This is a genomic window from Enterococcus sp. DIV0183, from assembly GCF_050541505.1.
GTDB classification, from domain to species: Bacteria; Bacillota; Bacilli; order Lactobacillales; family Enterococcaceae; genus Enterococcus; species Enterococcus faecalis.
Map to the genome: position 1 here is coordinate 882,501 of NZ_CP172932.1, position 115,343 is coordinate 997,843.

Sequence of the window (115,343 nt, forward strand, 5' to 3'; positions counted from 1 at the left end):
TTTTCTAGAATACATAAAAAAACCATCTCAAAAAAATGAGATGGAAAGTTAAGTGAGAGAGTGATAAGTATAGTGCGAATAAATACAAGGGTTACAGAAGAATGTGGGGGTTCTGCATCATCGTCATTAAATGTTCCTGCAGTGGGAATATGAATTTCTGTCATATTATATTCAATAACTTGAACTGTGATGATTGCAACAGTTCCAATGATTGCTAACATAGTAGTCATACTTTCACTCCTCTCTTAATTTTAAATAAAAGTACTTAACTGATTGACTAGAGACTAAAAAGATACATCAACATGAACGTTGATCTTTAGCACTATACAACGTAAAGATCACTCTTAGCTATTTTGAGAAAAGCCTTCTCCTCGACCAGTCTTGTTCTACTCATTGGTATCTCTCGACATTTCTGAGCAATAGCCTATGTTTGTATAGGAGCCTCACCTAACTTATTACAAAGAAATAATAGTCTTTTAAGTAACTCTTTGTCAAGACATAAGCAGAAGTCAAAACAGTTCTATTTACAAATGAATGCGACGAACCATTTCTTCTGTTATTTGTTCTACAATATCAATGGTTGTTTTTGGCGAACGTTGATTTCTGGGGATATCGATTGAGTAAATTTTGGCAATACGACCAGGATTTGCATCCATTAATACAACCCGATCAGAAAGTTGAACTGCTTGTTGAACATCATGCGTGATCATCACAATTGATTTAGTCGCAATTTGATTGTTTAGCCAAATTTCTAATAAATCGTTAGATAATTGGCTGGCTGTAATGATATCTAAAGCTGAAAAAGGTTCGTCTAAGAGCAATAAGCTAGGTTCGATGGCTAAAGCACGAGCAAAGCCTACACGCTGTTTCATTCCACCAGATAACTCTCTGGGATAAGCTTTTTCAAAACCAGTTAAACCAATCATTTCAATGAGATTACTGACTCTTTTATTTATTTGTTCGCGAGAAATTTCTTTACGGTTTTCTAAGCCAAAGCTGATATTTTTTTCAACTGTCAACCAAGGAAAAAGGGCAAAATGTTGAAAAACCATGCCGATATTGGCATCAGGCTCATTAATGATTTTATCTTCAAAAGTAATTTCACCTCTAGTTGTACGAAGAAGTCCAGCAATACTTCTGAGCAACGTTGATTTTCCTGTTCCTGATTGTCCGATAATACTTAAAAATTCATTCGTTTTAACTGTTAAATCAATATTTTCAAGGACTTTTAAATGTTCTGAATGTCCTTCAATTTCAAATTCTTTATATACTGATTTTATGCTTAATAATTCTTTATTTTCCATCGTCTTATTAGATAGGTCAAGGGAAATCACCTATCGTTCTCCTCTCTAGTTTATCTTAAAAATTTAGTCGAGTTGAGTCGTCCAGCTATTAATAGTGAAATTTTTGTTTTGCTGCTCGATATAAAGGTTGCCAAACAAAGGCGATACATAAACCAACAACGAAACACATCGCTAAGGTTCCTAAGGCAGATTTATCTTTTACGCCATCGTTTGCCGCAATATATTGTCCTAGGCCAGTAACATCTATTGATTTTTTGCCCCATTGAATGCTTTCTGCTGCGATATCAGCGTTCCAAGCAGCACCAGCAGCGTTAATAATTGCTGTAATGAGGTAAGGTAAAATAGAAGGGATCAAAAATTTTGTCCACCATTGCCATTTAGATAATTTAAAAAGTTTGGTTACGTCACGAATATCATCAGGGATGGCTAAGTAGCCAGCAATTACATTAAAGAAAAAATACCATTGGCAACCAACCATGATGAGTGGTAAAATCCACCATTCTAATTTGTTGAAGCCCATACTAATAATCAACACAATGAATGGAGTATAAACATTTGACGGAATGGAGCCTAAAATTTGTCCAATCGGTTGAACGATACTTAAGCGCCGATTATCATTCGCAACCCAGATTGCTAAGGGAGTAAAGATAATGCCAGCAACGACCATGGCCAAGGTAACCCGTAGCGTAGTATAAAGGGTTAATCTAGGAATCATGCTGAAATCTTGATGGGGCAAGAAATGATAGAGCTTAATAGAACAATAAACTCCGATAATGGTTAAGCTGACATACCATAATGTTTTGAAGAAATGGCGTAATTTTGCTAGTAATCGATAGAGATAGTCTAGCTTGAAAAAGTACCAAACTTTTGGTAAATCGTAAATCCAAAAATGACTGAATTTTACAAAAGCTTTTGAAAAGTATCTCGTTAAAGTTGCTTTTTTTAATAAATGATAAATGATGGATTTAGGTGGCGTCGTACTTTCGACATCTGTTTCATATTTAAAATAATAAGTGGCTCGAACTAAAGGTTGAAAAACTAAAAAGTTTAAAATCACCACATTGATTAATAAGGCAAAAACAGCCCATAAACAGGATTTAAAGTCGGCTCGATTTAATGCTACTTGGATATAAGAACCAATTCCTGGTAAATAAAGGTTGGTTTCTTTAGGAAAGGCAACAGAAGCTTGTTCGCTGGCCACCAAGGCAAACCAAGCCGCAGTTTGAGAAATAATAACGTTCCAAAGTAAGCCAGGAATTGAGTAAACAAATTCAAGCCGCCAAAATTTTTCCCAAGCATTGTACTTGAACTGATCGGTCACATTGACTAGATCTGAAGGAATAACTTCCATTATTTGATAAAGAGTCAACATGATGTTCCAAGCTTGACCTGTGAAGATGGCAAAAATAGCAACCGCTTCTGCGCCCATCACATTTCCTGGAAATAAACCAAGTAACCAAGCAGTTGTAAAGGTCAAAAAACCTAGCAATGGAACAGATTCAAGGAAATTAACTAATGGTAAAATGACTCTTCGTGCCGTTTTATATTTTACGGCTAAAATACCAAAAATAAAGGAAAACAGGAAGGACCAAGCCATACCCACAATCATTCGAAACATGGTTCGAATTGAAAAGTAAAAAAGATTTGATGGAGATAAGAAATCATCTGTTTTACTTGGTGTTGCGAGGAATTCTTCTGAGGGAAGGGTGTGGAGAGGGCGATTCATTTTTAGCCAAGAGAAGACGATGATAAAAATGAAAATGCCTAAAATGATGAGCAAGGTAAGATTCCCGATACTTTTAGCAAGTAGGGTATTTTTCTTAGATGATGCAGTGACAGCTTTCAATTTAAAAACCTCCAATTAATCATATTAAAGAGGTCGCCGAATAAAAGAAGAAGATTATAGGGTAATCACAATAATTGAGCTTTGGCTTTCTGAGACGTAAGAAAAAAATTCTAGTTATCTTAGGAAAGCCTTAATTCGACAATCCCTGCTTTACTCGTTACTGTCTCTCGACATTTCCGAGCGATAACCTGTGTTCTTCAGAGTAACCTCACCTAATATGATTCTATTTGATTTACATGCTTATCATACTCGTGACTAAAAATAAAACAATTTCTAGCTGGTTATACCTGAATTACTGTTTGTTGTTATTCTATTCAATGATTCTTAAAAAGATTGCCCACATTCTGTTTTTTTTAGGGAGAAATTATCAGATGAGTATGTTATGTAACGCAAGGTGAATAGTATAGGATGTTGTATTTTTAGTTTGTCTCGTTTACTGTTAAAGATGTAAGTAGTAACTATAAGTGAATGGCTAAAAAAATTAAAAGTAATCTAGCACCTAAATTAAACAACAAAGAAATTTGTTCAGAAGAAAGGAAATTATGATGATTATTTGGTTAAACGGTGCGTTTGGAGCCGGAAAAACGACCATTGCACATGAGTTACAACAAAAACTTCCCAATGCAATCATTTATGATCCAGAAATTATTGGTAGTGCATTGATGGAGTTAGTTCCCGAAGAAATGAAAGAAAATGATTTTCAGGAGTATCAGGAATGGCGTTGCTGGAATGCTCATTTATTAAAACGAATGTCCAAAGAGTCTGGACGGCCGATTATTGTTCCAATGACCCTTTATAAAAATGAATATGAAGAAGAGCTGATTGGATATCTGAGACGAGCAGGCATTGACGTTTATCATTTTTTGTTAGCGGTCGAGAAAGAAGAAATTTTACAAAGATTATTGAAAAGAAATGATGGAACTTTTGAATGGGGGAAAAATAAGTTGCCCGAAGTACTTGAAGGTTTTCGTCAGATTCAGTTTACCGAGATTTTTAGAAATCATTCAGCTGACACGACAGAAATTGTAGCATCCATTCTTAATAGAATAACCGAATAAAAATAAAATAAGGGACCTAAGCCGAAATGACTTAGGTCCCTTATTTTCTACTTCTTAAGATAATCAACTACCAGCTACCCTGATTTCTTCAAACTTTAAGACCGCACATTTACGACAATCTATTTTTACACTGTCAAAATTTTCTTTCAAGTCTTGCATTTTGTTATTTTTAGCAGTATATTTTAGGTGTACCTAAAATATATTAGAGGTTAACCTTCTAACGGGAAGGGCCTTTTAAAATTATTGCAAAACGAAAGAAGGAATTGAATTGAAAAATTCAGAAGAACATGAACCAAAGCAAAGACATCATTTGATTGAATATGCAAATGGTCCTTCGCTTGAAGAAATTAATGGCACCATCGACGTGCCTAAAAATATGAGTTTTTGGAAAACGTTATTTGCTTACTCAGGTCCAGGAGCATTGGTAGCAGTGGGGTATATGGATCCAGGAAACTGGTCTACTTCAATTACTGGGGGACAAAATTTTCAATATTTATTGATGTCGATTATTTTAATTTCCAGTTTGATTGCAATGTTGCTCCAATATATGGCTGCTAAATTAGGCATTGTTTCACAGATGGATTTAGCACAAGCGATTCGTGCTAGAACTAGTAAGACGTTAGGTATTGTATTATGGATTTTAACAGAGTTAGCAATTATGGCTACAGATATCGCTGAAGTTATCGGGGGCGCAATTGCCTTATATTTATTATTTCATATTCCTTTAGGTCTGGCTGTCTTCATTACGGTATTTGATGTTTTACTTTTGTTGTTATTGACAAAAATTGGTTTTAGAAAAATTGAAGCTATTGTTGTTGCTTTAATTGTTGTTATTTTTGTGATTTTTGCTTATCAAGTGGCATTGTCAAATCCAGTATGGGGAGATGTAATTAAAGGGCTGGTTCCTAGCGCAGAAGCTTTTTCTACATCACATGCGGTGAATGGGCAAACGCCACTGACAGGTGCATTGGGGATTATTGGTGCAACAGTGATGCCTCATAATTTGTATTTACATTCTTCTGTTGTACAAAGTCGTAAAATTGATCGTAAAGATAAAACCGATATTCAACGCGCTTTACGCTTTTCAACTTGGGATTCTAATATTCAATTAACGATGGCATTTTTTGTTAACTCTTTGTTATTGATTATGGGTGTGGCCGTTTTTAAATCCGGCAGTGTCAAAGATCCTTCATTCTTTGGTTTGTTTGATGCTTTATCAAATCCAGCGGTTATGAGTAATTCTATTTTAGCGCATATTGCAGGTTCTGGAATTTTATCGATTTTATTTGCGGTAGCCTTATTGGCATCAGGACAAAATTCAACAATTACAGGAACCTTAACTGGTCAAATTATTATGGAAGGGTTTATTCATATGCGTGTGCCAATTTGGTTACGTCGGATGGTCACACGTTTGTTATCTGTTATTCCTGTCTTAATCTGTGTTTTAATGACCAGCGGGAAAAGTACAGTGGAAGAGCATATTGCGATTAATAATTTAATGAACAATTCACAAGTTTTTCTAGCATTTGCTTTGCCATTTTCGATGTTGCCTTTACTGATGTTTACAGATAGCCGTGTTGAAATGGGTGAACATTTTAAAAACTCGTGGTTAATTAAATTGTTAGGCTGGGTTTCTGTCATTGGCTTAATTTACCTCAATATGAAAGGCTTACCTGATCAAATTGAAGGATTTTTCGGTGATAATCCGACAGCGAGTCAAATTACGTTAGCCGATAATATTGCCTATGTCATCATAGCACTCGTCATCCTCTTGTTAGTTTGGACGGTTGTGGAATTATATAAAGGCGATAAACGATACGCACAGCAGCTTGCAGCTATGGAGCAACAAGTAGAGGAGGTTAAATAATGAAATTTTCAAAAATTATGGTTGGTGTTGAAGAGTCGCCAGATGCGTTAAAAGCATTTCATTATGCTATCCAAAAAGCAAAAGAAGAACAAGCTGAATTGGTTATTGTTTCGATTTTAGAAGAGAAAGAGATTAATGTTTACCAATCGTTAGATAAAAATTATTGGCAAGAACAGTTGGCGAAATTAGAGAAACAAACGGAAAAATATCAACAAGAAGCGTTAGCGAATGGCATCGATAAAGTAAGTGTAATTGTCAATGAAGGAAATCCAGGGGAATTAATTATTAATAAGCTTATTCCTTTGAATAAACCAGATTTGTTAATTATTGGCTCCAAGTCAACTAGCAAATTAAAAAGCTTTTTTGGTAGCCAAGCAGCTTATATGGCTCGATATGCCCCAATTTCTGTAATGATTATTCGCTAACAAAATTGAAACAGTTAAAAAAGCCGCCACGATTTACTATTCGTGGTGGCCTTTTTATAGTAATTTTTGTTTATATAAATAAACAGCCAAACTTAGTTGTAGCGAACTATCAGGAAATTCTAAAGTTAAGTGAAGAATCTCTTCTATTTTTTTTAAGCGGTAAATAATTGTATTACGATGTACATACATATTTGTGGCAGTCAACGAAATATTTTTATTCGACTGAAAGTAGGTGTTGATGGTTTCTAGTAGGGAACTTTCATGTTTTTGATCTTCTTTTTCCAATGGTTCAATCAATCGTTGATATATTTTTTGTTTGGCTTGTTTGGTCAGGGTTTCGATCATTAAACGATAAAAAAAGAGGTCGTCATAATTCAAAATAGTTCGTTGTTGTAATTCTTGACTTGCTTGTGCTAAGTGGAATGTTTCTTGTGCTAATTTATAAGAATCACACAGATTGGTGATTTTTTTGACAGTTGGCCCAATCGCTAATTTAAATGATAATTTTGGATTCAGTTTCATTAGTTGCTCTAGTAAATTCTTGGCAAGATGAGTGGTTTGTGCAAGGTAGGTGGCTTCCTCTTGCGCTGGATTTTCTAGTAATAAAATAAAGCCAGTTTGTGTAGGAAAGGCAGTAATTTTTTGTCGATATCCTTCTAAAATATGATTCAATTGATGGCCAATGCTATTCATTTGAATAGTCGGATTAAACAGTTGTTCCAATTGTTCAATGGCTACAAGCAAGAGACTAAATGTATCTTTTTCATTTAATTGCAGATAATTACTAAATTCTTGCCAAGCTTGAGGATTGGTATTTTTCTCTTGGATAAGGTCTTGAAACAGCGCCCCGATCTTTTGCCTCGTTGTTAAATTTTCCGAAGATTCTAATTGAAGTTGTGGTAAAAGGTAGTGAGCACAGACCTCCACAGATAATAAATCAATCGTCTGTAATTTTTTGGTAGTTTGCCAAATCACTAAGTAAGATAAGCTGAGATTTTTCTTTTTGATGGGTAAAATTCGCAAAGATAACTTATGGCTCGCTAAGGAAAATTCAACAGTCAATGGTTCTTTATAAAATAATAGGAGCTCATTGTTCTGGGCTTTTAAAGCTGTCTCAAACTGTTTTTTGAGAGTCGCGTTGTTTAAAATACTGGTGATTCTTGTTGGCGCATCAGGTAAATCAAAATGATTCATAATCTGAAAACGCTCGTCTAAAAGCATTACAGGCGCTTGAATCGCGGCACTTAATACTTCCAGTAATTGGGTACTTTTTCCGCCAGCTTTGATAATTGTATAAAATTTATTATGCATATGAACAGAATGTTGGCTAATCGTTTCGTCAGGTTGATTGACTCGGCGATTGACCAATGAAATAATTTGAGAAAAGTTGTAATTATAAGGGATTGAGAGAATTGGTAATCCGATGTCATTCGCTAATTGGATCATCTCTTGTGGAACTTCATTGAAATAACGTTGGACTTTAAAGCCTAGAGCAGCGCAGTTCATATTTGCTAGTTCTTGAATAAGACGTTTTTGCAAGCAAGGCTGATCTTTGAAAATATAGCCGGTAGTTAATAAAATTTCTCCTGGCGTTAACCAGTCAAAAGCATCAGGATTTTCTAAAATATTTGCTTGTAGAATTGGCGCATCTAAATTGGTCTCGTGCGTCAATAAGGTTAAACCAGGTAGTTCTTCTGCATGGAGTAGATCATTGACCGTCATCATTAGCAAGGCCTCCTTTTGTATGAATTATCTAAAAATTAAGTGTATTTATTGTAAGATGTTACAAAACTATTTTAGGGAAAATAAGGTATCCTTATACTAATAGAAAAAAGTTCCAAGTCATCACGTGATTGGTAGTCACAAATGACCAAATAAGAACAATCAGCGCTTACAACCTATAGAAACGCATCGTTTAAAGATATAGCAATAGTATACTTAATTTTTAATGCTTTTACTATTGTTTCAGCTACTTTAAATTTCTCAAGTATTTCTATAATCTGTAAGTTTTTTGAGACTCTTATCAGATATGCTTCTTTTTCTATATTTTATCAGAAAATTCTGGTAACTTTGAAGGTTATAGTTTGTAAAATGGAGGGATCGGTATGAAGAAATTAAAAATGTTAGGATGCGTCGGTTTGCTTTTAGCTTTAACGGCTTGTCAGGCGGGAACGGGAAACTCGGCTGATAGTAACAAAGCAGCGGAACAAAAAATTGCAATTAGTTCTGAAGCGGCTATTTCGACAATGGAACCACACACAGCGGGGGATACGACCTCGACTTTAGTCATGAATCAAGTTTATGAAGGACTCTATGTTTTAGGTAAAGAAGATGAATTAGAGTTGGGGGTCGCTGCCGAAGAACCAGCAATTTCTGAAGATGAAACCGTTTATACATTTAAGATTAGAGAAGATGCCAAATGGTCGAATGATGATCCAGTAACAGCAAATGACTTTGTTTATGCATGGCAACAAGTTGCTTCCCCTAAATCAGGATCGATTCATCAAGCGTTATTTTTTGATGTCATTAAAAATGCTAAGGAAATTGCTTTAGAAGGCGCAGATGTGATTACTCTTGGGGTTAAGGCGCTAGATGATAAAACGTTAGAAATAACTTTAGAACGGCCCACCCCTTATTTTAAATCATTACTTTCGTTTCCTGTTTTGTTTCCACAAAATGAAAAATATATCAAAGAACAAGGGGATAAATATGCCACTGATGCAGAACATTTGATTTATAATGGTCCTTTTAAATTGAAAGAATGGGATAATGCCTCTTCTGATGACTGGACCTACGAAAAAAATGATACGTATTGGGATGCTGAAAAAGTTAAATTATCAGAAGCAAAAGTTTCAGTAATTAAGAGCCCAACGACAGCGGTGAATTTGTTTGACTCGAATGAATTGGATGTAGTGAATAAGCTAAGTGGTGAATTTATTCCTGGTTATGTTGATAATCCAGCCTTTCTTTCAATTCCTCAATTCGTCACATACTTTTTAAAAATGAACAGTGTTCGTGATGGAAAAGAAAATCCGGCTTTAGCGAACAACAATATTCGTAAAGCGTTGGCACAAGCTTTTGATAAAGAAAGTTTTGTAAAAGAAGTCTTGCAAGATCAATCAACGGCTACAGATCAAGTAATTCCGCCGGGACAAACGATTGCGCCAGATGGAACAGATTTCACAAAACTAGCTGCTAAGAAAAATAACTACTTAACCTACGATACAGCGAAAGCAAAAGAATTCTGGGAAAAAGGGAAAAAAGAAATTGGGCTGGATAAAATCAAATTAGAATTTTTAACAGATGATACAGACAGCGCCAAAAAAGCTGCTGAGTTTTTCCAATTTCAATTGGAAGAAAATCTAGATGGATTAGAAGTGAATGTTACTCAAGTTCCTTTTACTATTCGTGTTGATCGTGATCAAACGAGAGACTATGATTTAGAATTATCTGGTTGGGGAACCGATTATCGTGATCCATTAACAGTTATGCGCATCTTTACTTCGGATAGTACCTTGGGCGGCGTAACGTTCAAGAGTGATACGTATGATCAATTAATTCAAGAAACTAGAACAACACATGCGGCTGATCAAGAGGCTCGTTTAAATGACTTTGCTCAAGCACAAGATATTTTGGTGAATCAGGAAACGGTTTTAGCACCAATCTACAATCGAAGCATTTCTGTATTAGCTAATCAAAAAATCAAGGATATGTATTGGCATTCATTTGGACCTACGTACAGTTTAAAATGGGCTTATGTTAACTAATTGAATGAAGGTAGGAAGGGGTTTGTCATGCTTTTAAAAAACTGTAAATTAGAAACAGGATTTTCTACTGTGAATCAGCGAATTGTTGCGACAGAAACAGCTAGCTATGATATTCGAATTGAAAACGAGGTCTGTACTGCGGTCGCACCGCAGTTAAGGCCTTTAGAGAACGAAACAGTTATGGATGTGAATCAGCAACTCGTTTTACCTGCTCTAAGAGAAATGCATATTCATATTGATAAAACGTATTTTGGGGGACCTTGGAAGGCCTGTCGTCCACTAACGAAAGGAATTTTAACACGTATTGAAGAAGAAACTTGGCTGTTACCTGAACAATTACCAACTAGTTTAGAACGTGCTTGCCAAGTTATTGAGCAGTATATTCAACAAGGCCATTATCATATTCGCAGTCATTGTAATGTAGATCCATCTATTGGAACGAAACATATTGAAATTACTAAAGAAGCATTTAGTCGATATGAACAATACATTACTCATGAAATTGTGGCTTTTCCTCAACACGGATTACTCCGCTCACAAGTCGAACCTTTGATGCGCGAAGCCTTACGCATGGGGGCAACTCATGTCGGTGGCGTTGATCCAGCCCTTGTGGATCGTCATGTGGATCATTCAATTGCAAAAATATTTGAATTAGCTACCACATTTAATAAAAAAATTGATGTTCATTTACACGCCCGTGATACTTTGGGACTTTATGAATTTAATAAATTTGTTGATTATACAGAACAAGCAAAAATGTTTGGCAAAGTTACTTTAAGTCATGCTTTAGCCTTAGGGAGCTTAGAAGAAGCAGCAATTAGAGACATTGCGCAAAAATTCATCGAAACAGGTATTGATTTGACTTCGACTGTACCAATTGGAATGCCCACCATGCCGATTCCAACCTTGGTTGAACAAGGTGTTAAGATCTCCGTGGCTCATGACAGTTTGACGGATCATTGGTCGCCTTTTGGCAGTGGCAATACAATAGAAAAATTAAATACAGCCGCTCAAAGGTTTAAAATTAGCGATGAGTATCGCTTGAATCGTTTATGGGGCTTAGCGAGTAATTTTGTAACGCCTCTTGATCCTAACGGGCAGCGAGTTTGGCCTAACGTCGGCGATTCTGCAGATTTCCTACTATTTAATGCTGAGAGCACTGCTCACGTGATTGCACGCCAACAGCCAATCCAACAACTGATACTAAAAGGACAACTGGTTGAAGCCGTTCAAAAGGGGGAAAAAGAATGACAGCATCCATTGTTTATTTGAATAATGTTCGTTTAGAAACTGGTTTTGCTAAAGACCACCACGAATTAACGTATACTAAAACCGCACGCTATACTTTAGCGATTCAAGAAGGCAAAATCCAAGCGATTATTCCGCAAAATCAAGTCACTGAAAAGCAACAAGGCACTGATTTAAACGGACAACTGGCTATTCCCGCTTTTCAAGAGAGCCATAATCACTTAGATAAAACCTACCTTTCATTAGGTTGGCGTGCTAGCCAACCTGTTAAAAATTTAAAAGAGCGTTTAGCAGACGAAGCCAGTGAACTTAAATTGTTAGCTCCGTCAACAGAACAACGAGCGACGGCCATGATTGAAAAATTGATTGGGTATGGAGCCTCTTATATTCGGACACATGTCAACATTGATCCTTATGTAGAACTAGAAAACTTCTGGGGCGTCAAAAGAGCCTTAGAAAAATATGCGCATGTGATTGATTATGATATTGTTGTCTTTCCACAGCATGGATTATTAAAAAATCCCCAAACGGTTTTACTCATGAGAGAAGCTCTAAAAAATGGTGGAACAATGGTTGGTGGTTTAGATCCTGCAGGCATTGATTATGCAATTGAAGAATCTTTAGAAACTATTTTCGATCTGGCAGAAGAATTTCAAGTAGGAATCGATATCCACTTGCATGATACGGGGGAAGTTGGCGTTTATACAATTGATAAATTTTTAGACATTTTGGAAGAACGAAAATTTACTCAGCGAACCGCTATCAGTCACGCCTTTGCGCTGCTAGATGTACGTCCAGCAGAAAAAGAAAAACTATACCAACGCTTGGCAACGCATCAAACGGCGATTATGTCTACAATTCCCTATGATCCTCGTTATTTATTGCCACCAATTGATGTGTTACGCCAAGCTGGTGTATCGGTTCATTTAGGTAGTGATGGCTTTTTTGACTCTTGGAGTTCTAATGTTTCAGGTGATTTATTTGAAAAATTACGTAATTTTTGTGAAATGACAGGAAAGATTACAGAAGAGCAACTTACTCAAGCTTACGTCCATGGCTGTGGCAAAGAAGCACCTTTTTCATTTGAAGAAGAACGTCTTTGGTTTACAGAAGGCGACGAAGCAAACTTTATTTTTACAGAAGCAGCTTCTACAGCAGAAGTGATTGCTAGAAAACCACAGAAACGCCAGATTATGTTGAAAGGACAATGGGTTTAACTTGCTTTAAAATTAGGTAGAAATAGAATGCTAAAAAGCCAAACAGAGGAAACGGGGTTCAGCTCTGAGCAACGCACAGTGTCATTCCTGCGGTTACTCGTCACAGTTTAATGCGTATAAAGTGCTTCTGCTCACAACGTGTATCAGCTTTTCAAGTTTGTTTGACTCACTTTAACATAGCACTTTTGCGTATCTTCCTTTATAATAAGACAAAATGAAGGAGATGAACCAAGCATGACTGAACAAACGAGAGAAAACAAAAAAGCAGCCTACGAATTGTGCTTACAACAATTGAGCGGTTTGTTAGAAATAGAAACGGATGCTATTGCAAATTTAGCAAACTCGTCCGCGTTACTTGCACAAACATTACCAGACACCGTTTTTGCTGGGTATTATTTATATAAAGATGAAGAATTAGTTTTGGGGCCTTTTCAAGGGAAAGTCTCTTGTACCAGAATTAAAATGGGCAAAGGTGTCTGTGGTGAGTCCGCGGAAAAACAAGCTACATTGATTGTTGATAACGTGAAGACACACGCCAATTATATTTCTTGTGACTCAGCTGCGATGTCTGAAATCGTTGTACCGATGGTAAAAAATCATCAATTGGTCGGTGTTTTAGATATTGATAGTGGTGTAACAAATAGCTATGATGCGGTTGACCAACTGTATTTGGAAAAATTTGTTACCTTGTTACTAGAAAAATCAGATTTTTAAGCAGACTATTTTTGCTTTCTGACAAATCATGAGAAAATAAAGTATAAAATTTGATCATGAAAGAAGGTGAGTCATTTGTTAGAGCTGTATATAAATTTTAAAGGTGAAGCAAAAGAAGCAATTGCGTTCTATGAAGATGTTTTTGATACAAAATGTCAAAATTTAATGACTTTTGGCGAAGCACCTGAAGATCCTGAGCATCCTATAAACGACGAGATAAAGGATTTAGTGATGAACGCAAGTATCATTATTGAAGGAACCTATGTAATGATTTCAGATGTTCCTGATATGTTTGGTTTTGAAGTTACGGAAGGAAATAACCTTTCGCTCGTGGTTAGCACAGATGATGATGAAAAAATTGATCGCTTATTTAAGCGATTATCTGAAGGTGGCACTGTTACAATGCCGTTATCTGAAACTTTTTGGTCCAAAAAGTATGGTTCCCTAAAAGATCAGTTTGGCATCCATTGGATGTTTAATTATTATGAAGAAGATTAAAAAAATCCCCAATCCGTTATTTTCATTGGATTGGGGATTTTTTATTCATGAAAGAATTGCTTCTTAGCGATTTGATACTGCCGTTGCTTTTCTGTCCAAAATTGCTGATCGTTTTCATCAATTTTGCGAATGACTTTTGCTGGATTACCCCCAACAATCGTGTTGGCAGGAACGTCTTTTGTAACCACAGCACCAGCAGCAACAATAGCATTTTTTCCAATTGTAACGCCAGGTAAAATGGTGGCACTTCCGCCAATCCACACGTTATCTTCAACAATAATTGGCGTACCGAATTCTAATTCTGCAGTTCGAATCGTTGGATCAATTGGATGGCCGGCAGTATAAAAACTAGCACGAGGGCCAACCATGACATTATCACCGAAGATGATTTTGTTTACATCTAAAAAAATGCAATCCATATTTGCATAAAAATTTTCTCCTACCTCAATATGGCGACCGTAATCTACATGGAGGGGTGGGGTGATATATAACTCATTGCCAGTTTTTCCTAATAATTCTTTTTCTAGGGCCACAATTTCTTTCACATTATCGATAGGAAGTTGATTGATTTTTTGAGCTAACACCTTGCCTTTTGTTGATTTGTTTTCGGGTAAAATGGTGGGGGCGTAATATAATTCACCTTTTAACATTTGCATATAATCAAAGTCATTTTGTTTCATGTAAGCGCTCCTTTAGGCTTTTTCTCTATTGTATCAAATCAATACAATAAGTCGAGGAATATGTAAAATAAAAAAGGACAGATAGCAAAATAGCCTTGCTTATCTATCCTTTATCTAAGGTTATCCAATTTTTTTAACTCTCCCGCCAATTTTATCTGCTAATTTTTGTGCTTCTTTTTCAGAGTGGTAAACTAAACAACCTGATTTATCTCGCGTACGTTTACCATCTGCAGTTAAATAGCCATGAAAAAATTTGATTGCATACATAGACATCACCGCCTTTCTAATTGAAAATAGTGTAAATGGAGCGATTAAAAATGTCAAATAATAGAAGTGCTCTTAACCATTCTTATCTTTTTTAGTTCGAAGATAAGCTTGGTTAAGAGCATCTTTTCACTTAATAAATTAGTTTGAAACGGGTCGTTGAGTGAAATTCCTGTTCAGGTGAGAGGGTGATAGAACCGAACAACGGAAATCTTTCAGCACCAGGACAGACTTGGGTTTCAAATGTGAGCGCTCCGTGATTGACTAATTTTTGCCCTTGAATATCGGGACCGTTATCAGCAAAATTTGCTGAAAAAATAACAACTGAAGGTTGATCAGTGAACATTTCTAAGGTGATATCTTTAGTAGGACTTTTTAAGATAACATCTGGGTTAATTAAATCATGATTGGTTAAGATGAAAGGGTGATCGAAGCCGTTCATCTTTTGAATTTGTTCATCGTTACTTGAAAAAACCTCAGCTAATTTTTTAGGTTTTTGTAAATCAAAAGCTGTCTGGTCGACGGAAGCTAATTCTCCAAGCGGTAAAACTCTTTCATCAAGCGGGACAAACTTTTGGGCATTTATTTGTAACTCATGCGCATCAATGGGGATTGCAGGATTTCCAGTTAAATTAAAGTAGACATGATTGGTTGGATTAAAAAGTGTTTGTTCATCTGTAGTTGCCTGATACTCAATTTGCCATTCATTTTCTTCAGTCAATGTATACGTGACTGAAACAGTGAGATTTCCAGGAAAACCATTTTCACCAGCAGGACTCTCTAGCCAAAATTTCACAGAAGGATTCGCTTGTGCCTCTTGGATTTCGCTGTGCCATTTTTTACTTTCAAACCCAGGTGTGCCACCGTGAAGTGTTGTTTGAGTAGGAGTATTAATCATCGTTTGATACTTTTTACCCGCTAGTTCAAAGGAACCATCGGCAATTCGGCCAGCTGTTCGACCAATTGTTGCACCAAAATATAAGTCTTTAGACAAATATTCATCTGCTGAGGGAAAGCCTAGCACGAGTGATCGGGATTCATTTTTTGTAAGAGGAACGTCGAGCGCAACAATTCGCGCACCAAAATCTGTTGCTTTTAAAGTCACACCATTTTTATTCGTCAGTGTGTAAAGAAGCATTCCTTGTCCAAATGATTCAGTTGAAATAGTCAAAATAATCAATCCTTCCTTTAAGTAAATATTTAGTAAATTTAATTTTGTTTTTTAGATTATTTAAATAGTCGAAAAGAAACACTAAGAAAATAAATCTTTATTTAATTGTATTGTACACGTTTTCAACCGAAATGACAATTAAGGAAATATTTGCAAAAGTTTAGTAAATATTATACAATTTGTTTACTAGTGAAAGGAGCGATTAGTGATGGAAGAACTGTTAATGAATCGATTTGTAGAAATATTTGGTGAGAAAGGGACAGCCTGTTATTTTGCCCCTGGAAGAATTAATTTGATTGGTGAACATACAGATTACAATGGCGGTCATGTTTTCCCAGCGGCTATTACGTTAGGGACATTTGGTGTGGCAAGAAAAAGAGACGACCAAAAAATTCGGATGTTTTCTGATAATTTTAAAGAGGTTGGTCTCATCGAATTTTCATTAGAAGATTTAACCTATTCAGATTCGGATGATTGGGCAAATTATCCTAAAGGCGTTTTAAATTACTTGATTGAAAGCGGACACAATATTGATTCTGGCTTAGATGTGCTCTTCTACGGTACGATTCCTAATGGTGCTGGCTTGTCTTCTTCTGCTTCTATTGAACTTTTAATGGGAACGATCTGTAATGATTTATATGCTTTACACTGTCCAATGCTTGAATTGGTGCAAATCGGTAAAAAAGTGGAGAATGAATTTATTGGCGTTAATTCAGGAATTATGGACCAATTTGCCGTAGGGATGGGAGAAAAAGATCAAGCTATTCTACTAGATACCAATAATATGCACTATGAAATGGTTCCCGCCAAATTAGGTGAGTATACGATTGTCATTATGAATACTAACAAACGCCGTGAATTAGCAGATTCAAAATATAATGAACGCCGTGCAGAATGCGAAGAAGCCGTTCGTTTGCTTCAAAAAGAGTTATCTATTGAATTTTTAGGTGAATTAGACAGCGAGACATTTGAACAATATCAAGTATTGATTGGAGATCCAGCGTTGATTAAACGAGCGCGTCATGCCGTCACAGAAAATGAACGAACTTTATTGGCAAAACAAGCGCTAACTGAAGGGGATTTGGAAGAATTTGGCTTATTATTAAATGCCTCACATCGTTCGCTAAAAGAAGATTACGAAGTAACTGGCATTGAGTTGGATACCTTAGTGGCTTGTGCGCAAGAACAACCAGGCGTTTTGGGCGCACGGATGACTGGTGCAGGGTTTGGCGGTTGTAGTATTGCTTTGGTACCAAAGCGAAATATAGATGCATTTATTGAAGCTGTTGGCCAGAGTTATCAAGATAAAATTGGCTATGCTGCTGATTTTTATCCTGCATCAATTGATGATGGTGCCAGAAAGTTATTTTAGAAAGGAAGGCTTTAAATGTCTATTTTAGTATTAGGCGGCGCAGGCTACATTGGCTCACATGCCGTTGATCAATTAATTTCAAAAGGATATGCCGTTGTTGTTGTTGATAATTTATTAACGGGGCATCGTTCAGCAGTTCATGAACAAGCGACTTTCTATGAAGGCGATATTCGTGATAAAGCTTTTTTACGTAGTGTCTTTGAAAAGGAATCAATTGAAGGGGTGTTGCACTTTGCGGCCAATTCTTTAGTAGGAGAATCCGTGGAGAAACCGTTAATGTATTTCAATAACAATGTTCACGGCACTCAAATTGCCTTGGAAGTCATGCAAGAATTCGGAGTGAAACATATTGTTTTTTCTTCCACAGCGGCCACTTATGGCGAACCAAAAGCAATGCCTATTACAGAAGAAACCCCAACGAATCCTAAAAATCCGTATGGGGAAAGTAAATTAATGATGGAAAAAATCATGAAATGGTGCGACAACGCTTATGGAATGAAATATGTTGCTTTGCGTTATTTTAATGTTGCGGGAGCAAAAAAAGATGCCTCAATTGGTGAGGATCACACGCCAGAAACGCATATTGTGCCAATTATTTTACAAGTGGCATTGGGCCAACGAGCAGAGCTAAGTATTTTTGGGGATGATTATGATACACCAGATGGCACGTGCATTCGAGATTATGTTTATATTGAAGACTTGATTGCAGCACATATTTTGGCTTTAGAATATTTGAAAAATGGCGGCGAAAGTGACGTCTTTAACCTGGGTAGCAACAACGGCTATTCTGTTAAAGAAATGTTAGATGCTGCTCGCGAAGTGACAGGCCAAGAAATTCCTGCAACAATCGCCCCACGCCGAGCAGGGGATCCTAGTACGTTAATTGCTTCTAGTGAAAAAGCCAAACGAGTTTTAGGCTGGCAACCAGAAGTAACTGAGGTCAAGGATATTATCGCCACCGCTTGGCAATGGCATGTGAAACATCCTCAAGGCTATAATGAATAGGAGAACATCAGATGATGAAAGAAAGTAGTAAATGGATTGCTGCATTTGTAGAGATAATCATAGAAAATGGCGATTGGACGGAAACAGACCGTTATTATTTGACGAATCGGATTGCCAAACTAGTTGGCTGTGATTTTTTTGAACAACCAGAAGCGGTTGCTTGTGAGCAAGAACCGTTGCGTGTGGTGGAACATCTTTTAAACATTGCACAAGCCAATCACCAAATCGATGACTCAATTACGGAAGCAGAACAACTAGAAGCGGAGTTAATGGATTTTATTACGCCGACCCCAACCATCATTAATCAGAAGTTTATGGATTATTATCAAGAGTCTCCACGAAAAGCAACGGATTATTTTTATCAGTTATGTAAAACGAATAACTACATTAAAACGAAAGCAATCGCCAAAAATATTATTTTCCCAATGGACTCACCCTATGGTAAACTAGAAATTACCATTAACTTATCGAAGCCAGAAAAGGATGCTCGAAAAATTTTGGCTGAAAAGAAAATGAGTCAAAAAAAATATCCAGCGTGTATGTTATGTATGGAGAATGAAGGCTATTATGGCCGTGTAAATTATCCAGCACGTACAAACCATCGGATTATCCGACTAAATTTAGAGGACGAAGCTTGGGGCTTTCAATATTCGCCATATGCTTACTATAATGAGCATGCGATTTTCTTGGACCAACAACATCGAGAAATGAAAATCGAGAAAAAAACGTTCCAGCGACTCCTTAAAATTACGGAGTTATTCCCTGAATATTTTGTGGGCTCTAATGCAGATTTGCCAATTGTTGGTGGTTCTATTTTATCTCATGATCATTACCAAGCAGGACGTCATACATTTCCAATGGATTTAGCACCAATGGAAAAAAGATTTTCTTTGAAAAAATATCCTGAGATAACTGCTGGTATTTTAAAATGGCCGATGTCTGTGATTCGTCTTCAAAGTGATCGTCAAGAGGAACTAGTTGAGGCGGCCGAATTAATTTTGACCAAATGGCGCAATTATTCTGATGAACGTGTCTCAGTTCGGGCCTATTCAAAAGATGGCACACCGCATCATACGATTACGCCAATTGCCCGACGCAAAGGGTCATTATTTGAATTGGATTTAGTTTTACGAGATAATAATGTTTCGGAGGAATTTCCAGATGGCATTTTTCATCCACATCCAGAAGTACAACATATTAAGCAAGAAAATATTGGCTTAATTGAAGTAATGGGACTAGCTATTTTGCCACCAAGGCTGGCACAAGAATTAAGAGAAGTCGAAAAGTATTTATTAAAGCAACCCAATCAAATTGCTGAAAGTCATCGAGCTTGGGCGGATGAACTCAGTCAGCAAACCATCACTGAAGCCAATGTCAAAGAAGTGATCCAACAAGGAATTGGGACAATTTTTGTTCAAATTTTAACAGATGCCGGCGTCTTTAAACGTGACGAAGAAGGTCGTCGTGCTTTTGAACGATTTATTCAATGTATAGAAAATGATTAGTTTGAGGTGAGGAACATCGTAACCATTAAAGATATAGCAGAGCAAGTTGGTGTTTCTTCAGCGACAGTTTCGAGAGTTTTGAACTATGATGAAACATTATCAGTTAGTGATGAAACGAAGAAGAAAATATTTGAAACAGCAGAAACGTTAAATTATAAAAAGCGAGCCAGAAAAAAACAAGCAGGCAAAAAGAAAATTCGGTTTGTCCAATGGTTCAGCGATCCAGAAGAACTGGATGATATTTACTATTTATCGATTCGTTTAGGTGTTGAAAAGCGGGCAGAGGAATTGGGTTTTCTTTTAGTCAAAGAATCTCTGACAAACCTGTCTCAAAAAAGATTTGATGGGACAATTGCCCTAGGAAAATTTGATGAAAAGCAAGTGGCGGCCTTAGCCGCCTTAGGCGCACCTCTTCTATTTGTAGACTTTGATGCAATGGCTTTTGGCCAAAACTCCATTGTTGTTGATTTTGCTGGAAGTGTTAAAACAATTGTGCAAGAATTTTTGGCGCAAGGGCATCAGAAAATTGGTATGCTTTCTGGGCAAGAATATACGAAAGAGTCCCACGTGGCATTGGTTGATCCACGTTTTGTCGCTTTTAAAGAAACCTTAAAAGATCTGGACCTTTATCATCAAGAATGGGTTGTCGAAGCAGCTTTTTCTGTTGAAGAAGGCTATCAAGCGATGAAAGACTTTATTGAAGAAGCGGACACTCGTCCAACCGCTTTTTTCGCTGCAAGTGATACATTGGCGATTGGTGCAATGCGGGCGTTACAAGAAGCAGCCATTCGTGTGCCAGAAGATATTTCTATCATTGGTTTTAATGATATTAGTGTCGCAAAATATGTTTCACCAACATTAACAACAGTTAAAGTTCATACTGAATGGATGGGTGAGCTAGCCGTTGAGACAATGAAAGAGTTATGCTTGAATACCCCCCCAGTTCCTAGAAAAATTATTGTCGGAACGGAATTCATTCAGCGAGATTCAACGAAACATTCATCAAAATAACAGCAAAACTTGGAGAGTTTTTTCCAAGTTTTTTGCTCTTTTGTGCTGGTTTTCAACAATCAAGAAAATGGAGGGAAACAGATGCAACCGAAATTAATTATTTTACGTGGTAATTCTGGTAGTGGTAAAACAACGATAGCTAACGCGCTTCATCAGTGTCTTAAAGAACAATCGTTATTGATTTCTCAAGATGTGGTGCGCAGAGAAATGCTTCGTGTTAAAGATGAAACAGGTAATCTAAGTATTGCTTTGTTAAAACAGTTGGTAGCTTTTGGGTATCAAGAATGCCAGTATGTGATTGTTGAAGGGATTTTTCAAAAAGCCATTTATCATTCCTTTTTTCAGGAAATAATCCATCTCTTTGAAGGAAACGTTCAGGTTTATTATTTTGATATTTCTTTTGAAGAAACGTTGAAAAGACATAGCCAGAGAAACAAGAATCAAGAATTTGGTGTCGTGGAAATGAAACGTTGGTGGCTACCAGAAGATTATTTAGGGCTTGCGGGAGAACAGCGGTTATCTGAACAACTGTCTGAAAAGCAGATTATCAGGCAAATTTTAGCAGATATTCAGTAGTAAGTGCTGCGCTTTTTAGAGAAATGGATGTTGTGGTATGATAAAAAAGAAGGAGTGGTTTCAATGGATTACCAAGAACGATTAAAAAATTTACCACCTGAAGTCATGACAGCTTTTTCAGAATCATTTATTTTTTTAATCAGTAACGATAAAGTTCAACATTTTCCTGCACGAGACTTAACGCAAGCTGAAATGATTCAACGAGTGAAAGAGAAATTAGGTGAAGCGGTGACGTGGTCCTTATGGCAAGGGTTCGTTATTGCTGTTAATTCAGAAAAAACATGTGTTGCTGTTTTGCCCAAATATCATCAACTCGATGGTTTTTGAAAATGAATAAGGGAGCGAAGAAGTATTCGCTTCGTTTTATAAAATGAAAACGCTTTTCGGGAGGAAATGCTGATGTCTGAGCTAGTGGTTATTAGAGAAATGCAAGAGAAAGATATCTTAGCGCTGGATACTCAATTTGTCCAACAAGGTTGGCCAAGTCGCCAAGAGATTTTAATGAACTATTTAGAAGAACAATTAGTCAAGCAACGAACGGTTTTTGTAGCGGAGAAAAAGGCAACGCTGTTAGGTTATGTGACGTTACTGCCATTAGCTAAGGAAGGACCTTTTAAAAATTTATATCCTGAAATAGCTGATTTCAATGTATTCTTACCATTTCAAAAACAAGGAGTGGGGCGGTTATTATTAAATCGTGCAGAAAATGTTGCCAAAAGTTATGCAGATACTGTTTCTTTGGGAGTAGGCCTGCATCCTGGTTATGGTGCAGCGCAAAGATTATATATCAAACAAGGATATGTGCCAGATGGTTCAGGAGTCTGGTTTCAAAATAAGCAGCTGAAACCAAACGAACGGTGTGTTAATGATGATGAGTTAGTTCTTTATTTATCGAAAAAACTATAGCAATTGTCAATCAATAATGGAGGAATAATCGTGGTTCATCAATTATTAGCTCAAATGGAAAATGGATATATGAAAATAATAAAAGAAAATTTAGTTGGAATATATCTTCATGGTTCTTATGCTTTTGGAACCTATTGTCATTCAGTAAGTGATTTGGATGTACTGATTGTGGTTTATGAAAAGCTTACTATTGATGAGAAGAAACAATTATTAGATTATACAATTAATATTTTAGATAAGTGGGCACCAAAAAAAGGGATAGAATTCCATGTGCTACAATTAAAAGATACAATAAATTTGAGTTATCCGATTCCCTCCGATTTACATTTTTCTCCGATACATCGTTCCAGATATCTGACTAATAAAAATAAATATATTGAAGATATGATGGGATACGATGAGGATCTAGTGGCACATCTTATGATTACAAAATTATATGGAAAAGTACTCGTAGGAAAACCGATTGATTCCGTTTTTGGCTGGATAGATCAAAAGAAATATTTTGAAAGCATTGTAGCTGATGTGAAAGAGGCAAAAAAAGAAATTGTTCAACAACCTATGTACGTTATTTTAAATCTGTGTAGAGTAATGGCGTTTAAGCAAGAGAATAAAATTTTATCAAAAAGGGCTGGCGGGGAATGGGGCCTAGTACATTTTCCTACTAATTATCATTCGCTGATACAACTAGCTTTAAAAGAGTATCGAGGCGAAACAGTTTTGTTAGAGCAATACAATGATTCAGAATTAAATGATTTTGCGGATATTACGCTTTCGTTATTATTTAAGTAAGAATGTAAAGGAGGGTGTTACCCTTGATTAGAAAAATGAAGCCAACAGATGCAACGGCGTTAACTATCATTAATAAAGAACAATTGGGCTATGAAGTTCCCGTTGACGTGACCTGTAAACAGATTGAGAAATTACTACTAGCCAGTGACAGAGAGTTTTTATATGTTTATGAAGAAACGAAGACAGGCAAGATTTTAGGCTATGTGCATGCGCAACTGTATGAAACAATTTATTCCCAAACGTTATTGAACGTTCTGGGATTAGCAGTGGCAAAAGAAGCAGAAGGCCGTGGAATTGGCAAACAATTAATGACGAAACTAGAAACGGAAGCTAAAAAGTATAACTTGTGTGCGATTCGCTTAAATTCAGGGGAACAGCGTACAGCAGCACATCAATTTTATGAACACATTGGCTATGTTTCTGATAAAAAACAAAAGCGATTCATTAAATACTTGGATACTTAAGTTATGTCTTTAAAAAATAACAATTTCCTTTAAAAAAATAAGTAAAAACTAGTGAAATTTTCAGCGAATTAGTGTAAAATGTATCTCAATGACTCAACGAGTGTTTCAGCCAAAACACTGTCAAAGAAAGTACATACAAAGAAACAGAAATAGCCATTTTTGATGGCTGTTTTTTTATGGAGGAGGCAAATTATGACGAAAAAAAATAGTATGATGTACTTAGCAATTTCTAACTTATTTCTTGTTTTTCTAGGCGTAGGCCTAGTCATTCCCGTAATTCCCCAATTAAAAGAAGAAATGCATTTTTCTGGTACCACAATGGGAATGATGATTTCTATTTTTGCGATTGCCCAATTAATCACATCGCCAATCGCAGGTGTCCTTTCGGATAAAATTGGTCGGAAAAAAATGATTGCGACGGGTATGTTGGTGTTTTCAATTTCTGAGTTATTATTTGGTTTAGCCCAAGCGAAAAGCGGTTTTTATATTTCTCGTGGTTTAGGTGGGATTGCCGCCGCTTTATTAATGCCGTCAGTGACAGCCTTTGTGGCAGATATGACCACGATTTCTGAACGTCCGAAAGCGATGGGACTTGTGTCAGCTGCAATTAGTGGTGGTTTTATTATCGGACCAGGAGTTGGTGGTTTTATTGCTTATTTAGGTATTCGCGCTCCATTTTTTGCGGCCGCATTTTTAGCGTTTATTGGTTTTATTTTGACATTAACTGTTTTGAAGGAGCCAGAGAAACGAATTTTAGCCGCTGTTGAAGCGAAAAAAGGTTCATTTATGGATATTTTAAGAAATCCAATGTTTACCTCATTATTTGTGATTATCTTAATTTCCTCTTTTGGCCTGCAAGCGTTCGAATCTATTTATAGTATTATGGCGACTATTAATTTTGGCTTTACCACAAGTGAAATAGCAATCGTGATTACGGTTAGTGGTATTTTAGCGTTGATTTGTCAGTTGTTTTTCTTTGATGCAATCGTCCAAAAAATAGGTGAAATGGGTTTAATCCAATTAACCTTTTTTGCAAGTGCCATTTTTATTGCCGTGATTGCCTTTACAAAAAATAATTTAGTTGTTGTATTTTCAACGTTTATTGTCTTTTTAGCGTTTGACTTGTTTAGACCAGCAGTAACTACTTATTTATCCAAACATGCTGGAGATCAACAAGGAACCATCAACGGACTAAATTCGACATTTACAAGTTTTGGTAATATTTTAGGACCAATGGCAGCAGGAGCTTTATTTGATATCAATCACTTTTTCCCTTATTATGTTTCAGCAGTAATTCTGTTAGGAACGGGCTTTTTATCGTTATTTTTAAATCGAAATAAGATGTAAAAGAAAAAATAAGTATTTGGAATATAAAAATTCCGAATACTTATTTTTTTTTGATCACCGACCGTTCTTGAAAAAAACAAAAAAATAAACAGTGTTCGCTTGATTAATCGAACATTTGTTCGTATAATGATTTTGCAAGTGAGGTGATGTTTATGAAATTTGATTATGAAAAAGAACCTAGTCGCGATATTCTTTGTATTGATTGCAAAAGTTTTTACGCTAGTGTAGAATGCGCAGAACGTGGGTTAGATCCGTTGAAAACGATGTTGGTAGTGATGAGTAATGCCGAAAATGCGGGGGGATTAGTTTTATCAGCATCGCCAATGGCAAAAAAAGTTTTAGGTGTTTCAAATGTTACGCGTAAAAATCAAGTGCCCGCTCATCCTGATTTATATGTGGTTCCGCCACGAATGAATTTGTACATGAAAAAAAATCAAGAAATTAATAATTTATATAAAAAGTTTGTCGCAGATGAAGATCACTCTGTGTTTAGTGTAGATGAATCATTTCTTGATGTAACGGCTTCTTTAAGTTATTTTCATTGTGAAACTGCCTATAAAATGGCTCGGATTATCCAAAGAGTCGTTTATAATCATGTGGGTATTTATGTGACCGTTGGGATAGGGGACAATCCGTTACTGGCTAAATTGGCGTTGGACAATGGCGCCAAACATTCGCCAGATTTTATTGCAGAATGGCGGTATGATCGTGTACCAGATACTGTCTGGCAGTTGCCTTCTTTGACAGATTTTTGTGGGATTGGTCGCAGAATGGCTAAACGACTGAATCGTTTAGGAATTGATTCTGTATATGAGTTAGCGCAAGCGAATCCGCATCTTTTACAAGAAAGATTTGGCGTGATGGGGCTTCAATTGTATGCTCATTCATGGGGGATTGATCGTACCTTTTTAGGAAAAAAAGCACCACATAAAGCTGAAAAATCATTTGGAAATAGTCAGATTTTGCCGAGAGATTATGCGCGAAGAGATCAGATTGAACTAGTCTTAAAGGAACTGACAGAACAAGTGGCTGCTCGTTTAAGAAAAGCGCATTGTCAAACGGAATGTATCACAGTCTACGTTGGTTATTCCAAAGGTCAAATTGACTGCGAAGGACGAACTGGTTGGCGAAAACAACAAACGATTCCTGCAACAAACAATACAAAAGTTTTGATTACCTATGTATTAGCCCTTTTTAGAGAACATTATCTAGCGGGAACCGATGTCCGGCAATTAGGGCTTTCTTATGGGAAATTAGTTTGGAATGAATCTTTACAATTAGATTTATTTTCGGAACCAGAAGAGCAAATTAGTGAAATGGAGTTAAACTATCTGATTGATAAAATCCGACAAAAATTTGGCTTTCAAGCTTTAATCCACGCCTCTTCTTTGTTGGAAGGCGCGACGGCAATTCATCGTTCAGGATTAGTCGGTGGACATGCTGGAGGAAATGTCGGTTTAGGAGGATAACATCATGAAACGAACAAAAAAAGAATTTACACCTTATAATGAGTACCATGATCGGCCCTTTGAACTGAAATGGGCGACCGCTTTTGCATTGGGGGAGTTACAAGAAGGAATCGAAGCTTCTGACGAATATTCTAAGAGAGCGTTTGAACGCTTACCGCAACAGACAACAGAAGAAATTGAAGAATACTTAGAGCAGTCTTTAAAAAATAACCAGGTTTTAGAAATCCAATTGAATACATTGGATGATTTTGGCCGTGTTCAACCGCCAATTGTTGGTGTTTTTGAAGGGATGAGTTCAATGGAGTATGCAAAAGTTGGACATACACATATTTTATTTGAAGAGATTCGGCATATTAAAAGTCATGAGTTTACAAAGTGGTCGAGCCTTGATTAAAAAACTATTGTTATACGTGTGTTTTGTGAAAACATATGAGATAATGTTCATAGGTAATAGAAATAAAAATTATGGAGGTGGCTAGGATGGGACATCATTTAAAAGGACACCATGGCAAAAAAACAAACGCAAATGGCGGCTTTTTAACAAAGTTATTGGCAGGCGGCGCCTTAGTGGGCGTAGGAAAAAAGTTATACGACAATCGTGAAAAAATTAAAGAGCTGTTAAGTGACGACAAAGAAAAAAGCAACGACACTGAAAACAAATAAAGGACTGGATTGACGGAATGGTAAAAGATGCAGCGTATATTATTGAAGAGATTACCACGATTTTAGAGGGAACCTATTTTGTGATAACCAAGAAAGCGAATAAGCGCCGCATGTGTTTACATGTTTCAGATACCGCGAAAGAATTTTTACGTTGTCGACTGGAGTATGAAACATTCTTAGAGCAACAGTTTGATTATGCCACAATGTTTTTAGAAACATGTACGGAAGATGTTTCTGTTGAAATTCAAACGGGACTACTTGAAGAAACAAATTATCAAGCATTAACCGTGGAAAAATTACAATAGATAGCCACTAAAATGTAACACAGCTGTTGTGTTAGTTTTGATTCTTAATTTGGTTAAGGAGGCGGATAAAATGTCAGTATATCAACATATTTTGGTTGCTCTTGATGGCTCAGATCAATCTGAAAAAGCTTTTCATGAAGCTGTCAGGATTGCCAAAGAGGAACAAGCCACTCTTTATTTAGCTACAATTATTAATGATGCTGAATTTACGACGAGTCCATTTTCTTTTGAAGAATTGTATGATTTAGAAAAACACAAGTCAGAAGAGATGCTCACTGGAAAGGCAAAACAAGCGAGTGAAATTGGTGTAAAAACAGTCAAAAAAATTGTTGAACTTGGGAGCCCAAAACGTTATCTTGCCAATACGATTTCTGAAAATTATGCCATAGATTTAATTGTGCTAGGTGCCACGGGAAGAGGTGCTATTCAACGAACCTTGATTGGTTCTACTACAGATTATGTGGTTAACCATGCTTTGTGCAATGTCTTAGTCGTTCGCTAATTGTGAGTAAATAATCAAGGGAACAATGTTTTATCGGGACGTTTTTTTTAATTAAACGAGAGGTGAGTTTATGAAAACAAAAATCGGAAAAACAGTTATCTTGTCAGCGTTTTTATTCACAAGTTTCCTTTTACTGAGTGGTTGTACCTCGGCTGGCGAAGAGATGGAAAAAACAATTGATCGACAGAAAGAAAAAGTCGATAAAACGGTCGATAAGCAGAAACATAAAAATGAAAATTCCATGGAAAGTTACGACGAAAAAGTTGACCGTTCTTTAGATAGTCAAGAAGACAAAATCGATACTACTGAGTAACGGGAAAGCTTTCAACTATCGGCTAGTAAATAAATAATATACAAAAGGGAGCATCCACTGCAGTTATTTCTCACAGCGGATCCTCTCTTTTGTGGTTAAAAAGAAAAAGTTAACTGCTCCCCAACAGTTAACTTTTAATCATGTTGCACATAGTTAAAACACTCTATATATCATTTATATCATTTGAAACGGGTAGTGTAAAAAGAAATCTCTTGAAAAGAGTCTCCATTTATAGGGAAGATTTCCCATAAAAAAGAGAAACGTATAATCACAGAGAGTTAGAGAAAGCAAAGGGAAATAAGTATGTTAAAATAAGAAGCAAGAAAGAATACAAGTATGCAGAAAATAACAACTAATTAGGTGAAAACAATGGAAATACATTTTGAAAAAGTAACAAGCGATAATCGTAAAGCAGTGGAAAACCTACAAGTTTTCGCTGAACAACAAACCTTCATTGAATCAATGGCAGAAAATCTAAAAGAATCAGACCAATTTCCAGAATGGGAATCGGCAGGTATTTATGACGGCAATCAATTAATCGGCTATGCTATGTATGGACGTTGGCAAGATGGGCGCGTTTGGCTAGACCGCTTTTTAATTGATCAACGGTTCCAAGGACAAGGTTATGGGAAAGCAGCCTGTCGACTTTTAATGTTAATGCTAATAGAAAAATACCAAACAAACAAGCTATACTTGAGTGTTTATGATACGAACAGCTCAGCAATTCGGTTGTATCAACAACTCGGTTTTGTATTTAATGGTGAATTAGATACGAATGGTGAGCGGGTAATGGAATGGACACATCAGAATAAGTAGATAGAACAGGTGAGACAAAAGCCATAGCGCATTTTGTTTCATCTTTTTCTTTTAATTGGCTTCATTTGTTTACTTTTAGTAAGTAAAATGGTAAATTTAGTTCAATCTGTTTTGAAAAAAGAGTTACTGGAGGGTAAGGATGAAAATAGAATTTTTCCATGATGTTATTTGTAGTTTTTGTTTTCCAATGTCTGACCGCATGCATGAGATTCAACAAGAATTTCCTGAAATTGAATTGATTCATCGGTCGTTTGCGTTGGGGTGGTCAGCAAACGATTTTGAAACAATGTTTGGCTCACGAGCAGCAGTAAAAGAAGAAGTTTTGACGCATTGGGTGCATGCCAATCAAAACGATTCAAAGCATCGTTTTAATATTGAAGGGATGAGGAAGCAACGATTTGATTTTCCAACATCAAAGAATGCATTATTAGCAGCAAAAGCAGCTGGATACATTGGCAATCAAGACACCTATTGGTTACTGTTTGATAAGTTACAAGAAGGTTTATTTATGAGAAGTTTAAATATTGAAGAGCCAGAAGTAATTGAGGAGCTAGTAAAAGAGACAACGATTGATTTTGCTTTATGGAAAGAAGCTGTTGCTTCCGAGGCTGTTTGGACGGCGGTTCAAGAAGATTTCGCGCTAGCTTCTGCTTATGGTCTACAAGGAGTTCCCGCACTAATCATTAATCAAAAATATTTAATTAATGGTGCAGTACCGAAACAGCAAATCAGCCAAACTATTCAAAAAATTCTCGCAGAAGAAAAACAACAGCAACCGTTAGTTTCATTAACTCCTTCTTCTGAAGAGTCAGCTTCGTGTGAGTTTAAGGAAGGCACATGGACGTGTCATTAAGCGGCATAAAATAACGTTATTCTTTGACAAAACGAAAGACTTCTGTAATAGTTAATGCGGGGGTGATAATATGTTTAACGCGTATAGAGAATACTGGAATAATATTACAACAATGAATGCGTCAGCAACACGAGCACAATATTGGTGGCCACAATTAATTAATTATTTGGTGTTAGGGATTTATTCAGCAATTACGGGCGTTTACAGATATATTGAAGTAACACCCAATGATGGAACAATCATTAAAGAATGGAATACTGTGACCATTATCTTTTTCTTGCTGACTGCTTTAATTTGGTTGGCAAACTTTACTGTTCGAGCAAGAAGATTGCATGATCGCGACCACAGTAACTGGTGGATTTTATTCTATTTACTTCCTTTTATCGGTACTTTAGTGATCTTCATTACATTAATTTTGCCAAGTAAAAGTCACACAAGATGGCCAGTGAATCAATCAGAAATTTAATTTGCTGATTTCGTTTAGCTGATTATCTTAAGAGTGAAAATAGGACATAAGTCGGAATGACTTATGTCCTATTTTCTTTTTTATTTCAGAAAAATAAAAATATCTTCTGTATGATGGCACCTCACATTACGCGGTTCTTGCTAAAAGGGCTATCTTTTTGGTAGATAGGGAAAACCATTAAGACGTTAAAAGTTTAATAAATCGAGCAATTCTCTTTTGTTAGAAAATAAGATAGCATCATTAATTAAAATACTTGGAACACTGGTTTCAATAATTGGTTGATTGGTAATAATCAAGTCAAATTCTTCGAGTCGATGGTCACCTAATTGTTCTTCCGTAATTGCTAACGTATTTGAACGAATCCGATGCAAAGCTAAAATATCGTGGACATAGTTTCCAATATATTGACTATGATTCAGGCCCATGTCGCTAATAATCAAAATCTTTTTTGAGTCGAAACTCTGGTTAATTTCTGGAAAAGTATTAAGCAACCAAAAAATATAAGAAGATGAATAGTTTAATAGATTTGTTTCTAAAAGAGCGGAAAAGAAATGCAATTCTGCTTTTAATCGTGCATATAAGTGAAGCTGAGTAAAATGAATTTGTCGAGTGAAAAAGGTGGCCCTTTGTGTCAATTCGGAGGTGTCAAAAGGCACTAATTGAGAAAACAAATAAAGACAGGTTAACAAGTGAACAGCGAAGTCGACGACTTCTTCTGTTAATTGTTCAATCTGTGAAAAAGCATTAAATTTTAAATTTTCACGTATTCTTTGACTGATGACTTCTTGGTCTTCGGAGTAGTATTGCTGAAAAGCGCCTCTTTGAAAATATCGGAGAACTTCCCGATAGGTTTCACGGCTGAGCCCAGTAAAATGACGACTGAGTAAAAGATAATCTTCCATTTTAATCGGACTCTTTTTATCTGTTTTTTTCTGGAAACGTTGTTGAAATCCTTGATGCTCTCTTAATAAATCAACAATAAAATACATAATAAAGAAATCGTGTTCATAACTGTTATCCATACTAATAATATTTAATTGGCATTGATTACGACGCATTAATTGTTTGATTTCCTGCTTATCTAATTGATAAGGCAATTCATAATGACCATAATACATTAAAAAGAAAAAGGTTGTAAAAATACGTAAAGGCAATTCTTCTGTTTGGCTAGTTAATTGATAGCCTTGATCAACGATAACGCGAAGAGAGTAAGTTTCCAAGACCTGATTACACTGCTTCAATTTTCGAGCAAAAGAAGAGCGACTAATATTGATGGTATCGCAATAATATTCGATGGTTTTGCCAGGATTTTGGATAAACTCATGGAGCAATTGGGTGGTCGTTGACGTTTTTGCCATATCCGTCAGCACGTTTAAATATAAGGACACATTAAAGTTTTCTAAACGATAGCCTAATTTATGCGATGTTTTAATGGTTAAACTTTCGCCCCAACGCTGTTTAATCTCCTCAATATAACGAATAAAAGTAGACTCAGAACTACCAATATATTTTGCAAGTTCTTTTTTAGTCATCCATTTATCAGAAATGGATAAGACACGAATGATTTCTTCCATTTTCCGATAATTTTTTTCTAAAAACCTAATCATATTGTTTCCTCCCAAGTCCTTTACTTTAATGAAACAATCATCGAAACAATAACGCAATTTCAGAAATGAAACCGCTTGGTATGAAAGCTGGTGTGATTTAATGAGCTCCTTCTCTGTATAATAATTATCAGATTAGAATAATGAAATTTTACGTGCTAGGCAATTCTAATTTAACTGTTAATTCATAAAAGAAAGGAGAGAACAGACATTAAATTACTAAAGAAATTTGGGGTTTTCGGCGTAGTCTTTTTACTTGTCTCATCCTATTTCATACCGCTCATTGGCTATGCAGAAACAGCCAAAGAAGTTGAAATTACATCCGCTCAAATGATAACAGATGAGAATGATAAAACGAATATTAATATCGAGTTAAATCTTCTCAACCAAACAGAGCAGCCATTACAACGAGAAATTCAATTGAAAAATGCACAGTTCATGGATACTGCTGTAATTGAAAAAGACGGATATTCTTACCAAGTGACTAATGGTACGCTTTATCTGACTTTGGACGCACAAGTAAAAAAGCCGGTACAGCTTTCGTTAGCTGTTGAGCAAAGTTCGCTTCAAACAGCTCAGCCACCTAAGTTATTGTATGAAAACAACGAATATGATGTTTCAGTTACTTCTGAAAAAATAACAGTAGAGGATTCTGCTAAAGAATCAACTGAACCAGAAAAAATAACTGTACCAGAAAATACGAAAGAAACTAACAAAAATGATTCGGCTCCAGAAAAAACAGAACAGCCGACCGCAACAGAAGAGGTAACCAATCCATTTGCAGAAGCAAGAATGGCGCCAGCTACTTTGAGAGCGAATCTGGCACTGCCTTTAATTGCACCACAATACACGACGGATAATTCTGGGACTTATCCGACAGCTAATTGGCAGCCCACAGGCAATCAAAATGTGTTAAACCATCAAGGGAATAAAGACGGTAGTGCACAATGGGACGGCCAAACGAGTTGGAATGGGGACCCTACTAATCGCACAAATTCTTATATTGAGTATGGCGGTACAGGAGACCAAGCCGATTATGCCATCCGAAAATATGCTAGAGAAACAACAACACCAGGGCTTTTTGATGTATATCTTAATGTGCGTGGGAATGTTCAGAAAGAAATCACGCCATTGGATTTGGTCTTAGTCGTTGACTGGTCCGGTAGTATGAATGAAAACAATCGGATTGGTGAAGTTCAAAAAGGAGTGAACCGTTTTGTTGATACATTGGCAGATAGCGGTATTACCAATAACATCAACATGGGCTATGTTGGCTACTCAAGTGACGGTTATAATAACAACGCCATTCAAATGGGGCCGTTTGATACAGTCAAAAATCCAATTAAAAATATTACGCCAAGTAGCACTAGAGGAGGAACTTTCACTCAAAAAGCATTAAGAGATGCTGGTGATATGTTAGCAACGCCAAATGGACATAAGAAAGTTATTGTACTTTTAACGGATGGCGTCCCAACCTTCTCTTATAAAGTGAGTCGAGTTCAAACAGAGGCGGATGGTCGCTTTTACGGGACACAATTTACGAATCGACAAGATCAACCAGGTAGCACTTCTTATATCTCTGGTAGCTATAATGCGCCAGATCAAAACAATATCAATAAACGAATTAACAGTACGTTTATCGCCACGATAGGTGAGGCAATGGCCTTAAAACAACGCGGGATTGAAATACATGGATTGGGCATTCAATTGCAAAGCGATCCACGAGCTAATTTATCTAAACAACAAGTTGAAGATAAAATGCGTGAGATGGTGTCAGCCGATGAAAATGGAGACCTTTATTATGAATCAGCGGATTATGCACCAGACATTTCTGATTATTTAGCGAAAAAAGCCGTTCAGATTTCAGGAACGGTTGTAAACGGAAAAGTAGTTGATCCAATTGCTGAACCTTTTAAATACGAGCCAAATACATTATCAATGAAAAGTGTGGGTCCTGTTCAGGTTCAAACATTACCAGAAGTGTCGCTAACAGGCGCTACAATTAATAGTAATGAGATTTATTTGGGTAAAGGGCAAGAAATTCAAATTCATTATCAAGTACGTATTCAAACAGAGTCAGAAAACTTCAAACCTGATTTTTGGTATCAAATGAATGGTCGGACAACGTTTCAGCCATTAGCCACGGCCCCTGAAAAAGTTGATTTTGGGGTTCCTTCGGGAAAAGCACCTGGCGTGAAGTTAAACGTGAAAAAAATCTGGGAAGAGTATGATCAAGACCCAATAAGTCGGCCAGATAACGTGATTTATGAAATTAGTAGAAAGCAAGTAACTGACACAGCCAACTGGCAAACTGGGTATATTAAATTATCAAAACCAGAAAATGATACCAGCAATAGTTGGGAGCGCAAAAATGTAACCCAACTTTCCAAAACCGCGGATGAAAGCTATCAAGAAGTTCTTGGACTTCCCCAATACAACAATCAAGGACAAGCTTTCAATTATCAAACAACCCGTGAATTAGCAGTTCCTGGTTACAGTCAAGAAAAAATCGACGATACTACTTGGAAAAACACGAAGCAGTTCAAGCCATTAGATTTAAAAGTAATCAAAAATTCTTCCTCAGGTGAGAAAAACTTAGTGGGAGCCGTTTTTGAATTGAGTGGTAAAAATGTTCAGACAACATTAGTGGACAATAAAGATGGTAGCTATTCCTTGCCAAAAGATGTGCGCCTACAAAAAGGGGAACGCTATATATTAACTGAAGTAAAAGCACCTGCAGGACATGAGTTAGGTAAGAAAACGACTTGGCAAATTGAGGTGAATGAGCAAGGCAAAGTAAGCATCGATGGACAAGAAGTGACCACCACAAATCAAGTTATTCCATTGGAAATTGAAAATAAATTTTCTTCTTTGCCAATCAGAATTAGAAAATACACCATGCAAAATGGCAAACAAGTGAACTTAGCAGAGGCGACTTTTGCGTTGCAAAGAAAAAATGCTCAAGGAAGTTACCAAACTGTGGCAACTCAAAAAACAGATACTGCAGGATTGAGCTATTTTAAAATTAGTGAACCTGGTGAGTATCGAATGGTGGAACAATCAGGACCATTAGGATACGACACTCTTGCTGGAAATTATGAATTTACTGTTGATAAATATGGGGAAATTCACTATGCAGGCAAAAATATTGAAGAAAATGCGCCAGAATGGACACTGACACATCAAAATCATTTGAAACCTTTTGACTTAACGGTTCATAAAAAAGCCGATAATCAGACGCCACTTAAAGGAGCGAAATTCCGTTTAACAGGACCAGATACGGATATTGAATTACCAAAAGATGGCAAAGAAACGGATACTTTTGTTTTTGAAAACTTAAAACCAGGGAAATATGTTCTAACAGAAACCTTTACGCCAGAAGGATATCAGGGGTTAAAAGAACCAATCGAATTAATAATTCGTGAAGATGGTTCAGTCACGATAGATGGGGAAAAAGTAGCAGATGTTTTAATTTCTGGAGAGAAGAATAATCAAATTACTTTAGATGTTACTAACCAAGCAAAGGTTCCTTTACCTGAAACTGGTGGCATAGGACGCTTGTGGTTTTACTTGATAGCGATTAGTACATTCGTGATAGCGGGTGTTTATCTCTTTATTAGACGACCAGAAGGGAGTGTGTAATCAATGAAAAACGCACGTTGGTTAAGTATTTGCGTCATGCTACTCGCTCTTTTCGGGTTTTCACATCAAGCATTAGCAGAGGCATCGCAAGCAAGCGTTCAAGTTACGTTGCACAAATTATTGTTCCCTGATGGTCAATTACCAGAACAGCAGCAAAACACAGGGGAAGAGGGAACGCTGCTTCAAAATTATCGGGGCTTAAATGACGTCACTTATCAAGTCTATGATGTGACGGATCCGTTTTATCAGCTTCGTTCTGAAGGAAAAACGGTCCAAGAGGCACAGCGTCAATTAGCAGAAACCGGTGCAACAAATAGAAAACCGATCGCAGAAGATAAAACACAGACAATAAATGGAGAAGATGGAGTGGTTTCTTTTTCATTAGCTAGCAAAGATTCGCAGCAACGAGATAAAGCCTATTTATTTGTTGAAGCGGAAGCACCAGAAGTGGTAAAGGAAAAAGCTAGCAACCTAGTAGTGATTTTGCCTGTTCAAGATCCACAAGGGCAATCGTTAACGCATATTCATTTATATCCAAAAAATGAAGAAAATGCCTATGACTTACCACCACTTGAAAAAACGGTACTCGATAAGCAACAAGGCTTTAATCAAGGAGAGCACATTAACTATCAGTTAACGACTCAGATTCCAGCGAATATTTTAGGATATCAGGAATTCCGTTTGTCAGATAAGGCGGATACAACGTTGACACTTTTACCAGAATCAATTGAGGTAAAAGTGGCTGGAAAAACAGTTACTACAGGTTACACACTGACGACGCAAAAGCATGGATTTACGCTTGATTTTTCAATTAAAGACTTACAAAACTTTGCAAATCAAACAATGACTGTGTCGTATCAAATGCGTTTAGAAAAGACCGCTGAACCTGACACTGCGATTAACAACGAAGGACAATTAGTCACGGACAAACATACCTTGACTAAAAGAGCCACAGTTCGTACAGGCGGCAAGTCTTTTGTCAAAGTTGATAGTGAAAATGCGAAAATCACCTTGCCAGAGGCTGTTTTTATCGTCAAAAATCAAGCGGGGGAATACCTCAATGAAACAGCAAACGGGTATCGTTGGCAAAAAGAAAAAGCATTAGCTAAAAAATTCACGTCTAATCAAGCCGGTGAATTTTCAGTTAAAGGCTTAAAAGATGGCCAGTACTTCTTGGAAGAAATCTCTGCACCAAAAGGTTATCTTCTGAATCAAACAGAAATTCCTTTTACGGTGGGAAAAAATTCTTATGCAACGAACGGACAACGAACAGCACCGTTACATGTAATCAATAAAAAAGTAAAAGAGTCAGGCTTCTTACCAAAAACAAATGAAGAACGTTCTATTTGGTTGACGATTGCAGGCCTGCTAATCATTGGGATGGTAGTCATTTGGCTATTTTATCAAAAACAAAAAAGAGGAGAGAGAAAATGAAGCAATTAAAAAAAGTTTGGTACACCGTTAGTACCTTGTTACTAATTTTGCCACTTTTCACAAGTGTATTAGGGACAACAACTGCATTTGCAGAAGAAAATGGGGAGAGCGCACAGCTCGTGATTCACAAAAAGAAAATGACGGATTTACCAGATCCGCTTATTCAAAATAGCGGGAAAGAAATGAGCGAGTTTGATAAATATCAAGGACTGGCAGATGTGACGTTTAGTATTTATAACGTGACGAACGAATTTTACGAGCAACGAGCGGCAGGCGCAAGCGTTGATGCAGCTAAACAAGCTGTCCAAAGTTTAACTCCTGGGAAACCTGTTGCTCAAGGAACCACCGATGCAAATGGGAATGTCACTGTTCAGTTACCTAAAAAACAAAATGGTAAAGATGCAGTGTATACCATTAAAGAAGAACCAAAAGAGGGTGTAGTTGCTGCTACGAATATGGTGGTGGCGTTCCCAGTTTACGAAATGATCAAGCAAACAGATGGTTCCTATAAATATGGAACAGAAGAATTAGCGGTTGTTCATATTTATCCTAAAAATGTGGTAGCCAATGATGGTAGTTTACATGTGAAAAAAGTAGGAACTGCTGAAAATGAAGGATTAAATGGCGCAGAATTTGTTATTTCTAAAAGCGAAGGCTCACCAGGCACAGTAAAATATATCCAAGGAGTCAAAGATGGATTATATACATGGACAACGGATAAAGAACAAGCAAAACGCTTTATTACTGGGAAAAGTTATGAAATTGGCGAAAATGATTTCACAGAAGCAGAGAATGGAACGGGAGAATTAACAGTTAAAAATCTTGAGGTTGGTTCGTATATTTTAGAAGAAGTAAAAGCTCCAAATAATGCAGAATTAATTGAAAATCAAACAAAAACACCATTTACAATTGAAGCAAACAATCAAACACCTGTTGAAAAAACAGTCAAAAATGATACCTCTAAAGTTGATAAAACAACACCAAGCTTAGATGGTAAAGATGTGGCAATTGGCGAAAAAATTAAATATCAAATTTCTGTAAATATTCCATTGGGGATTGCAGACAAAGAAGGCGACGCTAATAAATACGTCAAATTCAATTTAGTTGATAAACATGATGCAGCCTTAACTTTTGATAACGTGACTTCTGGAGAGTATGCTTATGCGTTATATGATGGGGATACAGTGATTGCTCCTGAAAATTATCAAGTGACTGAACAAGCAAATGGCTTCACTGTCGCCGTTAATCCAGCGTATATTCCTACGCTAACACCAGGCGGCACACTAAAATTCGTTTACTTTATGCATTTAAATGAAAAAGCAGATCCTACGAAAGGTTTTAAAAATGAGGCGAATGTTGATAACGGTCATACCGACGACCAAACACCACCAACTGTTGAAGTTGTGACAGGTGGGAAACGTTTCATTAAAGTCGATGGCGATGTGACAGCGACACAAGCCTTGGCGGGAGCTTCCTTTGTCGTCCGTGATCAAAACAGCGACACAGCAAATTATTTGAAAATCGATGAAACAACGAAAGCAGCAACTTGGGTGAAAACAAAAGCTGAAGCAACTACTTTTACAACAACGGCTGATGGATTAGTTGATATCACAGGGCTTAAATACGGTACCTATTATTTAGAAGAAACTGTAGCTCCTGATGATTATGTCTTGTTAACAAATCGGATTGAATTTGTGGTCAATGAACAATCATATGGCACAACAGAAAACCTAGTTTCACCAGAAAAAGTACCAAACAAACACAAAGGTACCTTACCTTCAACAGGTGGCAAAGGAATCTACGTTTACTTAGGAAGTGGCGCAGTCTTGCTACTTATTGCAGGAGTCTACTTTGCTAGACGTAGAAAAGAAAATGCTTAATTTCTAGCATCACCGAAGAAATTTTTAGAAAAACAAAGAGCCTGGGCCAATCACTGTCCCAGGCTCTCATGCTTTATTTTTAAGGAGGAAGCAATGAAGTCAAAAAAGAAACGTCGTATCATTGATGGTTTTATGATTCTTTTACTGATTATTGGAATAGGTGCATTTGCGTATCCTTTTGTTAGCGATGCATTAAATAACTATCTGGATCAACAAATTATCGCTCATTATCAAGCAAAAGCAAGCCAAGAAAACACCAAAGAAATGGCTGAACTTCAAGAAAAAATGGAAAAGAAAAACCAAGAATTAGCGAAAAAAGGCAGCAATCCTGGATTAGATCCTTTTTCTGAAACGCAAAAAACAACGAAAAAACCAGACAAATCCTATTTTGAAAGTCATACGATTGGTGTTTTAACCATTCCAAAAATAAATGTCCGTTTACCAATTTTTGATAAAACGAATGCATTGCTATTGGAAAAAGGAAGCTCCTTGTTAGAAGGAACCTCCTATCCTACAGGTGGTACGAATACACATGCGGTCATTTCAGGCCATCGTGGTCTCCCTCAAGCCAAATTATTTACAGATTTGCCAGAATTAAAAAAAGGCGATGAATTTTATATCGAAGTCAATGGGAAGACGCTTGCTTATCAAGTAGATCAAATAAAAACCGTTGAACCAACTGATACAAAAGATTTACACATTGAGTCTGGCCAAGATCTCGTCACTTTATTAACTTGCACACCGTATATGATAAACAGTCATCGGTTATTAGTTCGAGGACATCGTATCCCATATCAACCAGAAAAAGCAGCAGCGGGGATGAAAAAAGTGGCACAACAACAAAATTTACTATTATGGACATTACTTTTAATTGCCTGTGCGTTAATTATTAGCGGCTTCATTATCTGGTACAAGCGACGGAAAAAGACGACCAGAAAACCAAAGTAGTATGACGAAAAGGCTAAACATACTAAAAAAAAGAGTAAAAAAATAGCTTTTCAATTTTTAATCCTCCTTATCGTGCATAATTGAACCAGAGAAACAGAAGTATTAACGAAATAACTAAAAGAGCAAGCCCTGAATAAAAAGCGACAAAGGGCCAATCAATCGACTGTTTAAATTCCTGCCAAGTTTGGATTTTTCTGTTTTTTTTCGCGCTATCCTCAAGCGTGAGTAAATAATTCAATAGTAAGAGGAGTAGCAACACCGTGAAATCATTTGTGGTAAAAAGCACATGTAAAAATAGAATGACAAAGACAACACGGGATAACACTCGATTCCGCAAAATTAAAAATAACTTAGCACGCATAATAAACCACCATTTCTTATCAGAGATAATGAATCTGTTTTTGTCTACTCTTTAGTTATATCATAAAATTCTTAATAATGAAAAAATGACTCGAGAAAATAATTGAAAAAAGTTTTTTTTCCTGAATCATTATTTTCGTAAATAAAGAATAAACGTGTTACTCTTGGCTTATCAAATTTGGAAGGAGTGTTAAAAATGAAATATCTGGATATTATTGCTTTAATTTTATTGATTGTCGGAGGTTTAAACTGGTTATTAGTTGGTGCATTTAATTTTGATTTAGTTGCAACAATTAGTGGCGGTGCAACCACACCATTAGCAAAAATTATCTATATTATTGTCGGAATTTGTGCGATTTATTCTATTAAGTTTTTAGCTCCTTTGTTCCGCGAACCATAGGATTGATTTAAAAGATTTAGATAACGTGAAGTTATTTTGACTTAGCAATTGAGAGTTTCCTTGAGAAAGGGGACTCTTTTTTTATTTTCTATATTCGTTTCAGAAGGTTTAGACAAGCTCAAAAAATATTTCAAGAGAGCTGCGTTGTTTTCAAAATAGAACCTAGCATTACCTCGAACGTACCTCAAATAACCTGTGTCTTTTTTTGAATCATTAGTTCAAATTGATGTGATCACTAGTGAGAAAAATCAGCTCTAGGATATATAGGAAAATATAAGCATCAAATAGGGATTTCGATGATAAATTATCTTTTTCCTTGTTATGATTATAACAAGGAAAAAGAAAGTAGGGATTTATTTATGGAATTACAGGTGACAAAAAAGGCTAAATTTTTTTGTTTGGCGATGGCATTACTAATGACATTAGGTATTTTTATCAGCGCTGGTACAAGTGTTTATGCATCTGACCAGCTAGAGGATTCAGAAGTTGAGGCTGTAGCAAAAGGACTGGAAGAAATGTATGCGAATGGAGTGACGGAAGATAACTTTAAAAACTATGTCAAAAATAATTTTGCTCAGCAAGAGATTTCTTCAGTTGAGGAAGAATTAAATGTAAATATTTCTGATGCTTCAACAGTAGTTCAAGCACGTTTTAATTGGAATGCATTAGGAAGTTGCGTTGCTAACAAAATCAAAGATGAGTTTTTTGCAATGATTAGTATCAGCGCAATTGTAAAAGCTGCACAAAAGAAAGCCTGGAAAGAATTAGCAGTGACTGTATTACGCTTCGCTAAAGCCAATGGGTTAAAGACGAATGCTATTATTGTAGCTGGACAACTAGCTTTATGGGCAGTTCAATGTGGGCTAAGCTAATGAATTTAAAAGATCATGTTACGGAAATAGTAATTACTTTTATCATCGCTTTTGTGTATACTTGGATAGATTCAGGAGAAATTGAAATCTTAAAAACTCTTTTGATAACAATAATATTTTTAGCCATGTTCTATGCAATACCCAAAATCACCAATAGAAAAAGAAAATGAAGTGGTTTTAGAAAGATAATGTGATAGGAAGTGTAAGAGGAGGTAACGAGCCTTCTCTTGCTTATAGAAAAAAAGAGCTAAAACCTTTATTTTATAAGGTTTTAGCTCTTTTTTGTTTTTCTCTACTTTTCTAAAAATGGAGACGGCGGGAGTCGAACCCGCGTCCAAACATATTGCCACTTAAATCTCTACGTTCATAGACACTCATTTAAAGGTTCGCTTTACAGCGTGCCGAGTGACAGGCATTCTGTATTGCTAGTCTGGTAAGCTCCTCTAAATTTTACAGACGGAAAAATTTAGCGTATCCCACTTCGATTAGGACCCTGACCCGAGCACATGGGCGATGCCGGGAGGATCTTCGCTAGCTGGTTTTTAGGCAGCTAAAGCGAAAGAATTGTTTTCGTTTTTAGCAGTTATATTTAACTGTAACGTTTTAACGTAGCCGTAACCTACGAAACGCAATTCAAGCTCAACTATGCCTGTCGAATCCGTAACGCCCCCGAAATAACATAAGTATCCCTTGATACTTATCAAAGTATAGCATAAATTCCTTGTTTTTTCAAAGAGTAGGATAACACTCTGTTAGATATTCATAAAAAGAGGAAGGATGGACCGTAACTCAGTTCATCCTTCCTCTTTTTATGAAAGTGTGTGGGTATGTTTTGTAATCCATTGTTGCAAACGGATATTCAACCAAAAACCATAAATTCCTAAAGTAATTATAGTTAATAAAAGCCATTTAATCCAATGACCGAATAATTGCATAGCTGTACCGTCAAAATAAAGGCGTTTACCATCAATAACGGTATGCTTGATTTTCCAGTTGTACATCATACAAATTCCCCAAGGTGCGCAAATGCCTAATGTAAAGACAGTAATCAAGGTTGCTAAAATTGAAGTCCCGATATACGTTGCTAAACCACCGTCAAAATATGAATTTTTCATTCTTTTCCTCCTTATCTCATAAACTTTATTATAACAAGAATAAATGGCCTGGGAAACAAAATGAGGATGAAATAAGTATTTTTATTCATTATTGATGTGAAATATGTTATTTATGCAACTCAAATTTGGCAGCATTAGATATTTTGTAACAAATGTTATCTAATGTAACTACCATAATAAACCGTTTTCCTTAGAAAGTGAATTAGAAATTTTAAAAAAAGGCTATTTAAATGAGCATTAATATTGTGTGAGATATATCTTTTTGCTATTGTCAACTTCTGAAAAAGACCACTAAGTGGAAAAAATAAGAGAAAAGAAGGGTGAATAATTTTTTATGACAAAAAGTGTAAAATTTTTAGTGTTACTGTTGGTAATGATTCTACCAATTGCGGGGGCGTTATTGATTGGTCCAATTTCGTTTGGCGCCGAATTGAGCAAAAGTTCAATCGTTGACAAAGTAGAATTAGATCACACTACTTTATATCAAGGAGAGATGACCTCAATTAAAGTATCTTTTAGTGACAAAGAAAATCAGAAAATAAAACCTGGAGATACTATTACTTTAACTTTACCAGACGCACTAGTTGGAATGACCGAGAACGATAGTTCACCACGAAAAATCAATTTAAATGGTTTAGGGGAAGTTTTTATCTATAAAGATCATGTTGTAGCAACATTTAACGAAAAAGTTGAATCTTTACATAATGTGAATGGGCATTTTTCTTTCGGGATTAAAACGCTTATCACCAATAGTTCTCAACCGAATGTGATAGAAACGGATTTCGGAACAGCAACGGCGACTCAACGTTTGACGATTGAAGGAGTGACTAACACAGAGACTGGCCAAATTGAGCGAGACTATCCGTTTTTTTATAAAGTAGGCGATTTGGCTGGAGAGTCAAATCAAGTACGTTGGTTTTTAAATGTGAACCTCAATAAATCCGATGTCACAGAAGATATTTCAATTGCGGATCGACAAGGAAGTGGTCAACAATTAAATAAAGAGAGTTTTACATTTGATATTGTGAATGACAAAGAAACTAAATATATTTCACTTGCCGAGTTTGAGCAACAAGGTTATGGCAAAATTGACTTCGTAACAGATAATGACTTTAACTTACGTTTTTATCGGGATAAAGCACGCTTTACTTCCTTTATCGTCCGTTACACTTCGACAATCACAGAAGCAGGCCAACATCAAGCAACATTTGAAAATAGTTATGACATCAATTATCAACTAAACAATCAAGACGCAACGAATGAAAAAAATACATCACAGGTTAAAAATGTTTTTGTAGAAGGCGAGGCAAGCGGCAATCAAAATGTGGAAATGCCAACAGAAGAAAGTCTAGACATTCCTTTAGAGACAATAGATGAATGGGAACCAAAGACACCTACTTCGGAACAGGCAACAGAAACAAGTGAAAAGACAGACACAACAGAAACCGCAGAAAGCAGCCAACCAGAAGTTCATGTCTCACCAACAGAAGAAGAAAATCCAGATGAAGGTGAAACACTAGGCACGATTGAGCCAATCATACCTGAAAAACCAAGTGTGACAACTGAAGAGAATGGCACGACAGAAACTGCAGAAAGCAGCCAACCAGAAGTTCATGTCTCACCAACAGAAGAAGAAAATCCAGATGAAAGTGAAACACTAGGCACGATTGAGCCAATCATACCTGAAAAACCAAGTGTGACAACTGAAGAGAACGGCACAACAGAAACCGCAGAAAGCAGCCAACCAGAAGTTCATGTCTCACCAGCGGAAGAAGAAAATCCAGATGAAAGTGAAACGTTAGGTACAATTTTACCAATCCTACCTGAAAAACCAAGTGTGACAACTGAAGAGAATGGCACAACGGAAACTGCAGAAAGCAGTCAACCAGAAGTCCATGTGTCGCCAACGGAAGAAGAAAATCCAGATGAAAGTGAAACACTAGGCACGATTGCACCAATCATACCTGAAAAACCAAGCGTAACAACTGAAGAGAATGGTATAACGGAAACGGCAGAAAGCAGCCAGCCAGAAGTTCATGTCTCACCAACAAAAGAAATTACTACAACTGAGAAAAAACAGCCATCCACAGAAACAACTGTGGAGAAAAATAAAAATGTTACATCAAAAAATCAACCACAAATACTAAACGCTCCATTAAATACATTGAAAAATGAAGGAAGCCCACAGTTGGCTCCCCAACTGCTTAGTGAACCAATTCAAAAATTAAATGAAGCAAACGGGCAACGAGAACTTCCCAAAACAGGCACAACAAAAACACCGTTTATGCTAATAGCAGGAATACTGGCAAGTACATTTGCCGTTTTAGGTGTAAGTTATCTACAAATCAGAAAGAATTAACAATAGAAAAGCCATCCAGCTTTCGCTGGGGGGCTTTTCTATTATCTGGAGATAAATTGCTGATAGGCGCCAATCAAAAACTATGCTACAGTAAGGTATATAATGCTCGAAAAGGAGGGAGTAAATGACTAAAAAAATATGGTCGCACTTTCAGAAAAGCTTCACTTGGTACATTTTGATAGGCGTGATTGTTTCATTATGTAGTGCTTTAGCAATTTATTTTTTTCAACAGTTGTTAGATCATTATCAAAAAAGTTTCCAACTAGGGTTGTTAGTAGCGTATGGAACGACAATTATTTTAATTCCGCTATTGTCTTACTGTGAACAGAAACCGAAAGCTTACTTAACTAATGGCATCTATTTCTATTTGAAGAAATTAAGTTTAATAAAAATGAGCAAGATTTCCTATGAAGAATATCTAAAACTGGGAGCGGGAGCTTTACTACAAAAAGTAGAAGTTGGTGCAGCAGCTGGGAGAAATATCCACTTGAATTTTTATGGACGCTTATTTCGAGAGCTAATCCCAGAGACGTTATTTAATTTGTTTTTCATAGCATTGATTGATAAAAAATTACTACCAGCAATTCTAATTGGTTATGTGATTGTATTTATTTTAACCAAAATACTTTTGAAAACGCTACAAAAAATGAAAGAAAAAACACTTATTTCTGAAGAAGCAATGAATGCTACTTTGATACGAGGGATGACAGAACTAGTAACTTTTAGAATTAATCGAAAATATAAAAAAGAGATTGAAAATTACGCGTTAATGGCAGAGGAAAATAGTCAAAATATAACAAAAATGACTATGATCCATGAATTTTTCTTTGGCTTTTTTGCCTTGTTAGTTGCACTTATCAAAGTAAGTATTGTCGTACTTAGTTTTACTAACGTCGTGACGCTAAGTTTAGGTGGACTTGTAGCGATAGTGATGTATATCGATCGAATTTATACGCCGATAGCCATATTTAATGTTTTATTTGTTCAATATAATTTGGATAAAGTAGCCTATCAGCGCTTGGAAGATTTTTATAAAAAAGAAGATGATCCTGACTTAATGGTTTCCGGCAAAGCGTTACCTGAAATTCAAACAATTTCATTAAAAGATGTATGTTTTAGCGTAGATAGTCAAACGATTATGTCCCAACAAAATCGACAATTTTCAATGAATAAAACCTATGGCTTGATTGGAAAAAGTGGGACAGGTAAATCTACCCTGATTAAATTGATTTTAGGATTATTGAAGCCGACAGAGGGGACAGTTTATGTGAATCAATTTCCTCTAACACAATTTAATTTGGAAGATTATTATGAAAAAGTTTTTTATTTATCTCAAGATGTGCCAATATTTCAAGGAACGTTGAAAGAAAATATTGTATTTAATCAAGAAATTTCTGATGAACAAGTAATTGAAGCTATGTATCGTTTTCAGTTGGGGGAACTTTATGAACGGTTGCCGGAAGGTTTAAACACTATTGTGAGTGAAAAAGGAATGAATTTTTCTGGTGGCGAGAAACAACGGATTGCTTTTACACGCTTAGCATTTACACAAGCAGAGATCCTTATTTTAGATGAGGCGACTTCTGCATTGGACGAAAAGACCGAAGAAAAAGTGTTACAAGAAGTACAAAAATTTACCCATAATAAGTTGACTATTTTGGTTACTCATCGACCTAAAACCCTGCGATTTGTAGATGAAATTATTGATTTAAATGAGTGAACTTGTTAGCTCTTTGGCGCTTCTTTTGCTACACTTTTTATAAGAATTGAGAGAAAGGGGCAACTGTTGATGAATAATAATGAGCAAGAATTAGCGGAATTTTGGGATGAATTTGCAGAAGAATATGAAGAAATTCAACAAGAATCGCCATTTCCAATTGCTCGAGAATTACGTGATTTCTTGGTCCAAGAAGGCATTTTTCCGTGTCAGACATTTCTGGATATCGCAGGTGGGACGGGACGATATTTACCTTTTTTTCAAGAGCAAGTCACGGAGTATACGCTAGCCGATATTTCTCAGAGAATGTTGGAGATTGCGGAAGCAAAAGCACAAAGCAACGTTGTTTTTCTTCACCAAAGCCAAGAAAGACTGATTGAGACTGGGAAAAAATTTCAAGTCGTTTTTTCAGCGATGAACCCTGCTTTGGATACGCCGGAAAAAGTTAATGCATTGTGCCAATTAAGTGAGGAATGGTGTCTTATATTTCGGCTAGTGGAAGAGCAAGATTCGTTGTTTTCTCCTTTTGAGCAAGAGAGCAACCCGCAGTTAAATTGGATGGCAAAATACAAAGCATTTCTAAAAAAAGAACAGCGACCTTTTTTCACAAAAAAATTTTTCTTTGAAGCATCAGAAGCTATTTCAAAAGACTTTTTCCGCAGCTATTTTGAAGAACAATGGTCAGTTCCAATTTTAGAACAACGCGTACAAGAAATTTTTGGTTCTCATGAAATTAAGCAAAATCAGCGTACCATTATTTATGAATTAATTGCGATTCCATGTAAAAAAACAACCAGCGATGACTAATTATCGCTGGTTGTTTTTCGGTTATTTAATTGTGCGAAAGCTTTTTCTGGAATCTCTTTTTTATCAATTTTGACAGGAGATTGGATGATTCTTTTTTTACTAATGGTTGCTTCTATGTAAGCATTTGGTTCCAAAGGTTGAGGATTTTTGTCTGTCCGTTCGTAGTCCATAACTTGCGTTTTTCCATTACTTTTAACAAAAGTTAGTCGATAGTGTAAAGAATATTGGCCATCTATGCTTTTTTGATTGTCATCTACTGTTTGTTTTCGTTCAGGAATTTCTAGAGGAACTTGTGCATAGGCTTTTTCACCCTTATATGTATCTGCATAATAACGATAGCCTGTATAACCACCAACAATGAATAAGCCAATAAATAAAATAGCGCCGATTTTTTTCATTTTTTCTCCTCCTAACAATTTACAAAAATAGCATAGCAAAAGAAGAAGGAGATGGAACATCGAAAAAACGAACAGTTATCTTACAAAACTGTTCGTTTTTTTGTCTATTTAGCTTTCATCAGAGAGTAGAAAGGAATCATTTTTCTTACGATAACTAAAGAAAATAACAAAGTACAGTAGGCCTGTTAAAAGAGTGACGCCTAACGAATTCGTAAATAAGATGCCAATAAAGATGAGGCCTAAAATGATTAAAGCAAGGAGATTAATACTTTTTTCAAAGAGAGATCCTCGTTTTAAAGAAAGAACAAACGCCGCAGCGCTAATTAAAATCCAAATTAGCAAGACAGTGTAAGAGAGAGAACCGGCTAAGTAACCAAATAATTCATCGCCAACAAAATAAGAAAGAATAACGCCCAGATATAAAACACTGGCGCAGAAGAAAACTGAACGTTGAGGTACTTGGTGCTTGTTTAAAACCGCTAGTTTACTCATGGGTCCTTTTTTATCTTTTAAGCGAAAATATAAAAGGCGAGAAGAGGCGTATACCCCAGAATTAATAGAAGAAAACAAGGCTAAAATAATCACAAAATTTACGATGTCAGCAGCAAAAGGAATATTCATTTTTTCAAAAACCATAACAAATGGACTCACCGTTGTGCCTGCCAATGTATTCCAAGGGAAAATAATCAAAAGTAAGAATAATGGAATGATATAGAAGGAAATAATCCGTCCCATCACACCACGAATCGCTTTAGGAATGGCTTTTTTAGGATCATCTGCTTCACTGACAGTAATCGCGATTAATTCTGAACCGCCATAAGAATAAATAACTACTAATAAAGAATTAACAATACCTTTCATGCCATGTGGGGCGAAGCCACCATGATCGGTGATACTTTGTAAAGTAGGGAAGACACCACTGCCTAGCATTTGTTGTCCCACCAGATAAACACCAAAAATAATTAACAAAATGATGACACTAATTTTAGCAAACGCCAACCAATATTCTGTTTCTGCAAATAAACGAACCGAGTAAAGATTAATGAGCGTCGTTAAAATAGCTAAAATGAAAACAAAAAACCAAGCAGGAATATTAGGAAACCAAAGTTGTAAAAAGGAAGCTGCGGCAACCGCTTCTGCGATAATATTAATTGTCCACATGGAATAATAAACCCAATCAATAAAATCAGCAGAATGTGCACCTAAAAATGGTCGAACTAAGCCAGACAAACCATGATGTGTGTCTCCGCCATCTAAAACAAGTTTTCCTAAACCACTCATGACGATGAAGAGAACAGCACCGCCAATTAGAAAGGCGATTAAAACAGAAGGACCAGCAATACCAATTGCTTCGCCACTTCCTTTAAAAAGACCTGCGCCAATCGCTCCCCCTAAGGCTAACATCGTAATGTGGCGCGAGCTTAATTGTTTTTTTAAGGTTGTTTGTTGTGTTTCACTCATAGGATTCTCCTTTAATTGAAAAAAATAATATGAAAATAACTTTCTTTATTATATACAATTTTCTGACAATTACAACTATTCTGTCAATGAAAATGAAAAAATAAGTGAAAAATATTATGAAAATAAAAAAATCGAGCAATTTAAGTGATTAAAATCGCTCAATTTTTTTATTAATTTTTATTTTTTAATAGAGTCATAATAGTTAATGGAACAGTAATGACTACATAGCCGATGATACTAGCCACTACTAAATAAGCTATAGGACTCGAGAAATTAAATAAGTCCGTTAAAAGTATTGCGACAATCATTGAAATAGCATAACAAATGAATAATTGAATAAACCGCTTTGCAGACAAAAAATCACCTCTTCCTAATTAGTTAAAGTCTCTTTTCAATCATTTAGTATACACCTGAAAAGAAGAATAAACTATCATTAATTAAAAGAAAAAGTGAAACAACTAGCGGATTTTTTGTTCAGCTGATTATCTTAAGAATTAGAAAATGGGACATAAGTCATTTCGACTTATGTCCCATTTTCATTTATGACGTTGGCTTCGTGTAAATTGAGAAGTCTCGTCCTCTCTAGTGGTTGGTTGCTGTGTTCGTTGTACGGCTTGCTTTTCCGGCTCGCTCTTTTTTGCAACATCAGTCACAACATTTGGCTTCTGAGAAGGGGGAACAGTTGTTTTTTTGTTTAAAGTTGGCGTAGTTCTTTTTGTTTCTTTCTTTTGTTTCTTTTTATTATTTTTATCATTTCCAGTGACTGTCAAATAGATAATCAGAAAAATCATTAGGATCGTTGCAACAATTAATAGAATAAACATGTTAAATGAAATGAACATGCATGGCCCTCGTTTCTCGTTTTTTCTTAGTTTACCAAAATTTCAAAATTTCGTCACTCTTTTCTTCAGAAAAAACGAATTTCAAAGGGGTTAAAAGAAACTTTTATAAAAAAGCTTCCTTTTTTGTGTGAAAATGCACAAAATTTCTGGAATCGTTTGCTGTTAAAACCAGATACTGGTAAAATAATTATTGTATAAGAATCATTTTAAAAAACGATTTTTGTTACAAATAACGTATTTGTTGAAAAGGCACTGTGAAGTAGTTAGAGACGACAGCCAAGTGACTTTTAATGACAGCCGCCCAATTAATTTCATGGAGCCTTTTCGTAGAAAACGAGGAGGTTATTTTGCGTGAAAGTGAGTATATTTTCGACATGCGTGGTGGATTTACTTTTTCCAAATGTAGGGCAAGCAATGGTAGAGGTTTTGGAACGTTATGGCTGTGAAACGGTTTTACCAACAAGCCAAACGTGTTGTGGTCAGCCAACGTATAATAGTGGCTATGTGACAGAGAGCACGACAACGCTTAAGAATCAAATTGATAGTTTTGACGGTGCCGATTATGTGGTGGGACCTGCGGGGTCTTGTGTCGGCATGATGAAAGAATACCACAAATTTTTAGCAGATGATCCTATTTATGGACCAAAAGCACAACGTTTAGCTGAGCGAACTTATGAGTTTAGTCAGTTTCTTTATCGTGTCTTAGGGGTCAAAGATGTTGGCGCAACGCTATATGGGAAAGCCACTTATCATCGTTCTTGTCATATGACGCGAATTTTAAATGAACGAGAATCCCCCTTTGTTTTGTTGGATCATGTGAAAGGATTAGAAATGATTCCTTTAGGACATCTTGAAAATTGTTGCGGATTTGGCGGAACGTTTTCAGTGAAAATGCCAGCTATTTCTGAACAAATGGTGACGGAAAAAATGAACGATGTGATTGATACAGGCGCAGAAATTTTAATTAGTGCGGATATGGGTTGCCTGATGAATATCGGGGGTAAATTCAATCGTGATGGGAAAAAGATTAAGATTATGCATATTGCAGAAGTCCTTAATCACGAAGTGGATGAAGCACGCATGGACCAACCGCAAATCATATCGGTAGGGTAAGGGGGAAGAACTGTGGGATTATCAACGAGCAATAAGCCGTTAAGTGAACGAATTGAAGAAAGTAAAAAAGATGTGTTTATGCAAAAGGCTGTCGCCAAAGCACAAGATGCCCAATGGGAGAAACGAGAAGGTGCGCGGGAAGCTTTAGGCAATTGGCCACAATGGCGTGAACTGGGAGAACAAATTCGCCAACATACAATTCAGTATCTGCCTGACTATTTAGAAGAGTTCAGTGATAACGTCGCCAAACGAGGTGGCAAAGTCTTTTTTGCTCAAACCGCCGAAGAGGCCAATGAATATGTGAAACAAGTGGTTCTAGAAAAAAAGGCGAAGAAAATTGTGAAATCTAAATCAATGGTGACGACCGAAGTCGATATAGATCCAATGTTATTGGGATTAGACGATGTTAGTGTGATGGAAACAGATTTGGCGGAATTCATTTTACAAATGGATGACTGGGATGAGCCGTCACATATTGTTTTCCCAAGTATTCATAAAAATCGCGAACAGATTCGTCAGGTTTTTGCGAAAAAATTAGGGTATCAAGGAGATAATGACCCGGTAAATTTGGCACGCTGTGCACGAGAAGTGATGCGCAAATTCTTTTTGGAAGCGGAGATTGGCATTACAGGTTGTAATTTCGCTATTGCGGATAGCGGCTTAATTAACTTAAATACAAATGAAGGAAATGCTGATTTGACCATCAGTATTCCTAAGACACAAATCGTGTTAATGGGGATGGAAAGAATCGTACCAACAATGCGTGAAGCAGAGGTTTTAGATAACCTTTTAGCCAGAAGTGCCGTTGGTCAAAATTTAACAACGTATGTGACGTTTGCCGGGCAAAAAAATGCGGATGAATCCGATGGTCCAGAAGAATTTCACGTGGTCATTTTGGATAACGGACGTTCAAAAGCGTTAGGAACAGCCTTTCAGCCAGTCTTACAGTGTATTCGTTGTGGGTCTTGTCTGAATGTTTGTCCGGTCTATCGCCATATTGGAGGGCACGGTTATGGCTCTATTTATCCAGGCCCAATTGGTGCTGTGCTTTCTCCAATTTTAGGTGGATATAAACAGTTTGGGGAATTGCCTTATGCATCTAGTCTTTGTGGGGCATGTACGGAAACGTGTCCTGTGAAAATTCCATTGCACGAATTATTAATTGAACATCGTAAAGTGATGACCGATGATCTGAAAATGAAACATGGATTTGAAGATTTCCAAATGCGTATGGTAGGTAAAGCCACTGGTTCACCAGCAATGTTTAAAGCAGCCATGAAAGTCGATCATGCTGCAGCGGGCATTTTAAGTAAACAAAAAGAAATTACTGTTGAAAACATGTATAATCATGGGGGCTACCTTGATAAAGGACCAGGGTTAGTAAAAGGTTGGACCGATGTTCGTGATTTGCCAAGACCACCAAAATCTTCAGAAAACTTCAGAAGTTGGTTCAAAAAACATCAAGAAGGTGAAAAAAATGACTAACGAAGCGATTCAAAATCGAGAACCTTTTTTACAAAATCTACGAGAAAAATTAGGCGTAGAAAAACAGCCTGTTTCGGCCCATCCATTTGAGCCAATTAATCATTTACCAGAAGAACAGTTGGCAGATAAAACACCAGCAGAGCTATTAACAATTGTGAAAGAGCGTGTGGAAACGATTCACACGAACTTAGTGGAAACCACACAAGAAAATTTACTGACGACGATTCAGCAAATTGTTGCTGAGTTTGGTGGGGGCAATCTTTTATTGCCAACAGATGCACGTTTTGAAGCCTATGGATTAGCTGATTTAGCTAAGTCATTAGAGGCTGTTTCTGTTAAGCAATGGCAACCTGGAAGTGAGCAACGAGAAGCGAATATTCAAACAGCTGCTCAGGCAAATATCGCGATTGCCTTTGCTGAGTTTTTACTAGCTGAATCAGGAACGATTGTGGTGGAGTCCAATGCGGGGCAAGGCAGAGCTTTACACTTTTTACCGAAGCATTACATTTCAATTATACCGTTTAGCAAACTCGTTCCACGTTCGACTCAGCCAGCAGCTTTTTATACAGAAAAAATAGAAAAAGGTGAAAAAATCGGCTCAGCGATTCACTTTATTTCAGGGCCTTCTAATTCAGGAGATATTGAAATGCAACTGGTTGTCGGGTTGCATGGTCCTTTAGAAGTTTGTTACGTGGTTGTGATGGATCGCTAAAACGCTAGAAGCATAATCAATTCAGCCCTTTTTAGAATTGATTATGCTTTTTTTATGAGCAGGATCAAAAAAGTAAGAATCAAATTTGAAAGAAATACGTTTTTTTTCTGACCATTTTGTAAAAAAAGCGTACATAAAAATTAATTGGGTGTTAAGCACTATAGGATTGATTTACTTTGTGGTAGAATATGAGACATAAGATAATAAGGTTTTTGGAGGAATGAGTTTGAAATCAAAAGAATTAATTAAAACAGTCGTCTTTTTTGCCTGTTTAGCTTTGGGTCTGTTTTTACTGAGACAATTTGTATTTACGCCTGTCGTAGTGAGAGGTCATTCAATGGATCCAACGTTAGCAGATGGTGAACGGGTAATTACGTTAAAAAACACAGAAATTAATCGTTTCGATATTATTACTTTCCCAGCGCCAGATGAACCAGATAAAAATTATATTAAACGTGTGATTGGTTTACCTGGAGATACAATTGCGTACAAGGATGATACGTTGTACATCAATGGAAAAGAAGTTGACGAACCCTATTTAGATGAATTTAAAAAAGCCTTAACAGATGGTCAACCTTTGACAGGCGATTTTTCATTAAAAGAAAAAGTACCAGCAGATAGCTACTTTGTTTTAGGTGATAATCGACGGAATTCAAAAGACGGTCGTGTCATTGGCTTTATTCATAAAAAAGATATTTTGGGTGAAGTGAAATTTGTTATGTGGCCATTCTCACGGTTTGGTCCAATACCAGAAGTGTCAAAACAATAAAAGATACAATGAGTAAAAAAGAAGGACGGAAATGTGTAAAAACAAACACATGTTTCCGTCCTTCTTTTGTGGTAAAATAAAGGCAGTGCAAAGGAAAAGGATGTGAAACCATGAGTGTGCAGTTTATTAGAGGAACCGCCGTGGCAGACTTAGAAGCGCCACTTATACAGGCGACAAAACAATGGCTAGAGGAAGACGCACAGCATGAAGTATTCTATTTAGTCCCGAACCATATTAAGTTTGAGCAAGAAATTCAAGTCTTGCAAAAGTTACGTCAATTACAGACAACTACGTCTGATTCAATAACCAGTACCCGTCTGCAGGTTTTTAGTTTTTATCGTTTGGCTTGGTACTATTTACAACATACACCTTTTTACTCGGCAGATGTTTTATCTGATGCAGGCGCTGCGATGATTTTCCGCAAAATTTTAGTAGAAGCAGAAGAAGAGTTACAAATTTTTAGAGGTGAAATTAACAAGCCTGGCTTTATTCAGCAACTATTTCAGCTTTATCAAGAAATGCGCGAAGGCAATATTGAAATTGCGGAGCTTTATCCATTTTTAGAAAAACAAACGGAGAACCCTAAAGGACAAGATTTACAACTTAAGTTTCAAGATTTAACGTTAATTTTTACGCGATTCCAATTGCAAATGAGTCAGTATGGCTATGAATCAGCGGAGATTATTCAACATTTAAGCGAGTATTTACAAACGGTTGATTTGTCGAATGTTCAATTCGTTATTTCAGGCTATCAGCAGTTTACTGCCAGAGAATTAAAGTTGATTGAAGTGCTAATGGCGCAAGCAGGTTCTGTGAAAGTAGCCCTTTTATTGGACAAACAATATCCGCATGACTTACCTGATCCGCGGTCGTTATTTTATGAAGCGGGACAAACCTATCATCAGCTTTATCAACTAGCAAGACAGAAGCAAATCCCGATTCTTTCAGATTATGTGGAAAAGAAAGAGGTATTAATTACAAATCCAGATTTGCAAGGATTAAACGATTATTGGATTCAATCGCAAGAACACCTGCCTCCATTAAGCACAACTGACTGGAGTGGCGATGGCTTATTTCTGTGGCGTGCTGAAAACGTTAAAGAAGAATTAACACATGTTGCAACCGAAATTCGCCGTTTAGTGGTGGAAGAAGGGTATCGGTACAAAGAAATTCAGGTGTTGACTCGTGATTTAGATTGTTATGAAAATTTATTAGAACCGATTTTTGCGGAACACGCGATTCCTGTTTATGTCGACCGAGATATGGCTATGGATCGGCATCCTTTAGTCGAATGGATTGAATCTTTATTTGCTATTCATTCGTATAATTATCGTTATCGTGATGTGCTCCGTTTTTTGAGAACGGAATTATTTATGCCAATGAATCAACTCGCTACTTCTGAAGAAAGCTTGACTGATTGGTTAAACCAACGGAACGCTTGGCGCAGAAAAGTTGATATTACCGAAAATGTAGTCCTAGCATACGGTTATGAAGGTTATTATTGGTCGCAAGAAAAAGATTGGGAATTTATTCGGTATGATTTTGAAGCGGAAGAGCAAGAAGATGTCGCTACGATGGAAGAAGAGTCAAATGCGATTCGTCAATCGCTTCAACGGCTGTTACCTAGTTACTTTCAAGCAATGATAAGTGCCAAAACTGGTTTGGAAGCAGCGACCGTCTTCTATCACTTTTTACTGCAAAGTGGTGTGGCAACACAATTAAAAATGTGGCGCTTACAAGCTATCGAAGCAGGTCAACTAGAAACAGCTCGTAACCATGAACAGACTTGGGATGCATTGATGTCATTACTAGATGAATACGTCACTGTTTACGGAGAAAGTTCGTTTGATTTTACAACGTTTCAAGAAATATTTGTTAGTGGCTTGGAAGGTTTGCACTATAGTAAAGTGCCGACAGCGATTGACCAAGTACAAGTTCGCGCAATGGATTTAACTCGACCTGGCGCTGCCAAGGTTACTTTTGCTATTGGGATGACGGAAGAAATTTTTCCACAAAAGATTGAAAATAAAACACTATTGTCTGATGAAGAACGTCAGACAATCAATGATACTTTAACGGAAAACCAATATTTACGTGGGACAACTGGGCGCAAAATTGCGCAAGAACCGTTTGTTGCGTATCTCGTCTTTTCTTCAGCGCGAGAACGGTTATATTTAACCTATCCAAGAGTTAAAGACACCGCTCAAGAAGTCAAACCGTCTCCTTATTTTAAAAATATCCAAAAAGATTTAAATTTGCCCGTTTTTGAAAAAAATGAAACAACCATTTTCGATGATGAAACGACCAGTTTAGCCCATATTAGTACGTATCGGACGTTAATCGGTGAATTAACGCGTTTGAAAAGACAACGGAAAGAAACACAAGAAGCATTGTTGCCTTTCTGGTTAAATATGGAAAAAGCGCTAATGAACCAATCAATTGCGCCGCTAGCCAAGCAAGTTTTCGAAAGTTTAACGCATCAAAATATTCCTGAAAAGATTGATGAGGTCTTAGCAGAACCTTTATATGGTAAAGATATTTATACATCCGTTTCTCGGATGGAGAGTTTTTATCGGTGTCAATATCAATACTTTTCTCGCTATGGCTTACGTTTGAAAGAAAGAGATGTCTTTGGGCTTTCGCCAGCAGCTACAGGGGAATTTTTCCATGAAGCATTGGATCAGTTCTTTAAATTATTGATTATGAATCAACGGAACTTATCTGAATTAACCGATCAGGAAGTCAATTTATTGGCGGAGGAAGTACTAAATAGTATTTTAGGGGATGCACGTTTTTCTGTATTAACGACCTCTAGTCGCATGAACTATATTCGCTATCAATTGAGTCAAACAATTAAAAAAGTCAGTTGGGCGCTGAAACGCCAAAGCCAACGAAGTGGCATGACGACTGTTCAAACGGAAGTGTTATTTGGCCAAATTGCCGCTAAAAAAGGAATTTCTGGTTTGGAATTACCATTAAAAAATCAAGGGAAAATTCATGTTCGGGGGAAAATCGACCGGATTGATCAATTGGTTACACCCGAATCAACCTATTTAGGTGTGATTGATTATAAATCGAGTCACCGTAAATTTAATATGACTGAAGCGTATTACGGCTTAGCCATGCAAATGCTGACGTACTTGGATGTGGCTTTAATGGATGCTGTACAATTAGTTGGTCAAGAAGCTAAACCTGCTGGCTCACTTTATCTGCATGTACACAATCCTACATTATCTTATGAAGGCAAAGACGACATTGAACAACAAATGCTTAAAAAATATCAGTTTGATGGTCTTTTGATGAAAGACCCAGATTTATTGGATCATTTAGATACGAGTCTGCAAGCTAAACAAAGTTCGTTGCTGTTTCCGATTGAAGAATCCGCCAAAGAACAAATTAAACCTGGTCGTCGCCAAGAAGATAAATTTGTGACAGAACCAGAATTAGGCGCGTTGCTTTCCCATAACCGAAATAAATTTATTGAAGCGGGGAATCAAATTATTGGCGGCGAAGTTCAACTTAATCCCGCTTATCAAGGAAAGGAACGGATTGCTTGTCGCTATTGTCCGTTTCGAAGTGTCTGTGATTTTGATGTGATGTTAAAAGAAAATAATTATCATCGCATTGAGAATTTATCCAAAGAGGAAATTATGGCGCGCTTGTTAAACAAAGATGAGGAAGGAGCAACCGAAGATGAGTAAAACAATTCCACTACGTCCAGCCAATGAGCAATTCACCGACAGTCAATGGCAAGCAGTGTTTGATGGCGATGAAAATATCTTAGTTTCTGCTTCGGCTGGCTCAGGAAAAACCACCGTTTTAGTCCGCCGTGTCATTGAAAAAGTCAAAAGCGGCGTCGATATCGATCGTCTCTTGATTGTGACGTACACTGAAGCCGCCGCCCGTGAGATGAAAGAACGTATCCAAGTGGCTTTACAAAAGGCAATGAATGAAGAACAAGATCCAGAAAGAAGACGGCATTTTTCTCGTCAAATTGCTCTTTTGCCAACAGCCAATATCAGCACGTTACATGCCTTTTGTTTAACTGTTATTCGTCGTTTTTATTATTTAATTGACATAGATCCAGTTTTTCGGATGTTAACAGATGAAACAGAAACATTGTTATTAAAAGAAGATGTTTGGGATGCATTACGTGAACAATTTTATGCGGAAAATCAAGGAGAATTTTACCAATTAACAGCGAATTTTTCCAATGACCGTAGTGATGACGGACTCACTAACTTAATTTTTTCTTTTTATGAATTTGCCAAAGCCAATCCTGATCCAGAGGCGTGGATTAATGGCTTAACACAAGCCTACGAAGTAGGGGATCAGCTAGGCGAATCAACGTTATTTCAGACGTATTTAAAACCGCTAGCCGTTGAGACGTTACAACGAACTCTTCAGCGTTACGAAGAAATGGTGACCTTAACAGAGGGCGAAGAGAAACTTCAAAAGATTTGGTATTTAGCTCAAAATGAAAAGGAACAAACAAAACAATTTTTACAATTTTTAGAGAGAAATGATTTAGAGAGCGCCTATAATTTGACTGAATTGTTGAGCTTTGACCGCTACCCAACGGTTCGTGCCGAAGAGTTGAAACCAACCGCGGAACAAGCCAAACAGTTACGAGAACAAAATAAAAAAGCGTTAAATGATTTGAAAAAGCAACTGTTTACACTTTCTCCAGATGCCATGAAACAAGTCTTGAAAGAGGCCACACCCATTGTTCAAGAAATGGCTCACGTGGGGAAACAATTTATGGAGGCCTATGGCGCAGAAAAACGGCTTAAAAATTTAGTGGATTTTAACGATTTAGAACATTATACGTTAGCTATTTTAGCGAAAAATCAGGCAGATGGCTGGCAAGCATCAGAAGCCTCTCTTTACTATCGCGAAAAATTTGATGAAGTGTTAGTCGATGAATACCAAGATATCAATCAATTACAAGAATCTATTTTGTATTGGTTGCGCCGTCCGCTTAGCACAGAAGGAAACCTTTTTATGGTAGGAGATGTGAAACAGTCTATTTATTCTTTCCGCTTGGCAGATCCTACATTGTTTATTGAAAAATACAATCAGTATGGGCAAGGCGAAGAGGGTAAACGAATTATCCTAGCTGAAAATTTTCGTTCCCGCAAAGACGTTTTAGACTTTACGAATTTAGTATTTAGTCAATTAATGGATGAGCGAGTGGGCCAAATTGCTTACGATGAGTCAGCCGCTTTGGTTCATGGCTTTGATCAATTTTCGGAGGCGGCTGATTATTCAACTGAATTGCTAATTTATGAAAAAAAAGCAACAGAATCAGTTGAATTTCCAGAATTACAATCCCCTGAGTTGTTGATTGAAGATAAGACAGAAGGGGAACTTTACGTTACTGCTTTGAAAATTCGTGAATTAATTGACCAAAATTTCTTGATTTATGATAAAAAGCTGAAAACGGATCGACCGATTACTTATCAAGATATTGTCTTATTAACGCCTACGAAGAAAAATAATTTAACTATTTTAGATGTTTTTAAATCATTAGAAATTCCAGTTCAAGTCAATGATGCTCAAAATTATTTCCAAGCAACGGAAATTCGTACAATGATTGCCTTGCTTCAATTGATTGATAATCCCTATCAAGACATTCCTTTGGCAGCTGTGTTACGTTCACCAATTGTTGGATTAAAAGAAAACGAATTAGTGCTTATTCGTTTGGCTAATAAGGAAACCAGTTACTACGAAGCATTTTTAACGTTTAATCAAAAGATGGAACCAACCATGGAGGAAGCAGTTGTTCAGGAAAAAACTATACGTTTTGCTGAATCATTAGAAAAATGGCGGGAACAGGCTCGACGCAACCAGATTAGCAACTTGCTGTGGACGATTTATCGGGAAACGGCCTATCTTGATTATGTTGGCGGGTTGCCTGTTGGCAAACAACGCCAAGCCAATTTATATGCGTTGGTCGATCGGGCCGCGGCGTATGAAAAAACAACCTTCCGCGGATTATTTCAATTTGTTCGCTTCATCGAAAAAATGCAAGAAAAAGACAAAGATTTAGCAGAACCAGTCGTTTTAAGTGAAGAGAATGCCGTACGCGTCATGACGATTCACGCTAGTAAAGGGTTAGAATTTCCGGTGGTATTCGTTTTAGATATGACCAAAGAATTTAATGTCAGTGATTTGAATGAACGCTATATCTTTGAAGAAAATTTAGGGGTAGGCATTCGTTATTTACAACCTGAAGAACGAGTTATGTACGATACTTTACCATTTTTGGCGATTAAACAAGTACGATTAAGAAAATTACTATCCGAAGAAATGCGGAAGCTATATGTGGCGTTGACACGTGCAGAACAGAAACTTTTTCTGGTGGGCTCCTATAAAGACCAAGCGGCGATGTGGAAAGAGTGGCTGAAAGTTGGCGATGTAGAAACACTGGTGCTACCAGCTGAAAATCGCTTGCAAAGTAAAAGTAGTTTAATGAATTGGGTTGGGATGACATTGGTACGCCATCAAAAAGCCGATGAATATCAGCAAGAAGTAGTAGTAAGTAACGTTCCGCAAGTTAAAAAGCACCCAGCTAACTTTCATATTCAGTGGTTCAACGAAGAACAACTACGAGCAGCCATTCAGCAATTACAATTGCCAGAAAGACAAGCAGAGGATTTAGCCGAAAAAGCGCAATTATCTGCTGACAAAATCAATCGTGGCCTTGCACGGTTAAGTTTCAATTATCCGTTTGAAGTGGCTACTCGGACCACCAGTTATCAGTCTGTTTCTGAAATCAAGCGAGTATTTGATGACCCCGATAACAAAGAAATTGGTAAAATTGAGGTTCGGGAAGACAATACTATTCAAGCGCAACCGTTGATTGTCAATCGAATGATTGAAGGAGATTTAAGTAAGCCTAAATTTTTAGATACGGTTCAAGCGCCCTCAGCAGCTGAAATTGGGACAGCAACCCATTATTTATTACAACTAATTGATTTAAGTAAGCAACCTTCTTACGAGGAAGTGCGAGCTGTTCAAGAACGCTTAGTGGAAAATAAATTGATTTTACCAGCAATTGCTGAAAAAATGAATCTGGAACAAATCGTGGCCTTCTTTGACACCGCCTTAGGAAAACAATTGATTCAACACCATCAAACCGTTAGAAGGGAACAACCTTTTTCTATGCTGATTGAAGCAGAAGAGCTCATTCAAAATTATCCAGAAACGACACAAGATGATTTATTAATTCATGGGATTATTGATGGCTATATCGAATTAGACAATCAATGCATTTTGTATGACTATAAAACCGATCATGTAAAAGGCACCTCTCCCCAAGCGATTTCTGAAATTGTCGAACGGTATCGCGGACAGATGAATCTTTATCGTAGAGCGCTACAAGAGTCAACGCATAAAGAGGTGTCGCACGTCTATTTAATTTTATTAAATGGAGGAGTAATTATTGACATGCAGACAGGAAATGTTGTAGATTTTATAAAGTAGAAAAAATTAGAAGCAGAAACACTTACATTTTGTAAGGAATGTGCTATACTCATTGAAGAGGTGAGGAAGATGGAAAAAGTAAAAACAGAATCGTTTGTACTTTGTCCCAAATTTGAAAAATCATTTTCAATACTTGGTAAAAAATGGAATGGTTTAATTATTGATGTTTTATTAGAACGAGGTCCTCAACGTTTTGGCGAATTAAAAGAAAAAATTCCAATGTTAAGTGATCGTGTCTTAGTAGAGCGATTGAAGGAACTAGAAGCTGAAGGAATTATCACCAAAGCTGTTCGTTGCGGTGAAGGAAATCGCTTAGAATATTTCCTGACCGAAAAAGGCGAAGACTTGCAATTAGCGATGGAACAAATTCAACATTGGGCAGAAAAATGGGTAAAAGACGAAGAATGCAGTTGACCGCAAGCAAAACTTCTTGTAAACTAAACGTAATTAAATAACTAAAAAAACAGTGATGGAAACAAGTAGTTTGAATTGACGTGTTTTAGGGAGAGTCAGCCAGAGACTGGAAGCTGATTTACACAGTCACCAAGCGAAATTCACTTCCTGAGTTTGTTTGTTTTCAAGAAGAAAGCAAACCGGTAATTGCCGTTAAATGAAATGAGTGCATGACAACAATTTGTTATGAATTAGGATGGTAACACGATAGCTCGTTCCTTTGAAAGGAATGGGTTATCGTTTTTTTTAGTTTAAATAAAAGATAGAGGGGAACGCATAATGACATTACAAGCGCAATTAGAAGCTCTTAGAGACAATACGCTCAAAGAAATCGCACAAGTTGCTACTTTAAAAGAATTAAACCAAATTCGCGTAGAAACATTAGGGAAAAAAGGGCCAATCACCGAAGTATTAAGAGGTATGAAAAACCTTTCACCAGAAGAACGACCAGTGGTGGGGGGCTTTGCAAATGAAATTCGTGATTTATTAACAGAAGCAATTGAAGCGCGCAAAGTTGTTTTAGAAAACGAAGCATTAAATGCGGCACTAAAAGAAGAAAGTTTAGATGTAACTTTACCTGGGAAACAAATGCCTCAAGGCACACGTCATATTTTGACACAAGTTATGGAAGAGATTGAAGATATTTTCTTAGGCATGGGTTATCAAGTAGTGGAAGGATACGAAGTAGAATCGGATCACTATAATTTCGAACGCATGAATCTACCAAAAGATCATCCGGCACGCGACATGCAAGATACGTTTTATATTTCAGATGAGATGTTAATTCGTACGCATACTTCACCAGTTCAAGCTCGAACAATGGAAAAACACGATTTTTCAAAAGGTGCATTACGAATGATTTCTCCTGGGAAAGTATTCCGTCGTGATACAGATGATGCGACACATAGTCACCAATTCCATCAGATTGAAGGCCTTGTTGTCGATAAAAATGTCACAATGGGTGATTTAAAAGGGACGTTAGAAGTCATGATGAAAAAAATGTTTGGTGAAGATCGTAAAATTCGTTTACGTCCTAGCTATTTCCCTTTTACAGAACCTTCAGTCGAAGTAGATGTTAGCTGTTTTAAATGTGGCGGCGCAGGTTGTAACGTCTGCAAACATACAGGTTGGATTGAAATTTTAGGTGCGGGGATGGTTCATCCAGATGTATTACAAATGTCAGGGATTGATCCAACAGAGTACTCAGGATTTGCCTTTGGCTTAGGACCAGATCGCGTTGCTATGTTACGTTATGGTGTAAATGATATCCGTAATTTTTATCAAAATGATTTACGTTTCTTAAATCAATTCAAGGTAAAGGAGTAGTTGAAAAATGTTAGTTTCTTATAAATGGTTAAATGAATATGTTAATCTTTCAAACGTTACTCCGCAAGAATTAGCGGACAAAATGTCTGTGACAGGTATCGAAGTTGAGGGCGTTGCTGTACCTGAAGAAGGATTAAAGAAAATTGTTGTCGGTGAAGTAAAAGAATGTGTTCCTCATCCAAACTCTGACCACTTATCAATTTGCCAAGTAGACATCGGTGAAGAAGAATTGTCACAAATTGTTTGTGGAGCACCAAATGTAAAAGCCGGAATTAAAGTCATCGTAGCATTACCTGGTTCAAGAATTGCAGGAAATCAAAAAATTAAAAAAGGTAAAATGCGTGGCGAAGTCTCTAACGGAATGATTTGTTCGTTAGAAGAGCTAGGATATTCAGATAATGTCGTACCAAAAGCCTACGCTGAAGGGATTTATTATTTACCTCAAGAAGCAGTGAATGGGACACCTGTTTTCCCTTATTTAGACATGGATGATGCGATTATTGAATTATCAATTACACCAAACCGTGCAGATGCACTAAGTATGAGAGGGGTAGCCTATGAAGTTGGCGCAATTTATCGTCAAACGCCTCAGTTTAATGATCCCGAACTCAAAGAAGATGCTTCAGATAACGTGGGAAATTACGTAACAGTGACTGTTGAAGATTCACAAGATGCACCAGCGTATCAAATTCGTGTCATTAAAGATGTGACGATTGCAGAAAGTCCTCAGTGGTTGCAAAATCGATTGATGAATGAAGGAATCCGTCCGATTAACAATGTGGTGGACGTGACAAATTATATTTTATTATTATTTGGTCAACCATTGCATGCATTTGATTATCAAAAATTAGATAGCAAAGAAATCTTGGTTCGTCGAGCAACAGCAGCAGAAGAACTAATTACATTAGATGGTGAAACACGTCAATTAACAGAAGAAAATATCGTCATTACGAATGGAAAAACGCCTGTCGGCTTAGCCGGTGTAATGGGTGGGGCTAATTCTGAAATCAGTCAAGAAACAACAACTGTGGCTTTAGAAGCGGCATTGTTCAATCCATTGTCTATTCGCAAAACGTCTAAACAATTCAATTTACGGAGTGAATCTTCAAGTAGATTTGAAAAAGGCATCAACCAAGCGACAGTTGGGCTAGCTTGTGATGTGGCAGCCGCGATGATTGCAGAGTTAGCCAACGGAACAGTGGTCTCAGGCACTGCAGTTGGTTCTGAAGTGGCCGTTAAAGAAGCGCAGGTAGCTGTGACTTTAGAACGAATCAACCAATATTTAGGCACTGCATTAGATGAAGCAACGGTGAATGAAATTTTTGAAGCACTCGGTTTTGCTTATGAAGTAAATCAAGGCGCATATGAAATTACGATTCCACCAAGACGTTGGGATATTGCGATTGAAGCAGATATTATTGAAGAAGTGGCCCGCATTTATGGATATGATCATTTACCTTCAACATTGCCAAGTGGAGAAACAGTTGCTGGAAGTCTAACCAAAGCACAACATGTTACGCGCCAATTAAAGAGCTTACTGGAAGGTCATGGTACGAGTGAAGCCATCAGCTATGCATTGACAACAGAAGAAAAATCCCGTCAATTTATGATGAAAGAAAGTCAAACAACACGTTTGCAATGGCCAATGAGTGAAGAGCGTTCTGTGTTACGTATGAACTTAATTTCTGGTTTATTAGATGATGTCGCATACAATGTGGCACGTAAAAATAATAATATCGCCTTCTACGAAGTAGGACGCGTTTTCTACCAAACAGAAGATCCAACAAAAAATTTACCTACAGAAGAAAATCACTTAGCACTTGCTTTAACTGGTAATACAATGGTTAAAGATTGGCAAACAAAAGCAACAGCCGTTGATTTTTATACAGTAAAAGGCTTAGTGGAAAGTATTGTAGCTGTTTTAGGATTAACAGAAAAAATCAGTTATCAAGCGACAACGGCGATTCCAGAAATGCATCCAGGCCAGACAGCATGGATTTATTTAGAAGATGAAGTGGTTGGTTTTGTCGGACAAGTTCATCCAACGACAGCGAAAGCGTACGATATTCCTGAAACATATGTTGCTGAATTAAACTTGCAACAATTAGTAGCCACAGAAGCAGGCGGGGTTACTTATGAAGCAGTTTCTAAATTCCCAGCAGTTTCTCGAGATATTGCTTTATTAGTCGATGAAACAGTTACCAATCAAGAACTAGTTAAAACTATTTCAGATAACGCAGGTAAATATTTGAAAGAGATTCATTTATTTGATGTATATCAAGGTGAAAAACTAGGTGCTGGCAAAAAATCAATGGCGTATAGTTTAACTTTCGTTAATGCAGAAGCGACATTAGTGGATGAAGAAATTAACCGTTCAATGGAAAAGGTTGAAAAAGCGCTAATTGAAAAACATCAAGTAGAAGTAAGATAAAATAAAAACAGGAAAGTGGGGCATAAGTCGAAATGACTTATGCCCCACTTTCTAAATCTTAAGATAATCAGCTGAACAAAAGCAGCTCCTTCTTATTTCTTGGAGCTAAACACTTTTGTCTCAGCCTCCTGTTTTTAACTACATTAATAACTTTTCGCCCAATTTCGTGATAGCCAACGTGAAAATTGCGAGATACTAAAGTTAATAATGAAATAAATTAGGGCGACGATTCCGTAAATAGTGAATACTTGTCCTGTTTGTGCGTAGCGCCCCATTAAGATATAAGATTTGCCAAAGAGTTCTTGTAAAGCAATTACGGAATACAAGAAACTTGTATCCTTGATGACAGTAACAAACTGAGAAACGATCGCTGGTAAAACATTGCGAATGGCTTGAGGCAAAACAATATGATAAAGAATTTGCCAATTTGAAAAACCTTGAGAACGCGCCGCTTCAATTTGGCCTTTATCGACCCCATTTAAACCACCACGAATAATTTCCGCTAAAGCAGCGGTAGTAAACACAGTAAAACTCACAATTCCAGCAGGTGTGGATTTGATTTTGAAAATCAAAAAAATAACATAAATCCACAATAAGTTTGGAATATTACGCACTACTTCTACATAAATACTGGCAAGTAACTTCAGTGGTCCATTGGTTTGATTTCGCAAAACGGCTAGAATGGTGCCAAAAATCGTACTCAAAATAATTGAGACGAAGGAAATATAGAGCGTCAATTTTAAGCCGTTAAATAGAAATTGAAAATTATTTGCTGTCAGTAATTGACGCATTTCTTCTGAAAAAGGCATCTGTTTTCCTCCTATCTACTATATGCTTTCTTATTTTTTTCTTCCATTTTTCTAGCCAAATTCGCTAATGGGAAGCAAAGAATGAAATATAAGAAACCAGCAAGCGCAAAGGCGGGAATATAGTTCAAGTTGACAGACGACCAACTATTGGCAGCAAACATTACGTCAGCGCCAGAAATAATGGCAACTGTTGACGTATTTTTAATTAGGTTCACTACTTGATTGGTTAAAGGCGGTAACATAATCCGCCATGCTTGTGGTAAAATCACATACCGCATCGTTTGACCGTACGTTAATCCTTGGGAGTAAGCCGCTTCAAATTGCCCTCTTGGGACAGCTCCGATTCCTGAGCGAACCACTTCAGAAATGTAGGCGCCATGATAGAGGCCTACACACAGAATGGCAATCGTAGTAATAGAAAATGAAAGCAGCGGGCTTAGCAGAGGAAAGCCATAATAGACTACGATAAATTGAATCAACAAAGGTGTGTTTTGAAAAAATTCTACATAGACACGACTAATTGCGTGTAAAAGTTTACTTTTGGTCGCTGATAAACTGCCAAAGAAAATGCCTAAAGCAAAGGCAACTAAGATCGCTCCTAAAGAAAGCAGAATAGTATAGAGAAAAGCCTGACCAAAAATTCGCCAATCTTGAAATAAAGCCTCCCAACGATATAAGGCAAATGGCCCTTCTTCAAGCCAGGAAATATTGGCTAACAAAAACATAAAAATCCCTCCTAAAATTTTTGATTCTTCAAGTCTTAGGAATGATTAATTTTTTAAGCCCCAGTCTTGATAAATTTTTTCTAGTGTGCCGTCTTTTTCCCATTTTTCAATTAAACCATTTAGATAATCATTTAATTCAGTATTTGCTTTCTTTGTGGTAATTCCATATTCTTGTGGCGAAAAACCATCTTTTAAAATTTCTGTCTTGCCATCCACATAGCCAGATAGGATTGATTTATCCACTGAAAATGCATCAATTCGTTTAGAAGTTAACGCTGTTTTTAATTCTGGATAGGAACCTAATTCTTGATAAGTAAATTTGATTCCTTCCTCTTGCGCTTTTTTCTCTAAGTTTTCTTTTGTCGTAGCAGATTGTGCAACGCCGATTGTTTTTCCGTCTAAATCTTTCATACTGGAGAAGTTATCCTCTTTGCGCACAAGGAAACCAATCTCATCTGTATAATAGGGAGTTGTAAAATTATAAGTCTTTTTACGTTCATCAGTAATTGTAAATGTAGCAATTACCATATCTAGTTCACCATTGTCTAAAAGGGGACCGCGCGTTTTCGCTGTCACGCCCACAAATTCCACATTCTCTTCGCTGCCGGTAATTTCTTTCGCAATCAAGCGTGCAATATCTGGTTCCATTCCTTCATTTTTGTTTGTATCAGGATTCATATAGCCAAAATTAGGAATGTCTTCTTTGACACCTACTTTAATTTTCCCTGCTTTTTTTAATTGTTCTACTGTGACCGTTTTGTTTGATGAAGCACTTTTGGAAGTTGAGTCATTGTTGCCGCTACCACAGCCCACAATGATGCCTGCTAATACAAGTAAGGAGAGTCCAGCCAGCCATTTATTTTGTTTTTTCATTCCTTCATTCCTCCAATTTTTTGTTTTTTATTCATTACCCGTTATGAATAATTTTACTTAGAAATTCTTTTGCACGAGGGTTTTCAGTGCTTGTAAAGAAATGTTCAGGCGTTCCTTGTTCAATAATCTGTCCTTGGTCCATGAAGATTACACGGTCAGCCACTTGACGAGCAAAGCCCATCTCATGTGTGACACAAACCATGGTAATATTTTGTTTGGAAAGATCGACCATTACATCTAAAACTTCTTGAATCATTTCTGGATCAAGTGCCGAAGTCGGTTCATCAAAAAGGATAATCTCAGGATGCATATTTAAGGCACGAGCAATAGCGACCCGTTGTTGCTGCCCGCCAGAAAGCTGCGAAGGATAAGCAGAAGCTTTATCAGCCAAACCGACTCGTTCTAAATACTCCATGCCAGTACGAACCGCTTCGTCTTTGGAAACGCCCATCACTTTAATCGGTGCTAACGTTAAATTATCAATAATCGTTTTGTGAGCATATAAGTTAAAATTTTGAAAGACCATGGCAACTTTCTGGCGAACCTTTTGAATCGGTGCTTTCGGTTTGGTGATGTCAATGTTATCAATTACGACGGAACCATCATTGACTTTTTCCAATTGGTTCATACACCGAATTAATGTACTTTTGCCAGAGCCAGAGGGTCCGATAATGACAATTTTTTCTCCTTGTTCTACATTTAAAGTAATATCTTTTAAAACGTGATGCTCCCCAAAATACTTATTTACATGTTCTAAAGAAATCATAGGCAGTCTCCTTTGCAATCATTTGGCAGAAAAGATAACAGAGGATTCGGTGAGAAACATGTTATTTAAATTAAATTAACCAAATGTATTTCTAATTGTATTCTCAATGTTAGGAATTATAACATACAAAAAAATGAATTACTAGTTTTTTAATCGAAAAAGATTTCCTTCAAAAAAAGAAATAAATGAGAGCAAAACAGGAAAAATTGACAATAGTCCTTAAAAAGTAGAAAATAAAGGCAGTGAATAAAAGGCAAAGGTAGGATGAGAATGAGCAATCAAGAAGCCATTGGATTAATTGATTCTGGCGTTGGTGGATTAACTGTTTTAAAGGAAGCGCTAAAACAATTACCAAATGAACGATTAATTTATTTAGGAGATACAGCCCGTTGCCCATATGGTCCACGACCAGCCGAACAAGTCGTTCAGTTTACTTGGGAAATGGCCGATTTTTTATTGAAAAAACGAATAAAAATGCTAGTAATCGCATGTAATACCGCGACGGCTGTCGCATTAGAAGAAATTAAAGCTGCCTTGCCAATTCCAGTTGTCGGTGTTATTTTACCTGGCGCACGAGCAGCCGTTAAAGTCACAAAAAATAACAAAATTGGTGTCATAGGTACCTTAGGGACAATCAAAAGTGCTTCCTATGAAATCGCCATTAAAAGTAAGGCACCAGCAATTGAGGTGACTAGTTTAGCTTGCCCTAAATTTGTCCCCATTGTTGAAAGTAATCAATATCGTTCTTCCGTAGCAAAAAAAATTGTGGCAGAAACACTTCAAGCACTACAATTAAAAGGACTTGATACGTTGATTTTAGGTTGTACCCATTACCCGTTGTTACGTCCGGTGATTCAAAATGTGATGGGGAGTCATGTGACATTAATTGACTCAGGAGCCGAAACAGTTGGCGAAGTCAGCATGCTTCTCGATTATTTTGACATTGCCCACACGCCTGAAGCGCCTACACAGCCCCATGAATTTTATACAACTGGTTCTGCAAAAATGTTTGAAGAGATTGCAAGCAGTTGGCTTGGTATAGAGAACTTAAAAGCACAACAGATTCACTTAGGAGGAAACGAAAATGATTAGACATGATAGTCGTGCACCAAAAGAATTGCGAAAGATCACTATTGAAACCAATGTTTTTAAACATCCAGAAGGTTCGGTGGTTATTTCGTTTGGCGATACAAAAGTAATTTGCTCAGCCACTGTCGAAGAAAAGGTTCCCCCATTTTTACGAGGCGCGGGAACAGGTTGGGTAGCAGCTGAATATAGCATGCTCCCTCGCGCGACGAACACAAGAAATATTCGGGAAAGTGCGAAAGGAAAATTAACAGGGCGAACAATGGAGATTCAACGCTTGATTGGGCGGTCATTGCGAGCTGTTGTTGACTTAGAAAAGTTAGGGGAACGGAGCATTGTTGTCGATTGTGATGTGATTCAAGCAGATGGGGGAACCCGTACAGCTAGTATTACAGGCGCTTTTGTTGCTCTACGCTTAGCAGTCAATCATTTATTGATGACTGGTGCGCTAGCGGAAGACCCAATTAAAGAGCATTTAGCTGCTGTCAGCGTGGGTATTTTACCCGATGGTTATTGTGTGCTGGACTTAGATTACGCAGAGGACTCGAATGCTGCAGTGGATATGAACATCGTGATGACCGAGTCTGGTGAATTTGTGGAAATTCAAGGAACGGGTGAAGAAGCTACCTTCTCAGGAGATGAGTTAAATGCCATGCTCTTTTATGGAAAAACAGGGATCGAGGAATTAATTGCGTATCAGAAAGAAGCGCTTTATGCTTTAGCCTCTGAAGAAGTCCCTTCGCAAGATTCAGAAGAGAAAGTGATTGTCATTGCAACTAGAAATCCTGGTAAAGCGAAAGAGTTTAGTTCAATTTTTGGTGAAAAAGGATATACGGTTAAGACGTTATTAGATTATCCGAATTTGCCAGATGTAGAAGAAACTGGTCGAACATTTGAAGAAAATGCTCGTCTAAAAGCTGAAACAATTGCAGAAATTTTACAGAAACCAGTATTAGCAGATGATTCAGGATTAATTGTTGATGCGTTAGGGGGAATGCCAGGAATCTATTCTGCTCGTTTTGCTGGTGAACCAACTAACGATGCTTCAAATAATGCGAAACTATTGCATGAGTTAACGGGCGTGCCAAAAGAAAAAAGACAAGCGCGTTTCCATTGTACATTGGTTTTTGCTGAACCAAAGAAAGAAAGTCTGGTGGTCGAAGCTGAATGGCCAGGAGAAGTCGGCACGATTCCTCGTGGTGAAGGAGGCTTTGGGTACGATTCACTTTTCTATGTTCCAGAGCTTGGTAAGACAGCAGCTGAATTGTCTGGAGAAGAGAAAAATAAAGTTAGTCATCGTGGACAAGCAGTGGCAAAATTAAAAGAACAATGGGAAGAATGGCTAAAAAAATAGGAGTTGAAACGTATGAAAATCTTGGTAGTAAGCGATAACCATGGCGATCGCGACTGTTTAGTTGACTTAGTGAATCATTATGAAGGACAAGTCGATGCACTCTTTCACTGTGGTGATTCTGAATTAGAACCGACAGATGAACTTTGGCAGAAATTAATTGTAGTCCAAGGAAATTGTGATTTTTATGATGAATTTCCCAAAACTGTGACTAAAAAAGTGGGGGATCAAGTTATTTATATGACACATGGTCATTTAGCCAATGTTAGAATGGGACTCACGACACTTGCTTTACAAGCGGAAGAAGCAGGAGCGACAATTGCCTTATTTGGTCACACTCATGTACTCGGCGCAGAGCGACACAATAACATTCTCTTTGTTAATCCGGGAAGTATTCGTTTACCTCGTGGACCAGTTCAAGAGAAAACATATGCCATAATTGAAAGTACACCTGAACAATATCTCGTTCAGTACTATAACAAAGAGCACCAACCATTGGAACGATTAAAGGCAACGTTTACGAAGTAAGTGAATGTTAAGAAATAAGTGCTACTTTTTTATTTATCAGATTTTGAGCGTAGGACAAAAATCCAAAAGAGATTTTTGTCCTACGCTCTTTTTTTAGTCGACTTGGATAACCTTTAAGCCGGTCTTACGAAGTTCTGTAATTAAAGTTGATGAGCAATGTTTGTCTGTAATCAAACAATCAAAAGCGGTAATATCAGCAATTTTAAATTTAGATGTCAAGCCGATTTTTCGATGGTCCGCGACCAGAATTTTTACTTTTGTTGTTTGTTTTATCATAAGCTCATTAATTTTTGCTTCATTGAAAATTTTTGTAGTGACGCCATGTTCTAAACTGACCCCGCTACAGCCAATTACGCAAACATCGGCATGCGTTGCGGTGATTGTGTTAATGGCAATATCTCCTACCAGAACTTCTTTGGGAAAACGTAATTCGCCTCCGGTCAAAATATAATTGTATTGAGAAACATGAGGCTTGGTGGCAATTTTTAAATTATTCGTTACGATGGTCAGATGGTCGGCCTTTAAATAATGGAGAATATTCAAAGCAGTGGAACTTGAATTAATGAAAACGGTATCATAATCACTTAGATAGCTACAAGCAACACGAGCAATGGCTTGTTTTAATAACTCCGGTCCTGATTGATCAAAGTCTTTCTGATTTTGGTCGTTGTAAATACAATACCCATATTTTCGAATGATGTCATTCTTAGTTTCTAAGACATTTAAATCACGACGAATTGTGCTTAAGGAAACATTTAAAGCATCTGCTAATTTATAGGTAGTCATTTGTTTGTTTTTTTGCAGCAGCGCGAGAATGTTTTGTTGCCTTTTTTCAATGGTTTCTAATGAACTTTTCAAGTAATACAACCTCCTTTAGTTATTTTTTTGGACACGGTCCCCCATGAAATAGTATAACTCATAGGAAAACAAAACACGTAAAAGAATCATTAAAAGTGCAAACAATCATATAAAAGGGTTTTCATTGTGATTTTTTGCGGCTATGATTTTCTTATAAAGCATAACACAATCATTTGAGAAGAGGAGTGGTAGCATGAACAAATCGATTCATGAAATTACAAAAGAAAGTTGGTTGAAGGCGACATTTCCAGAATGGGGCACTTATTTAAACGAAGAAATTAATCAGACAAATGTGCTTCAAGGAACGGTTGCACTTTGGTGGCTTGGTTGTACAGGCATTTGGCTGAAAACGCATGAGAACACGAATATTTTATGTGATTTATGGTGTGGAACAGGAAAACAAACGCACGGGAACGGCTTAATGAAAAATGGCCATCAAATGATGCGCATGAGTGGTTGCCAAAAAATGCAACCTAATTTAAGAACACAACCTTTTGTGATTGATCCTTTTGAAATAAAAGAGGTAGATGCTTTAGTTGTCACACATATTCATTCAGACCATTTGGATATTCACACAGCTGCTGCTGTTCATCAAAACTGTCCTAAGGCTCTATTTATTGGTCCAAAAGAAGTAGTGAAAACATGGCAGCGTTGGGGTGTTCCGGCAGAAAAAACACGGGTTATAGAACCTGGTCAAGAAATAAAAGTGAATGATGTGAATGTAGTGGCCTTGGAAGCTTTTGATCGAACCGCGCTAATTACTTCTGATGATCCTGAAAATACATTTAAAGGTAAAATGCCTCAGGACATGAATGAACTAGCTGTCAATTATCTATTTGAAACCTCAGGTGGTACGGTATATCACGCCGGAGACTCTCATTATTCTAACTTGTTTGCGAAACATGGTAATCAATATGCAATTGATGTTTGCTTAGGAGCATATGGCGAAAATCCTCGCGGTATCACAGATAAAATAACTTCTGTTGATATGTTGAGAATGGCCGAATCTTTAAATGCGAAAGTAGTCATTCCTGTTCATTATGATATTTGGTCTAATTTTATGGCGGATCCAAAAGAAATCATGGAAATTTGGAAATTTAAAAAAGATCGTTTACATTATCAATTTAAACCATATATTTGGCAAGTGGGTGGCAAATTTGTTTATCCAAATGACAAAGACAACTTAGAATTTAACTTTGATCGTGGCTTTGATGATGTTTTTGTTAAAGAAAATGATACACCATTTCCTTCATTCTTGTAAGAAAGGCTGGATGTACAATGTTAACTTATTTTTGGGAGCAAGAGCTTATTCATTACCCTGATAAAGAACCGGTTAGTTGGCAAGAGGCGATTCAGGAAAGTTGTTTGATTTTACTCCAAAAACACGTCATCGATCAGAGTTATGTCGATGAGATTATTCAGTGTGTCGAAACGTTTGGACCTTATATCATCATTGCTCCTGAAGTAGCCATGCCACATTCATCAGAGGAAAGCGCAGGCGTTTTTGGAACGGCCATTTCTTTTACAAAATTTAAGCAAGCAGTCACTTTTACTGGCGATCAAGAAGCAAAAACAGCAACATTATTTTTTACATTGGCAGCCCAAAATCCCGCCGAACATCTTGAAAATATTCAGCAATTGATGGATTTATTGATGACGGATGGCGTGATTGCTGACTTGTTAGAAACAAATACGCCAATGGATTTTAAAGAAGTTATGGAGAAATATCAATTATAGGGGGAAAAATCAATGGGGGAGTTCTTGTTAAATAGTTGGACTTATTTTGCTACGAACGTTTTAACACAGCCAGCATATTTGATTGGTTTCATCGTGTTATTAGGTTATCTCTTGTTACGGAGGCCCTTTTATGAATGTTTAGCAGGTTTTCTGAAAGCGACAGTTGGTTATTTTATTTTGAGTGTTGGTTCTGGTGGTTTGGTTAATAATTTTCGCCCTATTCTAGTAGGCTTGAAAGAGCGATTTAATTTACAGGCAATGGTTACCGATCCATATTTCGGGCAAAATGCAGTCGATGCTGGATTGATGAAAACCTTTGGACGAACCTTTGGTGATGTGATGATTTTGTTATTGATCGCATTTATTATGAATATTTTGTTGGTTCGTTTTCAAAAATATACAAAATTGAGAGCCGTTTTTACAACAGGGAATGTTCAGATTCAACAAGCAGCTACCGCTTTCTGGATTTTACTCTTTTGTTTTCCTAACTTAGGTAGAATCGAAGTACTAATTTTTATGGGCTTAATTCTTGGGTGTTATTGGGCAGTTGCTTCAAATTTAACGGTAGGGATTACGCAGGAATTAACAGAAGGTGCTGGTTTTGCGGTAGCCCATCAACAAATGTTTGGCATATTTATTTTTGCAAAATTAGCAGAATGGTTGAAAAAACGTGATCAAAAGAAACATCGTTCAGAGAAGGTCGATAAAAAATTGGAAGATATTGAATTACCAGGATTTCTATCCATTTTTAATGAAAATATGGTTGCTACGTCCATTTTGATGCTCTTTTTCTTTGGCATTATCCTGCTTGTTTTGGGACAAGATTATTTAATTCAAGCTAAATTTATGCAAGAAGGGCAGAGTTTCTTCTTTTATATCATGACCACTTCATTAAATTTTGCTGTCTATTTAGCTATCTTACAATTAGGCGTTAGAACCTTTGTCGACGAGTTGACGCAGTCATTCCAAGGGATTTCAAATACCATTTTACCAGGCGCTGTTCCTGGGATTGACGTAGCAGCGACTTTCGGATTTGGCTCGCCCAACGCAGTAACAATTGGGTTTCTCTTTGGCGCATTAGGCCAGTTTTTAATGATTGGCTTACTGATTCTATTAAAGTCTCCGACAATCGTTATTGCGGGTTTTATCCCATTGTTTTTTGATAACGCTGTCATAGCTGTTTATGCAAATAATCGTGGCGGAGTAAAAGCTGCTTGTTTATTCCCCTTCCTTTCAGGTTTAATCCAAGTAGGTGGCTCAGCTTTATTTGCTACATGGATTGGATTATCTCAATATGGCGGTTATTTGGGTATGTTCGATTGGGCAACAGCTTGGCCGTTATTTACAATCATTATGAAAGTTCTAGGCTATGTTGGCGTAGCAGTGGTGGTGATTGGGTTACTAATAATTCCGCAACTTCAGTATCGGAGAAATCCAGAAGGTTACTTTATGATTGTCAATGATTATGAACAATATGCTAAAAAATTTCAAGAGAATTAAAGGAGGAATTTAAAATGAGAATACTTGTTTCCTGTGCCAATGGTTCTGGCACGAGTCTAATGATGATGCGGAGTGTTGAAAAAGCAATGAAAGAACTAGGCGTACCGATTACAAAAATTCATCATTGCGCCATTTCAGAAGGAAAAAGCTCTGCTAGCCAATACGACGTTGTTTTTACTCCAGTCAATTTTTTACAAATGTTTCAGCAAGCAGAAAAACGTGGAGTCACAGTGATTGGCATTAAAAATGTAATGTCTGCAAAAGAAATTCAAGAAAAATATATGGCTTCAGATCGTTATCAAAAATCTGAATAAAAGGGTGGGAAAGATGAAAAGACCAAACTTACAAATCGCTTTAGATCATAATAGCTTAGAAGACGCTTTAGCAGATTGTATGAAAGTTGGAGAAATTGTCGATATTATCGAAGTTGGCACTATTTTGTGTTTACAAGAAGGCCAAAAAGCAATTCGTTGTTTAAAACGCATGTTTCCTAATAAAACGATTGTTGCTGATACAAAATGTGCTGATGCGGGTGGTACAGTTGCTCGTAATGTCGCACAAGCAGGCGCTGATTTCATGACGGTCATTTGTTGCGCCACCTTACCAACGATGGCTGCAGCTCAAAAAGAAGTCCGAGAATTACAAGTAGAACTATATGGAAATTGGACAATGCAACAAGCTCGACAATGGCGAGAATTAGGGATTAATCAGGTGATTTATCATCAAAGTAGAGATGCTCTTTTAGCTGGCGGCAGCTGGGGAGAAAAAGATTTGAATAAAGTTCAAGAACTAATTGACTTAGGCTTTGAAGTGTCCGTCACAGGTGGTTTAACTGTCGAAACGCTTGAATTGTTTCAAACAATGGCAGTTGCAACATTTATTGCGGGCCGTGGGATTACCGAATCAAAAAATCCTGAACAAGCAGCCAAAGATTTTCAAAAAAAAATCGATCAGATTTGGAAGTGATAAAATGGCACGAATTGGACTGTATGAAAAAGCACTCCCGCAAAATTTAACTTGGACAGAACGATTCACATGGGCCAAAAAGTTAGGGTTTGATTTTTTAGAAATGTCAATTGATGAATCCGATGAACGTTTAGCACGATTGGCTTGGACACCAAGCCAGTTACAAGAACTTTCTCAATTAATGGTGAAAGAAGATTTTTTTATCCATTCTTTGTGTTTAAGTGGTCATCGGCGGTTCCCTTTAGGCTCTTTAAATAAAGAAACACGTGAAAAAGGACGGAAAATTTTATCTCAAGCGATTCGTTTGGCTCATCAATTAAACATACGGGTAATTCAAATAGCTGGCTATGACGTCTTTTACGAAGAAAAAACTGCCGAAACAAGGGAATTTTTTCTTCAAGGTCTGAAAAAGGGCGTTGAGGAAGCTGCACAATACGGTGTCATTCTGGCTGTTGAGATTATGGATGACCCTTTTATAAATAGCATACAAAAATTTCTAGAAATTAAGGAACAAATTCCGTCTCCTTTTTTGCATGTCTATCCTGATTTAGGTAATTTGTCTGCTTGGCCGGAAAATAATCCGGCGGTTGAGCTTGAAAAGGGAATTGCTGAAATCGCTGCTATTCACTTAAAAGATACCTTCGCTGTAACAGACACATTTGAAGGGAAGTTTCGGGAAGTTACTTTTGGAGAAGGATGTGTTGATTTTACAGGCTTATTAAAAACACTCAAGCGGTTAAACTATAGTGGTCCTTTTTTAATTGAAATGTGGAATGAAACGGATTTGAATTTTCAAGAAAAAGTTCAAGCCGCGCAGCAGTATCTCTATCCCAAATTAGCAGAGGTGGGTTATTATGAACAATAAAGCGATCATCCAAGCAATGAAACAACGTGTTTATGAAGCGAATCTGGCTTTGCAAAAACTGGGCTTAGTCAAATTAACGTGGGGCAATGTTAGTGAAATCAATCGGTCATTAGGGATTATCGTAATTAAACCAAGCGGCGTCAAATATCAAGAAATGACCAAGGAACAGATGGTAGTGACTGATTTAAAGGGACAACTATTGGAAACCAATGCATTAAAGCCGTCTTCTGATTTACCCACGCATCTTTATCTCTATCAAAAAATGCCAGAAATTGGAGCGATTGCGCACACGCACTCCCTGAATAGTGTTACGTGGGCTCAAGCAGGGAGAGCCTTACCTCCTTACGGTACCACCCATGCGGATGCTTTTTATGGCGCTGTACCTTGCACAAGAGCGCTCTCTGAAAGTGAAATTAAAGAAAACTATGAAGAAGAGACTGGCAAAGTCATTGTTGAAACATTTCATGAACAAGAACTAGATCCTTTAGCAATTCCAGGAGTGCTAGTTTATGGACATGGCCCATTTACTTGGGGAATGACTCCGGAAAAAGCAGTTGAAAACAGCTTGATTTTAGATGAAATCTGTTCAATGGCACGTTTGACGGAAATAATTAATCCAGCTGTTGAACCAATTGATCATTTTTTATTGGATAAACACTATCTTAGAAAACATGGGATTTCCGCTTATTATGGTCAGTGATGGCTGTGATGAAACGTGTGAAAAAGAAGGATAATTGACTGATTAATTGGTCTTTTATAAAAACTTAGTTGTCTGTTATGGGACAACTAAGTTTTTATTTTTTTAAGAAAGCGTTCTCTTTTTTTGGGGAGAATAGAACAAAACGTTAATTTTCGTTTGTTAAGTTATGAAGAATTTGCGAATTCCAAGACTTTTTCCGCAGAATTAGGTACAATAAGTTACGTGTTAAAGAATTAGAAATGGAGGCAACCCAATCATGATAGGGACTGCTGTAAAAGAATTATTATTAGAAAAACAAGAAACATTTTTAGTACCCGCTGAAAATGTCGCCAACGTAATGTGTTTAAATCCATTAAGTCATGCGGCATTAGTCTTATCGCAAGTTCGCTATTCCAAGATTCCTGTGTTAGATAAGGGAGATCGCTTTGTTGGCTTAATCGGCTTGACAGACGTTGTAGATAAAATGTTTGATTTGACTTCAGTGGATTTTGAAAAATTGAATGAATTTACTGTGGCCGATGTAATGGAAGTCAATGTTCCTGTAATTGGTGAATCGTGGGATTTAGAAGAAGTGTTACATTTATTAGTAGATGCTTCTTTTTTACCAGTGGTTGATGATAATCAACGCTTTAAAGGTATCATTACACGCAAAGAAATTTTAAAAGCGGTCAATCATATGGCGCATGAATTAGAAAAACATCATCTTGTTCTGCCTAAATCAGAAGAAGAAATGAAAGTAATTTAAATAAAACGCAAGAAACTCTTTACTTTTTTCTCATAAATGCGTTATTCTGTATGATAACACGAAGTAAAGGAGTGCTGTGATTGGACGCATATGAGATTATTCAGTATATTGGCAATGCCAAAAAGCAAACGCCTGTTAAAGTAACACTGAAAGGGCAATTAAAAGAAGTCACGTTTCCGGAAACAATTAAGGTCTTTAATAATTGTAAAACTGGGACATTGTTTGGCGATTGGGCTGACGTAAAACCTTTTTTAGAAGCAAACAAAGAAAAAATTGAGGATTATGTTGTAGAAAACGATGCACGTAACTCAGCAATTCCTTTTCTTGATCTGAAAGACATTAATGCTCGGATTGAACCAGGTGCTTTGATTCGCGAAAAAGTTGAAATTGGCGATCAAGCGGTGATTATGATGGGGGCTATTCTAAATATTGGCGCCGTCGTTGGTGCAGGGACTATGATCGATATGGGCGCTGTTTTGGGCGGTCGTGCAACTGTAGGGAAGCATTGTCATATTGGCGCAGGAACGGTTTTAGCTGGTGTCATTGAACCACCAAGTGCCGCACCTGTGGTTATTGAAAACGAGGTTGTCATTGGAGCGAATGCGGTCGTACTAGAAGGGGTTCGTGTTGGTGAAGGTGCCGTTGTGGCTGCTGGGGCAGTAGTTGTGGAAGACGTTCCAGCGCATACCGTTGTTGCAGGCGTGCCAGCAAAAGTAATTAAACAAATTGATGATAAAACCAAGAGTAAAACAGAGATTTTAGAAGAATTACGTAAACTCTAAAAATAAATTAGTCAGTCGCGATGAAGAAACTTCTTCATGGCGGCTTTCGATTACCCAAAAAATGAAGGAGTGGCTTTTGTGGAGCAAGAAGAATTAATTGCGATTAGACGGCAACTACATCAAATACCTGAAATCGGTTTAGAAGAAAAGGAAACACAAGCCTTTTTACTTAATGAAATTGATAAAATGAAGCAACCTTATCTGCAAGTTCGAACATGGCAAACTGGGATTTTAGTCTTCATAGAAGGCAAAAATCCTCAGAAAACCATCGGCTGGCGTGCTGATATTGATGGTTTACCTATTCAAGAGGAAGTGGTTTCTGTTTTTCAATCAAAACGACCAGGGTTTATGCATGCCTGTGGGCACGATTTTCACATGACAATCGGTTTAGGGGTTTTGAAAGAATTAAGTCAACAGCAACCAGACAATAACTTTTTATTTTTATTTCAACCTGCTGAAGAAAATGAAGCAGGGGGGATGTTGATGTATGAAGACCATGCGTTTGGTGAGTGGTTACCTGATGAATTTTATGCGCTTCATGTTAATCCTGATTTGCCAGTCGGAACTATTAGTACCAGAGTAGGGACATTGTTTGCTGCCACTTGTGAAGTGAACATTACCTTAAAAGGAAAAGGTGGACATGCGGCTTTTCCGCATCAAGCGAATGATATGGTCTTAGCGGCCACCAATTTAATTCAGCAAGCGCAAACGATCGTTAGTCGAAATGTTGATCCTGTGGTTGGGGCAGTCGTTACTTTTGGGACTTTTCATGCAGGGACTGCCTGCAATGTGATTGCCGAAGAAGCAACTTTATCTGGTACAATTCGCACATTGACAGCAGAAACTAATGAACAAACGCAGCGAAGAATTCGCGAAATTAGTGAAGGTATTGCGCAATCTTTTCAATGTGAAGTAACTGTTCATCTTGATCAGAAAGGGTATTTACCTGTAGTGAATGAGCCCGCATGTACCACGAATTTTATTGAATATATAAGCAAACAAGCAACAGTTCAATTTCAACAAGCACCGGTTGCAATGACAGGTGAAGATTTTGGCTATCTATTGTCTAAAGTCCCAGGCACGATGTTTTGGTTAGGCGTGGCAAGTCCCTACAGCCTTCATTCTGCTAAGTTTGAACCGAACGAAGAGGCGTTATTGTTTGGAGTGGAGGCAGTTAGTGGGTTTTTAAAATCATTGGACAATTAGAAAAACAGCCACCAGATAACTAATAAATATCTGGTGGCTGTTTTTTATTTTGCAATAATGGGCGTATTGGGAATCGTAAAGCCGGCCTCTGTTAATGCTTTGATATATTGAGCTAGAAATTCTTCTTTGACCGCAAATTGTTTGCCGTTTAGTACATACATGGTCGTTCGCACCGCAAAGTTACCATTGCCTAAATCGACCATACCAAAAATATCTGGCCCAGTTTGAATACTTTCGATATACTTTTCTTTTAACGTTTCATTGACTTCTGTAATCACTTCACAAATTTTTTCATAACCTTCTTCAGGATTGATGCGGACATCAATTAACACTTGCATATTGGCACGAGACAGGTTACTGATTGTGGTGATGTTTCGGTTTGGAATAAAATGAACAGTTCCATCAACCGCTTTAATTTGAGTGGTTCGTAATCCGACAGAAGTAACAGTTCCTTCAATATTTAACGCCAATAAGCGAATATAATCACCTACATCCATTTGTTGTTCTAAAATAATGAAAAATCCGGTAATTAAGTCATTCATGAATCCTTGAGCCCCTAAACCAATGGCAACACCGGCAATTCCCGCTCCAGCTAATAATGAGCCAACAGGCACACCGACAATGGTCAAAAGAGAATAGATGAAGAAAAAGAACAGCGTATATTGAAATGCATTAATGATTAAAGTGTGTAATGTTTTTAAACGGCTTTCACTAAAATGTTGCTTTTTACTATAATTTGCATAGGTGCGATCAATTAAATATTTCCCGATTCGCTGAATAATAAAAAATAGAAAAATTAAAAATAAAATTGATAAACTTTTTTCAATTAAGGTAGCGACAATGGCATCCCAATTAATATTGTTCCAAAAGCGTTGTAGCGCGCTCACTTTTTTTACGGTCGCTTCTGCTAAATCAGGAGCAGAAGAATCGACTGTTTCAGTACTGGCTAAACCAAGTATCAACATAAAAATCCAACTTTCTCTAAAATTTCTTCTTTTAGTATACTAAATCTCTCGGCGAAAGGGGAAGAAAATAGAAAGTTTTTTTAAAGACTTAACATGTTTTTTTAGGAATGTTATAATTTTGTAAATAAATAATATATTTTATAATTTTGTTAAAGGTTGTGAGTGCTGCGTGAAAGTTTCAATTGAATGGGCAAAAAATGATTTACTTTCTAAATTACCTGTAACAATTTTTATTGATGAGCGATGTGCTACTCGCTTGACGGCTGACAAGCGACGAACATTTATCTTCCATAATCCAGTCGCTTTACGATTAGGGAGTCGTTTTTTTAGTAGTCAGATAATCGAAATTGCGGAATCATGTACATTGAAAGTTTCCTTTAATTGGTCCTGTGTTTATCTCTTTTGTATCTGGTTACTTGCAGTTAAACTGTGGATTGGAAGCGTTAGCGGTCGAACAATTGTAGTTGTAGCACTAATCGGAGTGCTGACTTATTGGCGTCGTTACTTATTAAAAATAAAGAAAATGACCTGACAAGTCGTGATTGTTTCGTGAAAGAAGAATGCGTAGTATACTAAAAGTAATGAAAATGAAGGGACTGAAGAAACACATGACTTTGGATAAAACAAAAAAATTAGCAAACGGCAATGAAATGCCACGCCTAGGTTTAGGTGTTTGGCGTGTAGAAGATGGCTCAGAAGCAACAAATTCAGTAAAATGGGCTTTAGAAGCGGGTTATCGCTTGATTGATACGGCAGCCGTTTATAAAAACGAAGTAGGGGTGGGCGAAGGCATTCGTCAATCGGGTATTCCCCGCGAAGAAATTTTCGTGACGACGAAATTATGGAATGAAGATCAAGGCTATGAAAATGCGATTAAAGCGTTTGATAAAAGCTTAGAAAAATTAGGGCTAGACTATGTTGATTTATATTTAATTCACTGGCCTGTTGCTGGTAAATATAAAGAATCATGGAAAGCATTAGAAGAAATTTACGCAAGTGGTCGTGCCAAAGCAATTGGCGTTTCCAATTTTCATCAACATCATTTGGAAGATTTATTAACAGAAGCAAATGTTGTGCCAATGGTGGATCAAATTGAATTACATCCTACGTTAACACAAGAACCGCTACGAAAATATTTAGCCGAAAATAAGATTGCCGTGGAGGCTTGGTCTCCTCTAGGACAAGGTAATTTATTATCTGAACCAGTACTAGTGAAAATTGGTGAAAAATATGGTAAATCAGCGGCCCAAGTGATTATTCGTTGGCACTTACAAAATGATATTATCGTGATTCCCAAATCTGTTCACGAAAAAAGAATTCAGGAAAATTTTGCTGTCTTTGATTTTGAATTAACACCAGAAGAAATAACCGCAATTAATCAGTTAAATAAGGATCATCGTTTTGGTGCAGATCCAGATAATTTTGATTTTTAAGTATGATAGCAAGTAAAAACGGAGGGGCGAAAGACGTCCCTCCGTTTTTACTATAATTTTTGAACAAAGTAGTTAAAGAGTGCTTGGGATTTGGCATCACGTGCGTACATTAGTTCAGGATGCCATTGAACAGCTAATAAAGGCTGCTGTTCATTTGTTGATTCCACTGCTTCTGCAAGGCCATCAGAGGACCAAGCAGTAACGCGTAAATCTTTTCCTAAAGTATGTAGTGCTTGGTGATGGTACGAGTTGACTTGACCAGTTGTACCATATATGTTTGATAATTGACTGTCTGGTTCAACATCAATACGATGCGTCGCAAAGATTGGTTGAGTGGGTTGTTGTCCGTGCTTAACTGACCATTGAGGATACATCGATAAATCTTGATATAATGTGCCACCTAAAGCAACATTGACTAATTGCATTCCACGGCAAACCGCAAAAATAGGTTTGTTTTGTTTTAAGGCTTCTTCAATTAGGGCTAACTCAAACTCGTCACGATCACGATTCGTTTCTTCTAATTTTATATGGGGTTCTTGTCCGTAAAATTCAGGGGCAACATCTTGACCGCCTGCTAAAAGTAGTTTATCAATTTGTTGTATATACGTAGCGGCTAATTCTTTGGGGCCAATTGGCAAAACGAGAGGAACGCCACCTGCGGCTTGAACAGCGCTAACAAAACCTTGTGGGGTGTAAGTCACTTGGTTACCGTGAAACACTTCAGCTGCCTGCAAAAGTTGATTGCCAGCGATTCCAATAATTTTTTTTGTCATAATAACATCACATCCTCAATAAATTCATACGTTCTATTGTAGCACTTTTTTTGAAAAAAGTGTTTGAGAAGAAGTCGAGACAAGTTTTGTCTCGGACAGCTCTCAAACACAAAAAGCTCAGTAAGTGAACAAGTGAAACTTTTTAACGTTCACGAATGACTTCGATTTTATAACCATCGGGGTCGACAACAAAGTAATAAGATGGTGCAGTTCCAGGTAAGCCTTTTAAGTCAGTAACAGTTAAGCCAGCCGCTTGATGTTTTTCGTGTAATCCTTCTAAATCATCTGTACTGATGGCGATATGACCATAACCGTTTCCTAAATCGTATGCTTCATGATCATAATTATAAGTTAGTTCTAGTTCGTAGTCGTCTCCTGGTAAAGTTAGATAAACCAAAGTAAATTTATTTTCTGGAAAATCACGACGGCGACTTTCTTCAAAATTGAAGGCTTTTTGATAGAAATCTAATGATGCCTCTAAATCTTTTACACGCACACATGTATGAGCCATTTTCATAGTTAAAAACTCCCTTTCAAACTTAATTATATTTCCAACGTTAATAGTAGCATAGATAAACGTGAAATGTAGAGAAAAACGCTTGGTTTCTGACTTGTTCTAAAGGAATTTCTCAGGTAAAATAGATGAAAAGAGAAGAGGTGCGCCAATGAAAACGCCAACGTTTGGAAAAAGAGAAGAGACATTGACCTATCAAACAAGATATGCTGCATACATTATTGTTTCAAAGCCAGAAAATAACACAATGGTTCTGGTACAAGCGCCAAATGGAGCTTATTTTTTACCAGGAGGCGAAATTGAAGGCACCGAAACGAAAGAAGAAGCGATCCATCGAGAAGTGCTAGAAGAATTAGGAATTAGTGTAGAAATTGGCCGTTATTTAGGGGAAGCTGATGAATATTTTTATTCGAACCATCGCCAAACTGCCTATTATAATCCTGGATATTTTTATGTAGCGAATACTTGGCGGCAACTTAGCGAACCCTTAGAAAGGACCAATACTTTACACTGGGTTGCACCAGAAGAAGCAGTCCGTTTATTAAAAAGAGGAAGCCACCGCTGGGCCGTTGAAAAATGGCTAGCGGCAGCATCATAAAATAACGAATAACCCTCAATCTATGTTGATTAGATTGAGGGTTATTGTTATTGAAAAGAATGTTTAAATTAAAACCATTTTTTCAATAATTTGAGCGACACCATCTTCGTCATTACTAGTGGTATGCACATCGGCAATTGTTTTAACATTTTCTGTCGCATTGCCCATCGCAACACCAATCCCAGCGTAATCAATCATGGATAAGTCATTTTCATTGTCACCAATGGCCATCACTTCGTCTTTATTTAAGCCTAAATGGTCTGCCAATTTTGCTAGAGCATTGCCTTTGCTAGCATTTTTATTCATGATTTCATAGTAAAAAGGCGTACTTTTAACAGTCGTATATTTTTCGGTAAAATGTAATGGTAATTTTGCAATGGCAGGATCTAAAACTTCCGGCTCATCAATCATCATCATTTTAATAATGTTCATCTCTGGTGTCATTTCATCCACCGTACGATATTTCAAAGGCATGTTCACTAAAGATGCTTCGTGAATCGTATATTTACCAATATTGCGATTGGCAGTGTAAATAGCAGAATCATCAATTGTGTGCAAGTGAGCGCCGACTTTACGAGAATACATTTCAATTTCTAAAAAATCCTCATAACTCAAGGTATAGCGTGAAATAATCGCATTATCTTTGGTTGCTTGGACAAGCGAACCGTTGTAGGTAATCACGAAATCATTTTCACCATATAAGGCTAATTCATCCAATTGTTCTTTCACGCCTGGCAAAGGACGGCCTGTACATAAAACAATACGAACGCCTTGATCATTTGCTTTTTGGAGCGCTTCTTTGACCCGTGGGGTAATCTTGTGTTGTGAATTTAGCAATGTTCCGTCGATATCAATAGCAACTAACTTAATTGACATAGAATCCTCCTAGAAAACCTATTTTTTTAAAACTAACGCACCATTATGAATGTAACTTGAAAACTCACGATACGTCTCATCAAATAAATCGTAATGTTTTTTATTTCCTTGGTCAAGCATTTCTTTAGGGAAATAGAAACGTTCATCTCCTTGACTCTGACCAGCAAGTGCTGCAACTAGGGGACTGACCGTTGCCAATTCCACTAATGAGCCATCTTTTTGCATCAATTCAATTTGTGTACGATGACGGTCTTTATTTGGACGATAAAAATCGTAAGGTAAATCATAGCTTGAATTAATGGCAGTATAATATTTAGGGTTGAAACCAACTTTTTCAATCAATTCCTTTAAATAAGCAATCGTTGCTGCGCTCTCTTTTTCGTTCGTAAAGGTGGCTGACTTCAGAGGCTTGCGCATAAGGAAACGTTTGGCTAAATCACCTAGAATTGAATCAGGCACATCCATCCATTGTGTAAAGTACGTAGAGAGGACGCCATCATCTAATTTTAAATATTCTTGTAAGGTGAAGTCCCCTTTAAAGAATGGTACAAGCAGAGAGGCTTGTAAATCATAGTCAAATTCAGGGTTTTCAAATAATTCTTTCGCCCGATGCAATAAATGATCAAGAATCACTTCCATCCCGCGAGAAACAGGGTGGAAATAGACTTGGACATACATTTGGTAACGACTAACGATATAGTCTTCCACCGCATGCATCCCATTCATAGCAAAGGCAATGCCTCCTTTGTAGGGTCGAATCACACGTAAAATTCTAGTTAAATCGAAAGTTCCGTATTCCGTCCCTGTAAAGTATGCATCACGTAACAGATAGTCCATGCGATCGGCATCAATTTGACTAGAAATCATTTGCACCACTTGAGGATTTGGGTATTGTTTAGTAATAACGCTGGCGACTTTTTCAGGAAAATCTGCCGAAACACGGTTTAAAATTTGATAGACTTCCGTTTCTGGTGAGGTGATGATTTGGACCGTGATTGCTTCATGGTTTGTATCAAAAATATGCTCGAATGTATGTGAATAAGGACCATGACCGACATCATGTAATAAAGCTGCGCAAAGTGTAATCAGGCGCTCGTCGTCATTCCAGCCGTTTTCACCTAATCGTTCCACAGAGTAGTTACGTTGGAAAATCTCACAAATCCGACGTGTAATTTCGTAAACACCCAAAGAATGGGAAAAACGACTATGTTCGGCACCGTGAAACGTAAAAGAAGAAGTACCTAGTTGCTTAATGCGACGTAATCGTTGCACTTCAGCAGAATTAATAAGGTCTAAAATCACTTGGTGTTGGACATGAATATAATTATGGACGGGATCACGGAAAACTTTTTCGATTGGTAATCGTTGCTCTTTATACGGAATCGTCATACGATCTCTCCTTTAATTAAGGCGTTTCGTTGCGCCATTTTTTCCAGCTGGACAGTTAAATTTGTTTGGAACCATTCTGAGGTTATAATTGGTTCGGTTAAGTTTGGATCAATAGATTTTTCAAATTGTTGAGGTAATGCTTCGATTAAACGGGTTTTTACGGCGTCTATTGTTAATGGAGTCTCAATCAGGGTTTCTAAATTTGCCATCACTGTTGGATCAACGGGTGGATAGCCATTTTCACCAAATTGTTCTTGTAAGCCAGCAAGGTAAAAGTCTCGAACCACTTCTCCACGAGCAAGTTGATTGCCGTTAACGCTGATGTAAATCATGACAGCAATACCGTCTTTGACGCGTCGTTGGGCAATCCCAGCAAACTTTTGACCGCCAATACTTAAATCATAAGTACCGGGACAATAGGATGTAGTAATTTCAAAGGCGTCAATCTCTTTCTCCGGAAAACTCTGACGGAGCCAAGCCCACATTAATTCATAAGCCGCATCGATACTTAATTTGTGTTCAGAATTATTTGGTAAAATAAGTGAAACATTTAAAATACCCGAATCGGCAATCACCCCTAAACCGCCGGCATTGCGAACGACTACAGAATAATCGTTTTCTTGCAGAGAAGTGATGCCTTCTTTTAGATGTGGTACACGGGTATCTTTCATGCCAAGAATCATTGCTTGATCCAATTGCCAGAAATGAATGATTGGTTGGTGCTGCATTCCTGAAAAAGTGGTTAAAACATCGGTCAAGGCAAAAGGTAAAAAATAGTCACTGTTTGTTAAACAACCTGAATCAAGGAGCATAAAGGATTCAGTGTGAAGGGGAAAAGTTGTGCTCATAAAAAACGTCCTGTCTATTTATAATTACGTCATTTAATACGTTTATTTTCTTACTCTCTCTTATATTATATACAAAAAACGCAAAAAAGCATGTTATATAAACGAATTCTGAAGGAATTCTCTAAAATAGTAAACGGTTTTCTTATTAAATAGATGAAACAAATGCTTGCAACCCGTGAAAAGAGCTTATACAATAAGAAAAGGTACATAAGCAAGGGAAAATTGACTTTAGTTGACAAATACATTGAAAAAGTCAACAATAAGAAAGTTATATTTTGGAAAAGGAGTGACCATTATGGATTTATCAACAGGCGTTCCTGTATCGATTCAACTAAAAACGATTGTCCAACAAGGCAACGAACAAAAAGATTTTTTCTTTGACTTAGAAGGTCAATTAGTAAAAATGGGTGATACATTATACATTCGTTACAAAGAAGAATTATTAGAGGATACAGAACCAACCCCCGTAACCATTAAAATTGAACCAGACGGGCATGTTCAGCTGATTCGTGCCGGCGAATTACGGATGCGTTTAAGATTTGGCTATCAGGAAAAATTAGATACAAGTTATCGAACCCCTTATGGCTTGCTACAGATTAGTACGTTTACACATAATTTGCGTGTTAGTTTAAAAGATCAACCAATGTCTGGTAAGATTTTAGTTGATTATGATTTATACTCTCAAACAGAGCGAATCGGAGAATATCATTTAGAATTAGAATTTACTGCATAAATATTGCAGAATAGAATTGATTTTTTTTCAATGTTTTTGTATGATAAGGAGTAGACTGTGAAAGGACGTGTACCTCTTGGAAATTAATGTATTTGAAGGGTTAAACAAAAAAGAATTATCCATGATTGAAGTAGCACACGCTATTTTAGAACAACATGCAGATGTAATGGATTTTTCTGATTTAGTTAACCAAATCCAAAATTATCTTGGCAAGTCTGATAGTGAAATTCGTGACCAATTAGCACAATTTTATACAGATTTAAACATCGACGGTAGCTTTATCTCATTGGGAGACAATCGTTGGGGCTTACGTTCATGGTATCCAATCGATTCAATCGATGAAGAAGTTACACATGGCTTGGAAGAAGACGAAGAAGATGCACCACGTCGTAGAAAACGTAAAAAAGTAAATGCCTTCATCACTAATCCAAACGATGAAGATGTAATTGACTATAACGATGACGATCCAGAAGATGCTGAATTAACAAATGATGATGAAGAAGACATCTTGTACGATGATGAAGAAGATGAAGATGAAGAAATCAAAGCATACAACTCTGACTTACAAGAGATTGGTGCAGATTCAGACGATGATGAAGAAGATATTCCGCAAATCGAAGAAGATTTAACGATCATTGATGACGATGATGTTGAAGATGAAGACGATTTTGATGACGAATATTCTGAAGAGTAAGAAACCAAAAAGCTTGATTCCTAAGAAGGAGTCAAGCTTTTTAGTTGAATGCTTAAGAAAAATGAGAAAATAGAAAAAATTATTTTCTTGAATAGAAGTACTTGACCTGATGTCCGTTTGCTTGTATTATACTACTTGGGCACCTTTAAGAAGGTCAGAAGTTTGAACGAACTTACAAGCTCCCTATTCGTAATGGATAGGGAGCTTTTCTATTTTTGTTTCTTTTTTATTTGGAGAAACGTAAGAGTCTCAAAGTTGTTTTACTTCTCTCTACAAAATATTATCAAAGAAAGGGTTTTTAACTATTATGACAAAATACATCTTTGTTACAGGTGGCGTGGTTTCTTCTATCGGAAAAGGGATTGTCGCAGCATCTTTAGGACGATTATTAAAAAATCGTGGATTAAAAGTAACGATTCAAAAATTCGATCCATATATTAATGTGGATCCGGGGACAATGAGTCCTTACCAACATGGAGAGGTTTTTGTCACAGATGATGGTGCCGAAACAGATTTGGACTTAGGTCACTATGAACGTTTTATTGATATTAACTTAAATAAATACTCAAACGTAACCACTGGAAAAATTTATTCAGAAGTCTTACGTAAAGAACGTAAAGGGGAATACTTAGGTGCAACAGTGCAAGTTATTCCACACATTACCAATGAAATCAAAGAAAAAATCATGCGTGCAGCGAAAATGACGGATGCCGATGTGATTATCACAGAAGTAGGTGGTACTGTCGGCGACATCGAATCATTACCTTTCCTAGAAGCATTGCGTCAAATGAAAGCTGATATGGGTAGTGACAACGTAATGTACATCCATACAACCTTGATTCCTTACTTAAAAGCGGCTGGTGAAATGAAAACTAAACCAACACAACATAGTGTCAAAGAATTAAGAAGTTTAGGGATTCAACCAAATATTTTAGTGGTCCGTACAGAATTACCTGTTTCTCAAAACACTAAAAACAAATTAGCACAATTCTGTGATGTTAATCCAGAAGCGGTAATTGAATCTCGTGATGTTGAAACATTGTACTCCATTCCATTAGCACTTCAAGCACAAAACATGGATCAAATTGTTTGTGATCATTTAAAATTGGACGCACCGGCTGCAGACATGACTGAGTGGCGTGCATTAGAAGAAAAAGTTCTTAACTTGAAAAAGAAAACAAAAATTGCGCTGGTTGGTAAATATGTTGAATTACCAGATGCCTATATTTCTGTTGTAGAAGCATTAAAACATGCTGGGTTTGATTTTGATTCAGATATCGAAATTGATTGGGTTGATTCACAAGAATTAACTGCTGAAAATGTCGCTGAAAGAATTGGTTCAGCAGATGGTATTTTGGTTCCTGGTGGTTTTGGTGATCGTGGAATTGAAGGAAAAATTGAAGCGATTCGTTTTGCTCGCGAAAATGACGTACCATTCCTTGGCATTTGCTTAGGTATGCAAATGGCCTGTGTAGAATTTGGTCGTAACGTTGTGGGCTTAGAAGATGCTGGTTCTGCAGAAACTAATCCTGACGTGACAAATAACATTATTGATTTAATGGCAGATCAAGAAAACATTGAGAATTTAGGTGGCACACTACGTTTAGGTTTATATCCATGTAAATTGAAAAAAGGAACGAAAACTGCGGCAGCATACGGAAATGAAGATGTTGTCCAAGAACGTCACCGTCATCGTTATGAATTTAACAACAAATATCGTCAATTATTTGAAGAAAATGGCTTAGTTTTCTCTGGAGTTTCACCAGATAATCGTTTAGTTGAGATTGTTGAAATTCCTGAAAAACAATTCTTTGTGGCTTGTCAATTCCACCCAGAATTAATTTCTCGTCCAAATCGCCCACAACGCTTAATCAAAGGATTTGTTGGTGCAGCTTTGGCAAATAAAGAAAGTAAATAAGCAAAAATGGACGAAGTGATTCAGTTCACTTCGTCCATTTTTAATCTAAAAAAGTACGGGGCTCATCATGAGCCCCGTACTTTTTATGCTGCTTTATTTTCATCTGGTTTAGAACTACTTTCAGGTGGTTGCGGCGGTTCTTGTGAACTAGAACTTGATGGTTCAGGTGGTTGTTCCGATGTTGCCGGTTGCTCTGCTGAGGAAGAGCTTGCCGGTTGTTGGGTTGATGGTGGCGCTTCAGAGGAAGAAGGCGCACTTTCTGAACTAGAACTTGATGAACTTTCCGCTTCTTTTGTGGAAGAGGATTCCACCGTACTGCTAGATTCCGGCTGTGGTGCTGAAGAGGTAGTACTTGGTAAAACTTGTACATTTGGTACCTCATAGGCATCTTTCACGTATAATTCATTACCTACCCGCACAACACTGTCTGGCTGCACCCAGTCATCGTTTGAAACATTTTGAGACAAGTAACTCATTATTTCACGATAAACATCCGAGGCAATTCCATAGTATTCTTGATAGATTGGTGTATTTCGATCATTGTATCCAGTCCAAACAGAAACGGCATAGTGTGTTGTATAACCAACAAAGGTACTATCCGGGGCAATTCCTTTTTCTGTTGTCCCCATTCGTGCTAAATCTTCATCAGTATAGTTAGAAGTCCCTGTTTTGGCCGCTTGGATTAAGCCTGGAATGGCGCCGTTAAATCCTGTCCCGCCGTTTAAAACATCTTTTAACATATCCGTCATCATATAGGCGGTAGAGTCTTTCATCGCACGTTTACCATCAGGTTGATAATCAACGCTAGTTCCATCATTGAAAACGACTTTGTTTACGTAATACGGTTTGTTGTATATCCCGTTATTGGCGAAAGCCGCATAAGCTGCTGCTAACTTCAATGAGGAAATTCCATATTTATCGCCATCTACATCGCTTGTGTTACTTGAAATGGCATTCGAGGCTTCTAAGTTTTTATAGTCAATTCCTAGTCCTTTAATGAAAGGCATGATGTTTTCTTTACCAACTTCATCAAACGTCTGGACCGCGGTCGTGTTACGAGAACCCATAATCGCACGGCGCATAGTAATGACGCCTTGATATGTTAAATCAGAGTTGAAGACATCAATGTCGGTACCAGGATATTTCGTTGGTTTATCCACCATGAGGCGACCTGTCGAATAATTTAAATTCTCAATTGCGGGACCATAATCCATGATTGGTTTCACGGTTGAACCAACATCACGTTGGGTGTTAACAGCTAAATTGTTTCCTAATTGCACATCATCAGGAATGTGACGACCACCAATCTGTGCGCGGACTTGTCCAGAGGCAACATCAATAACGGTTGAAGCCACTTGCATTTTATCATCTGGAAACGCAACGTATTGATCACTGTTGACAATATCGTAAAGTTGTTTTTGGGCATTCATATCTAAGTTTGTGTAGATATCTAGTCCGTCTGTGTAAACATTTTTACCAGTTTTTGCTTTCACTTCATTGATTACTTCTTTGACATAATTATCTACGACTTTTCGATTGTCATCACTGGCTTTTAATGGCACTAAGCCTTCATCGATTGGGGTAGCTTTAGCTTTTTCGTACTCTGCTTTCGAGATTTTTTTATTGTCGTACATTGTGTAGAGTACAACATCCCGGCGTTCTTTAGCAGTATCTGGCTTTGTATAGGGATCGTATGAGTTTGGCGCTTGTGGCATTCCTGCCAGTAGGGCCGTTTGTGGTAAATCAAGTTCAGATAAATGTTTACCATAATAATTTTCAGCCGCTGTTTCCATTCCATAAAAACCATTCGCCATGTAGACTTTGTTAATGTAGTAAGTTAAAATTTCTTCTTTTGATTTTTCACGTTCTAAACGAACAGCCATCCATGCTTCTTGTGCTTTCCGTTTCAAGGTTTGGTCAGATTCTTTTGTAGAGAAGTAGGACAATTTAATTAATTGTTGGGTTAAGGTACTTCCGCCTTGTAATCCACCATTTTTGACATTTGAAAGGGCAGAACCGATAATCCGAATCGGATCCACACCAATGTGTTTATAGAAACGACGGTCTTCGACAGAAACAATGGCATCTTTTAATAATTGAGGCACATCATTTGGTTGAATTAATTCACGCTTTTCTGCGCCTAAATCCTCAAAAATTTCATTATTAATATCGTAAAGCTTCGATGAAACTGTCGCATTCAGTTTGTCATCTTCTAATTTTGGGGCTTGTCGTGCATAGAACCAAAAAAGACCAACGCCTGCTAAAAAAGCGACCATCCCAGCGATAAGTAAGCCAAGAAAGATTTTTAAAACAAGCCGTTTTTTCTTTTTCGGCGGTTGTGTCTTTTTCTTGTAACTCGACTTCGATGAGGTGTTGGATGCATGTCTAGCAGCTCGCGAGCCTGAATTTGCGGTTGGCATAAATAGCAACTCCTTTGTTATACTTTCAAAACTTTATGAATCTAGTGTGTCTGAATATATTGTTCCACTGCGTCGAGATAAGGGATTCGCGGTGCGATTCCAAAAGATAATTCAATTCCTTCTTTCTCGATGAGTGCAAGCGGCATAGATTTTTTTCCAGTAACTGCTTGGTTTTTCCAATGCGTTATTAGATTTTCACCACTAAAAAAGAAGCAGCGTTTTAAGCTTGAAAACCATAATAGCACAAAACAAATCCCTTGTTGTGCTATACATTGTTCCATATGATCAATTTGATGTTGATGAAAATTTTTAAAGGGAAAGGACGTGGTATTTTTCGTTTCTTTCGCTTCAAAATCTATGTAACGGCCTTGATATACACCGTTATAATCAGTCGTTGAAGCTTGTCTAAAGTAGGCCTCCTTAATAACAGCCGCACTTCGTTTGGGATAATCTACTTTAACAATTTGAACAGGAGTGGGTTTCTTATGAACGACTGCTTGCTTATTCAATAGATAATATTGATTGCTTTGATTGATCGCTTCTTCGAAATCCATCCCACGATTACCAAATTCAACGGGGCGTTTCTTTTTTACTTGTTTTTTTGGTGATTGTGCTTCATGATGATTATAAGGTATTCCGTTAGGATAATGGAACGTCACGTTTATCACACTCCTAGCCTGTATTATACCAAAAAAAAGACCTGAAAGAAAAGGGATGACTTATGGAAATGATAAAAACCCTCTATGTCACCGGTTATCGCAGCTTTGAATTGGGGATATTTCAAGGAAAAGACCCGAAAATCACAGTTATTAAAAATGTCTTAAAAAAAGAGTTAGCTAGTTATATTGAAGCGGGAGTAGAATGGATTTTGATTTCTGGCAATTTAGGTGTTGAACTTTGGACAGCTGAAGTAGTTGGGGAATTAAAAACGGAATATCCAGAAATCCAGCTAGGTTTGCTTTATCCATTTAAAGACTTTGGCAATAATTGGAATGAACAAAATCGAGAACTGTTAACGAAAGCGGAAAGTTTGGCTGATTATATCAACTCAGTAAGTCACCAGCCCTATCAATCGCCAGCACAATTAAAAATGCATACAAAATTTCTTTTGGAACATTCTGGGGGCAGCTTACTTATTTATGACAAAGAGTACCCTGGCAAAACGGAGTATTTTTTAAAGGATGCACAACATTTTTCGGAACGAGAACCCTATGATATTCGCTTAATTACAATGGATGATTTACAAAACTCGGTGATTGATTAGAGAATCTGTTTGATTTTCTAGCTATTTTTCGTTACAATAGTATTTGTGGAACTATGAAATTTTCTATCGTAAATAAACAAATGAGGTGTAAACATGGCAAATTTAGTATATAGTCCTAAAGACATTTTACAAAAAGAATTTAAAACGAAAATGATGAACGGGTATGACCCAATTGAAGTAGACGAATTTTTAGACAATGTCATTAAAGACTACGAAGCTTATAATAAAGAATTATTAAGCTTGCAAGAAGAAAACAGCCGCTTAATGGCAAAATTAGACCAATTATCAAAAGCCCAACCAACGCCTCGTGTTGCTCAAGAAGTACCAAAAAGTGCAGCAGTGACCAACTTTGATATTTTAAAACGTTTATCAAACTTAGAGCGTGAAGTTTTTGGTAAAAAGTTAGATGAAACACCTTCAACACCTGTAACGCCCTCCGCACCGTCAATGACTGCAGAACCAGCGAACCATGATGTTGATAATGCACAAACACGTCAATTTTAACAAGACAATTTAAGTCAAGTTTTCACGAGGAACAAAAAGCATTTGTTAGAATAGCGGACACTTGTTGTAGTGTGTAAATTTTTGCTGTTCGTTTAAACAGATTTGTAATTTTCGGGTGATCGCGGTTTGCTTTTGCAAGCTGAGGAAAGTCCATGCTCGCACAAGCTGAGATGCTTGTAGTGTTCGTGCTTAGCGAAATCATAAGCTAAGGTACTCTTTTAGAGTAACGGCAGGAAAAATGACTAAGGTTTCGACTATGTCAAAGTATCCTTGAAAGTGCCACAGTGACGAAGCGATGTGGGAAACTCCATCGGTGGAACGCGGTAAACCCCTCGAGCGAGCAACCCAAACAATGGTAGGGGCGCTCTTCTAAAGGAAATGAACGAGTAGAAGAGGCAGAGTTTACTCTGCAGATAGATGATGACCGTCACCAATTTTTCCTGAAGAATTGGTGATACAGAACATGGCTTATAGAAAATTACAAGTAATTCAGGAAGACCTTCCAACGTAGTTGTGAAGGCTTTTTTTACGAAAAGAATAAAAAAATGTTAAAATAAAGAAACTGAGATAAAAGTAGTAAGCTGTCTGTTCTAAAGAGGCCGCGACAGGACCGTTTAGTTCAGAGAAAGCGGACAATTATAAAAAACAAGCGGAGCAGTAGTCGGCAGGACTGTTAGCTCCAGACAATAAAAAAGAGTCAAGAAGGAGTTTTTATGACGAAAGAAAAAACATTCAAACTTGTTGCAACGGCTGCTAGTGGCTTAGAAGCATTAGTTGGAAAAGAATTGCGTGATTTAGGGATTCCCTGTGAAGTAGAAAATGGCCGGGCCGTCTTTGAAGGCACTGTTGAAACAATTGCTACTGCCAATTTATGGCTACGGACAGCAGATCGGATTAAAATCGTCGTTGGCGAATTTAACGCCTATAGTTTTGATGAATTATTTGAAAAAGTTAAAGCACTTCCTTGGGAAGATTATTTGCCTTTAGATGCAGAATTTCCAGTTGCAGGTAAATCAATTAAGTCAAAATTGTATAGTGTTCCTGATTGCCAAGCCATCACCAAAAAAGCCATTGTTAACCGTTTAAGAGAAGTTTACCATCGTCCAGCGACGGTGCCTTTAACCGAAACAGGAGCTTTGTTTAAATTAGAAGTGGCTCTGCTAAAAGATAAAGTGACGTTGACGTTGGACACGACTGGACCAAGTTTATTTAAACGAGGCTATCGCATTGAAAAGGGGGGCGCACCTCTTAAGGAAAACATGGCAGCTGCTTTAGTGATGTTGACCAATTGGCGCAAAGATCGTCCTTTTTATGATCCAGTTTGTGGTTCTGGAACGATTTGTATTGAAGCAGCGTTAATTGGCCATAACATTGCCCCTGGCTTTAATCGTAGTTTCACTTGTGAAACATGGGATTGGGTTGATCCAGCAATTTTTGAAAAAGTACGTAACGAAGCCGAGGCAAAGGCAGACTACGATGTTGAATTAGATATCTGTGGTTCAGATGTTGATGGACGAATGATTGAAGTCGCACGGGCGAATGCTGAGGAAGTTGGTTTAGGTGATTCAATTACCTTTAAACAATTGGCATTAAAAGATTTTACAACCGAGAAGGAATATGGTGTAATGGTAGCTAACCCGCCTTATGGTGAGCGTTTAGGAGAAGAGGAAAGTGTTCGTCGTTTGTATAAAGAAATGGGCCATGTTTTCCGTCCGTTAACTACTTGGAGCAAGTATATACTGACGAGTGATCTTGCTTTTGAAGAATATTATGGTGCCAAAGCTACTAAAAAACGGAAGCTTTACAACGGAGCCTTACGAACAGATTTATTCCAATACTGGGGAACACGTCCACCAAGAAAACCACGGGAAGACTAAGAAAGCTGGTGTAAAAAAATGAAGGAAGCTGTATTTTTACAAGAAGTGAAAGAAATTCAATTACTAAAAAATGCCTTGACATTATTAGACTGGGATTCATCAACTGGGATGCCAGAAAAAAGTAGTCCTTTTCGAGGAGAAGTAGAAGGGTATTTAACCGGATTATATTTTGAACGAAGTATTGGCCCAGTTATTCAAGAAGCATTGGCCTATTTTGAGACACGCCCTGAAGAATTATCTGAATTAGGGAAACTGGTTTTTGAAAAAGTAAAAGAAGAATATGCTTTGAATAAAAATGTTCCAGCTGAACGTATGCAAGAATATGTTAAAGTATTAAACCAAGCACATACAGATTGGCTAAAAGCACGCGCTGCACAAGATTTCGGCTTGTTAGAAGAAACCTTAACGAAGGTCGTTGCGTTCCAAAAAGAGTTCATTCCTTATTGGCAAAAAGAAGAAAAAACTCCGTATGATGTGTTATTAAATCAATTTGAACCAGGGATGACGGTTGAGAAGCTAGACCAAGTATTCGACCAAGTAAAACAAGGGATTCAAGAGATTCGGACCGTTTTAGCAGAAAAAGGTACGCCGCCTAGAACTGACTTTTTATCTAGAAAAATGACCAAAGAACAACAACGCCGTTTTGTGATTGGTGTGGTTGAGCAATTAGGCTATGATTTTTCAAAAGGCCGATTAGATGATACAGTTCATCCATTTATGACAGCTCTAAATCGAAATGATGCGCGGATTACTACGCGCTGGGAAGAAAATAATTTCTCAATGGCAACATTTGGTGTGATTCATGAAGCGGGTCATGGGATGTACGAACAAAATTTTGATCCTAAATTTGACTTTACGCCGCTAAGCGAAGGTGCCTCTATGGGGATTCACGAATCACAATCGCTCTTTAATGAAATTATCATTGGTAGCAACCGGGCTTTTTGGCAAAAACAATACCCGTTTTTCCAAGAATGCGCAGAAGGTACTTTTGATGATATTGCTTTTGAAGATTTCTATGCTTCTTTAAAAGAAACGAAAGCAAGTTTGATTCGGATTGATTCCGATAGTCTCACCTATCCTTTGCATATCATTATTCGTTATGAAATTGAAAAAATGTTGTTTAATGGTTCTTTGGAAGTCGCTGATTTGCCAAAAGTGTGGAACGAAAAATACCAAGAGTACTTAGGCGTATCACCTGAAAATGATTTAGAAGGTGTCCTTCAAGATGTTCATTGGTCTGGAGGTAGCTTTGGTTATTTCCCATCTTATGCCTTGGGTTATATGTACGCCGCGCAACTATTTCACGCAATGAAACAAGAATTATCTGTTGATGAAATTTTAGCTTCGGAGGATTATTCTGATATCCGTAAATGGTTAACACAACATATTCATCAGTACGGCGCTTCACGTAAACCAAATCAATTAATTTATGATGCAACGGGGGAAGAATTGAATCCTAGTTATTTAATTGATTATATGAAAGCTATTTATTTTGATGTTTATCATGTGCAATAAGTGAAACAAGCAAGGGGAAGTGGACAACAACAATGTTATCAATTCGTGAATATTTAGAAGCTGGTGAAACAACAATCTCAAACTTACTATTTGATCATTACCAAAAAATTGGTTTGAAAGATGATGAATTTCTCTTTTTACTGCAACTTTTTCGTTCGCAAAATGCAGGCGATTTATTTCCAGACTTAATGGCGATTGCAGAGACGATGGGCAAAACGCCAGATACGATTTATAAGTTATTAAATCAATTGGTTTCTCGCGGATTTATTCGAATTGAAACACAACAAAACCAAAAAGGTCAAATGATGGATACGTATGATTTACTGCCTGTTTTTCAAAAGATTCAATTATTTTTACAAACGAGCAAAGAAAAACAAGTTGTCGCAAACCACGAAGATGAAATTAAACAGCTTTACCAAGGCTTTGAAAAAGAATTCGGACGTCCACTTTCACCCATTGAATTAGAAATGATTGGTCAGTGGTTGAACACGGACCATTATTCCCCTGAGTTAATCCGGTTAGCGTTGCGAGAAGCTGTTTTAAATCAGGCGTATAGTTTGAAATATATTGATCGTATTTTACTTGCGTGGGAGCGTAAAAATATTACCACCAAAGAACAAGTTGCTGCTGATCAGAAAAAACGAAAAGATTCTATGATTCAAAATGAGATTGAACAACAAGGTCAGACACAAGAATCGTTACCAAAGGTTACATTACACAATTGGTTAAATCCAGAAGACAGTGAATAAAAAGGAGGTGGGCCATGCTATCAAAAGAGAAAACAATGGAAGCTATTGAAATTATGTATGAGATGTTTCCAAATGCAGAATGTGAATTAAAACATAAGAATCCTTTTGAATTATTAATTGCTGTGATTTTAAGTGCGCAAGCAACCGATGTATCGGTAAATAAAGCGACTCCTGGTTTATTCGCAGCTTTTCCAACACCAGAAGCTTTAGCAGCTGCGCCGGTGGAGGAGATTATTGCTAAAATAAAAACCATTGGCTTATATCGCAATAAAGCAAAAAATATTAAAGCGTGCGCACAACAACTTTTAGAACGTTTCAATGGAGAAGTTCCGCAAACCAGAGATGAACTGGTCAGTTTACCTGGCGTGGGGAGAAAAACAGCCAATGTAGTAATGGGAGATGCTTTCGGCGAACCGGCTTTTGCAGTAGATACACATGTGGAACGAGTGTCCAAGCGCCTTAGAATTTGTAAGCTAAATGCGAATGTTACTGAAGTTGAGCAAACCTTAATGCGTAAAGTTCCGAAAGAACTCTGGGTGAAAACGCACCATACCATGATTTTCTTTGGGCGTTATCACTGCCTAGCAAGAGCGCCTAAATGTGAAGCCTGTCCGCTACTCTATATGTGTCAAGAAGGCAAAGAACGGATGAAAGGGAAATAACACATTTTTTCCTAAAAAAGCGAGCCACAAGTCCAACCGACTTGTGGCTCGCTTTCTTTTTTTGATTTTTAAGAAACGCAACAAATGATTGCGGTTTCTTAAAAATTGATTTAGTATAGATAGTGTGGTATATACTAGAAAATTTATTTTTTTGAAGAAAGATAGGCGATGAAATGACAGAAAATGCACCCAAATTTAAGCAAATTTCTGCAGAAATTGAAAAGAAGATTCGAGACGGTCTGTATGTAAGTGCACAAAAATTACCTTCAGAATATGATTTAGCTAAAGAATATAACTGCAGTCGCTTGACCATCCGTAAAGCGATTGATGATTTGATCCGCAAAAATATTTTGGTAAAACGACATGGTAAAGGTAGTTATGTGATGTCGCAAGCGAAAATTCAAAGTGGTCGCGCTGGCTTACAAGGTTTTACTGAGGCAGCCAAAGCTTACGGGAAAAAAAGCCAGACAGAAGTCATTTCCTTTGAAGAAGTAGTACATCCCGCTGAGAAAATTCGGGAGGCGCTCCAAGTAGGCAAAAATGAGGCAATTTATGAACTGATTCGCCGCCGAATGTTAGACGGCGAACCAATGACAGTTGAAAAAATTTATTTGCCACAGGCATACGTACAAGGCCATACGAAGCAAGACTTCGAGGGCTCTCTTTTCTGCTTAATCGAGAAGAACGTCGAGATTGCTTATTCGCATCAAGAAATTGAAGCAATCTTAGTTGAAGCGGAAATTTCAGAATTATTGAATGTTCCTGTGGGCCAACCACTTTTACAAGTCCACTCTATCACCTATGCGCTTGATGCAACTCCTATTTTATATGATGTCTCTTTATATCGAGCAGATCGGTACACGTTTAAAAACACACTGACCCGCTATAGCCCGTCTGAAAACAACCAAGTGGAGCTAGGAGGTTCTTGGAACGAATGAAGATCAAAGAAGAAATAGCCGCTCAAAAAGATTTATTTTATGAAGACTTAAACAAAATTATCGCGATTCGAAGTGTGAAAGGGTCGCCTAAAAAAGAGGCACCTTTTGGCGAAGGACCGAAAAGAGCCTTGGAAGAAACGCTGAAACTTGCAGAGCGTTATGGTTTTCAAACTGGGATTGTCAATGACGCAGTTGGCTATGCGCAATGGGGAACAGCGGAAGAATATCTGGGAATTATTGGTCATTTAGATGTAGTACCAGAAGGTTCTGGTTGGTCAGTGCCGCCCTTTCAATTAACGAAAAAAAATCAACGTTTGTATGGTAGAGGAATTCTAGATAATAAAGGTCCTATCTTGGCTTGCCTGTATGGAATGAAATTACTGAAAGAACTTGGTTACCAACCAAAGAAAACCATTCGCTTAATGTTTGGCACGGATGAAGAAAGTGGGAGTGGAGATATCCCCTTATATTTAGAGAAGGAAAACGCACCCGTTTTTGGATTTACTCCAGATTGTAAATATCCAGTAGTTTATGGGGAGCGAGGGATTGTTAATTATGAGATCACAACGACCATCCCAGATGATTCAAGTGAACAAATTGGTCAGATTATAGGTGATCAAGCAAAAGACCACGTACCTGATCAATTAAGTGTGGTGATTGCGGGAAAAACAACAGCAATCACGGGAAAACGTGCTCCTTCCAATGCGCCAGAACTAGGCAAGAACGCGATTACTTTATTGGCACAGAAAATTAGCGAGGAACAGTTAGTCAAAGGAAATTTATTACAGTATTTCGACTGGTTAACCGCTAGTTTTCACGAAAAGCACTATGGCGAAGGAGTAGCTCTGGACTTTAAGGATCAGGATAGTGGGCAATTGATTTTAACGCCCTATGCGTTGGAAAAAAGAGGACAGCAATTGGTGTTATCATTGGCCGTGCGTTATACTGTTTCTATTACAGAAAACGAAGTAACCACGCAGCTAACGAAGGCACTATTTCCAGAAAGTGAAGTGACCGTCATCCGCCGCCTCCCTAGTACGCTGTTTCCAAAAGATGAGCGCAATGTTCAAAAATTAACCAAGGTTTATGAACAAATTACTGGCTTAGATGGGACGCCAGTCACAACTACAGGTGCTACGTATGCTCGCTTTATGCCGAATATCGTTGCTTTTGGTCCATCATTTCCTGGTCAAAAAGGCATTGCGCATAACCAAGATGAATATATGGATGAAAAAGATTTACTGCTTAATCTGGAAATCTATATGCAAGCGATGATTGCATTAACAGAAGCATAAAACCAATAGAAGATACACGTATGAGAAGAAGCCAATGTGTTTCGTAGAGGTCGCATACGTGTATCTTCTATTTTTCTGTATAAAATTTCATTTTCAGTATATACAAAACAGTATATACTAGTTTATAATGGTGGAGAAATGTAAGCGTTAACGAAAGGGCGGATGGAAAATGACTTGGGGTGCAATTGCGACATGGCGGATGGCACATGATGGGTTACTAAAAGCTACAGAAGAATTACAACAAGGAGGTGCTGCAGGCACGGCCGTGGAACAATTAATTAAAGAAGTAGAAGACTATCCTTTTTATAAGTCAGTGGGCTACGGCGGTTTACCTAATGAGGAAGGGATTTTAGAAATGGATGCTGCCTATATGGATGGAGACACATTTGCAATTGGTGCTGTGGCGGGAATTACAGATGTTAAAAATCCGATTTCAGTGGCTAAAGCATTAAGTAAAGAGAAGTTTAATAGTTTTCGTGTTGGCGCAGGTGCAACGAAATATTCAATGTTGCACGGTTTTGAAAGAAAGAATATGTTGACAGAACGCGCTAATCAATGGTGGCAAAAGCGTTTAAAAGAAATTCAGGAAAATCAGTTGAACCCCTATGATGGGCATGATACTGTCGGCGCTATTACGTTAGACCAAACAGGATCAATGGCAGCTGGCACTTCCAGTTCGGGACTCTTCATGAAAAAAGCAGGACGTGTTGGCGATTCACCACTGTCAGGTTCTGGTTTTTATGTTGATAGCGAAATTGGTGGTGCTGCGGCTACAGGCTTAGGTGAAGATTTAATGAAAGGCTGTCTTTCTTATGAAATCGTTCGTTTAATGGGGGAAGGGCGCTCGCCACAACAAGCATGTGATCAAGCCGTCTATGCTTTTCATGAAAAATTGACCCAACGTTATGGGAAAGCAGGAGCTTTTTCACTAGTGGCCATGAACAAACAGGGAGACTGGGGCGTAGCTACGAATGTGGAATTTACTTTTACGGTTGGTACTGATATGCAGCAACCAGAAATCTATATTGCAAATCCAGGCAAGAATCATACCACAGAGATTCAGCCGATTTCACAAGAATGGTTAGCGGCCTATGAAAAAAGAATCAAAGCACCAATTGAATAAATGAGGAGAGTGAAGGAACATGAGTAAAAAACAAATTTATCTTTTTTGTGATGCAGGGATGTCTACAAGTATTATGGTGAATAAAATGATGGAAGTGGTGGAAAAACATCAAATGCCTTTAATGATTACTGCTTTTCCTATTGCAAGAGCACAAGAAGTGGTTGAAGCAGAGAAGCCTGTTGCTATTTTATTAGGACCACAAGTCCGTTTTTTATTAGAAAAAACAAAAGAACAATTTGCTCCTCAAGGGATTCCTGTCGCTGCAATTGCGCCAGAAATTTACGGCATGATGGATGGCGAAAAAGCATTGAAAGAAGCGCTGCGGTTAATTAAGCAAAATAAAAAATAATAGATAGGAGTGACGACCGTGCAAAAATTTTTGGATTGGTTAGAGCGCGTATTGACCCCTTTGGCAAAAGTGATAGGAGAAAATAAGTATTTAGTAGCGATTCGTGATGGCTTCCTTTTATCAACGCCCTTGTTGATTGTTGGTTCGGTCTTCTTATTAATTGCTAATTTTCCTTTGCCACAATGGGATACTTGGATGTCTCATTTGCTTGGTAAAGACTGGGCGACAATGATGTCTGTTCCAGCTAGTGCTAGTTTTGATGTAATGACTATTCTGGCCGTTGTCGGTATTGCCTATAGTTTAGGAAAACAATTCAATGTGGATGCAATGCAAGCAGGAATTATCGCATTGGTTTCATTTTTTATTGTAACGCCTTATCAAACATTATTTACACCGGAAAATAGTTCAAAGGTTTATGAAGTTACTAGTTTACCTTTAAAATGGATGGGTTCCAGTGGCTTGTTTTTAGGAATGATTGTCGCATTAATTGCGACTCGTTTATTTGTGGCCATTGTTCGTAAAGGGTGGACAATAAAAATGCCAGAAGGAGTGCCACCAACAGTGGTTAAGTCTTTTGAGGCCCTGATTCCGAGTTTTTTAGTTGTTACTCTCATGTTTTTAGTCAATTGGCTGGCTGCTTTAACTCCTTATGGTAATTTACAAGATGTTATTTTTGAATTTCTACAAACGCCCTTATTGAGTCTTGGTAATACCTTAGGTGCAATGAGCATTGCTTATTTATTTTTACACTTCTTTTGGTTCTTTGGCATTAACGGAGGTAGTGTGGTTGGCGCAGTCTTTAATCCTGTTTTGCGGGCATTGTCTGTTGAAAATTTACAAGCATTTAAAGACGGTCATGAAATTCCCAACATCATCACTGGACAATTTCAAGATATGTTTGCAACATTTGGTGGCGCCGGTTCCACACTCTCATTAATCATTGTGATGGTCTTATTCTGTAAAAGTCAACGAATTAAAAAGCTTTCGCAACTTTCACTAATTCCTGGTGTTTTTGGGATTAACGAACCAATCATTTTTGGGTTACCAATTGTTTTAAATCCAATCCTTTTAATTCCATTTGTCTTAGTACCCGCAATTAATATTATTATTGCCTATTTTGCTATGGATTGGGGCTTAGTTCCATTGACGAATGGTATTCAATTGCCGTGGACGACCCCGCCAATTATCTCAGGATTTTTAGTCAGCGGTTGGCAAGGATCAATTCTGCAAGCTCTCTTATTGGTACTAGGAATGTTCATTTATTATCCTTTTATTCGAGTTATGGATGACCAATATTTACGTGAAGAATGGAAAGCACAAGAAGAAGAGAGTGAAGAAATTGATTTTGATTCCTTTGACTTCGATGATTTATAAATAAGGAGGAAATAGGCATGAAAAAAATCCTTTTAGTCTTAAACCACAGTTTAGCAGGATTTGGCAGTGATGAACAAGCTCAGCTGAAACCAAGTGGTAAAAAAGCTCCCTTAGGTCCAGGGGTAACATTGCTACCATTTTTACAGAAGCAAGGAGCGGAAATTGTTGCGACACTTTATTGTGGTGACCAATATTATTTGGAAAACGAGGAAGAGGTAGCAAAGAAATTTATTGGCTTTGCAAAAAAGTTTCATGCCGATGCGGTTCTTTGCGGACCAGCCATGCATTATCCTAATTTTGGAGAAATGGCTGCTCGTCTAGCTTGTAAGTTTAATGCTGCAGGCATTCCTGCAATTGCAGCGATGGCAGAAGAAAATCCAGCAGTTAGTCACTATTATCAGCAAGTACCGATTGTGAAGATGCCCAAAAAGGGCGGCATTGGTTTAAATAATTCGTTTAAACAAATGGCGCAATTGGTCGTGGCAAAAGCAAATGGAAAAGAAACCAAACAGTTAGAAGAAACAAGTTGTTTTTAATTGTTGATAATCTAAAGAGAAATCCAGAATGAACGCATGATTGTGTTCGTTTTGGATTTTTTGCTTTTGTTTAGCGAATGTATGTTCTATAATAGGGAGGCAGATAGGTGGGATTACGTGAAATCAACGAGAAAAATTGCGGTGCGTCAAGTGGTCGAATTTATTTTAAGGCGGGGAAGTATCGATTCTCGCCATGTGAGTGAACATACACCACAAGAAGGTAGTCGCCTTCATCGAATGTTGCAAAAGGAAGCGGGGAGCCTTTATCAAAAGGAAGTATCTTTAAAAATTGAGGTGCCTTTAAATGGCCATAATTATTGTGTAGAAGGTCGTGCAGACGGCATTTTTGTGAAAGAAACTGGGCAAGTGGTCATTGATGAAATTAAAACATCCGAACCAGCGTTTGAAGAATTGCCGCCAGAAAAGGTCGAATTGTTTTGGTATCAAGCGATGTGTTATGGTCACATGTATTGCCAACAAGAACAACTTTCTGAAATAACGCTTCAACTCACTTATTATCAGACCACCACAAAACAAATCACACGACAAGAACGCCATTTTACAGAAGCTGCATTAGCGGAGTTTTTTACTGATTTGATGAAGCGCTATGAACAGTGGGTAATTTTTAAAGAAGAATGGCGTATTTTGAGAAATAAATCATTAAAAAATCTTAGTTTTCCTTACGGGGAGTATCGCAAAGGGCAACGAGAATTGGCGGTAGCCGTCTATAAAACAATTCTTAGTAAACAGCGGCTCTTCGTGGAAGCACCAACTGGAACAGGCAAGACAATGTCCACTCTTTTTCCAGCGATGAAAGCAATTGGTGAAGAAGAAGGCGAACGGATTTTTTATTTAACAGCTAAGACCATTACGCGGCAAGTGGCTGAAGATGCCGTCAAAGCGCTGTCCGAAAAACAAGCGCAAACTAAGAGTATTACGTTAACAGCAAAAGATAAAATTTGTTTTTTAACTGAACGAAATTGTACACCAGAACATTGCCCGTTTGCTGACGGCTATTATGATCGTTTAAATGAGGGACTGTGGGATTTATTGCAACATGAAAATCATTTAACGAGAGAGGTTATTGAACGGTATGCACAAAAGCACCAATTGTGTCCATTCGAGTTGTCGCTAGATGCAAGTCTTTGGTGTGATTTAATTATTGGCGATTACAATTATCTATTTGATCCAACGGTTTATTTACGGCGCTTCTTTGAAGAACCCCAAAGTGCAGAAGAGAATATTTTTTTAGTGGATGAAACCCATAATTTGGTTAATCGTTCACGGGAGATGTATTCGGCCGCTATTTCTAGAAATGCGGTTTTGCAAATTCAAAAAAGATTGCAAAAAGAATCTGTTCAATTAAAAAGAGCTTGTCAAAAAGTCTTAACTACGTTTGATGATATTGAAGCAATCTGTGAAGAAAAAGACACGGATTTTTTTGCCCAACGTGCGCCAATTGATTCATTAGTTAAACAGATACATCGATTAACAGAAGTAATTGCAGAATGGTTGCCAGAAAAGCAACACATTGAGGAATTGGCGTCGATTCTCAGTTTTTATTTTGATTGTTTAAGTTATCTTCGAATCAGCGAGTATTACGACAACGGCTTTTATACGTCTATTTCTTTGCGAAACTATGACTGCGTTGTGAAACAATTTTGTGTCGATCCGGCTTATTTATTGTCACAACGATTAGATAAAGGGAAAGCGAGTATCTTATTTTCGGCAAGTTTAACACCTCTGAATTATTATCAAGAAGTGCTTGGTGGAGGTGAAGAAAGCCTACGTTATCGGATTCCGTATCCTTTTCCGGAAGAAAATCAATTGTTGATGATTGGTAGTCATCTTCAAACAACCTATAAAAACCGTGAAAAAAGTTATCCACAGATTAGTGAACTTTTAGGGAAGTTAAGTGAAACAAAAACAGGTAATTATTTAATTTTCTTTCCTTCCTACGCCTATATGGATGATGTCTATCAAGTATTTAGCCAACGTTACCCGCAAGTAAAAACTCAAATTCAGGGAACGGACTTAAACGAAAAAGAGCGAGAAGCATTTTTAGCTGAATTTAAAGAGAATCCTCAAGAAACTTTCATCGGTTTTTGTGTTTTAGGTGGTATATTTTCAGAAGGAATTGACTTGAAAGGTACCCGATTGATTGGTACGATAATTGTTAGTGTCGGGCTACCACAAATGAACCCAGAGCAAGAACTGATTCGCACTTTTTATCAAGAAGAGCGAGGGCAAGGGTTTCAATTTGCGTATCAAATTCCTGGCATGAATAAAGTCTTGCAAGCGGCTGGACGTGTCATTCGAGATGCGCAAGATAAAGGCTTTGTGTTGTTATTAGACGAACGATTTGAATTACCAAGTGTCCAGCGTTTCTTTCCGCCGCATTGGTTGGCGCATCGAAAGGCAAACACCAATGAACAACTCATTCAACAAGTGAAACAATTTTGGTTAAAAAATAAAGAAAACAAAGGAGGAAACAAATGAAGACCATTTTAGTCCTTCATACAGGTGGGACCATTTCCATGTCGAAAGTAGCAGGAGGAAGTGTTGCCCCGAATGAAAAAAATCCGTTGATGGAACAAGAAGCATTATTTTCTGGCAAGGTTCATTTAGTTGTTGAAGATATTTTTAATATTCCCTCACCACACATGACCTTAGAACGGATGTTTCAATTAAAAGAACGGATTCAAAAAGCTTATTCTGAACCAATTGATGGCGTGGTTATTACGCATGGAACAGATACATTAGAAGAAACTGCTTATTTTTTAGATATAACCTTAGAGAAAAAAATCCCCATTGTTTTAACAGGAGCAATGCGGTCAAGTAACGAAATCGGTAGTGATGGCTTGTATAATTTCATCAGTGCTATTTGGACTGCTTGTTCAGACGAATCGTACGATAAAGGTGTTTTAGTCGTGATGAATGATGAAATTCATACGGCGCGTTATGTGACAAAAACACATACAACGAACGTAGCGACGTTTCGGACGCCAACTTTTGGACCAATAGGAACCATTGCGAAAGAACGTGCTTTTTTTGCGAAAGAGGTCTTACCGCAAGAAGTTTGCGATGTTTCTTCTGTGAAAGGAAATGTTCACGTAGTGAAGGCCTATGCGGGGATGGGTGAACGGATGTTTGAATTATTAAACACCCCAGAAACGGATGGGTTAGTAATTGAAGCGCTAGGTGCGGGCAATTTACCGCCAGAAACGCTCCCAGCATTACAAAAGATGCTAGACAACGGGATTCCAGTCGTTTTAGTTTCTCGTTGTTCCAATGGCATTGCTGAAGATATCTATGATTATGCTGGTGGTGGCGTTGGCTTGAAAAAAATGGGGGTTGTTTTTGCTCGTGGCTTAAACGGACCGAAAGCGCGGATTCGTTTAATTGTTGGTTTAAACAGCGAAAAAAATCCTGCAGAGTTAAAAGAATTTTTGGAACAGTAACTAATTTTAAGGAGAAAATAAATGAAGCTGTTTGAACGCATTCATCAAGATACTGAAATTCGACAAATTTATGATGCAATTGGTCAAATGGAAGATGAAGAAGCTGGGTGGGCATACCATAATTGGTTTCATGTAAACAATGTCGTAGCCATGACGGAAATGATTTTGAAACAACTTGCTGTTTCAGAGGAGTATTTAGAGGCGGCAAAAATTGCGGCACTGCTCCATGATGTGGGTGCGCTACAAGGAAAAGCAGGACATGCACTTCGTGGGAAACAATTTGCAGAAGCATATTTTCGTAAGCAAAAGATTTGTTTGCCTTATCAAGAAGAAATTTTATCTTCTATAGAAAATCATAGTAATGGCTTTGATTCGGAAGAGTTAATGACACTAGCGCTAATCATTAGTGATAAGTTAGATATTACAACCTCTCGTGTTGCAAAGGCTGGTTATTTCGTACCGGGAATGCGGCAACTTCAATTTTTAAAGAAAATTGAAATTATGCTTTCAGAACAAGAAGTTTGTGTCGCGTTTGCGGCAGAAGAAGAACTGGATTTAGAAGAATTAAATGCGTTTTATTTTATGCCAAAGGTCTTCAAAGCAATTGCCGCTTTTTCAGAAAAAATTCAACGCCGACCAATCGTTTTATTGAATAATCAAGAATGGCCGGTACCAAAACTAAAAAATCCTTCAACTGTTAATGAACAGTTGAAGGATTTTTTTAGCGATAATTATTAAACTCAAGAGCCATTGGTAAATCTAATTCTCGTAAAAGAGCCATGACTTTTTGTAAATCATCCCGACTTTTTCCAGTTACCCGAATTTTGTCTTCTTGGATTTGTGACTTAACTTTAATACCAGAGTTTTTGATAGCTGTGTTGATTTTTTTCGCATTTTCTTTATCAATACCACTGATTAAATCACCATATTGGCGAGCAGTACCGCCTAAGGCTTTTTCACTTTCTGAGAAATGAATATTTTTAATCGGAACATTGCGTTTGACTAATTTTCCAAATAAAATATCCTTCACTTGCTCGACTTTATAATCATCTTCAGCTACGACTACTAGTTTATCGTTTTCCAATTTAATATCAGCAATTGACCCTTTAAAGTCAAAACGATTTTTCAATTCTTTTAAGGCAATTTGAATTGCGTTTTTGACTTCCTCCATATTGACCTCTGAAACTACATCAAAACTTGCTTCTTTTGCAGCCATGTAAAAACCTCCTAAAATATTCTTTGCTTCATCATATCATGAAATAGTAAAAAAGGTTAGGCTAGAATCATTTTGAATAGAGAAATAAGAAGATCAGTTTTTAGGGATATCTTCCCGCATTCTTTCATGGAAACGTTGCAAAAAAAATTTTTTTCAATGTTCGCTTTTAGCCCCTTTTCTTTTAGGATAGAACCTGTTATTCTAAGTCAGAAGAATAGCGAAGGAGCGAAGAAAAATGAGTCGATTGGTTAGTACTTACCAAAGGAATGAATCGATAAAAAAAATAGCAGTGATGGCGATAACCGCTTTGACTTCTGCGGTCGGTTTGAATTTCTTTTTGATTCCGGCAAAAGTTTTTTCGGCAGGGATGAACGGAATTGCGCAAATCATTGCTACATTATTATATACAAATTTAGGAATCCATATTAATACAGGGATCTTCATTTTATTTTTAAACATTCCCGTCTTCATTCTAGGGTTTGTAAAATTAGGGAAACAATCAACGATTCTTAGTTTCATCAATGTTATTGGCATTTCCGTTGTCACTATGTTTGTGCCAATCGTAACAGTCACAACGAATCCTTTGATGAACGCAATTATGGGTGGTGTCTTAGTCGGCGTTGGCGCAGGGCTTTCATTGAAAATGGGCTTTAACACTGGCGGCATGGACATTATTTCACTGATTCTTTCAAAAACAACAGGGAAAACCGTTGGTAATTTTATGTTCTTATTAAATGGTATTATTGTGCTGTTGGCTGGTTTTGTATTTAACTGGGAAAGTGCGTTGTATACTATTATTTCTATTTACTGTTTGAGTCAGGTGGTCGACATGATTCATACCAGTCACCAAAAAGTCACAGCAATGATTGTCACCACGAGACCAGAAGCCGTTGCCTTAGAAGTTTCTCAACAAATCGCTCGTGGCATGACCTTGTTGCCTTCAATCGGCGGCTATTCAGGTGCAGAAGGTCGGATGATTATGATGGTCATTACTCGCTACGAACTCTATGATTTAGAACAAGCAGTTTACAGTATCGATGAGAATGCCTTTGTAAATATTTTACCAACACAATCGGTTTTAGGGCGTTTTGCCAATGAAGATGAACAACGGATTTTTCATAGTACAGGAACATTTCCTGAGCTTCAATCTTACAAGGTGAAACGTTATCCACCAAAGAAAAAATTAAAATAGCAAGTCGGCCTTCAGATCCCAAAGTGATAACGGGAAAACTGGAGGTTTTTTTATAAAAATGAAGGTTATGTGAAAGAATAGACAAAAATTTTCTGAAAAAGGGAATTTTACTAGAAAAGTGTCAGGAATTCTGCTAAAATAGAACCGTTGGTTAGGGAACACCTAACAAATAAAGTTTTTAAAAACTTAGGAGGAATTTTTTATGCCAGTAGTATCAGGAGCAGAATTCTTAAAAGCAGCACGTAAAGGCGGCTATGCAGTAGGTGGCTATAACACAAATAACTTAGAATGGACACAAGCGATTTTAGAAGCAGCAGAAGCTAAAAAAGCACCAGTTCTAATCCAAACATCAATGGGCGCTGCTAAATACATGGGCGGCTACAAAGTAGCTAAAGACATGATTACTAATTTAGTAGACTCAATGAATATCACAGTTCCAGTAGCAATTCACTTAGACCACGGTGACTACGAAGCTGCTTTAGAATGTATCGAAGTTGGCTATACTTCAATCATGTTTGATGGTTCTCACTTACCATTCGAAGAAAACTTAAAATTAGCGAAAGATGTAGTTGAAAAAGCTCACGCTAAAGGTATTTCTGTTGAATGTGAAGTTGGTTCAATCGGTGGTGAAGAAGACGGAATCATCGGTACTGGCGAATTAGCTGATATCGAAGAATGTAAACAAATGGTTGCTACAGGTATTGACTACTTAGCATGTGGTATCGGTAACATCCATGGTCAATATCCAGAAAACTGGAAAGGTTTAGCATTTGATCACTTACAAGCAATTGCTGAAGCTGTCGGTTCTGATGTACCTCTAGTATTACACGGAGGTTCTGGTATTCCTCAAGAACAAATTGAAAAAGCAATTTCAATGGGTATCTCAAAAGTTAACGTAAATACAGAATTCCAATTATCATTCGCTAAAGCAACGCGCGAATATATTGAAGCTGGTAAAGATTTAGAAGGTAAAGGATTTGACCCTCGTAAATTATTAGCACCAGGTAAAGCTGCAATCATCAAAGATGCAGAAGAACACATTGATTGGTTCGGTTCAGCTAACAAAGCTTAATCAACTAGTTACGTTAAAGACAGCCACAGCACGTGGCTGTCTTTTTTATTTTTTGTTATTTTTTCATTCTATTAAAATACCTGAGAAGTTTTCTTTTTTCTTAAGCTTGATTATGATAGAATGATTGGGTAGTTTATTTAGAAAACGTATATTATAGATAGGTGAGAATATAAATGAAAAAAATCGTAATCAATGGGAATCGTCCATTAAAGGGCGAAGTAACCATTAGCGGCGCCAAAAATAGTGTGGTCGCTTTAATTCCAGCTGCTATTTTAGCAGATTCGCCCGTGACTTTAGATGGCGTTCCTGACATTCAGGATGTTCACTCATTAATTGAAATTTTAGAAATTATGGGTGCTAAAATTACTTTTGAAAATAATACATTAATTATTGACCCAACAGAAGTTGTTTCTGTGCCTATGCCAAAAGGAAAAATCAATAGCTTACGTGCATCCTATTATTTTATGGGCTCACTTCTTGGTCGATTTGGGGAAGGCGTTGTCGGCTTACCTGGCGGTTGTTACTTAGGACCTCGTCCAATTGATTTACATATCAAAGGATTTGAAGCATTAGGCGCTCATGTAACCAACGAACATGGGGCGATGTACTTGAGAACAGACGAAGCTGGCTTACAAGGAACCCGAATTTTTATGGATATGGTATCTATTGGCGCTACAATCAATGTCATGTTAGCCGCAGTTAAAGCCAAAGGCAAAACGATTATTGAAAATGCTGCGCGTGAGCCAGAAATTATTGATATTGCTACATTATTAAATAACATGGGTGCAAAAGTTCGAGGAGCTGGAACGGACGTTATTCGGATTGAAGGTGTCGAAGAATTACATGGCTGTCGTCACTCGATTATTCCAGATCGAATTGAAGCTGGGACTTATTTAGCTATGGCAGCAGCTATGGGTGAAGGAATCAAGGTTCGAAATGTTATTTATGAGCATTTAGAAAGCTTCATTGCGAAATTGCAAGAAATGGGCGTTAAGATGACAATTGAAGAAGACATGATTGAAGTTCATCCGTCACATGATCTGAAAATGACGACGGTGAAAACCTATCCGTATCCTGGTTTTGCCACAGACTTGCAACAACCGTTAACGCCATTACTTTTAAAAGCGCAAGGAACTGGTGAAATTATTGATACGATTTATGCTCAACGAAATAAGCATATCCCTGAGTTAGTGCGGATGGGGGCTGATGCTTCGGTTGAAGGCAATATGATTATTTTAAATGGTCCAAATCAATTGCACGGTGCAGAAGTAGTCGCCTCTGATTTACGGGCAGGCGCTTGCCTAGTCACTGCCGGCTTGATGGCTGAAGGTACGACCACTATTTATAATGTAGAATATATTTTACGTGGGTACGACCACATTATCGAAAAGTTAACTGCTTTAGGCGCTGATATTCAAATGCTAGAAACCGAAGAACAAGAAGGTCCGTTTGAGGTGGATCAATGAGCGACTATTTAACAATGGCTGAATTGGAAAACAGTACGTTAAAAGATATTTATGC

At 37.4% G+C, this 115,343-nt stretch carries 112 protein-coding genes, 2 other RNA genes, 2 riboswitches and 1 other annotated feature (2 of these 117 cut by a window edge); of the genes, 85 read left to right on the forward strand and 29 right to left on the reverse strand.

All coding sequences use genetic code 11. From position 1 onward, the window contains the following. The 3 genes from IGK72_RS04470 to IGK72_RS04480 form a co-directional block, all read right to left on the reverse strand. Window positions 1–230, reverse strand: the 5' portion of a protein-coding gene (locus IGK72_RS04470) for a hypothetical protein (protein WP_002397866.1). It extends 22 nt beyond the left edge of the window; only the first 230 of its 252 coding nucleotides appear in the window; the start codon lies at window positions 228–230; the stop codon falls past the left edge of the window. A gap of 64 nt (window positions 231–294) precedes the next feature. Next, a riboswitch (M-box (ykoK) riboswitch) is annotated at window positions 295–462 on the reverse strand. A gap of 62 nt (window positions 463–524) precedes the next feature. Then, the gene (locus tag IGK72_RS04475; protein ID WP_002360638.1) at window positions 525–1,304 is read right to left on the reverse strand and encodes an ABC transporter ATP-binding protein; all 780 of its coding nucleotides are present in this window, start codon (window positions 1,302–1,304) and stop codon (window positions 525–527) included. An 88-nt stretch (window positions 1,305–1,392) separates the two neighbouring features. Beyond that, complete coding sequence (locus IGK72_RS04480; protein WP_070415955.1) at window positions 1,393–3,165, reverse strand: ABC transporter permease subunit; 1,773 nt, start codon at window positions 3,163–3,165, stop codon at window positions 1,393–1,395. Between the two features lie 44 nt (window positions 3,166–3,209). Further along, a riboswitch (M-box (ykoK) riboswitch) is annotated at window positions 3,210–3,377 on the reverse strand. A 315-nt stretch (window positions 3,378–3,692) separates the two neighbouring features. Between IGK72_RS04480 and IGK72_RS04485 the strand changes: the two genes are divergently transcribed. From IGK72_RS04485 to IGK72_RS04495, 3 genes are all read left to right on the forward strand, one after another. Then, entirely contained in the window at window positions 3,693–4,208 is a 516-nt protein-coding gene (locus tag IGK72_RS04485) for an AAA family ATPase (RefSeq protein ID WP_031324135.1), read from the forward strand. 268 nt (window positions 4,209–4,476) lie between these two features. Continuing rightward, window positions 4,477–6,075, forward strand: a complete 1,599-nt coding sequence (locus IGK72_RS04490; RefSeq protein WP_002382010.1) for an Nramp family divalent metal transporter — start codon at window positions 4,477–4,479, stop codon at window positions 6,073–6,075. Next, the gene (locus IGK72_RS04495; protein WP_002358161.1) at window positions 6,075–6,500 is read left to right on the forward strand and encodes a universal stress protein; all 426 of its coding nucleotides are present in this window, start codon (window positions 6,075–6,077) and stop codon (window positions 6,498–6,500) included. The genes IGK72_RS04490 and IGK72_RS04495 overlap by 1 nt, the downstream gene beginning before the upstream one ends. Window positions 6,501–6,554: 54 nt before the next feature. On the opposite strand, the gene IGK72_RS04500 is transcribed toward IGK72_RS04495, so the two are convergent. Next, the gene (locus IGK72_RS04500; protein WP_070415954.1) at window positions 6,555–8,225 is read right to left on the reverse strand and encodes a PucR family transcriptional regulator; all 1,671 of its coding nucleotides are present in this window, start codon (window positions 8,223–8,225) and stop codon (window positions 6,555–6,557) included. A 380-nt stretch (window positions 8,226–8,605) separates the two neighbouring features. Between IGK72_RS04500 and IGK72_RS04505 the strand changes: the two genes are divergently transcribed. The 5 genes from IGK72_RS04505 to IGK72_RS04525 all read left to right on the forward strand — a co-directional run bounded on the left by IGK72_RS04505 (window position 8,606) and on the right by IGK72_RS04525 (window position 13,944). After that, on the forward strand, window positions 8,606–10,267 hold the full coding sequence (locus tag IGK72_RS04505) for a peptide ABC transporter substrate-binding protein (RefSeq protein WP_070415953.1): 1,662 nt from the start codon (window positions 8,606–8,608) through the stop codon (window positions 10,265–10,267). Then, a complete protein-coding gene (locus IGK72_RS04510) occupies window positions 10,268–11,518 on the forward strand; it encodes an amidohydrolase family protein (RefSeq protein ID WP_002360629.1) in 1,251 nt (416 codons plus the stop codon). Continuing rightward, the gene (locus IGK72_RS04515; RefSeq protein WP_002406990.1) at window positions 11,515–12,732 is read left to right on the forward strand and encodes an amidohydrolase; all 1,218 of its coding nucleotides are present in this window, start codon (window positions 11,515–11,517) and stop codon (window positions 12,730–12,732) included. The genes IGK72_RS04510 and IGK72_RS04515 overlap by 4 nt, the downstream gene beginning before the upstream one ends. Before the next feature lie 234 nt (window positions 12,733–12,966). After that, window positions 12,967–13,446, forward strand: a complete 480-nt coding sequence (locus IGK72_RS04520) for a GAF domain-containing protein (RefSeq protein WP_002360627.1) — start codon at window positions 12,967–12,969, stop codon at window positions 13,444–13,446. 66 nt (window positions 13,447–13,512) lie between these two features. Continuing rightward, window positions 13,513–13,944: a VOC family protein gene (locus IGK72_RS04525; protein ID WP_002382065.1), complete on the forward strand. Its 432-nt coding sequence runs from the start codon at window positions 13,513–13,515 to the stop codon at window positions 13,942–13,944. 41 nt (window positions 13,945–13,985) lie between these two features. On the opposite strand, the gene IGK72_RS04530 is transcribed toward IGK72_RS04525, so the two are convergent. The 3 genes from IGK72_RS04530 to galM all read right to left on the reverse strand — a co-directional run bounded on the left by IGK72_RS04530 (window position 13,986) and on the right by galM (window position 16,026). After that, the gene (locus tag IGK72_RS04530) at window positions 13,986–14,624 is read right to left on the reverse strand and encodes a sugar O-acetyltransferase (protein ID WP_002379300.1); all 639 of its coding nucleotides are present in this window, start codon (window positions 14,622–14,624) and stop codon (window positions 13,986–13,988) included. Between the two features lie 120 nt (window positions 14,625–14,744). Next, entirely contained in the window at window positions 14,745–14,891 is a 147-nt protein-coding gene (locus IGK72_RS04535; protein WP_002384758.1) for a hypothetical protein, read from the reverse strand. Window positions 14,892–15,021: 130 nt separating this feature from the next. Continuing rightward, the gene (gene galM / locus IGK72_RS04540) at window positions 15,022–16,026 is read right to left on the reverse strand and encodes a galactose-1-epimerase (RefSeq protein ID WP_070415959.1); all 1,005 of its coding nucleotides are present in this window, start codon (window positions 16,024–16,026) and stop codon (window positions 15,022–15,024) included. A gap of 241 nt (window positions 16,027–16,267) precedes the next feature. Between galM and IGK72_RS04545 the strand changes: the two genes are divergently transcribed. The 19 genes from IGK72_RS04545 to IGK72_RS04635 all read left to right on the forward strand — a co-directional run bounded on the left by IGK72_RS04545 (window position 16,268) and on the right by IGK72_RS04635 (window position 30,421). After that, window positions 16,268–17,431 (forward strand): galactokinase, encoded by a 1,164-nt coding sequence (locus tag IGK72_RS04545; RefSeq protein WP_023894928.1) that lies wholly within the window; start codon window positions 16,268–16,270, stop codon window positions 17,429–17,431. A 15-nt stretch (window positions 17,432–17,446) separates the two neighbouring features. Beyond that, window positions 17,447–18,436, forward strand: a complete 990-nt coding sequence (gene galE / locus IGK72_RS04550) for a UDP-glucose 4-epimerase GalE (RefSeq protein WP_002361578.1) — start codon at window positions 17,447–17,449, stop codon at window positions 18,434–18,436. A 14-nt stretch (window positions 18,437–18,450) separates the two neighbouring features. Then, on the forward strand, window positions 18,451–19,941 hold the full coding sequence (gene galT, locus IGK72_RS04555; RefSeq protein WP_002379302.1) for a UDP-glucose--hexose-1-phosphate uridylyltransferase: 1,491 nt from the start codon (window positions 18,451–18,453) through the stop codon (window positions 19,939–19,941). A gap of 6 nt (window positions 19,942–19,947) precedes the next feature. Next, window positions 19,948–20,952: a LacI family DNA-binding transcriptional regulator gene (locus IGK72_RS04560; RefSeq protein WP_002358146.1), complete on the forward strand. Its 1,005-nt coding sequence runs from the start codon at window positions 19,948–19,950 to the stop codon at window positions 20,950–20,952. A 9-nt stretch (window positions 20,953–20,961) separates the two neighbouring features. Beyond that, window positions 20,962–21,528 (forward strand): kinase, encoded by a 567-nt coding sequence (locus IGK72_RS04565; protein ID WP_002414355.1) that lies wholly within the window; start codon window positions 20,962–20,964, stop codon window positions 21,526–21,528. Between the two features lie 27 nt (window positions 21,529–21,555). Beyond that, window positions 21,556–21,855, forward strand: coding sequence for a hypothetical protein (locus IGK72_RS04570; RefSeq protein WP_002384750.1), 300 nt, complete (start codon window positions 21,556–21,558; stop codon window positions 21,853–21,855). 66 nt (window positions 21,856–21,921) lie between these two features. Further along, a complete protein-coding gene (locus tag IGK72_RS04575) occupies window positions 21,922–22,434 on the forward strand; it encodes a GNAT family N-acetyltransferase (protein ID WP_002384748.1) in 513 nt (170 codons plus the stop codon). A gap of 30 nt (window positions 22,435–22,464) precedes the next feature. Continuing rightward, complete coding sequence (locus tag IGK72_RS04580; protein ID WP_031323874.1) at window positions 22,465–23,223, forward strand: aminoglycoside adenylyltransferase domain-containing protein; 759 nt, start codon at window positions 22,465–22,467, stop codon at window positions 23,221–23,223. A gap of 23 nt (window positions 23,224–23,246) precedes the next feature. Next, window positions 23,247–23,687, forward strand: a complete 441-nt coding sequence (locus tag IGK72_RS04585; protein ID WP_010717567.1) for a GNAT family N-acetyltransferase — start codon at window positions 23,247–23,249, stop codon at window positions 23,685–23,687. Between the two features lie 192 nt (window positions 23,688–23,879). After that, on the forward strand, window positions 23,880–25,034 hold the full coding sequence (gene emeA, locus IGK72_RS04590) for a multidrug efflux MFS transporter EmeA (protein WP_002358140.1): 1,155 nt from the start codon (window positions 23,880–23,882) through the stop codon (window positions 25,032–25,034). A 152-nt stretch (window positions 25,035–25,186) separates the two neighbouring features. After that, on the forward strand, window positions 25,187–26,503 hold the full coding sequence (locus IGK72_RS04595) for a Y-family DNA polymerase (RefSeq protein ID WP_080279558.1): 1,317 nt from the start codon (window positions 25,187–25,189) through the stop codon (window positions 26,501–26,503). Window positions 26,504–26,507: 4 nt separating this feature from the next. Next, a complete protein-coding gene (locus IGK72_RS04600; RefSeq protein WP_002358138.1) occupies window positions 26,508–26,897 on the forward strand; it encodes a hypothetical protein in 390 nt (129 codons plus the stop codon). Between the two features lie 71 nt (window positions 26,898–26,968). Next, window positions 26,969–27,166 (forward strand): hypothetical protein, encoded by a 198-nt coding sequence (locus IGK72_RS04605; protein ID WP_002360617.1) that lies wholly within the window; start codon window positions 26,969–26,971, stop codon window positions 27,164–27,166. A 17-nt stretch (window positions 27,167–27,183) separates the two neighbouring features. Beyond that, on the forward strand, window positions 27,184–27,471 hold the full coding sequence (locus tag IGK72_RS04610) for a hypothetical protein (RefSeq protein WP_023894530.1): 288 nt from the start codon (window positions 27,184–27,186) through the stop codon (window positions 27,469–27,471). A 70-nt stretch (window positions 27,472–27,541) separates the two neighbouring features. Next, window positions 27,542–27,973, forward strand: coding sequence for a universal stress protein (locus IGK72_RS04615; protein WP_010706572.1), 432 nt, complete (start codon window positions 27,542–27,544; stop codon window positions 27,971–27,973). 70 nt (window positions 27,974–28,043) lie between these two features. Continuing rightward, on the forward strand, window positions 28,044–28,286 hold the full coding sequence (locus IGK72_RS04620; protein WP_002358134.1) for a hypothetical protein: 243 nt from the start codon (window positions 28,044–28,046) through the stop codon (window positions 28,284–28,286). 369 nt (window positions 28,287–28,655) lie between these two features. After that, window positions 28,656–29,102, forward strand: a complete 447-nt coding sequence (locus IGK72_RS04625) for a GNAT family N-acetyltransferase (protein WP_002396414.1) — start codon at window positions 28,656–28,658, stop codon at window positions 29,100–29,102. 139 nt (window positions 29,103–29,241) lie between these two features. Next, a complete protein-coding gene (locus tag IGK72_RS04630) occupies window positions 29,242–29,955 on the forward strand; it encodes a DsbA family oxidoreductase (protein ID WP_002369662.1) in 714 nt (237 codons plus the stop codon). Between the two features lie 70 nt (window positions 29,956–30,025). Further along, the gene (locus IGK72_RS04635; protein ID WP_002358131.1) at window positions 30,026–30,421 is read left to right on the forward strand and encodes a DUF805 domain-containing protein; all 396 of its coding nucleotides are present in this window, start codon (window positions 30,026–30,028) and stop codon (window positions 30,419–30,421) included. Between the two features lie 185 nt (window positions 30,422–30,606). Here IGK72_RS04635 and IGK72_RS04640 read toward each other — a convergent pair whose 3' ends face one another. Then, window positions 30,607–32,028: a helix-turn-helix domain-containing protein gene (locus tag IGK72_RS04640; protein ID WP_002382000.1), complete on the reverse strand. Its 1,422-nt coding sequence runs from the start codon at window positions 32,026–32,028 to the stop codon at window positions 30,607–30,609. Between the two features lie 174 nt (window positions 32,029–32,202). Between IGK72_RS04640 and ebpA the strand changes: the two genes are divergently transcribed. The 4 genes from ebpA to srtC all read left to right on the forward strand — a co-directional run bounded on the left by ebpA (window position 32,203) and on the right by srtC (window position 39,929). Next, entirely contained in the window at window positions 32,203–35,667 is a 3,465-nt protein-coding gene (gene ebpA / locus IGK72_RS04645; RefSeq protein ID WP_154230821.1) for an endocarditis and biofilm-associated pilus tip protein EbpA, read from the forward strand. 3 nt (window positions 35,668–35,670) lie between these two features. Then, window positions 35,671–37,101 (forward strand): endocarditis and biofilm-associated pilus minor subunit EbpB, encoded by a 1,431-nt coding sequence (gene ebpB, locus IGK72_RS04650; RefSeq protein ID WP_023894532.1) that lies wholly within the window; start codon window positions 35,671–35,673, stop codon window positions 37,099–37,101. Further along, window positions 37,098–38,981 carry an endocarditis and biofilm-associated pilus major subunit EbpC gene (ebpC, locus tag IGK72_RS04655; RefSeq protein WP_002379310.1) on the forward strand — a complete coding sequence of 628 codons (1,884 nt, stop codon included), beginning with the start codon at window positions 37,098–37,100 and terminating at the stop codon, window positions 38,979–38,981. The genes ebpB and ebpC overlap by 4 nt, the downstream gene beginning before the upstream one ends. Window positions 38,982–39,074: 93 nt before the next feature. Beyond that, window positions 39,075–39,929 carry an Ebp pilus assembly class C sortase gene (gene srtC / locus IGK72_RS04660; protein ID WP_002379311.1) on the forward strand — a complete coding sequence of 285 codons (855 nt, stop codon included), beginning with the start codon at window positions 39,075–39,077 and terminating at the stop codon, window positions 39,927–39,929. A 67-nt stretch (window positions 39,930–39,996) separates the two neighbouring features. Here the strand turns inward: srtC and IGK72_RS04665 are convergent, their stop codons facing one another. After that, window positions 39,997–40,290: a hypothetical protein gene (locus tag IGK72_RS04665; protein WP_002358125.1), complete on the reverse strand. Its 294-nt coding sequence runs from the start codon at window positions 40,288–40,290 to the stop codon at window positions 39,997–39,999. 195 nt (window positions 40,291–40,485) lie between these two features. Here IGK72_RS04665 and IGK72_RS04670 point away from each other — a divergent pair, with 195 nt between their 5' ends. The 3 genes from IGK72_RS04670 (at window position 40,486) to IGK72_RS04680 (ending at window position 41,731) form a co-directional block, all read left to right on the forward strand. Next, window positions 40,486–40,689 carry a DUF378 domain-containing protein gene (locus IGK72_RS04670; RefSeq protein WP_002381996.1) on the forward strand — a complete coding sequence of 68 codons (204 nt, stop codon included), beginning with the start codon at window positions 40,486–40,488 and terminating at the stop codon, window positions 40,687–40,689. A 359-nt stretch (window positions 40,690–41,048) separates the two neighbouring features. Next, a complete protein-coding gene (entV, locus tag IGK72_RS04675) occupies window positions 41,049–41,561 on the forward strand; it encodes an enterococcin EntV (RefSeq protein WP_002358120.1) in 513 nt (170 codons plus the stop codon). After that, the gene (locus IGK72_RS04680) at window positions 41,546–41,731 is read left to right on the forward strand and encodes a hypothetical protein (protein ID WP_002384733.1); all 186 of its coding nucleotides are present in this window, start codon (window positions 41,546–41,548) and stop codon (window positions 41,729–41,731) included. Before entV ends, IGK72_RS04680 begins: the two co-directional genes overlap by 16 nt. Window positions 41,732–41,865: 134 nt before the next feature. Here IGK72_RS04680 and ssrA read toward each other — a convergent pair. Both ssrA and IGK72_RS04690 read right to left on the reverse strand, forming a co-directional pair. Beyond that, window positions 41,866–42,232, reverse strand: a transfer-messenger RNA (tmRNA) gene (gene ssrA / locus IGK72_RS04685). A 138-nt stretch (window positions 42,233–42,370) separates the two neighbouring features. Next, window positions 42,371–42,676 (reverse strand): DUF898 family protein, encoded by a 306-nt coding sequence (locus IGK72_RS04690; protein ID WP_002360604.1) that lies wholly within the window; start codon window positions 42,674–42,676, stop codon window positions 42,371–42,373. A gap of 334 nt (window positions 42,677–43,010) precedes the next feature. Here IGK72_RS04690 and ace point away from each other — a divergent pair, with 334 nt between their 5' ends. The 3 genes from ace (at window position 43,011) to IGK72_RS04705 (ending at window position 47,559) form a co-directional block, all read left to right on the forward strand. After that, a complete protein-coding gene (gene ace / locus IGK72_RS04695) occupies window positions 43,011–45,035 on the forward strand; it encodes a collagen-binding MSCRAMM adhesin Ace (RefSeq protein ID WP_010714416.1) in 2,025 nt (674 codons plus the stop codon). 124 nt (window positions 45,036–45,159) lie between these two features. Next, on the forward strand, window positions 45,160–46,755 hold the full coding sequence (locus tag IGK72_RS04700) for an ATP-binding cassette domain-containing protein (RefSeq protein WP_002411160.1): 1,596 nt from the start codon (window positions 45,160–45,162) through the stop codon (window positions 46,753–46,755). Window positions 46,756–46,824: 69 nt separating this feature from the next. After that, window positions 46,825–47,559, forward strand: a complete 735-nt coding sequence (locus IGK72_RS04705; protein WP_023894533.1) for a class I SAM-dependent methyltransferase — start codon at window positions 46,825–46,827, stop codon at window positions 47,557–47,559. Here the strand turns inward: IGK72_RS04705 and IGK72_RS04710 are convergent. The 4 genes from IGK72_RS04710 to IGK72_RS04725 form a co-directional block, all read right to left on the reverse strand. Continuing rightward, entirely contained in the window at window positions 47,556–47,957 is a 402-nt protein-coding gene (locus IGK72_RS04710; RefSeq protein WP_002358048.1) for a YxeA family protein, read from the reverse strand. The two genes, IGK72_RS04705 and IGK72_RS04710, sit on opposite strands and share 4 nt — an antisense overlap. A 108-nt stretch (window positions 47,958–48,065) precedes the next feature. Beyond that, the gene (locus IGK72_RS04715) at window positions 48,066–49,418 is read right to left on the reverse strand and encodes an amino acid permease (RefSeq protein ID WP_002382100.1); all 1,353 of its coding nucleotides are present in this window, start codon (window positions 49,416–49,418) and stop codon (window positions 48,066–48,068) included. Window positions 49,419–49,588: 170 nt separating this feature from the next. Continuing rightward, complete coding sequence (locus tag IGK72_RS04720; RefSeq protein WP_002358046.1) at window positions 49,589–49,774, reverse strand: hypothetical protein; 186 nt, start codon at window positions 49,772–49,774, stop codon at window positions 49,589–49,591. Window positions 49,775–49,954: 180 nt separating this feature from the next. Further along, entirely contained in the window at window positions 49,955–50,242 is a 288-nt protein-coding gene (locus IGK72_RS04725; RefSeq protein ID WP_002386008.1) for a hypothetical protein, read from the reverse strand. A gap of 369 nt (window positions 50,243–50,611) precedes the next feature. Here IGK72_RS04725 and IGK72_RS04730 point away from each other — a divergent pair, with 369 nt between their 5' ends. The 9 genes from IGK72_RS04730 (at window position 50,612) to pheT (ending at window position 66,037) form a co-directional block, all read left to right on the forward strand. Further along, on the forward strand, window positions 50,612–51,373 hold the full coding sequence (locus IGK72_RS04730; RefSeq protein ID WP_002360596.1) for a (Fe-S)-binding protein: 762 nt from the start codon (window positions 50,612–50,614) through the stop codon (window positions 51,371–51,373). A gap of 12 nt (window positions 51,374–51,385) precedes the next feature. Continuing rightward, a complete protein-coding gene (locus IGK72_RS04735) occupies window positions 51,386–52,858 on the forward strand; it encodes a LutB/LldF family L-lactate oxidation iron-sulfur protein (RefSeq protein ID WP_002358041.1) in 1,473 nt (490 codons plus the stop codon). Then, complete coding sequence (locus IGK72_RS04740) at window positions 52,851–53,570, forward strand: LutC/YkgG family protein (protein ID WP_010817166.1); 720 nt, start codon at window positions 52,851–52,853, stop codon at window positions 53,568–53,570. The genes IGK72_RS04735 and IGK72_RS04740 overlap by 8 nt, the downstream gene beginning before the upstream one ends. 220 nt (window positions 53,571–53,790) lie before the next feature. Further along, on the forward strand, window positions 53,791–54,339 hold the full coding sequence (gene lepB, locus IGK72_RS04745; protein WP_002358039.1) for a signal peptidase I: 549 nt from the start codon (window positions 53,791–53,793) through the stop codon (window positions 54,337–54,339). A gap of 110 nt (window positions 54,340–54,449) precedes the next feature. After that, complete coding sequence (locus IGK72_RS04750) at window positions 54,450–58,040, forward strand: PD-(D/E)XK nuclease family protein (RefSeq protein WP_070415915.1); 3,591 nt, start codon at window positions 54,450–54,452, stop codon at window positions 58,038–58,040. Next, window positions 58,033–61,827, forward strand: coding sequence for a helicase-exonuclease AddAB subunit AddA (gene addA / locus IGK72_RS04755; RefSeq protein ID WP_070415914.1), 3,795 nt, complete (start codon window positions 58,033–58,035; stop codon window positions 61,825–61,827). The genes IGK72_RS04750 and addA overlap by 8 nt, the downstream gene beginning before the upstream one ends. 69 nt (window positions 61,828–61,896) lie before the next feature. Next, window positions 61,897–62,241 (forward strand): winged helix-turn-helix transcriptional regulator, encoded by a 345-nt coding sequence (locus IGK72_RS04760; RefSeq protein ID WP_002358035.1) that lies wholly within the window; start codon window positions 61,897–61,899, stop codon window positions 62,239–62,241. 43 nt (window positions 62,242–62,284) lie between these two features. Next, window positions 62,285–62,503 (forward strand) — a binding site (T-box leader). 56 nt (window positions 62,504–62,559) lie between these two features. Beyond that, a complete protein-coding gene (gene pheS, locus IGK72_RS04765) occupies window positions 62,560–63,606 on the forward strand; it encodes a phenylalanine--tRNA ligase subunit alpha (protein ID WP_002358034.1) in 1,047 nt (348 codons plus the stop codon). Window positions 63,607–63,613: 7 nt separating this feature from the next. Continuing rightward, window positions 63,614–66,037, forward strand: a complete 2,424-nt coding sequence (gene pheT, locus IGK72_RS04770) for a phenylalanine--tRNA ligase subunit beta (protein WP_070415913.1) — start codon at window positions 63,614–63,616, stop codon at window positions 66,035–66,037. Between the two features lie 143 nt (window positions 66,038–66,180). Here the strand turns inward: pheT and IGK72_RS04775 are convergent, their stop codons facing one another. From IGK72_RS04775 to IGK72_RS04790, 4 genes are read right to left on the reverse strand one after another with little or no spacing between them, the layout of a single operon-like run. Further along, window positions 66,181–66,846, reverse strand: a complete 666-nt coding sequence (locus tag IGK72_RS04775) for an amino acid ABC transporter permease (RefSeq protein WP_002384721.1) — start codon at window positions 66,844–66,846, stop codon at window positions 66,181–66,183. 11 nt (window positions 66,847–66,857) lie between these two features. Continuing rightward, the gene (locus IGK72_RS04780) at window positions 66,858–67,571 is read right to left on the reverse strand and encodes an amino acid ABC transporter permease (protein WP_002363695.1); all 714 of its coding nucleotides are present in this window, start codon (window positions 67,569–67,571) and stop codon (window positions 66,858–66,860) included. A gap of 45 nt (window positions 67,572–67,616) precedes the next feature. Then, window positions 67,617–68,444 (reverse strand): transporter substrate-binding domain-containing protein, encoded by an 828-nt coding sequence (locus tag IGK72_RS04785; protein WP_002360586.1) that lies wholly within the window; start codon window positions 68,442–68,444, stop codon window positions 67,617–67,619. A 34-nt stretch (window positions 68,445–68,478) separates the two neighbouring features. Beyond that, window positions 68,479–69,210, reverse strand: a complete 732-nt coding sequence (locus IGK72_RS04790) for an amino acid ABC transporter ATP-binding protein (protein ID WP_002360585.1) — start codon at window positions 69,208–69,210, stop codon at window positions 68,479–68,481. A gap of 264 nt (window positions 69,211–69,474) precedes the next feature. On the opposite strand from IGK72_RS04790, the gene racE reads away from it, so the two are divergent. Genes racE through IGK72_RS04805 form a run of 3 tightly spaced genes read left to right on the forward strand, consistent with a single transcriptional unit; the run spans window position 69,475 to window position 72,175 of the window. Beyond that, window positions 69,475–70,302: a glutamate racemase gene (gene racE, locus IGK72_RS04795; RefSeq protein WP_002358027.1), complete on the forward strand. Its 828-nt coding sequence runs from the start codon at window positions 69,475–69,477 to the stop codon at window positions 70,300–70,302. Further along, window positions 70,295–71,650, forward strand: a complete 1,356-nt coding sequence (gene rph, locus IGK72_RS04800) for a ribonuclease PH (RefSeq protein ID WP_002358026.1) — start codon at window positions 70,295–70,297, stop codon at window positions 71,648–71,650. Before racE ends, rph begins: the two co-directional genes overlap by 8 nt. Window positions 71,651–71,662: 12 nt before the next feature. Beyond that, window positions 71,663–72,175, forward strand: a complete 513-nt coding sequence (locus IGK72_RS04805) for a metallophosphoesterase (RefSeq protein WP_002381991.1) — start codon at window positions 71,663–71,665, stop codon at window positions 72,173–72,175. A gap of 93 nt (window positions 72,176–72,268) precedes the next feature. On the opposite strand, the gene IGK72_RS04810 is transcribed toward IGK72_RS04805, so the two are convergent. Further along, the gene (locus IGK72_RS04810) at window positions 72,269–73,033 is read right to left on the reverse strand and encodes a DeoR/GlpR family DNA-binding transcription regulator (RefSeq protein ID WP_002382117.1); all 765 of its coding nucleotides are present in this window, start codon (window positions 73,031–73,033) and stop codon (window positions 72,269–72,271) included. Between the two features lie 193 nt (window positions 73,034–73,226). Between IGK72_RS04810 and ulaG the strand changes: the two genes are divergently transcribed. The 10 genes from ulaG to IGK72_RS04860 all read left to right on the forward strand — a co-directional run bounded on the left by ulaG (window position 73,227) and on the right by IGK72_RS04860 (window position 81,534). Further along, window positions 73,227–74,294 carry an L-ascorbate 6-phosphate lactonase gene (gene ulaG / locus IGK72_RS04815; RefSeq protein WP_002366458.1) on the forward strand — a complete coding sequence of 356 codons (1,068 nt, stop codon included), beginning with the start codon at window positions 73,227–73,229 and terminating at the stop codon, window positions 74,292–74,294. Window positions 74,295–74,311: 17 nt separating this feature from the next. Beyond that, on the forward strand, window positions 74,312–74,770 hold the full coding sequence (locus IGK72_RS04820; protein WP_002366459.1) for a PTS sugar transporter subunit IIA: 459 nt from the start codon (window positions 74,312–74,314) through the stop codon (window positions 74,768–74,770). Between the two features lie 12 nt (window positions 74,771–74,782). Then, window positions 74,783–76,270, forward strand: coding sequence for a PTS ascorbate transporter subunit IIC (locus tag IGK72_RS04825; protein ID WP_002361608.1), 1,488 nt, complete (start codon window positions 74,783–74,785; stop codon window positions 76,268–76,270). A gap of 14 nt (window positions 76,271–76,284) precedes the next feature. Then, the gene (locus tag IGK72_RS04830; protein WP_002358018.1) at window positions 76,285–76,584 is read left to right on the forward strand and encodes a PTS sugar transporter subunit IIB; all 300 of its coding nucleotides are present in this window, start codon (window positions 76,285–76,287) and stop codon (window positions 76,582–76,584) included. Window positions 76,585–76,597: 13 nt separating this feature from the next. After that, window positions 76,598–77,236 carry a 3-keto-L-gulonate-6-phosphate decarboxylase UlaD gene (locus IGK72_RS04835; RefSeq protein WP_002381985.1) on the forward strand — a complete coding sequence of 213 codons (639 nt, stop codon included), beginning with the start codon at window positions 76,598–76,600 and terminating at the stop codon, window positions 77,234–77,236. A gap of 4 nt (window positions 77,237–77,240) precedes the next feature. Continuing rightward, window positions 77,241–78,101, forward strand: a complete 861-nt coding sequence (locus IGK72_RS04840; protein ID WP_023894537.1) for an L-ribulose-5-phosphate 3-epimerase — start codon at window positions 77,241–77,243, stop codon at window positions 78,099–78,101. Continuing rightward, complete coding sequence (locus tag IGK72_RS04845) at window positions 78,091–78,801, forward strand: L-ribulose-5-phosphate 4-epimerase (protein ID WP_070415909.1); 711 nt, start codon at window positions 78,091–78,093, stop codon at window positions 78,799–78,801. Before IGK72_RS04840 ends, IGK72_RS04845 begins: the two co-directional genes overlap by 11 nt. Window positions 78,802–79,057: 256 nt before the next feature. After that, complete coding sequence (gene cbpB / locus IGK72_RS04850; protein ID WP_002358013.1) at window positions 79,058–79,546, forward strand: cyclic-di-AMP-binding protein CbpB; 489 nt, start codon at window positions 79,058–79,060, stop codon at window positions 79,544–79,546. Between the two features lie 80 nt (window positions 79,547–79,626). Beyond that, the gene (gene dapD / locus IGK72_RS04855) at window positions 79,627–80,328 is read left to right on the forward strand and encodes a 2,3,4,5-tetrahydropyridine-2,6-dicarboxylate N-acetyltransferase (protein ID WP_002371325.1); all 702 of its coding nucleotides are present in this window, start codon (window positions 79,627–79,629) and stop codon (window positions 80,326–80,328) included. Between the two features lie 36 nt (window positions 80,329–80,364). Continuing rightward, complete coding sequence (locus IGK72_RS04860) at window positions 80,365–81,534, forward strand: N-acetyldiaminopimelate deacetylase (RefSeq protein WP_023894539.1); 1,170 nt, start codon at window positions 80,365–80,367, stop codon at window positions 81,532–81,534. Between the two features lie 44 nt (window positions 81,535–81,578). On the opposite strand, the gene IGK72_RS04865 is transcribed toward IGK72_RS04860, so the two are convergent. After that, window positions 81,579–82,499, reverse strand: a complete 921-nt coding sequence (locus IGK72_RS04865) for a mechanosensitive ion channel family protein (protein ID WP_002382128.1) — start codon at window positions 82,497–82,499, stop codon at window positions 81,579–81,581. Window positions 82,500–82,668: 169 nt separating this feature from the next. Here IGK72_RS04865 and IGK72_RS04870 point away from each other — a divergent pair, with 169 nt between their 5' ends. Next, window positions 82,669–83,031, forward strand: a complete 363-nt coding sequence (locus tag IGK72_RS04870; RefSeq protein ID WP_002358008.1) for a hypothetical protein — start codon at window positions 82,669–82,671, stop codon at window positions 83,029–83,031. 28 nt (window positions 83,032–83,059) lie between these two features. Next, entirely contained in the window at window positions 83,060–83,932 is an 873-nt protein-coding gene (locus IGK72_RS04875) for an aldo/keto reductase (protein WP_002393437.1), read from the forward strand. A 50-nt stretch (window positions 83,933–83,982) separates the two neighbouring features. Here the strand turns inward: IGK72_RS04875 and IGK72_RS04880 are convergent, their stop codons facing one another. Further along, the gene (locus tag IGK72_RS04880; RefSeq protein WP_002358005.1) at window positions 83,983–84,705 is read right to left on the reverse strand and encodes a gamma-glutamyl-gamma-aminobutyrate hydrolase family protein; all 723 of its coding nucleotides are present in this window, start codon (window positions 84,703–84,705) and stop codon (window positions 83,983–83,985) included. 142 nt (window positions 84,706–84,847) lie between these two features. Next, window positions 84,848–85,222 (reverse strand): lactoylglutathione lyase, encoded by a 375-nt coding sequence (gene gloA / locus IGK72_RS04885; RefSeq protein WP_002358003.1) that lies wholly within the window; start codon window positions 85,220–85,222, stop codon window positions 84,848–84,850. A gap of 148 nt (window positions 85,223–85,370) precedes the next feature. On the opposite strand from gloA, the gene IGK72_RS04890 reads away from it, so the two are divergent. Beyond that, entirely contained in the window at window positions 85,371–85,817 is a 447-nt protein-coding gene (locus IGK72_RS04890) for an NUDIX hydrolase (protein ID WP_002363716.1), read from the forward strand. A 63-nt stretch (window positions 85,818–85,880) separates the two neighbouring features. Here IGK72_RS04890 and yidA read toward each other — a convergent pair whose 3' ends face one another. From yidA to IGK72_RS04905, 3 genes are read right to left on the reverse strand one after another with little or no spacing between them, the layout of a single operon-like run. After that, on the reverse strand, window positions 85,881–86,693 hold the full coding sequence (gene yidA, locus IGK72_RS04895) for a sugar-phosphatase (protein WP_002360571.1): 813 nt from the start codon (window positions 86,691–86,693) through the stop codon (window positions 85,881–85,883). Window positions 86,694–86,711: 18 nt separating this feature from the next. After that, window positions 86,712–88,082 (reverse strand): dNTPase, encoded by a 1,371-nt coding sequence (locus IGK72_RS04900; RefSeq protein ID WP_023894541.1) that lies wholly within the window; start codon window positions 88,080–88,082, stop codon window positions 86,712–86,714. After that, on the reverse strand, window positions 88,079–88,894 hold the full coding sequence (locus IGK72_RS04905) for a lipoate--protein ligase family protein (protein WP_002396909.1): 816 nt from the start codon (window positions 88,892–88,894) through the stop codon (window positions 88,079–88,081). Before IGK72_RS04905 ends, IGK72_RS04900 begins: the two co-directional genes overlap by 4 nt. A gap of 331 nt (window positions 88,895–89,225) precedes the next feature. Between IGK72_RS04905 and IGK72_RS04910 the strand changes: the two genes are divergently transcribed. From IGK72_RS04910 to IGK72_RS04920, 3 genes are all read left to right on the forward strand, one after another. Further along, window positions 89,226–89,663 carry a DUF1934 domain-containing protein gene (locus tag IGK72_RS04910; RefSeq protein ID WP_002382132.1) on the forward strand — a complete coding sequence of 146 codons (438 nt, stop codon included), beginning with the start codon at window positions 89,226–89,228 and terminating at the stop codon, window positions 89,661–89,663. Window positions 89,664–89,739: 76 nt separating this feature from the next. Next, window positions 89,740–90,357, forward strand: coding sequence for a DNA-directed RNA polymerase subunit delta (gene rpoE, locus IGK72_RS04915; protein WP_002357996.1), 618 nt, complete (start codon window positions 89,740–89,742; stop codon window positions 90,355–90,357). Window positions 90,358–90,664: 307 nt separating this feature from the next. Beyond that, window positions 90,665–92,275, forward strand: a complete 1,611-nt coding sequence (locus IGK72_RS04920) for a CTP synthase (RefSeq protein ID WP_002357995.1) — start codon at window positions 90,665–90,667, stop codon at window positions 92,273–92,275. 83 nt (window positions 92,276–92,358) lie between these two features. On the opposite strand, the gene IGK72_RS04925 is transcribed toward IGK72_RS04920, so the two are convergent. Continuing rightward, window positions 92,359–94,695, reverse strand: coding sequence for a PBP1A family penicillin-binding protein (locus IGK72_RS04925; protein ID WP_048941825.1), 2,337 nt, complete (start codon window positions 94,693–94,695; stop codon window positions 92,359–92,361). A gap of 41 nt (window positions 94,696–94,736) precedes the next feature. Then, window positions 94,737–95,354, reverse strand: a complete 618-nt coding sequence (gene recU, locus IGK72_RS04930) for a Holliday junction resolvase RecU (protein ID WP_002388848.1) — start codon at window positions 95,352–95,354, stop codon at window positions 94,737–94,739. A 62-nt stretch (window positions 95,355–95,416) separates the two neighbouring features. Here recU and IGK72_RS04935 point away from each other — a divergent pair, with 62 nt between their 5' ends. The 16 genes from IGK72_RS04935 to IGK72_RS05010 all read left to right on the forward strand — a co-directional run bounded on the left by IGK72_RS04935 (window position 95,417) and on the right by IGK72_RS05010 (window position 111,080). Further along, on the forward strand, window positions 95,417–95,959 hold the full coding sequence (locus IGK72_RS04935; RefSeq protein WP_070415908.1) for a DUF1273 domain-containing protein: 543 nt from the start codon (window positions 95,417–95,419) through the stop codon (window positions 95,957–95,959). A 93-nt stretch (window positions 95,960–96,052) separates the two neighbouring features. Further along, complete coding sequence (gene gpsB, locus IGK72_RS04940; protein WP_002357990.1) at window positions 96,053–96,463, forward strand: cell division regulator GpsB; 411 nt, start codon at window positions 96,053–96,055, stop codon at window positions 96,461–96,463. A gap of 107 nt (window positions 96,464–96,570) precedes the next feature. After that, window positions 96,571–96,939, forward strand: an RNA gene (gene rnpB / locus IGK72_RS04945) — RNase P RNA component class B. A gap of 237 nt (window positions 96,940–97,176) precedes the next feature. Beyond that, window positions 97,177–98,340 carry a THUMP domain-containing class I SAM-dependent RNA methyltransferase gene (locus IGK72_RS04950; RefSeq protein WP_002357989.1) on the forward strand — a complete coding sequence of 388 codons (1,164 nt, stop codon included), beginning with the start codon at window positions 97,177–97,179 and terminating at the stop codon, window positions 98,338–98,340. Between the two features lie 18 nt (window positions 98,341–98,358). After that, window positions 98,359–99,855 carry a carboxypeptidase M32 gene (locus tag IGK72_RS04955; protein WP_002360566.1) on the forward strand — a complete coding sequence of 499 codons (1,497 nt, stop codon included), beginning with the start codon at window positions 98,359–98,361 and terminating at the stop codon, window positions 99,853–99,855. A gap of 32 nt (window positions 99,856–99,887) precedes the next feature. Next, entirely contained in the window at window positions 99,888–100,604 is a 717-nt protein-coding gene (locus tag IGK72_RS04960) for a DnaD domain protein (RefSeq protein WP_002357986.1), read from the forward strand. Window positions 100,605–100,618: 14 nt separating this feature from the next. Then, complete coding sequence (nth, locus tag IGK72_RS04965; protein ID WP_002357985.1) at window positions 100,619–101,266, forward strand: endonuclease III; 648 nt, start codon at window positions 100,619–100,621, stop codon at window positions 101,264–101,266. A 173-nt stretch (window positions 101,267–101,439) separates the two neighbouring features. Next, on the forward strand, window positions 101,440–102,204 hold the full coding sequence (locus IGK72_RS04970; RefSeq protein ID WP_002357984.1) for a GntR family transcriptional regulator, LSA1692 subfamily: 765 nt from the start codon (window positions 101,440–101,442) through the stop codon (window positions 102,202–102,204). Then, window positions 102,201–103,499, forward strand: a complete 1,299-nt coding sequence (locus IGK72_RS04975; protein WP_070415907.1) for a Sapep family Mn(2+)-dependent dipeptidase — start codon at window positions 102,201–102,203, stop codon at window positions 103,497–103,499. The genes IGK72_RS04970 and IGK72_RS04975 overlap by 4 nt, the downstream gene beginning before the upstream one ends. 169 nt (window positions 103,500–103,668) lie before the next feature. Beyond that, window positions 103,669–104,622 (forward strand): N(4)-(beta-N-acetylglucosaminyl)-L-asparaginase, encoded by a 954-nt coding sequence (locus IGK72_RS04980; protein WP_002361636.1) that lies wholly within the window; start codon window positions 103,669–103,671, stop codon window positions 104,620–104,622. A 19-nt stretch (window positions 104,623–104,641) separates the two neighbouring features. After that, a complete protein-coding gene (locus tag IGK72_RS04985) occupies window positions 104,642–104,971 on the forward strand; it encodes a PTS sugar transporter subunit IIB (protein WP_002357981.1) in 330 nt (109 codons plus the stop codon). Window positions 104,972–104,989: 18 nt separating this feature from the next. After that, window positions 104,990–106,345 carry a PTS cellobiose transporter subunit IIC gene (gene celB, locus IGK72_RS04990; protein WP_002384702.1) on the forward strand — a complete coding sequence of 452 codons (1,356 nt, stop codon included), beginning with the start codon at window positions 104,990–104,992 and terminating at the stop codon, window positions 106,343–106,345. A gap of 17 nt (window positions 106,346–106,362) precedes the next feature. Next, window positions 106,363–106,881, forward strand: a complete 519-nt coding sequence (locus tag IGK72_RS04995; protein WP_002361637.1) for a GrdB-related putative oxidoreductase — start codon at window positions 106,363–106,365, stop codon at window positions 106,879–106,881. Between the two features lie 36 nt (window positions 106,882–106,917). Beyond that, window positions 106,918–109,380 carry a helicase C-terminal domain-containing protein gene (locus IGK72_RS05000; protein ID WP_070415906.1) on the forward strand — a complete coding sequence of 821 codons (2,463 nt, stop codon included), beginning with the start codon at window positions 106,918–106,920 and terminating at the stop codon, window positions 109,378–109,380. Beyond that, on the forward strand, window positions 109,377–110,342 hold the full coding sequence (locus IGK72_RS05005) for an asparaginase (RefSeq protein ID WP_002357976.1): 966 nt from the start codon (window positions 109,377–109,379) through the stop codon (window positions 110,340–110,342). The genes IGK72_RS05000 and IGK72_RS05005 overlap by 4 nt, the downstream gene beginning before the upstream one ends. A gap of 21 nt (window positions 110,343–110,363) precedes the next feature. Then, the gene (locus IGK72_RS05010; protein ID WP_070415905.1) at window positions 110,364–111,080 is read left to right on the forward strand and encodes an HD domain-containing protein; all 717 of its coding nucleotides are present in this window, start codon (window positions 110,364–110,366) and stop codon (window positions 111,078–111,080) included. Here IGK72_RS05010 and IGK72_RS05015 read toward each other — a convergent pair. Then, the gene (locus IGK72_RS05015) at window positions 111,064–111,558 is read right to left on the reverse strand and encodes a YajQ family cyclic di-GMP-binding protein (protein WP_002357974.1); all 495 of its coding nucleotides are present in this window, start codon (window positions 111,556–111,558) and stop codon (window positions 111,064–111,066) included. The two genes, IGK72_RS05010 and IGK72_RS05015, sit on opposite strands and share 17 nt — an antisense overlap. Before the next feature lie 235 nt (window positions 111,559–111,793). Here IGK72_RS05015 and IGK72_RS05020 point away from each other — a divergent pair, with 235 nt between their 5' ends. From IGK72_RS05020 to rho, 4 genes are all read left to right on the forward strand, one after another. Then, window positions 111,794–112,750 (forward strand): YitT family protein, encoded by a 957-nt coding sequence (locus tag IGK72_RS05020; protein WP_002381974.1) that lies wholly within the window; start codon window positions 111,794–111,796, stop codon window positions 112,748–112,750. Window positions 112,751–112,952: 202 nt separating this feature from the next. Continuing rightward, a complete protein-coding gene (locus IGK72_RS05025) occupies window positions 112,953–113,822 on the forward strand; it encodes a class II fructose-bisphosphate aldolase (protein WP_002357972.1) in 870 nt (289 codons plus the stop codon). A gap of 173 nt (window positions 113,823–113,995) precedes the next feature. Beyond that, window positions 113,996–115,288 carry a UDP-N-acetylglucosamine 1-carboxyvinyltransferase gene (locus tag IGK72_RS05030; protein ID WP_002357969.1) on the forward strand — a complete coding sequence of 431 codons (1,293 nt, stop codon included), beginning with the start codon at window positions 113,996–113,998 and terminating at the stop codon, window positions 115,286–115,288. Next, window positions 115,285–115,343 carry the start of a transcription termination factor Rho gene (gene rho / locus IGK72_RS05035; RefSeq protein ID WP_002357968.1) on the forward strand. The gene runs 1,234 nt beyond the window's last position, so only the first 59 of its 1,293 coding nucleotides appear in the window; the start codon lies at window positions 115,285–115,287; the stop codon falls past the right edge of the window. The genes IGK72_RS05030 and rho overlap by 4 nt, the downstream gene beginning before the upstream one ends.

What these genes read in the sequence shown, in the direction of transcription:
- IGK72_RS04475 (WP_002360638.1), bottom strand. Translation starts at nt 1,304, where the DNA reads ATGGAAAATAAAGAATTATTAAGCATAAAATCAGTATATAAAGAATTT.
- IGK72_RS04485 (WP_031324135.1), top strand. Translation starts at nt 3,693, where the DNA reads ATGATGATTATTTGGTTAAACGGTGCGTTTGGAGCCGGAAAAACGACC.
- IGK72_RS04495 (WP_002358161.1), top strand. Translation starts at nt 6,075, where the DNA reads ATGAAATTTTCAAAAATTATGGTTGGTGTTGAAGAGTCGCCAGATGCG.
- IGK72_RS04500 (WP_070415954.1), bottom strand. Translation starts at nt 8,225, where the DNA reads ATGATGACGGTCAATGATCTACTCCATGCAGAAGAACTACCTGGTTTA.
- IGK72_RS04505 (WP_070415953.1), top strand. Translation starts at nt 8,606, where the DNA reads ATGAAGAAATTAAAAATGTTAGGATGCGTCGGTTTGCTTTTAGCTTTA.
- IGK72_RS04515 (WP_002406990.1), top strand. Translation starts at nt 11,515, where the DNA reads ATGACAGCATCCATTGTTTATTTGAATAATGTTCGTTTAGAAACTGGT.
- IGK72_RS04520 (WP_002360627.1), top strand. Translation starts at nt 12,967, where the DNA reads ATGACTGAACAAACGAGAGAAAACAAAAAAGCAGCCTACGAATTGTGC.
- IGK72_RS04530 (WP_002379300.1), bottom strand. Translation starts at nt 14,624, where the DNA reads ATGAAACAAAATGACTTTGATTATATGCAAATGTTAAAAGGTGAATTA.
- IGK72_RS04535 (WP_002384758.1), bottom strand. Translation starts at nt 14,891, where the DNA reads ATGTATGCAATCAAATTTTTTCATGGCTATTTAACTGCAGATGGTAAA.
- galM (WP_070415959.1), bottom strand. Translation starts at nt 16,026, where the DNA reads ATGCTTCTTTACACACTGACGAATAAAAATGGTGTGACTTTAAAAGCA.
- IGK72_RS04545 (WP_023894928.1), top strand. Translation starts at nt 16,268, where the DNA reads ATGGAAGAACTGTTAATGAATCGATTTGTAGAAATATTTGGTGAGAAA.
- galE (WP_002361578.1), top strand. Translation starts at nt 17,447, where the DNA reads ATGTCTATTTTAGTATTAGGCGGCGCAGGCTACATTGGCTCACATGCC.
- galT (WP_002379302.1), top strand. Translation starts at nt 18,451, where the DNA reads ATGAAAGAAAGTAGTAAATGGATTGCTGCATTTGTAGAGATAATCATA.
- IGK72_RS04570 (WP_002384750.1), top strand. Translation starts at nt 21,556, where the DNA reads ATGTTGTGGTATGATAAAAAAGAAGGAGTGGTTTCAATGGATTACCAA.
- IGK72_RS04575 (WP_002384748.1), top strand. Translation starts at nt 21,922, where the DNA reads ATGCTGATGTCTGAGCTAGTGGTTATTAGAGAAATGCAAGAGAAAGAT.
- emeA (WP_002358140.1), top strand. Translation starts at nt 23,880, where the DNA reads ATGACGAAAAAAAATAGTATGATGTACTTAGCAATTTCTAACTTATTT.
- IGK72_RS04595 (WP_080279558.1), top strand. Translation starts at nt 25,187, where the DNA reads ATGAAATTTGATTATGAAAAAGAACCTAGTCGCGATATTCTTTGTATT.
- IGK72_RS04600 (WP_002358138.1), top strand. Translation starts at nt 26,508, where the DNA reads ATGAAACGAACAAAAAAAGAATTTACACCTTATAATGAGTACCATGAT.
- IGK72_RS04605 (WP_002360617.1), top strand. Translation starts at nt 26,969, where the DNA reads ATGGAGGTGGCTAGGATGGGACATCATTTAAAAGGACACCATGGCAAA.
- IGK72_RS04610 (WP_023894530.1), top strand. Translation starts at nt 27,184, where the DNA reads ATGGTAAAAGATGCAGCGTATATTATTGAAGAGATTACCACGATTTTA.
- IGK72_RS04615 (WP_010706572.1), top strand. Translation starts at nt 27,542, where the DNA reads ATGTCAGTATATCAACATATTTTGGTTGCTCTTGATGGCTCAGATCAA.
- IGK72_RS04620 (WP_002358134.1), top strand. Translation starts at nt 28,044, where the DNA reads ATGAAAACAAAAATCGGAAAAACAGTTATCTTGTCAGCGTTTTTATTC.
- IGK72_RS04625 (WP_002396414.1), top strand. Translation starts at nt 28,656, where the DNA reads ATGGAAATACATTTTGAAAAAGTAACAAGCGATAATCGTAAAGCAGTG.
- IGK72_RS04630 (WP_002369662.1), top strand. Translation starts at nt 29,242, where the DNA reads ATGAAAATAGAATTTTTCCATGATGTTATTTGTAGTTTTTGTTTTCCA.
- IGK72_RS04635 (WP_002358131.1), top strand. Translation starts at nt 30,026, where the DNA reads ATGTTTAACGCGTATAGAGAATACTGGAATAATATTACAACAATGAAT.
- IGK72_RS04640 (WP_002382000.1), bottom strand. Translation starts at nt 32,028, where the DNA reads ATGATTAGGTTTTTAGAAAAAAATTATCGGAAAATGGAAGAAATCATT.
- ebpB (WP_023894532.1), top strand. Translation starts at nt 35,671, where the DNA reads ATGAAAAACGCACGTTGGTTAAGTATTTGCGTCATGCTACTCGCTCTT.
- ebpC (WP_002379310.1), top strand. Translation starts at nt 37,098, where the DNA reads ATGAAGCAATTAAAAAAAGTTTGGTACACCGTTAGTACCTTGTTACTA.
- srtC (WP_002379311.1), top strand. Translation starts at nt 39,075, where the DNA reads ATGAAGTCAAAAAAGAAACGTCGTATCATTGATGGTTTTATGATTCTT.
- IGK72_RS04665 (WP_002358125.1), bottom strand. Translation starts at nt 40,290, where the DNA reads ATGCGTGCTAAGTTATTTTTAATTTTGCGGAATCGAGTGTTATCCCGT.
- IGK72_RS04670 (WP_002381996.1), top strand. Translation starts at nt 40,486, where the DNA reads ATGAAATATCTGGATATTATTGCTTTAATTTTATTGATTGTCGGAGGT.
- entV (WP_002358120.1), top strand. Translation starts at nt 41,049, where the DNA reads ATGGAATTACAGGTGACAAAAAAGGCTAAATTTTTTTGTTTGGCGATG.
- IGK72_RS04680 (WP_002384733.1), top strand. Translation starts at nt 41,546, where the DNA reads ATGTGGGCTAAGCTAATGAATTTAAAAGATCATGTTACGGAAATAGTA.
- IGK72_RS04690 (WP_002360604.1), bottom strand. Translation starts at nt 42,676, where the DNA reads ATGAAAAATTCATATTTTGACGGTGGTTTAGCAACGTATATCGGGACT.
- ace (WP_010714416.1), top strand. Translation starts at nt 43,011, where the DNA reads ATGACAAAAAGTGTAAAATTTTTAGTGTTACTGTTGGTAATGATTCTA.
- IGK72_RS04700 (WP_002411160.1), top strand. Translation starts at nt 45,160, where the DNA reads ATGACTAAAAAAATATGGTCGCACTTTCAGAAAAGCTTCACTTGGTAC.
- IGK72_RS04705 (WP_023894533.1), top strand. Translation starts at nt 46,825, where the DNA reads ATGAATAATAATGAGCAAGAATTAGCGGAATTTTGGGATGAATTTGCA.
- IGK72_RS04710 (WP_002358048.1), bottom strand. Translation starts at nt 47,957, where the DNA reads ATGAAAAAAATCGGCGCTATTTTATTTATTGGCTTATTCATTGTTGGT.
- IGK72_RS04715 (WP_002382100.1), bottom strand. Translation starts at nt 49,418, where the DNA reads ATGAGTGAAACACAACAAACAACCTTAAAAAAACAATTAAGCTCGCGC.
- IGK72_RS04725 (WP_002386008.1), bottom strand. Translation starts at nt 50,242, where the DNA reads ATGTTTATTCTATTAATTGTTGCAACGATCCTAATGATTTTTCTGATT.
- IGK72_RS04740 (WP_010817166.1), top strand. Translation starts at nt 52,851, where the DNA reads ATGACTAACGAAGCGATTCAAAATCGAGAACCTTTTTTACAAAATCTA.
- lepB (WP_002358039.1), top strand. Translation starts at nt 53,791, where the DNA reads ATGAGTTTGAAATCAAAAGAATTAATTAAAACAGTCGTCTTTTTTGCC.
- IGK72_RS04750 (WP_070415915.1), top strand. Translation starts at nt 54,450, where the DNA reads ATGAGTGTGCAGTTTATTAGAGGAACCGCCGTGGCAGACTTAGAAGCG.
- addA (WP_070415914.1), top strand. Translation starts at nt 58,033, where the DNA reads ATGAGTAAAACAATTCCACTACGTCCAGCCAATGAGCAATTCACCGAC.
- IGK72_RS04760 (WP_002358035.1), top strand. Translation starts at nt 61,897, where the DNA reads ATGGAAAAAGTAAAAACAGAATCGTTTGTACTTTGTCCCAAATTTGAA.
- pheS (WP_002358034.1), top strand. Translation starts at nt 62,560, where the DNA reads ATGACATTACAAGCGCAATTAGAAGCTCTTAGAGACAATACGCTCAAA.
- pheT (WP_070415913.1), top strand. Translation starts at nt 63,614, where the DNA reads ATGTTAGTTTCTTATAAATGGTTAAATGAATATGTTAATCTTTCAAAC.
- IGK72_RS04775 (WP_002384721.1), bottom strand. Translation starts at nt 66,846, where the DNA reads ATGCCTTTTTCAGAAGAAATGCGTCAATTACTGACAGCAAATAATTTT.
- IGK72_RS04780 (WP_002363695.1), bottom strand. Translation starts at nt 67,571, where the DNA reads ATGTTTTTGTTAGCCAATATTTCCTGGCTTGAAGAAGGGCCATTTGCC.
- IGK72_RS04785 (WP_002360586.1), bottom strand. Translation starts at nt 68,444, where the DNA reads ATGAAAAAACAAAATAAATGGCTGGCTGGACTCTCCTTACTTGTATTA.
- IGK72_RS04790 (WP_002360585.1), bottom strand. Translation starts at nt 69,210, where the DNA reads ATGATTTCTTTAGAACATGTAAATAAGTATTTTGGGGAGCATCACGTT.
- racE (WP_002358027.1), top strand. Translation starts at nt 69,475, where the DNA reads ATGAGAATGAGCAATCAAGAAGCCATTGGATTAATTGATTCTGGCGTT.
- rph (WP_002358026.1), top strand. Translation starts at nt 70,295, where the DNA reads ATGATTAGACATGATAGTCGTGCACCAAAAGAATTGCGAAAGATCACT.
- IGK72_RS04805 (WP_002381991.1), top strand. Translation starts at nt 71,663, where the DNA reads ATGAAAATCTTGGTAGTAAGCGATAACCATGGCGATCGCGACTGTTTA.
- ulaG (WP_002366458.1), top strand. Translation starts at nt 73,227, where the DNA reads ATGAACAAATCGATTCATGAAATTACAAAAGAAAGTTGGTTGAAGGCG.
- IGK72_RS04820 (WP_002366459.1), top strand. Translation starts at nt 74,312, where the DNA reads ATGTTAACTTATTTTTGGGAGCAAGAGCTTATTCATTACCCTGATAAA.
- IGK72_RS04825 (WP_002361608.1), top strand. Translation starts at nt 74,783, where the DNA reads ATGGGGGAGTTCTTGTTAAATAGTTGGACTTATTTTGCTACGAACGTT.
- IGK72_RS04830 (WP_002358018.1), top strand. Translation starts at nt 76,285, where the DNA reads ATGAGAATACTTGTTTCCTGTGCCAATGGTTCTGGCACGAGTCTAATG.
- IGK72_RS04835 (WP_002381985.1), top strand. Translation starts at nt 76,598, where the DNA reads ATGAAAAGACCAAACTTACAAATCGCTTTAGATCATAATAGCTTAGAA.
- IGK72_RS04840 (WP_023894537.1), top strand. Translation starts at nt 77,241, where the DNA reads ATGGCACGAATTGGACTGTATGAAAAAGCACTCCCGCAAAATTTAACT.
- IGK72_RS04845 (WP_070415909.1), top strand. Translation starts at nt 78,091, where the DNA reads ATGAACAATAAAGCGATCATCCAAGCAATGAAACAACGTGTTTATGAA.
- cbpB (WP_002358013.1), top strand. Translation starts at nt 79,058, where the DNA reads ATGATAGGGACTGCTGTAAAAGAATTATTATTAGAAAAACAAGAAACA.
- IGK72_RS04860 (WP_023894539.1), top strand. Translation starts at nt 80,365, where the DNA reads ATGGCGGCTTTCGATTACCCAAAAAATGAAGGAGTGGCTTTTGTGGAG.
- IGK72_RS04865 (WP_002382128.1), bottom strand. Translation starts at nt 82,499, where the DNA reads ATGTTGATACTTGGTTTAGCCAGTACTGAAACAGTCGATTCTTCTGCT.
- IGK72_RS04875 (WP_002393437.1), top strand. Translation starts at nt 83,060, where the DNA reads ATGCGTAGTATACTAAAAGTAATGAAAATGAAGGGACTGAAGAAACAC.
- IGK72_RS04880 (WP_002358005.1), bottom strand. Translation starts at nt 84,705, where the DNA reads ATGACAAAAAAAATTATTGGAATCGCTGGCAATCAACTTTTGCAGGCA.
- gloA (WP_002358003.1), bottom strand. Translation starts at nt 85,222, where the DNA reads ATGAAAATGGCTCATACATGTGTGCGTGTAAAAGATTTAGAGGCATCA.
- IGK72_RS04890 (WP_002363716.1), top strand. Translation starts at nt 85,371, where the DNA reads ATGAAAACGCCAACGTTTGGAAAAAGAGAAGAGACATTGACCTATCAA.
- yidA (WP_002360571.1), bottom strand. Translation starts at nt 86,693, where the DNA reads ATGTCAATTAAGTTAGTTGCTATTGATATCGACGGAACATTGCTAAAT.
- IGK72_RS04900 (WP_023894541.1), bottom strand. Translation starts at nt 88,082, where the DNA reads ATGACGATTCCGTATAAAGAGCAACGATTACCAATCGAAAAAGTTTTC.
- IGK72_RS04905 (WP_002396909.1), bottom strand. Translation starts at nt 88,894, where the DNA reads ATGCTCCTTGATTCAGGTTGTTTAACAAACAGTGACTATTTTTTACCT.
- IGK72_RS04910 (WP_002382132.1), top strand. Translation starts at nt 89,226, where the DNA reads ATGGATTTATCAACAGGCGTTCCTGTATCGATTCAACTAAAAACGATT.
- IGK72_RS04920 (WP_002357995.1), top strand. Translation starts at nt 90,665, where the DNA reads ATGACAAAATACATCTTTGTTACAGGTGGCGTGGTTTCTTCTATCGGA.
- IGK72_RS04925 (WP_048941825.1), bottom strand. Translation starts at nt 94,695, where the DNA reads ATGCCAACCGCAAATTCAGGCTCGCGAGCTGCTAGACATGCATCCAAC.
- IGK72_RS04935 (WP_070415908.1), top strand. Translation starts at nt 95,417, where the DNA reads ATGGAAATGATAAAAACCCTCTATGTCACCGGTTATCGCAGCTTTGAA.
- gpsB (WP_002357990.1), top strand. Translation starts at nt 96,053, where the DNA reads ATGGCAAATTTAGTATATAGTCCTAAAGACATTTTACAAAAAGAATTT.
- IGK72_RS04950 (WP_002357989.1), top strand. Translation starts at nt 97,177, where the DNA reads ATGACGAAAGAAAAAACATTCAAACTTGTTGCAACGGCTGCTAGTGGC.
- IGK72_RS04955 (WP_002360566.1), top strand. Translation starts at nt 98,359, where the DNA reads ATGAAGGAAGCTGTATTTTTACAAGAAGTGAAAGAAATTCAATTACTA.
- IGK72_RS04960 (WP_002357986.1), top strand. Translation starts at nt 99,888, where the DNA reads ATGTTATCAATTCGTGAATATTTAGAAGCTGGTGAAACAACAATCTCA.
- nth (WP_002357985.1), top strand. Translation starts at nt 100,619, where the DNA reads ATGCTATCAAAAGAGAAAACAATGGAAGCTATTGAAATTATGTATGAG.
- IGK72_RS04970 (WP_002357984.1), top strand. Translation starts at nt 101,440, where the DNA reads ATGACAGAAAATGCACCCAAATTTAAGCAAATTTCTGCAGAAATTGAA.
- IGK72_RS04975 (WP_070415907.1), top strand. Translation starts at nt 102,201, where the DNA reads ATGAAGATCAAAGAAGAAATAGCCGCTCAAAAAGATTTATTTTATGAA.
- IGK72_RS04980 (WP_002361636.1), top strand. Translation starts at nt 103,669, where the DNA reads ATGACTTGGGGTGCAATTGCGACATGGCGGATGGCACATGATGGGTTA.
- IGK72_RS04985 (WP_002357981.1), top strand. Translation starts at nt 104,642, where the DNA reads ATGAGTAAAAAACAAATTTATCTTTTTTGTGATGCAGGGATGTCTACA.
- IGK72_RS04995 (WP_002361637.1), top strand. Translation starts at nt 106,363, where the DNA reads ATGAAAAAAATCCTTTTAGTCTTAAACCACAGTTTAGCAGGATTTGGC.
- IGK72_RS05000 (WP_070415906.1), top strand. Translation starts at nt 106,918, where the DNA reads ATGATTGTGTTCGTTTTGGATTTTTTGCTTTTGTTTAGCGAATGTATG.
- IGK72_RS05005 (WP_002357976.1), top strand. Translation starts at nt 109,377, where the DNA reads ATGAAGACCATTTTAGTCCTTCATACAGGTGGGACCATTTCCATGTCG.
- IGK72_RS05010 (WP_070415905.1), top strand. Translation starts at nt 110,364, where the DNA reads ATGAAGCTGTTTGAACGCATTCATCAAGATACTGAAATTCGACAAATT.
- IGK72_RS05015 (WP_002357974.1), bottom strand. Translation starts at nt 111,558, where the DNA reads ATGGCTGCAAAAGAAGCAAGTTTTGATGTAGTTTCAGAGGTCAATATG.
- IGK72_RS05020 (WP_002381974.1), top strand. Translation starts at nt 111,794, where the DNA reads ATGAGTCGATTGGTTAGTACTTACCAAAGGAATGAATCGATAAAAAAA.
- IGK72_RS05025 (WP_002357972.1), top strand. Translation starts at nt 112,953, where the DNA reads ATGCCAGTAGTATCAGGAGCAGAATTCTTAAAAGCAGCACGTAAAGGC.
- IGK72_RS05030 (WP_002357969.1), top strand. Translation starts at nt 113,996, where the DNA reads ATGAAAAAAATCGTAATCAATGGGAATCGTCCATTAAAGGGCGAAGTA.